Origin of the sequence: Marinomonas flavescens (assembly GCF_004352835.1) — a bacterium.
GTDB classification, from domain to species: Bacteria; Pseudomonadota; Gammaproteobacteria; order Pseudomonadales; family Marinomonadaceae; genus Marinomonas; species Marinomonas flavescens.
In genome coordinates, this window is the sequence record NZ_SJSB01000010.1 from 1 (window position 1) to 115,343 (window position 115,343).

Genomic DNA, 115,343 nt, shown 5'->3' on the forward strand with positions numbered 1-115,343 from the left:
AACTGCTGATAATTCATGTTGGTACTGCTTTGTTCTGTGGTAAGAAGAATCATACCAACTTCAGCAGTTGGCTTCTTCTACACCTGATTAGCAGTGTCGCACTTATTATCTGAATTTAGGCCTAACCAATTCATCATTATCTTCTAGATCAAAGCTGTAATCGTTTTCTGAATAGTCGTTCATTCTATCCATCATGATGTCAACTTTATCGGGGACTTGTTCTTTAAATAGCCTCATCCATTCCATTTTTGGCATATCAAGCATTAAAGACTTACCGACACCTGTGGACGCTAGTGGCAACCTGTCACCCACCTGAGAGCGGAGCTGAACGGCTCTTTTGCCCGGAAATTTATCCAAATAGAATATTTTATCTTCGTCTTTGATTCCAAGGTGAACAGCGTCTTTTGTAATCGCAGACAACTCTCGTAAAAATGGTCTAGCTAGCTCTTTTAGAGGCATATCTTTTTGGGCTTTTATTCCTAGCTGAATGACTTTTGTACCCAGTACTAAGCCTATTCCTCTTACTTCTCGAATATAACGAGATGCAATAAGCCCTTGGAGAATTCTATGTACCGTTGATTTAGGCAAATCAAGTCGTTGACAAATATCTTTAAGTTGTCTATCGCCTTCCGCAACGGCATCAATAACATGGAAGGCTTTTTGCAAAGATCTATTTTTATTATTATCTTCGTTCATAAATCACCTGAAGATTTCCCTAATAAAGGAAAATATAAATGTATAGTTTTTGTAATCAAGTCGAATGTGTTTTGCTTGATTATTTAAATAATGAACATTAAAAGGATACTGCACTACCCAAGAAATGATATCTATAGAAATCTAAAAACTCTAGAGCTTTTCCCATATAGTGGAACTTACAAACAAGATTGGACACACTGGTGAGACTCTAATCCAATTCGTTTATTTGCTTTTCTAGAGCTAGAAAAAACGATAATTGAATCCTGGAATTGTGAGGATAAGCCCATATATGGACGATACAGCCATTTTTTCTGTGCAATGGATCGTTGAGTTTCACAGTAGAAAGGTGCTCTATAAAGGCATTAATTGAGTTTTTCTGAAAGAAGTCTGAAAAGTAAAAAAGCACTAAAACAAGCTATTCCACAAGCGTCTTATAGGCATTTTAATTGGCTTAATGACCGCTATAAAAAATGTTGTCAAAAACAACCAATTTACGATTCCATTTATAAAGATTTTGAAAAAGTCATTTCAGACAGCCGCGAAACATTATCTGAATTTAGGAATATCGGATTTTATCTAATTGATTTACTGTCAGTTAAAATGTAACGCGTAGCAGCTTTAATGACCTGTCTGTGACGGTGGGAAACCAAAAAATCGTTTATATTCCCGACTAAATTGTGAAAAACTGTTGTAGCCTACTTGATAGCTCGCTTCGTTTGCTTGTATCCCTTGAATTAACAGCGTTTGCGCTTTCTGCAATTTAATCGATTTAATGTATTGCATGGGCGACACGTGCATCAGTTTTTTAAAGGTATTAAAAAACGATGTTTTACTCATATTAGCGATAGACGCCAACTCATCTACCTTAATGACTTTATTCACATTGTTGTGAATGTGAGTCACCGCTCGGGACACAGGTTGTATATTGCCGTATTCATGCAACAACTGACGCAATGCGTGACCATGTTCGCCAGTGAGTAAACGATAGTAAATTTCGTCAATAATCGACTCCCCTAAAATCGCAGATTCCAACGGGTCTGACGCGACACTTAGCAAACGCGAAAACAACTCAATGAGATCGTCATTTGCTTGCCCGACAACCACACAGGACGATGAATCGGACGTGGTTTTTCGCGCGGCTTTTTCTTGGCGCTCAATACGCATGATCATATCAGCCAATTTTATTAAATTAATATTCATAACCGCAGACTGGAATGGTGCCTCAAACGACGCCACTGTCACTTCAGCGTATACAGGGATCGGCAAGAAATTAATGAAAAAATCCCCGCTCTGGTACAAAAAAGACGCATCCCCCACACGGCAGATTTTCTCACCTTGACCCATCATGCAAATAATAGGGTCATATAAAAAAGGAGACATTTCTTGTGCGTTATGCCATTGCACTACGCCTACACCTTCTAAGTGCAACGGCGTAAATCCTTCTTGATGAACATTTTGTTCAATCAAATGATTAAACCTGTCCATTTTATTAGATCGTGAGATCTTCATCATTGTTACGCTACCTAAGTGAGTATTGGCAGAAATACAGGCTTCTATTATGCAAGTAAATTGCAGACTTCAAGGAGCATTTAAGAAACAAAAGCATTTCATAATAAAAATACAAAAGAATGAACGATTATGCATGTTTTTTGGTGTTTTGTGGATATGAATATTTTTAAAATGACACTATAGTGCATGACAAATTTAATAGACATACCGCATACAAGGAAACCTAATGCTTGATTTTGATTATTACAACCCAACTCGCATCGTCTTTGGACAAAACCGTATTGCTGAACTAGACAACCTAATTCCAGCAAACGCCAAAGTCATGATTACCTTTGGCGGACAAAGCGCTAAAAAATACGGTACGATCGATGCTGTTCGTGCGGCCTTGGGTTCTCGTGAGATTATTGAATTTGGTGGCATCGAAGCTAATCCACAGTTTGACACCTTAATTAAAGCTGCGAATATCGCAAAACAAGAAAATGTTGATTTTCTTCTTGCGGTCGGTGGCGGCTCTGTTATGGACGGCACAAAATTCATCGGTTTGGCTGCCAAAGCCGCACCTGAAGACTACGCAGGCTTGTTGTCTCACGGTTTTGCTATCATTCCAGTCACGGAAATTTTACCACTTGGCTGTGTGGCTACATTGCCTGCAACGGGTTCAGAAATGAACATGGGTGGCGTAATCACACTAGAAGGTCAAAAACGTCCTTTCATGTCCACGTTGGCGTTCCCTACTTTCTCTTTGCTTGATCCTGATTTGACGAAAACCTTGCCAAAAGAGCAAATTGCCAATGGTGTGGTTGATGCGTTTATTCACGTTTTAGAACAGTACCTAACAGTACCTGTCGACGCTCGAATCCAAGATCGCACCAGTGAAGGCATCTTGAAAACCTTGATCGAAGTCGGTCCAGTAACCTACCGCGACAATGACGACCTAGACGCACGTAAAAACTTCATCTGGTCGGCAACTAACGCGTTAAATGGTGCGATCGGTGCAGGTGTTCCACAAGACTGGTCAACACACATGATCGGTCATGAGATGACGGCTTTGTTTGGCATTGCTCATGGGCGCACGCTAACAATCGTATTGCCTTCTCTATTGCGTGAACGCAAAGAGAAGAAACATGCGAAACTAGTTCAATTCGCAGAGCGAGTTTGGGATATTACTGAAGGCACTGATGACGAAAAAATCGAAGCGGCGATTAATAAAACCGAAGCTTTCTTTAACTCGTTAGACATAGTAACTAACCTAACGCATTACGGTATCGACGATGCCGGCATTGATAAAATCATTGCTAACCTTGAAAACGTCGGCATGACAGCCTTGTCTGAAAGTGGCGATTTGACGCTAGACATCGTTCGTAAGATCCTAGTCGCAGCAAAATAACGGCTAAGTTCACAAGGATTCATACTCAATTATTTTTATAACCTGAGAAGCTTCCACTGTGATAACAAATTCAGAACAATAAGTTCAGAATAGTAAGCTCAAAAAAGGTCAGCCTAAGTGCTGATCTTTTTTTTGCAATAAACTAACGTATTAATGGCGCTACCGCTTTACCATTGCGACCGATTACCCACGCTAGTCCGCTTTCACGAATATCTTGCTCTGTTTATCGGTTGCGGTGAATCACTGGAGAAAAAGCCGTGTTTTCTTCCGCTCCTTGGACGCTGGTGTAAACAATCTTTTTAACGCCCGCCTTGTACAGCAAGTGATGTGGCAAGTTTTTTGAAACGGGATAAAGCGCAAGTCACACGATTACTGAACGCGCTCATTCAACAAGGGTTTATTGCCAAAGAAGCCAACCCTCAAGACAAACGTAGCCAATGTCTATGTATTACAGACGAAGCAAAAACCTTACTTAAGCAAATAAAAACCATTGAAAAAAACGTTCTGGCTAAGATGTCGACGGATATATCTAAGGAAACCTTGGAAGAATTTCAGCAGGTTAGCAAGCAACTTACTCGTAACCTATTGAGCTAGTCGCTAGCACTTAACGAATCATTCTCTATCCAATAAAGAAATAACCCAGTTGTGTAATGGATCATCATGGTATCTAGGATGCCATGCTGCAATCACATCAAAACTGTCTGGTGATTGCTCAAGAGGAATCTCCTCTAAAGCTAGGTGACTGATGGCTTTGGAGGGTAAAAACGCAATCGCATCTGTGGTTTCTAGATAAATAGGCACCACTGAAAAACAGGGTGCAGAGATCACAACATTTCGTTTTAAACCGAATGTCGAAAACCAATCATCGATGGAACCCTTAAAGTTGGGACGTGATGGTGAGGCTATTATGCTTGGATATTGGGCTATTTGTGCGAGCGTTGGCGTTGTTTTAGAGATGGACGAGTGTCTTGAGGTCACGCAAACATGATGCTCTTCGAATAGTTTTATCACCCGATAATTCTCTGGAATATAATCTGGAAAAGCGATGGCTAGATTGACCTTACCACTCTCCATTAATTCATGAAGTGTGTCGATATCAAAGTCTCGAACAATCAATCTTAAGTTTGGTGCCTGTACCCTTAATTTTGCAATCAAACTGGGCAATACCACTTGCTGGGCGTAATCGGTAGCCGCAATAACAAAGGCACCATTGGCTTTTTCTGGAACAAAGGTTTTGGTTGATATCAGAGAATTGAAATCAATCAGCAGCTTATCAACACCAACGGATAATGTTTGGGCAAAAGGTGTTGGCACAAAACCATTGGTTTTTCTAACAAACAACCTGTCGTCAAACACATCTCTAAGTTTCTTTAAATGCTCACTCACCGCCTGTTGTGTTAGCCCCAATTGGCTAGCGGCTTTAGAGGCATTTTCTTCACGGATAAGCGCCTGAAAAACCTTTAACTGTTTGATGTCTAATCGATCTAATTTACTCATAACGCCCCTACTCTAATACCAAGATGTAACACAGCCTGCTTTAAACAAAATACCTTTAAACAAGACGCCTTTAAACAAGTATATCTTGTATCACTTACAAATAACCTTTGTTTATATTTGTTTAAGTAATTCGTTAAAGTTCTGCCATCAAAACAATTCAATGATTGGAGAACACAATGAAAACAGTAATTTTAATTGGTGCACTGGGCAAAATGGGACAAGCGGCGTTGTCAGGTCTTGGCAATCATAAGGTCATCACGGCCGGTCGCTCTGGTGATGTTGACCATATTGTAGACATCACAGACGTAAATTCAATCGAAGCCTTGTACAAAAAAGTAGGTCATTTTGATGCGGTAGTGAACACCGTTGGTTTTTGTGAATATGCACCGTTTGCAGAGATGACAGAAGAGCAATGGAGAACCACAGTGATGAGCAAAATGATGGGGCAAATAAATCTTGTGCGTATCGGTCAGAAATACATCGCTGACGCCGGCTCTTTCACCCTGATTAGCGGCATCTTAAATGTTAAGCCTATTCCTTACGCGATAGCCGATGCGACTGCCAGTGGCGCCATCGATACTTTTGTAAAATGTGTTGCTTATGAAATGCCACGTAACACACGTATAAATGTCATTAACCCAACGGTACTAGCGGAAGCGTGGGACGTTTATGGAGAAATGATGCCAGGTTTTGAGCCAGTACCAGGAAAATTAGTTGGCAAAGCGTTTGAGCGCTCAGTGGACGGCTTTATTACCGGCGAAGTAATCTTTGTGGATGCCTAAGGCTTAGAGCTAAGATTCACTATAAAAATGGCGCCATTTGGCGCCATTTTTATTAGCGGGAGGAAGCTAATATTATGTTGAGCTAATGTCGTATTTGCCATTGATGCGAATATAGATAGTCGCACCTGGGCTTTGATCACCACGTAATCGGGTTAACCTCATTGGCAGTAACTACTCAAGAATGTGATGAGCACTTCTATCGGGTATTTTGTTAAGCGTCTTGGTGAATGGGCTACCAGACTTTATGTTCATCTAATACCCAGCGAGCCACTAGAACTTGCGGCGCAGATAACAAGTAACACCGTCGTCAGCCGCTTCAATTGCACCAGCAATATAGCCCGGGAATTGCCTTGACCATTCACTGCCAATGCCAGTCACGCGCTGCTGCCAAGGCCCTGTTTTGACAATCGCATCTGGCGTTGACCCATGATCGCTGGGCGAACTCAGATCAAGCTCTGTTGCGGTCAATGGGTCTTGCGACCAATCTTTGAGGATGTCTGAGCTAGGCGTCGCCGCCTCTGTGCCAAAAAGTCGTGCCATTTGTGCTCTACAGTATGCTTTCATCTCATTTTCGCTGATATTTTTTCTGTGCTGTGCCGGCACACCTAAAAAGCCAAATAACGCCGCCTGTCCCTCAGGAATAGAAGCATCATGGATTTCTACCATCGGGCCAAGGGCGCTTCGCGCACTGCCAGAAAGGCCTTTTTCGCGCCAAAATGGCGTATCGTACACTGCAATATATTTAGCGTGAGAGGCCATCCAAGTCGCGGTGCTTTGCCATTGCTTTACCAATAGCTCTGGTAACGCCGGAATAAATTGTATGGAAGCCATCAAAAGACGTGGCGGCAATGCAAAAAAGACATGTTCGACCGTTAGCGAGTGTTCAGACTTCTGATCACGATAAACGACATCAATCTCACCCCCATTAATACGCAGCGATTGGACTTGTGACCCAAGCTTAATGGATTTACTCGTTAATTTAGAAGCCATGGCTCGAACAAGTGCGCCCATTCCGCCATGAAGACGCATGGAGGTTGGGGAATTCACATACCCTTGCATAATACTCGGGGCGGCCGTCGCCGAACGTTCAACCACCATGCTGCCTTGCTCATATTGTGCAAAGCTTTGTACACCGAAAGTGGTCATGACTTCATTAAGCTGTAACTGAAAATCTGGCCAGAACCATGTTGGGCCTAAGTCAAAATGCGCGCTACCCGAAGTGGACTGATTAGAACCAGACTCAATAGAATAGTCCATAATCCGCCCACCTAAATCGTCTCTTGCTTCTAGCAAAACATAGTCCGTGATGCCTTTTTGTTCTAATAAATACGCAGCGTAGAGCCCACTAACACCACCACCGATAATGGCAATTTTTTTGCGCGTCATACGTTGGCCTTGTGGTGTACGTTTTGAAATTCACCCTGCTTTAAATACACAGTAGCGCCAGATTCTCCCGCTAAAACAGACACATTATTTCCAAGTGGCAAGCGTAACCAACTGCCTTCGGCATACTCCACGCCATCAAACAATAAGTCGCCTGATAACACTAATAATTCAGCAGGTGCTGCCATAGGAAGGGTTTGAAACAAGGCCTCTAAAGGCGTTAATTTTTGCAAACTTGTTGTCTCGTATTGATCTTCAAAGAGCGCACACACGGATCGACCATTTTCTATGCGCCAAGATTCGGCGTCATAAGTATTGATTCGAACCGTACTTTTATCGGCTTTATTCATTTGCCATAGTTTGACAAAAATAGTCGCGCCTTGATGACTAAAAGGCGCGTGTTGAGTACCAATCGGATTTCTTAAGTACCAGCCTTGAGGATAGTCTCCTGATTGATCGGAAAAGGTACCTGATAATACGAATATTTCTTCACCACCTGGATGGGCATGATTGGGAAAGACGGACTCAGGGGCATAACGCACAACGCTGGTGGCTCGTGCCTTTTCCTCTCCTAACCTGTCTAACATCATTCTGTCGACGCCGAATTGAGTCGATGGCACCCAGTGGTAACCTTTCGCGGCTACGGTGGCTACCGCTGAGAAATCTGAATTGATTTGCATTGGTTTGTCCTGATCAATATGGGAAAGGCGATGATGAGATCGTTTGTCTTATTGCTCTTTAGGTTAGCGACATTTTTCACTGTTTTACTTTCTATCGCAAACTAGATAATCTAAATACCCACTAAAGAAAAAATTTATCGATATGAAGCAGCCTATCCATCTCAATGCATTAAGAGCCTTTGAAGCGAGCGCCAGACACCAGAGTTTTTCGGCCGCGGCAGAAGAGCTTAATGTTACCCCCGCCGCAGTCGGACAGCTCGTTCGAACACTAGAAGAATGGCTGGATACGCCTCTATTCCACCGTATGAAAAGTGGTAAGGTGCGACTGATCTTAACCGAAGCCGCTGAAAAAGGGCTGCCTGACATACAGGCGGGATTTGACCGGCTCGCGTTCGGGCTGGAGCGATTAAAAGAAAGCACGGTAAGTGGCATCTTAACGGTCGCGGTGAGCCCAGCTTTTGCAGCCAAATGGCTGCTGCCCCGTTTGAACCGGTTTCAAGAGAGTTGCCCTGACACCGATGTTAGATTAGACACCAGTCTTAAACCTGTCGATTTCGCTGTTCAAGGGATCGATGTAGGCGTTCGCTATGGGCGCGGAGATTGGCCTGGACTGACCTCAGAAAAGCTGATGGAAGAAGAAGTCTATCCGGTCTGCTCTCCTGCTTTTTTACAGCAACACAATGGTTTTAATCACCCTAATGACTTGCTCCACGAAACCTTTATACACGACCTATCACTGGATACTTTTACCGGCTTTCCCACTTGGAGGGAATGGCTGCACCGAGCCGGAGTGACGCAAAAACCCACCGCACACAGCATTCAGATTAACAACTCAGCCGCCGTGTTACAGTCCACAATGGATGGCAGAGGCATCGCACTTGCTCGCAGCGTTATGGTGCGTGACGACCTTGCAGCAGGGCGCTTGATTCGACTCTTCCCCAACATACAATTCAACTCGCCATTGACTTATTACGTCGTATACCGGCCAGAGCTAACGGAACTGAGCAAAATGAAAGCTTTTAAACATTGGCTCTTTAGTGAGATAGAAAAAAGTGGCGAGCTATAAAGTTTTTCTATTCTAATCTTAAAGAAGTTCTATCTTGTTGGCATGGCCCACTCCGATTAGACTGAATATTCAAAGTCTCGGTCTACGGGCTTCACAAACAAGGAAAGAAGCGTGAATAGTAACACCCCTACCTTAGCACCAACACCAGAGGCCTTTGATAACCATAGCCATACATCGAATCTGTGGCGACTCGTGTTAGCCCAAGCACTTTCTGGGGCGAACATTATGCTACTGGTGCCATTGTTGGCAGTATGCTGTCTCCTTCTCCTTTACTAGCAACACTGCCGATTACTATTTTCGTATTGGGAATGGCAGCGTGTGTATTGCCGATTGGACAACTAGCACGCAAGCACGGCCGCCAAGCCTCATTTATGGTTGGCACAGGAGCGGGTGTATTAACTGGGCTGCTCGCGATTGTGGCTCTGCTTTATGACTCTTTTTGGCTGTATTGTGTTTCCACCTTCTTAGGTGGCGCTTACGCTGCGGTCATACTTTCATTTCGCTTTGCCGCGACCGATGGTTTGCCCGCCAATAGACGACCACAGGCACTGTCTTTGGTTATGGCTGGCGGTATTGCCGCTGGGATCATCGGCTCCCAGCTCGTCACTCACACAATGAACCTGTGGTCAGCGCAAATGTTCGCGGCCACCTTTTTGGGGCAAGCGCTTGTCGCCGCCATTGCCGGCATTATTTTACTTGGCGTTAAATCCCCTAAACCTGCTAAACATCAGCAATATGAAGGCCGCCCACTTGCTAATATTGCCCTACAGCCGCGTTTCATCAGCGCCGTAGTTTGTGGTGCAGCGTCTTATATGGTGATGAATTTTTTGATGACCTCAGCGCCACTGGCTATGCACATGCATGGACATAGTCAAGAAGCATCAAATTTGGGCATGCAGTGGCATGTTATCGCCATGTATTTACCTAGCTTTTTTACCGGCAAGCTCATTGTACGTTTTGGGGCGATACGTATTTCAGCTTTTGGTATTAGCTTAACCGCATTGTCGGCTGTTATTGGCTTCTTCGGTGAAGGGGTTTACCACTTTTGGGCACTATTGATTTTATTAGGAGTGGGTTGGAATTTTGGCTTTTTAGGCGCTTCTGCGCTGGTGTTAGAATGCCACCGACCAGAAGAGAAAAATCAGGTTCAATCCCTGAATGACTTCATTATCTTTGGCCTGATGGCGCTTGGTTCACTGTTATCAGGGGGAATATTAAGCAGCTACGGATGGCATATTGTTTTATGGGCGTCTTTTACGCCATTATTGCCCGCTGCCATCATATTAATACTTGCTAAACGTAAGGCTTAGAGAGTAACGCGCTTTTCATTGATTCATGGAAAGCGCTGCTCGTTAACTCAGATAAACCGAGTTACAGCTTAAGTCCGTCGACCACGACACTGGCGATGGCTAGATCTTGAGCCCCCATTCCGGTCAAATCAACAACAGTTAATTTTGCGCGACTAAAATCCACTGCTGAGTGCTTTCCAGCTAATAAGTCTGGCAAGCTAATAGCGGCATCTTCTGCCACCATACCAGCGCGAACCGCGACACCGAAATCGCCATGAGCAAGACACTGATCGTGATTATCAGTGACTATAACATCGGCATGTTTCATGATCTCAGGAGCAATCTCATTCTTACCAGGGCTGTCGGCTCCCACCGCCACAATATGTAGCTCATCAGGCAGGTCACTCAGGTTAATTAATGGCTCTGTAGATGGCGTCACCGTGACCAAGATATTACTTACCTGGCAGACATCATAAGCGGTTGTCATGGCCGCCGCGGTTAATCCCAACTCCTTATTAAGCCGCTCACATAACTCAAGGCTTGCGGCATAATGTCGGCCATATACAACAACCTTAGTAAGGCCAAGATGATGAGATATTAAAGCTGCTTGCCAGTAAGCCTGCGACCCTGTGCCAATAATCCCCAAGCAAGCGTCTTGGCCAACAGGTTTAAGCCCCGCCGCCAATGCACCCGCTGCCGCAGTACGGATTTGAGTTAACCAGCCTTCGTCTTGCAACAAAGCAACTGGGCTCCCTGTTTGACTCGACATCACCAGTAACAATCCATTGTTAGCGGGCAAGCCAATTTCTGCGTTCTGGTAAAACCCCGCTGCTATCTTGATAACAAAGTAAGGATGACCTTGCTGTTGTGCAGATTTCACATGACAGTCGCCAAAGAAGCTTCCATCGTCTTTGGTAAATAGCATCTGCATGGGACTTGGCTGATCAATTAAGCCCCCTGAGAAAGCAATCAATGCTTCCCTTACCGCATCAATACTGTTTGGCAGTGACACTAAAGGCATTATTTCTTCTAACTGAACAATACGCATGGAATCTACCTTGAAAATTCAGAGAAATGTGTTTCAAAATGCTTACGCATCGCCATCAAGCCGTCTTTGAAAATAACATCTCGACCAAAGCCAATTCTAAATCGATCCAAAGGCACATCGGTTAAGTCAGAGCCATAAATAGAGGAAGGCAGCAACAGGACTCCACTGTCGTCGATCAATGACTGGCAAAAAGTTTCCACATTACCAGGACCGGTATATTGAGGAAATGCCACACAGCCGCCAAGCGGTCGCTGCCATTGAATCAGCCCAGGGAAATCATCAAATAAGGCTTCTAAAAGCACTACGTTTTCTGTCATCAGATCACGGTTTCTAGTAAGAATCGACTGACGGTTTTTCAGCGCAATAATCGACAGGGTTTCAGAAGGCGCTGAATTACAAATAGACAAAAAGTGCTTATAGCGCTCGACTTTTTCTAACATCGCTTTGTCTTTTGTGGCAATCCAGCCAATTCTCAGACCAGGCAAGCCGTATGCCTTGGACATGACATTTAATGAAATGCCTTTTTCGTAGACATCGGCAATTTGTGGTGATTGATCGTTAAGGTCGAGTTCGACCCCTCGATAAACCTCATCTGATAAAATATAAATACCTTTATCGCGGCATAATTCGATCAGCTCGTTCATCTCTTGTTCAGCGATTAAATGCCCAGTTGGGTTATGGGGAAAATTCAGTGAAACCAACTTGGTATTAGGTCGTATCGCCGCTTTAATTGCCTCTATATCGAGATACCAACCGCCTGGTTTGCTTGCATCTTCGACCATTGGAACCCCGGTCACGTCACACACACTTAAAGGGATGGTTTCTGCACTTTGATAGTTTGGTGTCGGTACAATGGCGTGATCTTCTGGGCTAAGAATACACTTAGACACCGCATAAATACCCTCTCCTGCACCCGCAAGACAAAGAATATCGGTTGCATCCATCGTATTGTAGGTTTTTGCGATCTCAACTCGTAATGCATCGGATCCCCAGGTTTGCGTGTAACCTAACCATAGATTTTCAAAGGCCTCACGGTCTTCTTCTGACGCCATGCCCAACAGCGTACTGAGCGACATACTCTCAAGATCTGACGCCGTCATATGGTGCTTCGCGGTGAACTCCCACTTAGAAAAGTACACTTCCAATTCAAAGTTTCTCATCGGCTTTGAGCTTGTCATCATCTGTTATTCCTTCCTAAGTATTGTCATTTGACCAGCGTGCGCTGGCGGCTTTAGGAGAGAATATGGGAGTTTCTATCATTAGTATAATTAACACTGCTTATGTCACATAAGGAGAGATAATGAATAAACTTACACTCGTTGAGCCCATAGTACTTAGCGGTAAAATTTACCCTAATGGCTTCGCCATAGGTCAGCTCACGAGCAACAGACAGCTGACACACATATTCCCGCCTTCGATTTAAATAACGGCACATTCAAATCGTATCATGATGTGAATATAGTATTTATTCATATCAAATATTGATGTGAATAAGGCAGGCTTTCTCATCACTCAAAATCGAAGCTGCCATGCCTGCCCTAGCTCATTACTAGTAACACGCTCACATCTTCTTCTGTAAGTGACTTAGCGCAGCCCCATCAACAATGCCAAACCTATGTTCTTCGCGCTTCGTATTGCCCAAAGAGCGTGCCATTTCAACCAGCATGTTTGGACGAGTGAAATGAAGGCAACATGGATAGGAAAAGATTGGATTGTTTGGTAGCGCTGAAAAACAAAAAAAGCCGCAATCAAGCGGCTCTTATAAAAGTCATGTTCGTCTGTCTATTAGAACATTTTCTTCGCTTTTTCGAGCATTTGTTGCTGCTCTTTTATCGCTTCTCTGGCGATCCGATCAAAAAACTTGCGTTTTTCTGCAGATTTCGCATATCGAAAAAAGTCAGAAAAAGGCGTCGATTTCACTTTCTCTTTTTTAGCCATCAGCATCTTGAATCTCCTTAACTATCGTAGACCTACAATAGTCTCTAATTGCTCAAAATAATTTCTGTAAGCTATATAAATTGAAATTATTTACTAAATTGTACAGTAGGTAATACAACACGGGGCAAACGAAGACGCTCACATTGCGAGCTTAGAAATTCACGCCAGTAAGGCCAAACGTGAAAGCTGGCGTTGTGCTGGGCAAATTCATCAATACAGTCTTGCTCTAGCTCTTCAGTCATTTGATATTCAGCAATAAAATCCGCTTCAACAAAAGCTTTGACGTCTAGTTCCTCATTGTCATTGGGAGTAACCCATCGAGTACCTAGGCGAACATAAATTCTAACGAGTAAACCATTTTCATGTGTTTTCAGCACTTCACTTTTTCGTACTGAGTGCATCTGCTGAACAAGCAACTCATTTAACTCGGTTGATTTAGGATCAAAATCGTCTTCGCATTGTGCTTGTGTCGATTTTAAGTAAACGTCCTGAATCTTAAGGTTCTCTATGGCTTGCTGTAATTTCTTACTGACTTTAGCCACCATAAGACGCCTCATTTTCTATCGAGTGTGACGTACGAATCACAGTTCTTAGCTTCGTTTTCTGTTTTGTAAAATTAACAACAGCCACGTTGTCCCAGCGAATTGTATGCTTAGGTTGAACACCTGCTTTTGCCATAAGTCTCTCTAAGGCAATGGGCACTTCATCGGCCATTCGCAGTAATTTGTCCATCGCATCAGATTGCATGACATCGTCACTTTCATATTTCGAGAAAGCCACTGGGCCACCGCCAAATACTTTTGCCGCTTCTTCTTGGCTCAAACCCCAAGCCTTGCGAAGGTCTCGTACCTGCTTACCTGTTAATAAACCTTGCACCTGTTTTTTAAAGGCAATCATAGCGCGCTTATTCAAACGCGCTTCTGTAGCACCAGCTTGCTCACTACCACAAGCGTCACACTCAGCGAAATGACTTTCAATACGGCCTTGTTGGCCTAAATGCTCAACATCTATCCATTCAGTTTGAGTATGTAATTGCCCAGCTTCACAAATCGGACACATTCTTTGTTTCATAACACTCCCCTACTGCGACAAATGGCAAGAGACAAGTAGCAATAACTTCCCTGTCTTACCTATCGCAAATTTCACATAATATTCGTAACGCATATCTCTATAGGCATGGTCATTCCATTCATCGCGATATAAACGGTAACTATCACAAGCCGCCCAAGGACCTGTTGGTTTCTGTACACACCATTCAGAATTGATGTATTCGCCTGTCAGTAAGGCTTGTTTCAACAGTTCACGCACATCGGCAATATCAAAGGCCAACCGCTCAACATCATGTATGCACTTACGAGTCCACAAATTTGTTTTATTGTCACCCTGAGCCAGAATCGCGAGCACATCGGCAACCTCATAAAGAGGGCCACTTCTTATTCGAGACCTTCCACTGCCAACTTCTGCAGGTGGTAGCCCCTCATAAGCGCTAATATTTAATGCATTATTTACCATAATGGTAACTATATCCAGCAATATTCATTCTTTCCTCAGTTGATACAAAAAAGAGATCTGAACTCTTTTTCGCCCCGATTCCCGGTACAATACTACAAAGCTTGCTCGATTAACGCATCGGCAAGTTGCCGTTGCGTGGTTTGCGCGTAAGGGGCTTCCTCTCCACTCTAGCCTTCCAGCTTCTGAGATAACAACTTAAACTCTTCTTTGATCTTCTGGTTTTGGAACTCTCTCACATCGGGAATTTGCAGACTAATCAGTTTACCGAAGTTATTCGCGCCATCGCTGATCAAGCTAGACACTGCCGAGCTTAATGACACAGTCTTATAGCGCCATACCATAATATTTCTTAGCATGCTCTAAGCTCTCTCCAGTCTGACTGGTCAGCTCTTCCAACTTTAGCGTTTCGCCTAGTAGTAGCTTAGTAGTAGCTTAGTAGTAGCTTAGTCTACAAGCTTTGCTCATATCTAGAGGCCAGTACTTTCTTAAAACGGTACTCTTGTTGCTTACTTTTCTCTTCGGCTATTTTATCTTCTAAACTACGATATTTCTCACTTCTCCCTCAACAATATAACCATTCATACATCCATGATCCTAGGATACACATCTCATCTAACATTACAAAAGACTGAGTATTTAACATGGAATACAACACGCTCCTCACAGGGGTATAAATAACATTGAATCACCTAAAACTCTTTTGCTTGAGCAAGTAATACTAGTAGGTGACAAAGACTGATGAATCAAAATCTAAGTACGCACCATTAATCGAGTAGTGGCGTCTAGTCCAACTAAAATAGTGTGGAAAGATTCTGAGTTTTACAAGGTAAGGAAAATCGTTTGATGATAAAGCTTTTCTGAAAAAAGATGGTGTGCCAATGGCTGAGAATTAGACTGCTCGTTATGTTCGTACTAACCCGAAACATAAACCATTATCGAAAGATCTTCCTTGTGAAATCAGAATCGTCAAACGATGTCGAAGCGGATGAGTAAGTATTTAACGGCCCTTGCCTGACCGAATGCATCAAAGGCAATAATATTAATTAACAATTGGAGACCAGAGCAAACGACTTCAATTAAGTAAAAGTCGGTTGCTCTGATTCAACCAATCAGACACAACTAACTATCGCAAATTAGCCTGATTCATAAGCTCGACAATTTCATCCAGAATATTCTCATCATCAATAGTTGAGGGTATTTTGAATTCACTGTTAGCCGCAATTTTACGCAATACAGACCGTAATGTTTTACCAGAACGAGTCTTTGGTAAACGCTGCACTATGATCGCACGACGAAAGCAAGCCAAAGCACCGACTTTATCTCGAACCATTTGCACTAACTCAGTTTCTAACTGAGCCTCACTAATATCTGCGCCTGCTTTTAAAACAACAAGCCCAATTGGTACCTGCCCTTTCAGCTCATCAATAGAACCAATCACTGCGCATTCAGCTACCATAGGATGAGAGGAAACAACTTCTTCCATTTCACCGGTAGATAGCCGATGACCTGATACATTAATCACATCATCTGTTCGTCCAGTAATGTAGACATAACCATCATCATCTTTAAATCCACCATCGCCCGTATGATAGTACCCTGGGAAAACAGTCAGATAAGCATCAGTAAAACGCTGTGGTTGCTGCCAAATTTCTGATGCTACCCCTGGCGGCATAGGCAAAGTAACAACGATGTTTCCAGCTTCATTAGCTTCAACCTCTTGCCCTTCACCATCAACAACTCGAATATCAAAACCAGGAGTCGCCTTATTGGTAGAACCCATACGAGGCGCAGATGGGTTATCCCACCCCATCATAGGTGCCGTCATTGGCCAGCCTGTTTCTGTTTGCCACCAGTGATCAATAACAGGTACCTTTAACAGATCATCCAGCCATTGATACGTCGAAGAATCGAGTTTCTCACCGGCAACAAACACCCATTTTAAACTAGAAAGGTCATATTTTTTTGCTAATTTACCCTCAGGGTCTTCTTTACGAATAGCCCGAAATGCGGTCGGCGCACAGAACATAGAATTCACTCTATATTCATCAACTACTCGCCAGAAAGTGCCGGCATCAGGAGTTCTAATTGGTTTACCTTCAAAGAAAATAGCACTACAGCCTCCCATTAGTGGCCCATAGACAATAAAGGAATGGCCGACTGCCCAGCCAATATCTGAAGCTCCCCACCAAACATCTCCGGGAGACATACCATACACATTATGCAATGCATAGTTGAGCGCCACTGCGTGCCCACCATTATCACGCACAATACCTTTGGGCGCACCTGTCGTGCCTGAAGTATAGAGAATGTACAGTGGGTCACTGCCTTTTACGACCACACATTCGGCCGGTTCTGCCCCAATTTGGCTATCATGCCAATCTAAATCCCGATCTGTATTCATCTCAGCTATCAACATAGGCCGCTGATAAACAATCGTATAATCAGGTTTATGCGATGCTATCGCAATAGCATTATCTACCAAGGGTTTATAGGCTATTTTTCTTTCAAATTCGATACCGCATGATGCAGTAAGGATCACTTTAGGTTTTGCATCGTCAATACGAATTGCTAATTCATTGGCTGCAAACCCCCCAAAAACTACCGAATGAATAGCACCAATACGAGCACAGGCTAGCATAGCGACTGCCGCTTCAGGGATCATTGGCATATAAATAATAACGGTATCACCTTTACCAACGCCTAGACGCTTGAGACCACCAGCAAAATGAGCAACTTTTGAATGTAACTGCTTGTAAGTTATCTGTTGTTTAGTCCCTGTCGCAGGGGAATCGTAATAGAGGGCGACTTGATCAGCTCTCGTACCTAGATGTTGGTCCAGTGCCAGATAGCAACTGTTCATTTCGCCGTCAGCATACCAACTAAAAGCGCCATTATCCGTTCTGCTAAGGATGCTTTGAGGTGCTTTAAACCATTCAACCCGTCTAGCTTGTTTCGCCCAATATGCTTCTGGATCCTGCTGTGCCGCTTGATACTCTTCGTTATAGCTCATTATCAACTCCAATTTTATTTCTATAGGGAGCTTGCCAATCATTATTACTGGCAGCGATTATAAGTCTCAGATCTTCAGCGCTAGATTAGCTGTCTTGATACAACTTGATTACACTAGAAAAATCGAGTTTTCCATTGCCTTTTGACTTATGCAAACTAAACAAAGAGCGAGCAACAGACCCCATAGGAACAGGAGAGTTGCTCTGTTGACTAAGCTCCATAGCCAATCCGAGGTCCTTAAACATAAGATCCACCTGGAAGCCTCCTTGATAGTTATTCGATGAAGGCACAGCCTCCATAACTCCTGGAACCGGGTTATAAACCTGTAATGCCCAGTTATTGCCAGAACTCTGCTTCATAATTTCGGATAATATTGCAGGGTCCAGACCATTCCTCATTCCCATATTAAGAGCTTCACTTGTCCCAGCCATTAAAATTGAGAGCATCATATTGTTACAAGCTTTGGCAATTTGACCAGCACCACTCTGACCTGCATGGAAGATATTATTACCCATACATTCTAAAATCGGTTTTGCCTTAAGAAACTGCTCTTCTGTTGCCCCCACCATAAATGCTAACGAACCAGCAACGGCACCACCTACACCACCGGATACTGGCGCATCAATAAAATCAAGACCTCGATCACTCGCCGCAGTACAAACACGTTGTGCTGTCATAGCATCGATTGTCGAACAATCAATAATCAGTGTATTTTTGGTGATCACGTTCAATAATGGCGTATCACCTGTCTGATATAACTCTTGAACATGCTGACCTGCAGGCAGCATGGAAATAATAAAATCCACTTTTGTGACTGCGTCAACCGCTGATGCTGCCGCCTTTCCTCCTTTCGAAACCACCTGTTCTAGCGCCAATGCAGACAAATCAAATACCTTAACGTCATGTCCTGCTTTAAGCAGGTTGATTGCCATTGGGCCACCCATGTTACCAAGACCGATAAATCCTATTATTGCCATGTCTTATTACCTCTTATTGTTATTCAGGGGCTTATTAACCTCCTTGGGATTACAAAACCTTTCATTTTGTTATTAGCCATTTATTACTAATTTCTTTCGATCGATTACTAATGACATATTGTCACATCGTTGGTTATGGTTTAGACAATATAAACTGCCTAAGATGTAGCAAAAAACGACTCAACAAATACTAAATCAACCTCTTGAACACTTGCATAGGTCCACTTAGGAACACCATCTTTGTCCACTAGCAAAGCCCGAATACCTTCTAAAAACTCTCGATTGGCACAGCTTCTAACAGACAAAGAAAGCTCACTCTCAAACACCTGCTTCAGAGACATATGCCGAGTCACTTCAAGCTGTTTTTTTATGATATGCATGGATAATGGACTGGCATGACTAATGGCTTTTTTTGCTTTATAAATCCATTTATCATCTGTATCGACAGTATTTAGAACATCAACAAACTCTGCTAACGAATCTGTGTCAGTTACTTGCTGTATAAAACGATAGTGTTTCTGTACTGGTGAATTTGCATTAAAACTTTCCTGCGATTCTAATTCTAACTGCCGCAACACACGATTAGTCGCTGCATAAGCGTCACTATCCCAACGTTCAGCCTGTAAGTTTTCCAGCATCTGCGCGCGCCGCTCAAATGCAATAAATCGATCTGCCAAACCTAAAAATAACGCATCTGCTGCATTAATTGGATTACCAGTCAATCCTAAAAACAAACCAGTCCGACCCTGTAATCGATTTAAAAACCAACTTCCTCCCACATCAGGGTAATAGCCAATTTTCACTTCGGGCATTGCCATATGAGTTTTTTCAGTCACTACACGGTGGCTACAGCCATTCATGAGCCCCATCCCGCCGCCCATGACAATACCGTGCCCCCAACATATTATTGGCTTTGGGTAGGTATGAATGCAGTAATCAAGCTCATATTCCCGAGTAAAGAATTCCGTGGAGAACCTTGCATCCCTCCCCTTAGACATAGCAGTGTATAAATTGACAATATCACCACCAGCACAAAACGCTTTTTCACCAACACTGTCCAACAATACTGCGGCAACAGCATCATCCTCTTTCCATTGGTCAAGTTTTGACTGGATCAGGTCGACCATCTCCAACGTGATGGCATTTAACGAATCTTCAGCATTTAGCAGAATTTCGACAATCTTTTTGCCGTCTTGGGTTGGGTATTCATTAAATAAAACACAACTCATGCTTATACTCCTACAGACCATTTAACGATTTTTCCACTCGGGAGGACGTTTGTTAAGAAAGGCATTCACACCTTCTTTCTGGTCTTCGGTTGAGAACAAGTCAACAAACAACTCTCGCTCTAGGGCATAGCCAACATTCCAGTGGTGATTCCGGTTGTTTTGAATTAATTTTTTACAAGAAGCGACAGATAACGGACTTTGCTGTGCAGCATTACTCGCCAACTCTAACGCTTTATTTAATGCTTGCCCCTGTGGAACAACCTCTTCAACCAATCCAATTTCTTGAGCTTTGTCCGCTTTAATACGCTCCCCACAAAGAATCATACGTTTCGCCCAGCCCTCTCCAACTAACATGGTTAAATTTTGAGTGCCACCAGCACAGGGCAACAAACCAACTTTCGCTTCAGGAAGCGCCATCTGCGACTGCTCTTCAGCGATACGAATGTCGCAGGCCAATGCGACCTCCAAACCTCCACCCATTGCATAACCATTAACGGCAGCAATTGAAACACCTCTGAATTGACTAAGTGCTTCAAATGCCTCACCAAAATAACGTGCCATAATATTGGCCACATTAGGGTCTCCGTCAGCGAATACATTTAAATCAGCACCTGCAGAGAAGAACTTTTCACCTTGACCTGTGATTACTAAACTGTAAATAGTCAGATCTGCATTCAAATCATCTACTGTCTTTTTGAGTACTTTAAGGCTTTCTTCAGTCCAAGTATTTGCAGGCGGATTATTCATGGTCAGCAGCGCAATACTTCCTCGCTTTTCTACCGTCAATTGATCAGTCATATTGATTCCCTTTACTCTCTGTAATGGCACTTCATATCTTTTATCGCTATTAAATTACGTTATCAGGGCGTTTCAGCTTTCACTATAAAAGCTCAGCTGCGCTTTCTAGTAGCAATCGCCGGGCAATAATGACATTCATAATTTCGTTCGTGCCTTCAAGAATTCGATGAACTCGGTTGTCTCTTAGAAATCGTTCCATTGGATATTCTTTAATATAGCCATTACCACCAAAAATCTGTAACGCCTCATCCGCTACACTAAATCCCACATCGGTAGCAAAACGTTTTGCCATTGCGCAATAAGTTGTTTTATCAGGATGATGATTATCCAAACGTGAAGCCGCCATGCGCACCATTTGTCGTGCGGCCACTAACTCAGTTGCCGCCGTGGCCAATTTAAACTGTAGTGCCTGAAAACTTGCTAAACTTTGACCGAACTGTTGACGCTCATGCATATATTCTGTGGCATTATTTAATGCTTGTTGAGCGGTACCCACTGAACAACTAGCAATATTAATCCGCCCACCATCCAAGCCTCGCATTGCGATTTTAAAACCATCACCCTCCTGCCCCAGTAGTGCTGCAACGGGAATACGAACATCTTCGAAGGTAATCATTCGAGTCGGCTGACTATTCCAACCCATTTTTGCTTCTTTTCGGCCATAACTAATGCCTGACAGCTTCGCATCTACTGCGAAAGCTGAAATGCCTTTGGGGCCTTCTATACCGGTACGCGCCATCACGACTAGACAGTCAGTAGCCCCCGCACCCGAGATGAAAATCTTACTACCATTAAGAAGATAATCATCACCCTCACGGTGAGCCGTTGTTTTCAGAGCCGCAGCATCAGAACCTGCATTCGGCTCAGTCAGACAATATGATGCCAACTTAATGCCTGCTGTCAGTTCAGGACACCATTGTTGACGCACCGATTCTTCACCAAACTCAGAAATCATCCAAGTAGCCATATTATGTATCGTGATATAGGCGGTGGTTGACGTACATCCCATGGCTAACTGCTCAAAAATGATACTGGCATCTAATCGGCTCAATCCCAAACCGCCTACATCTTCATGAGAATACAAACCACAGAACCCTAACTCACCCGCCTCTTTTAATATGTCAACGGGGAATATCTGATGCTGGTCCCATTCACCGGCATAAGGCGCCAGTTTGCTCTGAGCAAATGCGCGCGCCATATCTGCAAAGGCTACCTGCTCTTCATTTAATTCAAAATCCATAAACACTCCGTATTAAATAACCGAGTTCTTATTTTTATAATAATTTACGCATTATGTTATTAAGCAACGTCAGTAGAATAAGTACCTGAAAAAAGTGATCTAAAGTCAGGAACATTCGTTATTAAGTCTACTTAAGGTGGATTGTAGTATTTACCCCATTATCAATATCATCTTCAAACCAACGCGCTGTAATCGTCTTAGTTTCCGTATAAAATTTAACGGCCTGCTTACCATAAGCATGTTGGTCCCCATAAAAAGACTTTCTCCAACCGGTGAACGAGAACATTGGTAATGGCACTGGAACGGGGACATTGATCCCTACCTGACCTACTTTAATTTCATGCTGGAATTTACGCGCTGCGGCGCCTGATGAAGTGAATATAGAAGTTCCATTGCCATATGGATTTTCGTTGATTAACTGAATAGCGTCTTCAATCGTATCCACTTCTAAGGTGATCAGTACTGGTCCAAAAATCTCTTGCTGATAAATAGACATATCTCGAGTAACACGACTAAACATTGTTGGCCCAACCCAATTTCCATGCGGATAACCTTCAACCACACAGTCAGAACCATCTAGAATGCAATCGGCCCCATCATTTTTCCCCTCCTGAATAAAGTTCAGCACTCTAGCCTTTGCTTGAGGATTAATCTGTGGACCATATCCTGCCTCTGGATCATTCCATGCACCAGGTCGTACTTTTGATAGTGCATCTCGTACTTCCGTAATCAACTCACGAGAACGGCCAACAAAAACAGCCACCGAAATTGCCATACAGCGCTGACCTGCGGCACCAACAGAAGCACCGACAATATTGTTAACCACTTGTTTCTTAGCTGCATCAGGCATAATAACCATATGATTTTTAGCACCAGCAAACGCCTGTACACGCTTCATATGATCCGTACCCGTACGATAAATGTGCTCTGCGACAGCCACTGAACCCACAAAGGAAATCGCAGGTGTGTCTGGGTGCGTTAGCAACTGATCAACTACTTCTTTACTGCCATGTACTACTTGCAATAGTCCATCAGGAGCACCAGCCTCTTGAAACAATTCAGCCAGACGCATTGGTGTTAATGGATCTTGCTCCGATGGTTTTAATACGAAGGTGTTGCCACAGGCAATCGCCATAGGAAACATCCATAACGGAATCATAGCGGGGAAATTAAATGGGGTAATACCAACACAGACACCCAGCGGTTGAGTGATGCTATAACAATCTATCTTATGGGCAACGTTTTCAAGCGCTTCACCCATACTCAACGAAGCAATATTTGCAGCGTGCTCAACCACCTCAATGCCACGCCATACATCACCTTTAGCATCCTCAAAGGTTTTTCCTGTTTCCTTAGATAGCACCTCAGCAATTTGATCATGGTTCTCTTTCAGCAAAGCCTGGTAACGCAACATTAAACGAGCTCGTTCACCGACAGGGGTCTCTTTCCATGTTTCAAAAGCTACTTTCGCACTGTTAACTGCTAATTCGACCTCTTCCGTAGTCGCACAGGGCACCTGTGCAATCACAGCTTGAGTAGCAGGGTTAGTTACTGGAATCCAATGTTCTGTGATGCTCTGAACCAACTTTCCATTAATCAGTAGAGGGACTTGTTGTGTCATTTTATACACCTTTGTATTTATTTTTATTGTTATGCAGACCTCAGTAAACATCATAAGACTGCTCTATGGCGTAACATTAAAGCATAGCTAGTCGTTGCAGATGATTGATAATGTTGCTGTATTAATAGACTATATTGCTATTTAATAGAGAAAGGATTTAGTCACTTTTGTAACGACATTTAGCGAGTATTACCCTATGAGCACGCCCTCTAATTGGCCTCTTCCACCCCAAAGCACTCGCTTTGTTATCCCTCATAAAACCATCATAAAACTCATAGATAACAAGCTTTCTAGAGATGTTTACCCACTTGGCGCAGGTTACTATCAACACGCCAAAGGCCATCGTATGGAGCGCCTCACACATGATGATCATCTGTTAATATATTGTATTGAAGGCAAAGGAAAGATTAGGGTCAATCAAAAGAATATTGCGGTAAATAGCGGTGATCTTGTCGTACTAACTAGAGGCACTGCACATCAGTATGCATCCAGCGCAAACTTCCCTTGGACAATCTATTGGTGTCACTTTGACGGTGTGCTCTCTGATGATTTCATTAACCATCTAGAGATTCCAATAGATAAATTTGTCATACATCTAGGACTCCATAGCAATCTGGTCAATGAATTTGAGGCATTATTAGAAGCTCGCCATAGCAGCTACCACTTGAATGCTTTTATTAACGCCGCTAATCAACTACGTCAGATTCTGACTCATATTGCTTTACTGCAACCTTTAGTACGCAGCCAAGATGCAGATAGCTTTGATCTTGAGAAAATCCACAGCCTAATGCACGCTCATATCCATGAACAATTAAATATAGATACCTTAGCCAGTTGCGTCAATTTGTCGAAGTTTCACTTTATTAAGCGCTATAAAGAAGCAACCAGTACTACACCCATCAACCACTTCATCCAGTTAAAAATTGAACGTGCCTGTCACCTACTAGACATTAGTACGCGCACCATCGCTGAAATCGCCTTTATGTTGGGTTATAACGATGCTTATTATTTTTCTAGAATATTTAAGAAAATTATGGGGATTTCACCCACTCAATATAGAAAACTGCAAGTGGGCGCTTGGTCTTATAAAAGTTTTTAATAGTATTTTTTATAAGGATATGACATTTACACGATCGAGTAATTACTCGATTCAAAATTATAATACCAACCTTACGTCTTATGTTTTAGCTTCATATAGTCTGTTGGTGTCACTCCAGTCCACCCTTTAAAAGCCCTTGAAAATGATCGAGGCTCAGCATACCCCAGCATATTAGCCACCTCCGATACGCTCAATCTCTGTGATACCAGCTTTTCTATTGCTAAATCACACTTAACAGCATCTTTTAACATTGAGTAAGAGCTCCCTTCTTGCTGTAACTTTCGCCTAAGTGTCTGTGGACTCATATTAAAAAACTCAGCAAGTAATACAAAAGATGGACATTTGAGTTCTTTGCCCTCGTGATGAAGCAGAAGAGAACGAATGCGACGCTGATAACTCAGCTCTTCACCTGGAATAGTAATTAGATTTACAGGCGAATTTTTAAGAAACAATGACAGTTCATGCTGAGTCCTAACAGGAGATTGTGTTAGAAACGTCTTACTAAAACTAATTTTAAGAACGGATTGATTAAACTTATGCCGACAAGGAAAAAGGTATTTAAGCTCTGTATGATAGTAGGGTTTTGAATAAGTAAAATGTGTATCAATCAAAGGGATTTTTTGGTTAATAAGCCAACTAGCAAAGCGATGCCAGATAACCATCCAAAATTCCTGAAAATAATGATCAGGATCGAAACTTGGCTGAGTAAACTCAATCTCTATACATGCTCTCTTTCCGTGCTGAACAAGCCTCATCTGAATGTCATTAGTGAACAAGTTATAAAAAAGTATACCTTGCTCTAATGCTGCCTCAAGAGAGTCGTATTGAATAACGTGTCGAGTCATAAAAGCAAAGGCGCCTGACTTACAAGGGTGTTCTGTACACCCCATAAACTCATCCCCCAACTCTGACCATATAACCTGCACTAATCGTGTCATATAGTCTCCGTGAGTTCTTCCTTCCACACTCTCCAACTGAGCCGCTTCAAGCCCAATTCTTTTCATCAATTCAACTTCTGAAAAACCTTGTCGTTTAGCACACCATAAAGCGGCTCTAATATAATGATTGTGAACTGTTGCCATTAGAAAACCTTAATTATATAGACCTAATATCCTTTACACAGAATGTCATATTTTGTGACTCATATTGTATCTTTATGTCATTTATTGATACCTATTTTTTAGCCACACTGACCTAAGAGTCATCATAAAAAGAGAGAAGGTATTGCCTATGTCTCAAAAATTATTGGTTGAGTTTATAGACCATGCAGCGGTTATCACAATCAACAACCCTCCAGCTAACACGTGGGATGAGGAAAGCTTGATTGCGCTTAAAAACTTGATTATAGAACTCAACAAAAATAGAGAAATATACAGCTTAATTCTCACAGGATCGGGTGAAAAGTTCTTCTCTGCGGGCGCTAATCTCAATATGTTTGCACAAGGTGACAAAGATCGAGCCAGAGAAATATCAAGTTTATTCGGGGAAGCTTTTGAGGCTCTAAGCTGTTTTCGTGGCGTTTCTATCGCGGCAATAAATGGTTATGCCATGGGAGGTGGTCTGGAATGTGCGCTCGCTTGCGATATACGCATTGCTGAAGTACAAATTTCAATAGCGCTACCTGAAGCTAAAGTTGGTTTACTGCCTTGTGCTGGCGGCACTCAACGCTTATTAAGTTTAGCTGGGGAAGGCTGGGTTAAACGCATGATACTGTGTGGAGAACAACTTACCGCTGACCAATCTTATAAAATAGGCATCGTCGAAGAGTTAGTAAATCAGGGGGAATCAAAAGGCGCTGCAATAATTATGTCTCAGAAAGTTGCTCTTCAAAGTCCTTCCAGTGTTGCTGCTTGCAAATCTCTTATTCAAGAATCACGAATACAACTAGAAAAGGGCTTACAAAGAGAGCGGTCGCTATTTATACAACTATTCGACACAGCCGACCAACAAGAAGGCGTCAATGCGTTCCTAGAAAAACGTTTACCTAAATGGAAAAACGCCTAATAGCGTCAGCGCGTTAAATAACGCCGGAATAAGCCAATAAACAAGATACATGGGATAACCCATTGAGAGAGAAATGATGTCAAAAAATTCAGATTCCATTGTTATTGTCGCGGCGACACGAACTCCTATAGGTGGATTAATGGGGGCACTGAGTGACGTGCCTTCTCCACAGCTAGGCGCAATTGCGATTAGGGCAGCAATAGAAAAATCCGGCATTAATGCCAATGATGTTGATCAAGTTATAATGGGGTGCGTGTTGTCCGCTGGGCTAGGTCAAGCACCCGCACGTCAAGCGGCATTAGGAGCCGATTTACCATTGGCTGCTGGCTGTGTCACCATAAATAAAATGTGCGGATCCGGTATGAAAGCGGTAATGGATGCTCATGACCAGATCAAAGCTGGCACCAGTAATATCATGGTGGCGGGCGGTATGGAAAATATGAGCCGGTCACCATATTTGTTACCACACGCTCGAAGTGGCATGCGCATGGGCCACAGCCAGATAGTAGACTCAATGTTTCTTGATGGCCTTGAAGATGCTTATGAAGGCGGTCTTATGGGCAGTTTTGCCCAAGCGACAGCCGACCATTTTAATATTAGTCGTGAAGCAATGGACGATTTCGCAATTGAGTCTCTTCGTCGCACCAATCAAGCAATTGACCGAGGTTGGTTCAATAATGAAATCACGCCCGTCACCTTTAAAACACGAAAAGGTGATGTGACAATTACGACAGATGAGCAGCCAAGCAAAGCAAAACCAAATAAAATCCCTCAACTACGTCCGGCCTTTAAAAACGACGGTACGATCACAGCGGCTAATTCCAGCTCAATATCCGACGGAGCTGCAGCATTAATACTTATGTCAGAAAGTGAAGCTAATGCTCGTGGCCTAATACCCTTAGCCCGTATTATTGGCCATATGACCCATGCTCAGAAACCCGCTGATTTTTCAATCGCCCCTATCTCAGCCATTCAGAAACTATTAGATAAAGTGAAATGGTCTAGTAATACCGTTGACCTGTATGAAATAAATGAAGCCTTTGCCGTAGTAACTATGCTTGCCATGCAGAAGCTCGAGCTTGACCCTGCAAAGGTAAATATTCACGGGGGTGCTTGCGCACTTGGGCACCCTATAGGCTGCTCCGGTGCTCGCGTGTTAGTCACCTTACTTCACGCACTTAAACGATTAGAGAAAAAACGTGGTATCGCCTCCCTATGTATCGGCGGAGGCGAAGCAACGGCGGTTGCTATCGAAATAATATAAACGATTATTCACGATGTTGATTTTATGTAGATGTTAATGGCGAAGCCCTACGACTTTAGCCCAATTGCATCTGCCCTATCACCTTATAAACAAAGGATTCTCTGATGGATATGACCCTAACCGAAGACCAGGCATTCATACAGGATATCGCACGTAAATTTGCTCAAACCGAATTGGCACCTGTGGCTGAAAAACTGGACCATGAAGGTGATCGGACATTATTCTTGAAAAATCTGAAACACCTAGCAGATCTTGGATTTATGGGGCTAAATGTTGATAGCAAGTATGGTGGATCTGAGGCTGGTACTGTCGTCTTTAGCCTAGCAATCACTGAAATTGCTAGGGCATGTGCCTCAACAGCTCTTACCGTTTCGGTCACTAACATGGTCGCTGAGGTCATTCAGGCCGTTGCTTGCGATGAACAAAAAAACTACTACCTACCAAAGCTATGCAGCGGTGAATATGCTGCTGGAGGCTTCTGTCTGACTGAAACCATGGCAGGCTCCGACCCTTCCGCTATGAAAACCACAGCGATTCTTGATGGCGACGAATGGCTTATTAACGGTTCCAAACAATTCATCAGCAGTGCTGAATATGCTGGTGTTTTTGTTGTATGGGCGGTGACTGATAAAAATCAACCAAAAGGTAAAGGCATCTCCTGCTTTCTTGTCGAGAACAATCTACCAGGTCTCACCATCTCTAAAGCAGAAAAGAAAATGGGCCAACACGCCTCAGCGACAAATGAAGTGCTATTTGAAAACTGTCGTATTCCTAAAAACGCATTAATGGGTGAACTTAATCAAGGCTTCAAAGTTGCCATCAGAGAATTAGCCGGTGGGCGTATTGGTGTTGGCTCTATGGCTCTGGGTATCGGCCAAGCAGCAATAGAATATGCACGAACCTACCTCACCGACCGAAAGCAGTTTGGTAAGCCACTTTCTGACTTCCAAGGCTTACAGTGGATGCTTGCTGACACCTTTACCGAGCTAGAAGCAGCCCGCCTATTACTAATGAATGCGGCAGATAAAAAAGCTAAAGGCCAACACTTCTCCAAAGAAGCTTCAATGGCCAAACTTTTTGCTTCTGAAAAAGCGAATAAAGCCTGTTACACAGCCCTTCAACTAATGGGAGGCTATGGGTACATAAAAGATTTTCCACTGGAACGTTATAGTCGTGATGTCCGAGTAACTTCTATCTACGAGGGTACCAGTGAAATTCAACGGGTTATCATCGCTCGAGAACTATTACGAGAAACGGCTTAAAAAATTGAAAAATTCTTAAAGGAATTAGACATGGACATTAACAACAAAGTTATCATCGTCTCTGGTGGCGCTTCCGGCTTGGGGTTAGCAACATGCTTACAACTAGCGAAGAAAGGTGCTCAAATTGCCATTTTTGATCTAAATGAAGACGCTGGTCTGGCACTAGTCGATAAACTTAATGGTCAAGCTATCTTTGCTAAAGTAGACGTCACCAACACGGCGTCAGTTGAAGCCGGTATAGCTAAAACGATAAAACACTTTGGCGCTATCCATGTTTGCATTAACTGTGCAGGTATCGCTCCCGGTGGAAAAACCGTTGGTCGTAACGGTGCACTTTCATTGGAAAAGTTTTCTCAGGCTATCAACATTAATCTGATTGGTACTTTCAATGTACTACGCTTAGCGGCTGAGCAGATGGAAAAAAATGAGCCTAATCAAGATGGCGAACGTGGTGTCATTATAAACACAGCATCAGTTGCTGCTTTCGATGGCCAAGTCGGACAAGCAGCCTACGCTGCGAGCAAAGCTGGTGTCGTCGGTATGACGCTACCCATTGCTCGTGACTTGTCTACCCTAGGCATTCGAGTCATGGCCATCGCGCCAGGTATTTTCGACACGCCAATGATAAAAGCGATGGCCGATGAAATACGCGACCCATTAATCAAAATGGTACAGCACCCTAAACGATTTGGTAATGCTAAAGAATACGCTTCCCTAACGGCTCATATAATAAGTAATAACTACCTGAATGGTGAAGTCATTCGTCTTGATGGTGCTATTCGGATGGAGCCTCGCTAGGGGCTTAAATATTAATAATCGCAGACAACACCCAGCTACAATTAAGATCTGGCGCATAATGACAACCGCTACCTAATACGCCAGACCCTATGTAAAGAAATAAAAATAAAAACTGATTATGGGGCTTAAAGATGCAAAAAACAAAATACGAAGAACTAATCAATGCGTTCTCACCAGACATCGTAAATGAACAGTTTATCGGCAACCTTGAAAGCGGAATTAATGTCTGTGTAGAGATCTGTGATCGCTATGCCAACACGGATAAAATAGCCCTTCGTTATGAGCTAGTTGATGGTACGTGTGGTGAATTAAGTTTCAACGAATTAAAAAAACGCTCGGCACAATTTGCCAATTACCTTAAATTTCAAGGTATCGGTAAAGGTGATCGGGTTGCTTGTTTATTACCTCGTACGCCAGAATTATTAATTACCATACTAGGGACTCTAAGAGCTGGGGCAGTATACCAACCATTATTTACTGCATTTGGCTGTGATGCTATCGAGTATCGTTTGAGTCAGGCAAAAACAAAATTGATTGTTACTAACTCGGATCAATGGTCAAAATTAGTAAACATTCAAAATTTACCAAAAACTCTGTTAGTTGCCAATTCCAACGACCCATGCGCTGCACAGGCTGATGCTTTGTTTAATCAAGCTCAAAGCAATCAATCAGAGCACTTTGAACCTGTTCTAATTGGTAAAGACGACCCCTTCTTACAAATGTTCACTTCTGGAACAACAGGAAAATCTAAAGGCGTCACTGTCCCCGCGAAAGGCTTAATCCCTTTCTGGATATATATGACCTACGCTATCGAATTACGCCCAGAAGATCGTTACTGGAACGTCGCCGATCCTGGATGGGCTTACGGCCTTTACTATGCCGTAGTCGGACCCTTGCTTTTAGGATGCACCACCCACTTCAACGAACAAAGTTTTACTGCGGATAACACCTTTAAATTTCTACAGGACTACCGCATAACAAACTTAGCAGCAGCCCCTACTGCCTATAGATTATTAATGGCTCATGAAGATCAATGTGCTCAGTATGATATCAATCTTCGCGTGGCCAGTAGCGCGGGTGAACCGCTCAATCCAGAAGTAATTACCTGGGTCAAACGCTTACTGAGTTGCTCTGTTAGGGATCACTATGGGCAAACAGAAACAGGTATGACATCCGCTAACTTTCATGCATTAGAACACAATGAGCGCACTGCTAGCATGGGCTACCCCTTACCTGGTTATCGCTTGGTCGCGCTTGATTCAGAGTTAAACGAAGTAGGTCCAGGTGAAATAGGAGAGCTAGCTGTAGACACTGAAGCTTCTCCACAATTCTTTTTTCAGGGCTACACATGGGAAGAAAAGAATCCCTTTAAGGGTAAATATTATCTAACAGGAGATATCGTAATCTGTAATGGCGACGGTTCACATTCATACACCGGCCGTGATGACGATATTATCGCCTCTGCGGGGTATCGGATAGGACCTGTCGATGTCGAAAGCACCTTGCTTGAACATCCTGCCGTCAATGAAAGCGCTGTAATAGGTAAGCCTGACAAAAAAAGAGGCAATATTATTAAAGCCTACGTTGTCATTAAGCCAGAATATGAAATAGGCTCACTACTTATCGAAGAATTGCAGCAGTTTGTACGTCAGCATCTATCTGCACATGCGTTCCCAAGAGAGATCGAATTTTTAGATGAGCTCCCTAAGACCTCTAGCGGTAAGCTTCAGAGGTTCCTATTACGCAAACGCGCCGCGGATGAAGCCACTCAATAAGAATAAGAAGATAGCCAATTTAGTTGGCTATCTTCTTCAAAGGTCCAAATACCTTAGGGAAGATACGAATAAGCTCCTGTCATAAGGCAATCATGCTTTAAGCCTTCGAGCCTGACCATGTCTCCTACCATTGTGTAGAAAGAGGTGACCGTATCGTCCGGTCCACAATAGGCGACCAATCCTTTCTTTTAGAACCATTCACAATTATCTAGTAATGCATCAGAAGCGCTTAATTTCTGCACGATGACGAACTCGACAAAGCTGGCGTAAGTCGCGACCTCATTGGCATTTCAGTCGGTATTGAAAACATCATCGCAGATAACGACTAAACATTAGAAAAAGCTTAAAGTTTGTTATTTCGCTGAAGAAATATAAAACACCCCAAGTAAATTGGGGCGATTTTATTTTGAATAAATAATTTCTATAAGCTACTCAATACACAAGCAACCCCGAGCGTTTTAAATTTAATCAACTTTTTTCCCTCAACAATAAATTGGTAATACAACACGAAGTAAATACAATGGCTCACATTGAACGTTTATTTAAAAAAACGTCTGTCGCTAGAGGCTTGCGATATCACCTCATTAGTTAAAAGCTCAACGTCAAGCATTTCATTTGAAGCAGCAATTCTGCTTGCAAAAAGACGGTAGTGATTCTAAGATACACGCATCTCATCTACCATGCGTAGAAGGAGTTACGACACCGTCCTCGCCAGAGGGCGAGGTCAGCTTTCCTCAGTTAGCGTCTAAATCCGTTGTCCCTATTTCTTTCCCAACGTTTATTATACTTTTCCCTTTGATGTTTTCTTTCTACGTAAAAAGCCGTCCAGGGCAAGATGTAGTCGCCTCTGTCATCCAGCACCACCAAATACCCTTCTGCTTCGTACCAAATATGAATACGCTGGTTTTTACCTTTTGACTCTGACCATATTTTTAACGAAGGGTGTAAATCGTTTTCTATGATAGGTCTAGGCCAGCGAATACGCTCACACCTAAAGTGATCTAACTCGCGCTTGTCTTCAATAGCTCCGGTGGTTGTCATGTGCCAAAAAGTCGCTGATTTTCCATCTCGCTCAGGATGTCGCTTTAACCCTAATCGAGTGCCTCGAAATACTGGCTTAGACAACACAAAGTCTTGTTCAAAAAAGGCATACACAGCCTCAAGATACCGATCTCGCTCATTATCATGGTCTTTAAGCAATACTAAATCAGGTAACCATGCCGATGACATTAAGACACTCCCTGTCCATTCCAAATAAAGAGATTGAACTTATTCTCTCTTAGTAACGTATTGCGTGTTAGCTGATAACCACTGCGCTCTTTAATTCGTGCGATTAAGTCAAGTTTCGCCTGATTCGTTTGTAGCCCACGGTGTAAATAGGCCAAAGCGCCAATCAGTAAATCGGCCACTTGAAGCTGTTCTGCTTCATGGGAATGAATACGTTGCATCCTCTCAATCATACTTTGAGAAAAGTCATAACGACTATTGCATATAACATTATGCAATTTTTCGATTTTGTCATGACCCAGAGTATCTTTAATATCGATGTATACGCGGTATTTAGAGTCCGGTTCAAAGATACTCTTGAGCATCACAAAGTACATTTTGTAATACCAATCATCATGACTCTGAGCGAAGCTCTGGTGACTCAATACACTTTTATCGGGAACGACTAAGCCTCTAAAGTGGCAATCGTCATCGTCAAAAAAGTAATCAATGATATCAAGGTAAAATTCTAACTGACCTCTGCTTACCTTAGTCCATTTAATTTCAAACTCCGCTGACAATCCATGCTTGACTTTGATCTCTCGAACACGCTTTGCAATCTCTGCACGCTTAGATACCGGACACCAAAGCGCACCTAACGTCATCACTGAAATGCCATCATTTTCTAAGTGGCAAGATTCATCGCAGTACACGTTATAAAGTTCAGTCATCCTTACAACGCCTCTTTGACTAACGTATCCGCTAGGTGCAGCTGTGTGGTTTGAGCGTCGGTTAAGCGGGCTTTTAGGCTGTCGCAGAGCGACATTAGCTCATCAACTTTGGCCATGATAAATGCTATTTCTTTTTTTGGAGGAATAGCAATTAAGCATCCTCTTAATTGTGTTTTATTTATAGAGGCTAGATTTGTTGTTTGCTTACTTGAACCAGCAAAGTAGTTACGAGCATACGGCCCATTTAAATACTTTTCTAACCAAACTTCATTTTGTTCTTCAAGAAAGATTCGAGCCTTAAATACGTGATTCTGATGCCCAACATAAGTTAGTTCATCTGACCAAATAGCAGTACGTCCAACTTTATCCCAATCTCCTCCCTCAGTAATTAGAAGGTCTCGTTTTCTTACACGATATTTTTCTTTCTCTTCAGCAGGAATCTCAACTTCTTTTAAGAAATCAAGATTAAGATAACTACGCTGAACATTTGCTACGCTTAAATATGGTACGGTAATAAGTTCTCGTCCAGCTAATTTTCGCCCCTTCGTAATTCCTCCCTGAATATCTACAATATCCTCAAATCGACACCACTCCCACCCTTCTGGCAGTTCAAACGGTTTTTCGTCTTCGGTGATTTCTAGCAGTGGTTTCTGTTTTTTGATTTTCTTATCTTTGATCAGTTGGGCTTTTTCAGCGGCGATGCGTTCGAGCAGTTTGCCAGCTGGTTCATCATTTGGGTCTTGAGGTACAAGCTTACCCATAACGGCAAGTTGTAGGATGGTTTGTTTTAATGCGTCTATGCTGGCGGCGGTGGTAAATAAGGTATCGAAGTGTTCGCTAATGCGTTGCCAGTTGTCTTGGAAGTCATCACCACTAGAAGAGCTGTCGCCTGTTGGCAATAACAAAGCATCCAATAAGGTCGTAACCAAAGTTTGGTGGGCGCTGATGCTGCTTTCGGTTTGTGCCTCCAAGGCATCACACAAACTCATTAACTCATCGACTTTTGCCACAATCCGGTGTTGTTCGGGCAATGGAGGTACAGCTAAAATATCTTCTCTTAAGGCTTTAGTATCAAGGTGTGGAATTGCAGCTCCTTTCATTGAGGTATTTAACCTTTGATAAGCCTGTTGGAAAAACAATTTAATAAAAGGCTGAATATAACTAGGAGTATTAATAATTGCTAAAGTTGATCCAATAACACCATTTTTTCCATCAAGAACTAAGCCACTTCGGGATCCATCACACACAACAACAATGTCATTGATAGATGATTTAGGGCATTTTTCATCATCTGTGAATTTCAGAATATTGTGCCTATCAAGTGCTTCTATATCTAAATAAGGATAACCAATATTATTTTCTGATAATTTATTAGGCTTTTTTCCCTTCGTTAATCTGAACAACTCGATATTAAATGCCCACTCCCACCCCTCCGGCAGTTCACATGGTTTTTCGTCTTCTCTGATCTCGGGCAATGGCTTTTGCTTTTTGATTTTGCCGTCTTTTATGAGCTGGGCTTTTTCAGCGGCGATACGTTCCAGTAATACAGACGCAGGTTCGTCCTTTGGGTCTTGAGGAACTAGCTTACCGCGAACGGCGAGTTCTAAAATGAGCTCGCGTAATTTCTTGATGCCGTGCAATGAGTACTTTTTCGAACTGCCACGACCTGCGGTGGATTTTTGCTCTATGGCGGCGGTCCAGATGTCTAGGTTATCGGTAATTAATTGTTCTGGGCTTATTTTTGAAGAGGCCATTATTTCGCCTCTCCACTAGAAGACAAGGCAGCGGACAAAATACCTTTTAGCTGATCACGCAAGGCTTGAATCTCGGCTTGTTGTTGGCTGTATTCGGCTAACAGTTCTTCTGGATCGTGGTTGATCACATCGCCTACGTGCGGGTTTTTAATGTCTAGATTGAAGTTTCGGGCGATGATGTCTTCTATAGAAACCTTCCATGCTTGCTCGGTTTCTACCCGCGTGGCAAAGCCGTCTTCTTCTTTTCCCCACCAATTCAGTTCGGTTTCAAACTCTTCGAATTTCATTGGTTTGGTTTTGTTGTAGTTTTTTACCCCTGCTGGGTAAGGGTGTTCGTAAAACCATACGTCTTGTGTGGGTTGGCCTTTGGTAAAAAACAGAATGTTGGTTTTAATGCCTGTGTACGGGTTAAACACGCCATTGGGCAAACGCACTATGGTGTGCAAGTTACATTCTTCGGTGAGCATTTTTTTGATTTTGGTTTTGACGCCTTCGCCAAATAAAGTGCCATCTGGCAAGACCACAGCGGCGCGGCCTGTTTTGCTGAGCACTTCAATGATCAGCTGTAAAAACAAGTCGGCAGTTTCGCGGGTTTGCATTTCACTGGGGAAGTTTTTCTCGATGCCGTCTTCTTCCGTGCCACCAAATGGCGGGTTGGTGATAATTACATCTACCTGCTCATCCCAACTAGAAAGCGGCTTATTAAGAGTATTGCCGTGTTTGATTTGTACGGGTACTTCGATACCGTGGAGCATCATGTTGGTGGTACAAAGCTGATGGGGTAATTGCTTTTTCTCGACACCGTAAATTTGCTTTTGTAGGGTTTGGTGATCCCCAGACGATTTCACATAATGCATTTTTACATGGTCAAAGGCACAGGTCAAAAAGCCACCTGTACCACAAGCAGGGTCCATGATGGATTCACCCAGTTTTGGGTCTGTCACCGCGACGATAAATTGGGTAATGGCACGAGGCGTGTAGAACTCCCCTGCGTTACCGGCACTTTGTAAGTCTTTTAAGATTTGCTCATACAGGTCGCCAAATAAATGACGCTCTTGGGAATTGGTAAAGTCGATCTCGTTTAGCTTATTGATCACTTGGCGCAACAGAGTGCCGTTTTTCATGTAGTTAAAAGCATCGCTAAAGGCTTCTTTTACCACGAAGCCGCGCGGGTTTTTATCAATCGGAGCGATGAGGTTTTTGAGCCCTGGAAATAGGTCATCATTGATAAACTCTAGTAACTCATCCCCTGTCATCCCTTGATTATCAGCGGCCCATTCGCGCCATAAATACGCCTTTGGGATTGGCTCGCGGTAATCGTCTTGTTCCAGCTCTAGCTCTTCTTCTTGGGCATCAAATACTTTTAGAAACAATAACCATGACATTTGGCCAAGGCGCTGAGCGTCGCCATCTACACCGGCGTCTTTGCGCATAATATCTTGGATGGATTTGATTGCAGAACTGATAGACATAATTTTTCTCTGATTATTTACTACTAATAACGTTTTGGTTCACGTTTTTAATGAAGAGTGTTCGCCGTCGAGGCGGCTGGAGCTAAGCCCAGCCGCTTGTGGTTAGGCTGTTTTAGGCGTATCCGGCTGGTATATTTCAAACTCCAGCTCCTTGATGGCCGCGTCGTATTGCGGTTTGCCACCAAAGCCTTTTTTAACAATTTCCGCAGGACGGCCGTATTGGTCAAATGGCGTGACCTTGAGCACATTAATGCTTTCGATTTCTTGTACGCCTACGTCGGCGTATTTATCCAATAATTGATTCAACACTTGTTGAGCGGTTTCGCCATATTTGGTGAAGTAATTGCGTTTCTTCACATTGTCGGCACGCTCGCGACGCGTTAGTGGGGGCGTATCATAAACCACATGGCAAATGAGATCGAATGGATCTAGCCCTTTTCCTACTTCTTCCTCTAGGGCTTCCCAAATAATCCCCTGCTCTGCCAGCTCATCTATTATCGCTTGTTTACGATCTGTGCCTTGCCATTTCTGGGTAAATTCGTCTAACGAGCTAAACAAGCCCGCCATGGTTTTGCAGGTGTAATCTTTAAAAGATTCGGTGACCAGCTTGCCATCGCTATCGTAATACTGAACACGCTCAGCCAAAGCTTTTACACTCACACCTTTGACATGAAATTTGCGGACTTTTTGTTCGTCGTTCCAATCCTCACTGCCCTCTGTGTTATCGACATATCCATTGCCACTTGTGCCATTATCGAACTCATAGGTTTTTTCGGGTTCTTGGATGGTCGCTGGGTCAATGTCTTCGTCTTCGAATGCCTTACTGGCGTCTAGCTCACCTTCTCCTTCAATGATGTTGTCTAAGCCTTCGTCGCTCTCAAAGTCTTTTGGTGTGGTTTCTTTCACTTGCTCTGGCTCACCATCAAAGCGCTCGTCGGCAAACAGCTCGGTGGCTTTTTTAAAGTCCATTATGGTGAACCACAGCTTGCCGTATTTATCGTCTATGCGGGTGCCACGACCAATTACCTGCTTAAACTTGGTCATCGATTGAATGCCTTGATCCAACACCACCAGTTTACAAGTTTTCGCATCCACACCTGTGGTCATCAGCTCCGAGGTGGTGGCAATGACAGGGTACGCTCTCTTCGGGTTAATAAAGTTGTCTAGCTGGCCTTTGCCGAGATCATCATCGCCGGTAATCTTCATGACGTATTTGTCATTTTTCGCCATTTGCTCTGGATTAAGGTTCGCTATGGCACGACGCATGCGCTCGGCATGGTCGATGTCGTTACAGAAAACGATGGTTTTCGACATTGGGCCGATGCGCTTTAAATAGTTGGTTACCGTTTGCGCAACCAGTTGAGTGCGTTCATCAATGACAATGGTTCGGTCAAAATCTTTTTGGTTATAGATTCGATCTTCTATTAATTCGCCGTTTTTATCGATTTGATCTTTGGTTGGACGCCAACCTTGCACGTCGATGTCTATGTCGACTCGGACAACTTTGTAAGGCGCTAAGAAACCATCTTCGATACCCTGCTTTAACGAATAACTGTAAATAGGGTCGCCAAAGTATTCGATGTTCGATACATCTTCGGTTTCTTTTGGCGTGGCGGTTAACCCCACTTGGGTCGCACTATGGAAGTAATCTAATATCTCGCGCCACGCACTTTCTTCTGATGCACTGCCACGATGGCACTCGTCGATGACGATTAGATCAAAGAAATCAGGATCGACCTGTTTGTAGGCTTTTTGCTCTTCTTCTGGACCGGTTAAGGCTTGATATAAGGCCAGATGAATTTCAAACGCTGGATCTACCGTGCGACCAGTGATTTTCGTCATGGCGGTGCCAAAGGGCTGAAAATCATTGATACGAGTTTGGTCTACTAAAATATTACGATCGGCTAAAAACAAGATGCGTTTCTTCGCGCGGGCTTTCCATAAGCGCCAAATAATCTGAAAGGCAGTGTAGGTTTTGCCGGTGCCGGTGGCCATTACTAATAGAATTCGATCTTGACCTGCCGCTACCGCCTCTACGGTTTTATTAATCGCTTGTAGTTGGTAATACCGTGGCGCCTTGCCAGTACCATCGTCGTGGTAACTTTGCGTAATAACGGGCAATTGCTCGGTTTTGTAGCCTTTCCATGCACAGAACTTACGCCATAATGTTTCTGGCGAGGGGAAATCTTCAAGGCGAATTTCGGTTTCTAAGGCGGCTAAATTGGTTTTATCATGAAAGATAAAACCATCACCATTGGAGGCAAATACGAAAGGCACATCCAATAGACTGGCGTAATCTAGGGCTTGTTGCATGCCTTTGCCAATTTCATGTTTATTGGCTTTGGCTTCGATAACAGCAAGCGGCATACTGGGTTTATGGTAAAGCACTATGTCTGCCGACTTCACTTTTCGACGAGCGGCCATTTGTCCACGTACAATCACCTTACCATCACGCAACTTTACCTCTTGGCGAATTTGCGTCATATCATCCCAACCAACGCTTTTTACCGCCGGTATAATGAACTTCGTAATGATGTCAGTTTCGGTTAACCTTGCCTTATTAATCTCAGAAGCCATGCTGTATATCCGTTACAAATCAGATTAGGTACTCAATAATCAAAAAGCGTTACTGCGAAAATTTTATTTGTGAGTTAGGCGCTAATAATGGGCAATCTAGCTACGTTTATAGCTTAAACCGCCTATGGCCATCTAGATTAAAAAGACTGAGAATCTACTTTTCTGAAAAGTACAAAAAATAATAGAAAAGTTTCGAGCTCATCAATTAATATCAGTAACTCAAAGTACTTTAGTAGCTGTCTTTACAACATTTACTATACCCTCAGATGCTTGCTTTGTAACATCACCTGCAGCCTGCATTTCTTCTTTTTGCTGTGAAGTAATCGCTCTTGAGAATTCATCCCTTAGCTCTTCAAACATTTCACCAGGATTCAACCCAGCGTGCAGTATTAAACCAAGAAAACCTGAAAATATATAAACAAAGCCCCAAAAGCCCATTTCAGTATCTCGAGTCACTACGTTAATAATCACTGCTGCAAAAACAAATACCCATGAAAAACCAGCAATTGCTCGCATCCCAATCCAAGATAAGAGAACAGACATTCCAATTAAAATATAACTACTACTAATTTCATCAGTACCATTACCTACCACTAATTCAACAAAAGAAGAAAATAACAGTGTAATAAGTAAAAACGATAGTAAATGGTAAGTAGACAAGGACCACTTAAGCTTTCCTCTTAAATATAGAGGTGCAACAAAAAACAATGAAATCACACTACTAAGAACCCCAGGGGTAAAATTATGGACGTGTCCTGTAAGGTTAGCTAAAAAACCTAAGTTTTTAAAAGGAATAAAACAAATAGAACATGAGAGAATTAGCAATAGCAAAGAAAGGAATCTTACATATTTAAATTCGATATTTTCATCGCTCGTAATTATATCAATAAATTTCATATTTTTAACATCCATATAATTTAACATTAAGAATACTGTAATCTAAAAGCGAGAATCACCGAAAAATCTCGATTTTACAGTCTCTTGTAAACATGCGATCAAACTCGCTTTTTAACTCCAAAAATGCAGACCTTAACCCGTTAACAAATTGCACTGCAGTGACGTCAATAATCAAGCCATACCATTCAAGATAGATACTGATCTATTACGGTCATAACTGAATTGCTAGTTTTGTAACACAAAAATAGCGTTTCTTCAGTAGACCGGCATTTATTGACAATCATCTGGCTATCTCTCCAAACTGTCAGGACAATTTGCGCAGTGCAATTACATCATGCTTAAACACCAAGACGGTCAGAATATGCTCCTGCAAACCCTTTCTTCATAACTAAATAAAATCGAGCAAATCAAGCCGTAGAGAGAAACTCGCCGTCTAAGCCATGCTGACTAAACCAAGTTACCAGAGTCTTTTTCAAAGGAAATACTTATTCAATTTGTACCTAAATTAATGAGTTAAATGTCACCTCTGACATTACAGTCCGTAACATACCACTTTTTTTATGAGCGAATAAAGGATAAATCCTGACAACATCCGGACAAATAGACTAAAAGAAAGCCTTACGACATAGACGAGTACTTCTAAAACCCTTTGTTCTTCACTGGCCATTACCTATAACACTAATACTCTAATTCTTTGCTGTTTCTGTAGAAGATTAAGCTCAAAGTGGCAAGCAAGGGGAAATGCATGAGATTGGGACCAATTGAACGACTTAGTAGAGTGCGGAAAAATATTTTAGTCAAACGCAAAAAAGCCCTTAGTAAATGAATACTAAGGGCTTTTTTTATTTGATTCTGAATGAATTCAGTACCAAGAAATAATGGCGGTGAGCAAGTCCGCCATAATAGCTTCCAGTAAAATCTAATATAATAAATTAATTCATTATATATCAGTAGCTTATATAAATCTCTTTTCCAGTAGCGTCCAGCAAGATATACTAAAATCCAGCTTCTATTGATGTACTGGTTGATGTACAAGGAAATTCGATGCCAAAAATTGCAAAAGAACTTACTGCCCTTGCTGTCTCTAAGATAAAAAAAGAAGGTCGCCATGCTGTTGGGGGTGTCAGCGGCCTGTCTTTAAAGGTTGCTGGTAACTCCAGGAGCTGGGTGCTCAACATGCTCATGGGAACCAGGATAAACAAAGAAGGCAAAGAGGTTCCTAACCGACTATTTCTTGGCTTAGGTAGTTATCCTGGAATGACACTTGCTGAAGCGAGAGATAAAGCCAGAGAGCTTCGTAATGAAATCAAAGCAGGTATCAACCCTATTGAAGCTAAGCAAGAAAGAAAAGCTGAGGCCATTCGCCAACAAGGTAGAAACACCACTTTCAGTGAGTGCGCTCAATTAGTCTTGAACATGAAAGAAAAAGAGCTTAAAAACATAAAGCACATTGCTCAATGGCGTTCTAGCTTAGAAAACTACGCCTTCCCTGTTATTGGTCATCTTTCCGTTAATCAAATCAACAAAACACACATACTTGAAGTGCTTCAACCTATATGGCTTGAGAAAAACGAAACAGCTAGTCGTTTACGAGGTCGTATCGAAACAATCCTAGACTACGCTAAAGCAAAAGAATTTAGAGAAGGTGATAACCCAGCCGGTTGGAAAGGCATGTTAAAACCATTACTTCCAGAGCCAAGTAAAATCCAAAAGCGTAAACACCATGCCGCTCTTCCCTACGCTGAAATAAGTGATTTCATGAAAGAGCTTTCCAAGCGCCCCGGCCTTTCAGCCAGGGCGCTTGAATTCTCAATATTAACCGTTGCTCGTTCAGGTGAAGTTCGTGGTGCTACATGGAATGAAATCGATTTTGATAACAAGATATGGATTATTCCAGCTGAACGCATGAAAGCACGTAAAGAGCATCGTGTCCCCCTTTCTTCTGGTGCAATAAAGATACTTAACGAGCTTCCTCGTATTGCTGGTGGCAATCTAGTCTTTCCAGGTCAACAAGGTAAGCAAATGTCAGATATGACACTTACCGCCGTTCTTAAACGCATGGATAGAAAAGACTTAACTCAGCATGGCTTCCGTTCCACTTTTCGAGATTGGGCCGGTGAAACCACCAGTTTTCCCAGAGAAGTAATTGAGCACGCTCTTGCGCATAAACTCAAAGACAAGGCTGAGGCTGCTTATCAACGTGGAGATTTACTACAGAAAAGAAAGCTACTTATGGAGGATTGGTTTAAAGAAACTAAAAATTCAGTTTATAAATAAATTTTTTTCTTTATAAACTCTGGGAAGTTCAGATTAAATGAGTAGATGTATAACTAATAGTAGTTACAGTGCTACTTTCTCTAAAAATTGTGATGAACCTTAATTTTTAATAATCATCATTGAGTTGCCCGTTAATAGCTTTTGTAAGCATATCAAAACGTTAATTACCTATTGGTAGTAAATAATTCTAGTCGAGAAATTGTAACCAATTTAGGCGACTTTGAGCAGTAATAGGCATCGCCGAATTTTCACTACTCCTTTTTATCTGTTCCGCTAATTGCTGCTTTAAGTTTTCGTCAACGGGGGCCGATTCTTTCACCAGCGCGATACCATAATCGAGCTGCGATCGACTAAGCGTATTCCATCCGTATGTTTTACTGTCGCGTTCGAAATTTTGGTCCCAATCATCCAATAAGTTGGTGTAACCAAACGTAACCTGATACATGATGTAAGCATCCAATAGCGCGAATGACGGAACCCTAGGCATTAATGAATACAACCGGTTAATACGTTTAAGGTTATCTGGTGAAAGAGTTAGGCAAAGCGCCGTCTTTATCACGTCAGCAATGGCTTTTTGGCACTGAGGGTTGTCCTCAATACCATTCGCCAAGCCTCTGTTTGACATTCGATCGAAAGAGGCCGCTATTGATTCCAGTAGACGCACGTTATCAGGTAACGAAGGCCGTTTGCTGTATTCCACAGCAAACGTTTCGATACTCAGCTCTATCCACTCCAAATTATAACTTAAGGCAGGGTTGTCCATTTGGGTGAACTTGAGTTTTTTCACACACAAATCTTGAGTGAAAGGCCAATAACTAAAATCTATTTCTTGACTCATGCTTACGATCCTGAGCGTACTTATTTGGTTGAAAGTCTTGAGAGAAGTGTCTGTCAACGTGGGACGCAACTTGTTGAGTCACTTTCTAAACCGACTCGAAATTAATGCTAAAGTCACCGGTTGGCTGAAGAGTGAATATGGCTCTATTCCAAGTATTATGCTCATGCTCGGTAGTGATTTGATGAAGATCTTCAAAAGCCTGATAGGCGTTATAGCTGACAACAAAATCATGCTCACTATCTGAGCCATCTTTTTTGTACACGCACTCAAACTCACCCGCGTCTTCTTCTCGGTGAAATACAACAATGGCACTACTCCATTGATCATCTATCGCATCAACGATGTCTTGAGCGATAGTTAGGTAGAGATCATCTACAGTCATTTATGTTCAATTCCCTGGTCGATTATAAAAGAATTTTACTTTGCTTTTGCCATTAGTCCAATACCTGACTGCAAAGGCATCAGGTCGATTACTGTCTTTGCCATAGAGGGGCGAGATTTCGACTTTTATGTCTTTGGGCGGGGTGGCTTTTAAAGCGCTTCGCCATCCATTCTCCATTTTTAACCAGGCGCTGCGATTGAGGTTGGAGTCCATTGGGAGATAGTTGATCTGCTCTCCCGCGCCAAAGAAGGTCGACGCAACCAAGTGACCGCCATCATCAAGGGGAAGACCGTCTTTGATGCCGTCGGTTTTACTGGATTTCGATTGTTGATAGGTGTTTCTTTCTCTTGTTTTAAGCTCCAATTTACCACTAACTAGATTAACACGACCGTTAGCGTCTGTCTTATAAGTATGATCGCCGACTTTGTAGCTTTGGTTTGATTCAAGCTTCGTGTTGAGCTGTTTATTCCAACTGCCTTTTTTGCCCGGTGCGAGTGTGACTACTTGACCCGAATCTTTTGCACTCTTTGGCGTCACCTCTTGCTTAATTTGACTTTGGCTATCGACTGTTATCGTAGAGTGCGTGCCTGCCATAAAGCTTTTCTGCAAGACGAGGGCTTCACTTGGGTGTGAATGAATCGCTTGCATTATCGCCTGACCAGATTGATCGGAGACAGGATGATCATCATCTGCCAAACTCAATGTCATGCCACTGGAGTCTATCAATACTGATGGACTGCTTGCGCTCGGCTTTTGGGGCGCAACTCGTAAGCCAAACAGACCAGTAGCATTGAGTCTCTCATGGATTGGTCGATCGACATCAGGGCTAAGAGAAAGACCAATGGACACCGTGGTCGTGTTGAGCGTTTGGATATGCTTCCGATATTGTTGCACTTCATCCGGGTTAGAAGTCTCATCGGGCTCTAACTTCGCGTAGAGATCTTGATGCAAGAGCTTGAGAAGGCGTCTTTTCAAATCCGGCGATAAACGATGCCAACCGATCAAATGCAACAGTGTCATAATACTGTTGAGATCATTCAGACTCACCTTGCTTGAGAGCGCTTGAATGAGTCTTGAGATCTCTTGCAAACGTTGTTTGTTTAAACGTTCTCCAGTACTACGGGGATAGGTAATGTAACCCATGGCTATTCACCGGACTTATACAGTTTAGTCACTAGACCACCAACACGCTCTGGGCGCTTATCTTGTGAATAAAGCGTATTGGGATCCGTCCATGCTATACCGTTGACCTTGGTCCTTTCTTCATACCCGAACAGATCTTCATAAACCATAAGGATAGGGATATCAGCGGATAGAAGACCTGTTTCTACATCCTGCAAGGTGCTTGAAAGTGACCCATTCCACTCGAAGCTTCCGATATTACCCAAATGCGCCTTGATAGTCTCGTTAACGATTTCACCGATTTGGGTCACGGACACCTCATCGACATTGGTATTAATATCTATCAAGGAAGAATCTTCCATTAACGTGCTTAGAATATTTTCAATCGTAGAAGGACGCGCGATTCCATACAGTTCCATCTGCTCAATTAACTCATCCAAACGAAACACAGGAAGCGCTATTTCCTCACCTTCTAAGGTAATCTCAAAGTCCCCCCGTTTGATGGCGTCTAAGTCATGTTTCGTCAATGACGGTTCGAGCTTGGGTTTGAGCCGATTGTCTTGGAACAATACCCCTTCCCACCATCCTGATTGAATCACCGACTCGACTTCAAACACAAGTGGGATCTGACCATTTTCACTATTGAAAGCGAACTCTAAGGTTTGCTTGATGGTTTCCGCATTTCCCATCTTTTCGGCTTCTTCCATGTGCAAAATCAGCTCAAACAACGCTCTCATATCTGGGTCGTTAATTTCATCCAACACGTCAGAGCTCAAGACACTGATGTCATCATGTGCACAGTTCATCAAACATCATCTCCAATATACAGGCGCTGAAGTAACGCCATGGTCAAACTCGGGGGAAATTTATAGTTGAGGTAAGCATATCGTAACACTCCCGCAGTCGAACGATTGGGTGGAGAGTAAGAGTTGAGTTTGCTCTCAAGCTTATTAAAGCTATACCGATCCGGATCACTCGCCATCGAGGTAATGTTCTTGTCTTTTAATTGATTCTTAAATTTGATCACATCATTAGGTGTCATGTTGCTCAGTCGCCCTTGTATCTTCCTGCCATGCACGCTTAGGGTCACGTTAATTGACGTCGAGCGTACTCGCTCCGCTTCTATTTTTTGCTTGTTCAATAAGTCGAGTACTGCAGCTTTGACACGGCCCATCCCAATATTTTTCTTGTTCTTTATAGGCGCATGCTGCTGGATGACAGCATACATTCGTTGAGCAACCCACTTATCAATAATGTCACGACTGATTTCTGCAGAAACCATCTGTAAATCAAAGTCTCGCGGGGTTTCCTTGGCCAAACTAACATGCTCTTCTGTTATAGCATTGAGCGGTACACGGATCATTTTTCGCGCGAGTTCGGGGGCTATTTTTTTTGTGTGTTGGAACAAGTGCCAAGCGATGGTCTCGCCAACGTTGTCATTGTCCGTTGCGAGTAAAATACTCTTCACTTTCGGGCCTTCGGTGAGGATTGTGTCCAAAGCCTGGGTGCCATTGCTGTTTAAACCATAGTCGGGCAACAATTGTCGCCGTGCCGTCTCTACACTGTCCTCTTGTAACCCAGATTTGGTAACAGCACCATTGGTTGGGTAGACGACATATTCTTGCCCAAGCATCCGCGTCAATACACTCACCTTGCCTCTCGCCTCAACGATAAATAGGTGTTTGGGGAACAGACGTTTTCCATGTTGATTAAGGTAACGCCCTAGAAAGTGGACAGAGTTGCGTGAACCTTGGGAAGTTTTCGGGTCGAATGAAATTTGGTTTAAGTGATACAACTTAGGGCAAATTACAGCGATAAACGACTTCTTCGCTCTTGAGACTGCAACATTTAGTAAGAAGGGTTGTTTCTCAAAGAACAGTCGTGCGCTATCACTGTGCGTCTGTACGCCAGAAAATATCACGATGTCTTTTTCCGCGCCCTGTAACTTATGGATAGTATCGATCGTCGTGTCTTTGATTTCACACTCCGGAATCAAGTGACCATGTGCCTCATTGGTTTTATACAGTGCATCGCGAATCGCTTCGGGCTGTTTATTGAAGGGGGTTACGATCGCAAGCATGGATGCAAGCGCAGGTAGAGCGTCTCCTTTTTTCAATAGCTCTTGCCAACTTCTATAACGCAGAACCACCATTTCAGCGATGAGGTTGGCTTCCTCATAATTGACTTTGGATTTCTTGCCTTTCCCGGCTTCCGAAGACCCAGGAGTTTCCACGTAGGCCATAGCTGGCAGATCTTCTGGGTCGACTTCTTTATCATTGCTTGGCAGATAGAACAGCTTGTTGTCGTAAACCATTCGATTACAGTAATCGATGATTTTTTGAAAACAACGGTAATGCCCCCTCAACATAAAGCCTTCACCTTGGTAGGAATACGTTGAGGCGTGCATTACCAGATGCAATAAACTCCCAGAGGTTGGTGTGAAACCAAGCTCTATCAAGCGTGTAATTTGCTTGGAGCTGTACCCTTCCTTTAACCAAGCACTGTAGTCATCATAGACTGAAATATCTTTCTTATTATCAATCACAGGCTCTAATTGGTTGATGTCTCCAACACTGATCAATTTTCGACACAGCGACATGGAAGGGAGAGCTAAACGAATATCAGCCTGCCCTGACTCATCGGTGATCAGCAAGTCTATCCCACCGTAGACAAAAGAGCGCTGTATGGATCCTGGAGTATAGCTTTTGACCTGCAGTAGCTTAGGCAGCATATGAAGGGTTGAGATAACAACAGGCGTAACCATGCAAATCCGTCTTAACCCTTCAATGATATTCTCTTCTGTTTGAGCAAACAGAACTGAATTTCTCAGTGATAAGAGGTATTCCGCTTCCCAATATCTAGCCGCGATGTGAAACAATAACGGTCGATGCGAGGTATCGAGAAGATGTTCAATGTAGATATCTACCGTTACGCCGTGTAATTTCTCGCCATATTCCGCTTCTGGAATGGCTTCATCTCTAATGCGCTCTCGATTTAAGCGCGCGACAATATCCAGATAACCTCGGCTAGTTTTGTCCATTTTTAGCCAAGCCGAAAACTCTTCCCTAGCCGTGGTGAAATAAGGTAGGCAGTAATCAGTATCAGAGATTGGGAACAAAGTGCTAGGCTCAACATGTTCGGCTCTGATTTGAGCCACGCAGTGCTTCGCTGCAGCAAGCATCTCTGTACTTTGCTCGGTTAGGTACTTATGCAGATAACGTTTCGCTTGTTCTATATTGTCAATGCTCGGGTGCCCCAACCTTTGGCAGTGAAGCTGTAATTTTGCCAAATAGTACGCTTCATGCTCCGGCAAGGATTTGAGATGATTGAGCTCCTCACACACATTCGTCCAGCCAAAGACAAAGGGCTTCTCTTTACCAAAAGCGTCAATCACCGGCGTTTTGGCTCTTTCTTCTTCCGTGAGTTTTTTTAACGCATCGCTGGAGGCTAAAAAGCTTCCGTAGTTATTTATCTTGGGTAACCAGCGTTGGTACAAAATGAAGTCGTCATCGTCATCATGTAGTACGTCAGGAAAGGCGGAGACGACATTTTTCACCGATTGGTTCGTTGCACCCGCAGCAACGATAATCGGACACGGCCTTCCCTCTAGGGCTGCGAGGACACTTTCTTGAGCAATGACCGCTTTTAACATGGATGTCTTACCACTGCCGGGTGGACCACTTACCGCCAATACGTTACCCAACTCAGGGTGTTGGGCCTCACAAGCACCAAGATGTCGCGCCATGATAGAGGCATGACGTTGTGTATTATCTAATGGAAACAGCTCGCGCGCTTTTTTCGGATCGCTCTCCCCTGTTTTTGTATCCATATGCCCCATGATGGCACTCGAGTCGATGTTACCACTGTACCAACCCGTTTGAGATTCAAGATACTGGGTTGATACCGTCTGCGGACAGTTGGTACCTTCGATCGTAGCGAGTAACTTTTTCAGCGGAGTATACTGCCAATCCTCCGCCCTGTCGGCAAGAAGACCTTGGTATAGATTCGAGATATGCGTTAACGAGCCTTCCGAATCAAGGACCGACGAAATGCTAAACTGGACTGTTAAGTCAATATTGCCCAATTGTCCACTGATTGACTTGGTCAATTCCTGCAAGCTACTGAATTCGCAGGTATTATAAAAAAAATTCTTCGCCTCTTTTAACCAAGACTTTGAGGTCCCCAATTGATAATAGGCCGCTACGTTTTCTAGGGCATTCGATGAGCTTGCTAAGGTCAGTTCAGGCTTACTCTCATTGTGTTCACCTAACAGATACTCTGGGTTAATTTGAATCGGCTTGATAGGATTTGGGTGGAGAAAGAAACCACTTTTATCGCTTGGAATGTCGATTTTGACCGGAATAGCCAACAATAAGTAACCTCGACTCTCGCCGCGCTTGACCAGCTCTAAAATCAAATAACTGGAACCATTTGGCGTTGGCAACTTTTTCGGAGTGAGTTTCTGACTTAAATCTTTGTCCCATTCTTCGATTGAGTCAGGAAGTATGAGCTGTGTTCGTTCAGCGTTCTTTAACACTTCGATGTTGTTATGTGATGTTAAAGCGTAAAGAGATTTTAGAGCATTCATTGGCGATACTTAGCGGAAAGGATTTCTTTCACATTGTTGAATTGACCGTTTACCTGGATCTTACAAACGTATTGGTAACATTCAGGCTCTGATATCGTTAATAACTGATGGCTATAGTCTTTGAATTTAAAGGATCGCTTTTTATCTAAAGAATTTAAGTGGTAAACATGGACAGTTTTGTCTGCTTTAGCTTTCTTATCATAATGCGTAAATGCTTGACTGGTTTCCTCGTTGACGAAGGTGAGCTCTTCGATAGAGACGCTACTTTGTCCAGACAAGTCTGTTGCGAGCTCACCGTCATCGATGACTTCACAGGTATCAGCGAGCCACCCTTGCTGCCCTTCGATAAACAGTTCAAGAAGTTCGAGTCTTGCTTTACCCCGGATCCTAGTTCCAGCACCTATTTGGGTTATACCCTGTAATTTCAGTAAAGGTGCGGGTATAAAAATCATATGCGCGACACTCTGTGAGATGACTTGACAGACTAAGTGGTTTCGCAATGCGTAAATACCCAGTTCTCGGTAGACTTTACCGAAAGGGGAATCTTTCTCTTGACTGTAGACATACCAATCATGCGCCGCTTTGCCATCAAACGCGACCAGATCTTGATGGTGATGCCCCGAGGCCAGCGCAATGGGGTCCTTCGACTTTATTTTCCATTCTGGCGCTGACTTTATGTTTTTTTTAAACTCATAGAGACTGACCCTCTCAACGGCCCCTTTCTCGATATAATCAATGACACTGTGAGCAAATAGCTCCGATTGTTTGATGATGAACTGATTTCCATCAAAGGGTTGTGTTTTAAATACTAAATGCTTGACCTTATTATAGATAAAACTGCGTTGATAGGTAATAAATCCTTCGTAATTGGTACAAGTCGAAGACATAATCCCAAGATAGAGCTGACCTTTTTCTCTTTTTAAGGTGACTTTGAGCATGCCTTCAATGAGATCATCACAAGTTAGCTTATCGCCCTCAATACCTAAACGCTGTAGCTCATTTTTCCAAGCGACCGCGCGAAAGGTCGCGCCTAAAGTCTCAAAAGTAAAGTAGTACTTGTCACCGTCACTGTTAAGGAAATAAAAACAGTGCCCTATTTTTTGCGCCTCTAGCTTTTGAGCGAGCTTGTCCTTTGCTTGCTTTACACATACCGTCGACTTATGGTTTTCGTGGTCAAAGACTAGCGTCACATTGTCAATCTCGCAAGACTCCGTGACTACGAGAAAATCATCGATTAAAAAGCCGGGGAACTCGGTATATAGACACTGACCATCGTCACTACAAAACCAAGCGCTGTACCATTTGTTGTTCGTTTTGGCCGGCTTGACTGTGATTTTGTATAAGTAACCCTTTAACTGAGTCAGCTTTGCTTTAGACTCAACCACCTCAAGCTTAAATCCTTTCTCGCCTCTCAAGAACCTTAGCTCTACTAACGAATTCTGAGAGGCGCGGTAGCGGAGTTTTTGATAGTTTTCATCTAATTCAGAAACGAAATTAAGCAGTTCTTTACCATGCATATCTGAGCAAGAAATTTGAGGAGGTATATTATCGTTATACGACACTACAACAATGATAGGTTTTTGGAAATTACCAAACTCTACTGGAATTAGCTGTTCAATAAAATGAGAATCTTTGGGCGTTCCTTTGACCAATGCAATGTATTCTTCCCCCTCTATGGGGTACGTGTAGAAGTGGTTATCTGTTAAGCTTTTCTTACCAATGTATGCGTTTTTAACGCCATTTTTACTTTTAATCTCTGAAAAAAAAGTACCTTTAGGATTCTTACTTAATGTGATGTTGTAGTATTCTAAATACAAAATTGTCCTACCAAATAATCAAATCTAGAAGCTGACTAAGGTTTTTAAACTATTGTTCCATGTAATCCAGATCAGCATGAATGTCGGTAAAAAAGCAATGCTGATTAAACGACCGAACAATATCATTCCTACTCCCACTTTTAGTCTATTAACGTTTGGGGGCCTCAAGGTCTTCTCCCCCTAGATTCGAACGTCGGTTCTGATAAGGAAGATTCTGCTGCTGAGGTGAATGTAGTGGAGACCATGATTATCTTTCTTTTCATCATAATTGAATGAGCTTCAAGTAGGTTATCACCATTTGTTTCCAGCCATTTATCCATCGACAGAAAATACATTATAAACTTTTTGTATGTCTTTTGGTGAATCAAATACTGTCATTATTCGCCGCCGCCCACTCCCCGATTTTCTGGGGTATTGAAGCGACAAAACACATCATAATGTGTGCTAATTAAAATGGGACGAGTTCGACATACAAGAGCTGCTCCTAGTTTAAAATGGTGATTTTATGCTATTAAATGTTTATTTATCTAATTTAATCATTGATAGTAAGTAAATACCTTAAACAATTTGATGATTAACGACACCGTATTCTCACCAGATCTTTGGTAAGTCTTTCCATTTTGTTGTGTAGTTTGGTGACAGATGCTCACACTTCATTGCCCAGGTTGGTGAGACGCCTTGTGAAGCAAAGAATACGTTGCCTAATCCGCTATGATTTATACGGTCTACAACACTCATTAACTTTTTAGAATGCGCTTTATTTGATGATGGTCGAAACAAATCTTCTTGAAATGTTCCATGCTCATAAAAGTCAGAGAAGATGACACCTGCTTTTGCATAGCAAAATCCTTCCTTATAAATACGCTGAAAGATTGCCTCGGTAACTTCTAATAGATCTCTTGTGTCGTCCGTTGGGTTTGGTAGTTCTGCTGTTAAGGTTTTAGCATGCTGAGGTTGTCCATGTATGAATGGACTCGTCCGAATGAACGCGCTCACTACACGACATAAACGCTTCTCTCCACGTAGTTTCTCAGCGCCACGGGTTGTGTATTTTGCAACGGCTTCCCTTAATTCTTGCTTATCTGTCACTTTATGACCAAATGAACGACTGCAAATTATCTGTTGTTTAGTTGGCCTTACCTCTTCTAAACCCAAACAAGACACGCCGTTCAGTTCCTGTACTGTTCGTTCTAGTACAACAGAGAATTCGCTTCTTATGTCTTTAGAATTTCTTTTGGCTAGGTCTAATGCTGTATTAATCCCTTTGGCTCTTAACTTTTCTGCTGTCCGCCTACCCACGCCCCAGACGTCATTTACATCGACCAAGGCCATTAACCGTCTTTGTCGCTCAACGTCCATCAGATCAACCACAGAGCCTGTCGCTGGATATTTCTTCGCTGCATGATTCGCTAACTTAGCAAGCGTTTTCGTTGGCGCTATTCCAACTCCAACGGTAATCCCCGTCCATTGATCTACCTTTGCCTTAACTTGCTGGCCAAAGGCGAGCAAATCCATTGCATACTCAACCCCCGTTAAGTCCATAAACGCCTCATCAATAGAATACACTTCCACCCGAGGCGCTTCTTCTTCAAGTATCGTCATCACCCTATTCGATAAATCAGCATACAATGCATAATTAGACGAAAAGCACACAATGCCATGCTTTTTGATTTCCTCTTGAATTTGAAATACAGGTACAGCCATCTTCAAACCTAACGCCTTAGCCTCTTTCGAGCGAGCCACAACACAGCCATCATTATTGGACAACACGACTACCGGTGTATTCTTTAGGTCTGGACGGAAGAGTTTTTCACAGCTGGCATAGAAGTTATTGCAATCAACTAAAGCAAAAATGACTTTCACTGACTGCGCTCAAATTTTCTAATCACACTCGTTACTACGCCAAATATCTCTAGCTCCGACTCTTCAGTAATCGTAATCGCAGGATAGGCTTTGTTCTTTGGTCTAAGAACAACATTAGGCTTGAGCTCTAATGTCTTTACTGTCATTTCCCCATAAATACAGGCAATCACAATATCCCCATGGCGAGCATTTAATGATTTATCCACCAGCAATACATCACCAGAATGTATGCCCGCATCAATCATCGAATCACCTTGAGCACGTACGTAATAAGTAGAAGCAGGATGGGAAACACAAAACTCATTTAGGTCTAGTGTACGCTCAACAAAGTCTTGTGCTGGTGAAGGAAAGCCAGCAGAAACAGATTCGATATAAAGAGGGATACGTATGCTATTTGAGGCAATAAACGCAGAAGATTCAGAAACACCAAGATATGAAACACGCATAATACGATCAGCTCTATACTGTATGCTTATAAGGGCTATCCATTTAGAGCGACCAGACACTATATATAGTGTTTATCTAGCTCTAATGCCTTTATAGGTTAGGGGTTTTGTTGTCACAGATTGCTCAAGTAATCGATAAAATAATAACCCTCTAGACCGCGATTTTCTTCTGTTAAATCTAAAGGTATATTCATCTAAATAGTAGTCGAGCTGTTTAGATTGAACAGCACCTTGATAGGTCCCTAACAACCAACGCTTTAGTAAAGAGGCTACTCTGTGAACCCCTGGCATGGTTTCGTGAGCAGGTATATTTGAACCAAGATGTACGGTCTTTTCTCTTGAGTATCCCATGCTATCAATGGAACCATAAGCCGCAGATCCGTCTGTATGAATTTGACTATCTGGTTCAATAACATCGACTATGAATTGCTCTATGTTGCTTTTCGTCGCTCTATCTACCTGTCGTAATCTGATACGACCAAACCCTTTTGGCTCAATTAACTCTATTGCGATCAACACAACAAACTTCTTCTTATCTTGTTGATTTATATTAACTAAGCCACCTACGAAGGTTTCATCTACCTCAATAATTCCTGATAACTTATCTCTTTCAGGGTTGATCATTGCATAGCGTAATCGATGTAATATCGACCAAGCTGTTTGATAGCTTCCAAGTCCAAGTAAGCGCTGTATACCAAGCGCACTTACTCCATTTTTTTGATTTGTAAGATACCAAATCGCAGCAAACCAGTCTTTAAGAGGTGTTCTCGTTTTATCAAAAATAGTGCCTGCCGTGACAGACGTTTGCTTTCGACACTGAGTGCATTTAAGTTTATTTTTAGGAAGGCTATAAGGTGCCTTGCGGGCCAAACAATTTGGGCATATGAAGCCATTAGGCCAGCGAAGCGTGTACAGATAATCACGACAAGCTTGCTCATCGTGGAACCAGTCAACAAATTGACTCCAATTTTTAGGGTAATCAATACCCGCTTTGAGTGAAGAAGATTTTTTGTTCATCACTACATATTGACATTGGTTGCTCTAAATGGATAGCCCTTATGCTTATACAGTATAGAGCTGGGTGTAAATAAAGGCTATGGATATTTAAATGTACGCCTAGAAAGTCAAAGTCCGGTCATATAGTGTAAACAGGAAACAGATCTAACCTACCTATATTAACTTTCATTTTCTTTGTAAATTCAGCTATTCGCTGTAATTTGGAGTAAAGCCGTTGTTTGGATTAAATTTTCAGGTAATTTAAAGCGTTCGTAGTTTTCTATATCTGGTGCTAAATCCATAGGAACGATCCACAAGCGAAGATTCTCATTAAAGTTAAAGCTGGTTTTTATCGGGTTTTGAAAGGTTTCACAGGAGGGGTAGATAAGTACCATATCGCCCTTACCATCGAGGTATTTGTGACCATAAGCAAACATCTGGTAGAAGTCGGATTGAGAAAGACCACCATTACTTAGGCTTTCATCTAACAGCTTCCACTTGCTATCCATAACCATTTTCTTATTGTTAGGTAAGCGAACCAATAAATCTGGTTTGAGTAGAAATTGGTTCTGTTCATTATGAATCACCAAGTATTTACTTCTTGCTTGTGTGGTAAGTGTGACCTCTTCTGCCAATTGCTCCCTTAGAATGGATGCCACATAACTCTCAAATACTGATTCCATCGGAAATAGTAGAGATAAAGCATTATGATCACCTTGCATACTCAAAGGTGAAAAACCTTCTAGAATGATTTTGGCCCAGTCAATTGGAGCATAATAGTCCTTCATGCTTCTATCGAGCTTAAGGTCGTTAATATCTTGTTTTATTGACTTAGATAAAGGGACATCTGCGAAAGCAAAGGCTAATTCACGCAATAATTTCTGATTGGTAGCCAAACGGGTGTATTTTTCTAATGTCACCATCGCTGTCTTAATTAATCGATTTGCAGGGCGATTAATCTGATATTCATCAAATTCAACATAAAACTTATGCTGATTAACAAGGTTATGGCGTAATTGCTCAGCAACCAACAACTTACCCTTTAGGAAGTTCTGGTTATCGACAGTTCTGACATAATCACTTTTTAAACCACGTTTTACAAGTAGATTAACCGATGCGAGAAATTGGCTAATAAAGACTTCAAGCAAAGGCATTTTCTTAGTGACAACGCTGGCTTGATTAGTAACAAGATGACGAAAAATACCTAAATGCTGCAACATCATCAATAAGGTATCTTGAGCCACTTTTTTCGCCAGTGCTGGATCCGATTTTTTACGCCCTATTTTTGGCAATACCTCAATATGCTCGCCCGTAGGAGTAAATAGTACTCCTACGTAGTTCTTAACCTGAATGAGCTCATAGCCATACCGTTTACATAAACTAAGACATTTTCTTGTTTCGGTCTCATAAGTGCTTAAGCTCACTTCCTTGAGATAGTTAAACGCATCACAAGAAATACAAGTCGCCTGAAGCTCAGTGGCTGCCTCTTGATCAGAGGTTAAATAATCAAATTCGAAAACAGATGTATGCCTCATGATTAACCTTCTTCAGCAGTAACATCACTCATAACCTGATAAATGCCGATATATGCGTTCGGTTCACTCCACACGCCTAAGGAACTATCAACCAAACTATATTGAACAACAGTCTGACCGTATTTATCTAGCTGATGGCCTTTACCAAAGAGTTCATTTAATGCTGTATTTTTTTGCACTTTTTTCAAAACAAATTGAAGGTTTTCTGGTTTTTGATTATCTGCTAATACCAAACGAATTTTGTCCCAATCCTCAAAAAAGTATTCTTCAAGCAATGGAATCACTTTATTTTGGAATATAGACCGAAGTTGAGTGAAAGCCAGGTCTTCTTTTTTCTCATCTAGTAAGGCTTTTACTGGCATAAAGAAAGCATGCCCCAAAGTGTGTTCTCGGTCGTAAAGAATCTCGATACGCTGATTGATCTTTTCAAGTAATTTTTCTAAGTCTATACCTTTAACTGAAACGTCTTTTAAGAGTTCAGGTTTAGGCATCATTTCAATAAAATCAAACCGACGGCGCAATGCCGTGTCCATCATAGCCAAAGAGCGATCTGCAGTATTCATGGTACCGATAATGTGTAGATTGTTTGGAACAGAGAAAGATTCTTTCGAATAAGGCAATTGCACCGACAAGGCTTCCGCAGCGCCTGCTCTTTTAGAAGGTTCAATCAGAGTAATCAGGTCACCAAATATTTTAGAAATATTGCCTCGATTGATCTCATCGATAATAAGTACTCGTGCAGGAGAAGTCACACATTTCTCCATTTTAGTTTGTAATTTTTGAAAGGACTCTTTCTCGTTTAATAAGAGGAATTGAAGTTTTTCCATATCAAGAACAAAACTAGACAACGGATAAAGTGTCCTTTGAGTAAACTGTTTTTTCATGACTTTTTCATAAGGCAAAGACTTTTCATATACCCTATGCCAAATAACAGCTCGGGTTTGAGCATAATGACTATCGACATCTGTATCATAAATATAATCACCCGTAATTTCGGCGATAGCTCGGAATTTTAGATTCCCATCCGTTACGATAACAAGATCACCCTTAGTCATAACATTTTTAAAAATATTCACCAGAGCCACATGAATATCAGCTAATTTAGAAGGGACTCCATTCGCATCAAACTGAGCAAGTACAGCCTGTCTAGAGTTACATTCCGAAAAATCTAACGAATCACCATAACCTAAACGGATTTGGTTGTTGCTTATGCAATTTTCGAAAATATTCACATCATCATGCAAGGTATTTCCTAGTGACATTTTCCAAACTTTACGCTCTTTAATCGATATGCTTTCATCAGTGCTCGATTCAATCACAGGCACTTCATCGTAATGACAAAGTTGTTTAAAGATTCCATCTTCTACTTGGTAATTAATCTGGCCATTTTCAGAATTGGCTTTTAGCCCTTCCACAAACTCTTCATAACTAAAACTTTGATGAAATGTCACAAAATGAATGCGTTTATTTGCCACTAATTCATCGTGTTTTACTTTTAATTCGACTCTATCTCCCCAAGTAAAACTAGGCTCGCATACCATTACTGCTGCTTCAATCGTATGGTAGGTTTTACCCGTACCTGGAGGCCCATAAAGGATTTGATTTAAAGCTTGGGAAGGTGAAGTTTCCATATTTTTTCTCTTGATATGATGGTCAGCCGATGGACTTTGAGCTCCATCTGTCGAGCTTGAAACTGAGACAGTCCAAATAACATTATCCAATAATGCCAGATCAAGCGATGACACATCATTAACGCTATGTTTAAAAATAGGCAATTGATGTAGAGCTTTCAGAAGGCTCCAATACTTATCAGGGTCAACACCTACCGCATTTATTTGAAGAGCTTTGCAAATTGGTTCTAATGCTTTATCTGCTGCTGAGACAAAAAAGTCTGGTCGGGAAACAGTAAGAATACGAGTTAGAAAGACAAAAGCTATCTTTTTAGAGCCACCAGCCTTACAGCCTTGATTAAACTGTTTGACAAGTTTTTTGAATTTGGTTTCTGTTATGTCACCGTGTCGAGGTATTGCTGCAAAAAAAGCATCCAAGTGAAGGTATTGTGTGGCAATGATTTTTTTTACTTCACCGTTACCACCAGGAGCTCCAAAGAAATTTGTATCAAAAGCATGAAAGTCTTCTTTTTTGGTCGTACGGCCAAGAAAGATGCTGCGTTCTGCTTGCGTCATTTTGCTTAAACGCTTCTCACTTCGAAACAACGTATTGGCAGCTTCAAGCATTTGCCGACGCTCATAGTAATCCCTTCCTTCTTGACGAAGTACTTCCTGAAAAGTTTCTTGGTCTTTTAGAGCGAATAAACGTTGTAAATCCATATCAATTCCTTTTAAGCGTTCTAAAAATAATCTTTCATTCGCATATGTCGAATAGCCCGTGAGCAACGTATAAATTCCTCTTACTAATTCAATATTGCTTGTAGCACAAGAGACTCCCTTTATGACTTCCAACAATGACTAAGTAACGGACATGTTCATTGTTTACGAATCAGCTATTGCTCTATTCCATCACTTAAAATAAAGCTTTCGAGCATCTTCGAGACTTTCAAGTTCACTTTGAATGTTGGCAGTTTGTTTTTTTCTAACTGCTCGAAGTATTCTTGGGCTTTCTCAATGTTAACTGAAGCTTTCAGCGCATCGAATCGACCAAAGCGATTAATGTCTTTTTCACTTACATTGCTTCGCATTAACTCAACAAGTAGCTCTTTATCCAGTCCTAATGCATTCACAACGGCGTTTAATTGGGCGTTTTCGGCGTTATCTTTGTAATCGTTGATGTAGTCTCTAAAGGTATGGCCCTCTATTAGCTTCGCATCACCACGCTGTAAGTCGTGTAAGAATAGCTTGGCGTATTTCTGTTCATTCTGGGTAAGCGATGAAAATGTCTTATGCAGTTCATTAAGTGTGACTTCAACACTCGCTTTATCTTGACCTTTATCGAGCTCTTTTAAAAACTTATCAAAGCGGCTGTTCATGTAATCCGCATCGATTTTTCCGGTATCAATTTCAGTTAAATAACCACTAATATCAAATGGTACATCGCCACCCGCTAAACTGTCATTATCGTTATCACCCGCTGCAAGCTCTTTGTACCTAATGGCTAAGCCTAAATAGGTTTGCTCATTAACAGCCAGCACAACATCGTGTTTTTCATCGTTTTCACCAAATGAATACGTGAGTTCGTTCCAATTCAGTCCTTGCACTTTGGCAGCCTCAAGGTGCTGATTGAACTCTTTAAATAGCGAGGCAAACTGAGCACATTCTGCTGGGTCATCCGGCAGTTTTTCGAAATTACTAATATTTGCACTAACAAACAGCTCGGTAATGTCAGCGAAAACGGTGTTCATGGCTTCTAAGTTACTTTCTAGCCTGTCCACAAACAAACCTATTGGTCTGTCGCCAGAATACAGTTTTACTGCATCTTTGATGTGTTGCTCCATCGTGTGCGGGTAACGGTAATAACGAATCGTGCCATGTGGTTTATCTGGGCCAAATAGACGGTTAGTTCTAGAAAACGCCTGGATGATATTTTGGTATTTAATCACCTTGTCTAGATACAAGGTATTCAACCACTTAGAATCAAACCCTGTCAGCATTTGATCGACAACAATTAATAGGTCTATCTGCTTAGTTAGGTCTTTGTGAATTCGCTCATAGGGTTTCTTGTGAGCGAGTCGTGCTGCTAAATCCTTTTTGAATTTACCATGATTAGCAAAGTCAAAATCTTGATCGTAGCGTGCATTATAGTCGGCCATGATTTCTTCTAACCCATCGCCTTTGAAGGTTGGCCCTCGGTCGCCACTTCCACCATCGTTGTCTATATTAGGATCAAACAGTGCCGATATCTTTAGTTCTGGCTTAGCGGTTTTTAAACGACGGTAATAATCAATTGCCTCGGCAATGCTGTTGGTGGCTAGAATGGCATGAAACTTATTGCCTTGGCTAAGTACATCCCAATTTTGCAGAATATCCGCCACGACTCTTTCCTGGTGTTCATCGCTCAAATACTGTGCCTTGGGGACATAGTCTTCTATGCCTTTAATGTATTTACCGGCGGTATCTTTATGTCCCGCCATGAGGACATCATTCATTAGCGCATTAAACTTTTTCTTTTTAACCGGATCTGCCATCGCGTCCGCAACAGAATCCGCTTTCGCTTCGGCAAGTGCTACCTCTTCACGTATGTCTTTGTCTCTAAACGTGCTGACTCGATAAGGGTCAAAACCTAATACATTGCCATCACGGATACCATCGGCAATGCTATAACGATGCAGCTCATTACCAAATACCGTACTGGTGGTGTTGCCACTCTTCTCATTTTCTTCTTGTATCGGTGTACCCGTAAAGCCAAAGAACAAAGCGCTCGGGAAGGTATTTTTAATAGTGATCAACATATCGCCGAATGTAGAGCGATGGGCTTCATCTATGATAAACACAAGTCGTTTATTACGAATTTTATCAATGTCAGCAGAATTAGTCGCCGTACCCGCATCATCAACCGCTTCAAAAATATTGCTCATTTTTTGGATTGAGCTAACAATTAAAGTTTCAGCTGGATTAGTGCTTTTTAGCTTGGTGATCAATACGTCGGTGTTTTCCGTCGCCTGGACATCTTCACCATCGCTTGCGAAATTACGATATTCTGATAACGATTGAGTGCCCAGTTCAATACGATCCATTAAAAAGATTACCTTATCGGCATCTTTGGATTGTGAAATTAGCTGTGCTGACTTGAAGCTGGTCATGGTCTTGCCTGAACCAGTCGTGTGCCATATATACCCACCTAAGCGCTCTGCATTACTACTCAAGTGCTTCCAGTTGGTTTTGGCCACTTTATCGGATATAGCATTGGCAGCGTAATACTGATAACTGCGCATGACTTTCAACACGCCATCGGAATCATCCGCAACAGTATAAAAACCAATAAGCTGGTGCGCCATGGGAATAGACAGCAATGTAGAAGCGATGTCTTTCCATTGATTCATGGGTTCGTTATTAAAGTCTGCCCAGTGGAATTGGTAATCTGGATTAAAATGTCCATCCATACCTGGGTTGGCGAAGTATATGGTTTCGTCTGGCTGCATAGTGACAAACACTTGCACTAATGAAAACAGACCTGTGAACATACCTTCTTTACTGTATTTCTCAATTTGGTTTACGGCTTGGCTTACAGGAATGCCACTGCGTTTTAATTCCACATGAATGACAGGCATCCCATTAATTAGCAGCATCACATCACCGCGTCGGTCGTTGCGTAACGGACTGCCTCGCTCAAACTTAGGTTGTTGCACGATTTGGTAGCGGCTTTGACCGGCGGCGATTTCTTGACGGTCGTAAATTTTTAGGCTGACTTCTTTGCCAAGGTGCGCGCTGTCTGCTGGGTTATCGCGCTTGATGGCGACAGTTTTGCCGTTGATTAAGCCATTCAGTTTTAGCGGTGTTTTGAGCGCGGTAATTTGCTCAATGATTTGCTGCATTTCACTGGTGGTAAGCGGTACATCATTCAAACGATCCTGCTGGCTATTGTTTTCAAATAAAATATTGGCCCAGTTTTGCAGTAAATCGACTTCGGTTTGGTTTTTTAACACCTCAGCTTCCCAACCTTTATTGATTAATACTTCAATAAAGGCCTGTTCGAAATCCGCTTCTTTTTTAAATGTGGTCATACTCGCTCCCTGCTAGACAAACATTTTGCTCAAGCAGGCTTGCTTGATGTTATTTAGTTTAGTGATTTGTTGTTGGTGTTGATTGATAAGCGCATAGAGCTTGTGAAAATAGTTGCCGATCGCAGTTTGTTCATCTACTACAGGAAAAAGCACTGGCAGATTTCTAAAATCTTGTACGCCTAATGATTTACGAGTTGAGCCGGAAGTTTTGTTATCAACATGCCCTTTGAAAACCTCTGTTCCTAAATAACTTTTTAAGAATGCAGGGTATAAGCTCTTAGGCTTGACGATTGCCAATGTAGGTGAGTAGGTATATTTCTTGCCAACATTATTCGATAAATCAATAATTTTACCTATTGAAGCGACCCTTCCATACGCAAAATCACCATTTTCGATCGTGTATCGGGCAGAATGTTCATTGTAGATATCCTGAGGAACAATTCTTACGTTTTTAAAGTCCAAAAGACCAGCATCCGATATATCACCTATACCAATAAAAGGTACTCCATTATCTACTTCATCAGGAGCTCTATGACTCGGGTGAGGGTCAATCACTTGTGCAATGTCAGATAACGGCTTCTCCTCCCACCCACCACTAAACCCTTTAAAACGGATTTCTGGGGCTGTTTCGCCTTGTTTGGGGAACATTTTCCCCAGCATGGCTTTTTTAATACTGCTGAGCTTGTCATGCTTTTGTTGGTGTTGGTTGATTAGACCGTCGAGCTTTTGAAAGTGATCTGTTATCACATTTTGTTCTGCCACACCTGGAATTGTGATCGCTCTACCTTTCCAGTCAGTAACATCAAATACTAACTTTTCAATATCGACTCCATATGAGCTAATAAAAAACAGCTTATGCATTTCAGGTCTTTTTGAAATCACAGTCCAGAATTTGGCAGTAATTTCATTACTATCTGTTAAGACAAGATACTCATTAGATACAACAGCATTGTCTAGGCTCTCTGGTACGATCCCGTTAGCACCATGGACAACCTGGCGCTTTGATATCAGATAATCACCAGCTTTGATTCCATAATAGCTCTTTACTAATATATCTTTTCCTTTTAGAGTAGCCCTAGGCACAACACCTTCGTTGCGGCGTTTTACTGTCACCAATTGATATAATTCGTTATCAAGCAGTTCAACAGGTCGCTTTGTCTCCCCTAAGATACTTCCAATTTCTTTATTCTGCCAATCATGACTAAACCCATGAAAACGAATTTCAGGCACCTTCTTCCCTAGAATCATATTACTCACCTTTCAACAAATTAGTGAGCTCGGCTAAGCCTTGCATATCGAACTCATTACCCGTGAGTTCATCCATCATGTCAGCCAGTTCTTGCTCGGTGGTTTTGATGTCGTTAGCGACTTGCGAGTAAGTGACGGCGTATTTATCGGCAAGAGCTCGTACTTGGCTGGTCATCTGGGTAATGACTGTACTTGGCATGGCAGCGAGTTCGCTTGTTAACGGCTGAATCCATTTAAGGAAAAGTAATTCGTTAACCTCTTCGTCGGTTAAGGCTTCGATGGTAGTTTTGGTTTTTAGGTGCAAGGCAATGGCGGCTTCTTTAACTGATTTTTTCAGTGTTTTTTCTTCGTCAATTAACTTACTGGTACGAATGATTTTCGCCTTATACTTATCTTCTGGTTCAACACTGTCTTCAGAAAAGATCGTTTTGCTGTCTTTCTGTTCTTTCAAAAAGACTTTAGCGGCTTTGTTCACTTCGGCATTGGCAAATCCATCTTTGCTGTCTTTTACTGTATCTTGCTCTTTTTCTTCTTCAGTCAGTGTTTCTAAGATTTCTTCAAAGGTGCTGGTGATTTCCGCTAAACGGTTTTCTTGCTTGGCTATCGCTTGCAGGTCATCTTCTAGATACGTTCGTTGTACTAGATCAAAAGGTAGAATATGGCCTTTCCAGCCATTCTGTACTTCTACTTCTTTGCCTTTTACGGTATTGATTACCAGGTTGGGAACAACCACTTTTGTGACATCAAAGCCTTTTATTTCTTCGGTATCTGGACTGGCATCCTGCTTTTCTACTTGAGTGTTATCTGCCTCGACAAAAAACACATCTGTTTGAATCATTTCAAGGTCAGCACTGATGATTTGCCATTGGTTGTTCAAGTGCTGGTAGGCTTGATATTTATCCACCAGCGTAATCGGCTCTAGTCGTTCAAACAGCTCAACACTGAGCTGTGCTTCTTGCTGGTGGCGGTTTACGACTTCCCAGCCTTCGATCAGCGTTGTGTTTAGGTGTTCATCAAATCCTTTAAAGGCGTGGTTGTAGGTTTCAATAAAACCAACCACGTCGGTATTGTTTGTAATGGTGGCGTTCACTTCGTCTTTTGATATCGCTAATTCACTGTAGGCACTGGACTTTGCGGTAAACAGCGCGTTATAGAGTCCTGGCAATGCCTCCCAGTAGCGTTTTAACTGGGCAATTTCACTGTTAGGGATGCCGCCTAACATAGTAGCGTGTAAATCCCAGCTTTCAGCGGCGGCAGAAGAATCGACATAGCGCGGTATGTTTAGGTTGTAGCCGTTTTCTCGAATGGTGGCTTTGCTGACAAGTTGCGAAAATTCATCATGGTTTTCACGGCTGATGACGGTATCGGTAATTCGTTTGATGTCAGACGCTTGCAGCTTGTTGTTTTTGCCTTCTTTTAGAAAGTGTTTAGAGGCATCGACAATTAATACATCGGTATTAGCGCGCTTTTGCTTAAGCACTAAAATAACGGTAGGAATACCGGTACCAAAGAAGATATTAGAGGGTAAGCCGATAATCGCATCAATGTGGTTGTTTTCAATCAACTGGGTACGGATTTTCCCCTCCTCGCCGCCACGGAACAATACGCCATGAGGCAACACAATGGTCATAATACCATCGGGTTTTAGGTGATAAAGATCATGCAGTAGAAAGGCAAAATCCGCTTTGGTCTTCGGTGCTAAGCCAAAACGAGAATATCGTGGATCGCTTTCTTTATGAGCAGAGTCCCAGGCTTGGGAATACGGTGGGTTTGATACCACAGCATCCACATAAAGTGCTTCGTAGGTTTCTTTTGGGTCGTTTTCATCGAAATAAGGCCAATCGTCTTCTAACGTATCGCCATTACGAGTATGAATATTGCTGGCTTTAATGCCTCGCATAATCAGATTCATACGGGTTAAGTTGTAAGTGTTGGCTTTCAGTTCTTGGGCGTAATAGGTAATGCTGTCTTTGTTTTTGGCGTATTGCCCTACTGCGTGACCAATGTTAATCAACAGGGAGCCAGAACCACTGGTAGGATCGTAAATTTCGATGTTGTCTTTATGCTTTAGTTCGTGGGCAATGATGTGAGACATAAGCAGAGAGACCTCGTGAGGCGTGTAGAATTCCCCTGCTTTCTTACCTGCATTTGCGGCAAACTTTTCAATCAAATATTCGTAAATGTATCCTAATACGTCATAGCCTTGCTTGCTATCCATTGGGATACTTTTGATTAGGTGTAACAAGTCACTGATGGCTTTGGTTCGCTTGCCAGTGCTCTCGCCTATTTTACTGAGGCCTGTTTCTAGAGTGGTAAAAATACCATCGAACAGTTTTTTATGATTTTTGTGGATTAGTCGGCTAAAGGCAGAAAGCGCATCACGTACATTAGATTCATCAAAGTCAGATTCTGGATCTACCCAGGTAGAAAATAAGTTATCGTAGCTAATGAAATAACCAAGGTTACTTTGTACGAACTCAAGCGTTTCTGCATCACTTTCATTTAAGGCTTTAATGTCTTCTTTTGTCATGCCTTGGGCAGTCACAAAAGCAACCTGCTGATCACTAAGATATTTGTAGAAGATAAAACCTAAAATATAGTCTTTGTACTCGTTCGCTTCGATCTTCGAACGCATTTGGTTTGCCGATTCCCAAATCTTAGCGGCTAGTTGCTGTTTGTTCATAGTTAACTCTTTTCCTGATTCTCAAATAGAGCGCAAACCATCAAGTGGCTAGGCTTCAAAAAATTCTTCGTCAATTTTTTTAATGTATAAGGTTTGCTCATTACGGCTACCGATGTTGTAGCGCAACATGAGCTTGGCTAAATCGTGTCCGTTTACTAATACGATTCTTGTACTGAGCTTTTGAGCGGTGTCTTTCGCTGAGTTTGTGAAGTCTGACGTGGTGATAAATAAACCTTTTTGGGCGTTATGTAAGTTTAACGCGCCAAAGAAATCACGAATGTCTCCAGAACTGACATTGTTACCTTGTTTGTATCGTTTAGCTTGAATGTAGATTTGATCGACACCGAGTGGATCTTGATTGATAACACCATCTACACCGTTGTCTCCAGATTTCCCTAAGGCGTGTGCTGTTCCCTCTTCTGTACCGCCGTAACCCATCGCTATGAGCAAGTCGATTAGTAGCTGTTCAAAGAAGGCCGGAGAGACGTTACGAGTGCGCTCCAAGACATCTTGAGCAAGTGCGTCATTAATCGTTTTGTAGGCGTTACGAAGCGCCTCATCGGGTGTGATGCCATTGTCGTCTTCGATGTCTGGTTTAATAGATGCTTGACGCGTGTCTTCGACAGTTTCTTTTGTATTGCTCAGGTTTTTAAAGGCAACAAATTCATCAAACTGTTTAAGATATTGATTGTTAATCTCAAGGCTTGGTGTGTCTAAGGCGGTAATTCCACGATCTGTAATAACAAAGTGCGCACGACGTGGACTATCAATCAGACCAGCTTTAGCAAGGTAGGTACGCGCCCAGCCTACACGATTATCTAAAATGGGTTGTTTACCACTGGGTAGCGGCTGAGCTCGCTCTTCATCTGTTAATTCAAAGTGAATCGCAATACTGTTGATGATATCGCGAAGCTTCACTTCCTCTGCTCCAGACTTCTTAAGAGCAAGTAAAAATGGCTTCATGCAATCTTGGTAATTGGGGATCATCCGTTTTCCTTTTGTTTCTCTATCCATGCTTCTAGATCTTCACGCTTAAAGCGCCACGAGCCACCTACTTTAAAGCCTGGCAACTTCCCTTCGCTGGCTAATCTGTATGCAGTTTTCTCTGCCAACTTCAAATAAGCGGCTACCTCTCTCAAGGTAAGGATTTGACCTTCCATTCAGAATACCATCTTAGCCAGATTGGATTATTTAAGAATAATACTGAGAGAATACGAGAAAATTGAGGAATGGACAATAATTCATATACCATTAACAAAACTTATAAGCTTAGGATTTATGTAGTTAACTGCCAACAATAAACAATCAAGCCCACCAGCCCCTTCATAATAGAAGGGGCTGGTGGTAGCTATCGTTGTTTCTTCTCTTTAATCACGCTGCTGAATTATTTCTTCGATCCAATCTTCAATTTCACACTCAAGCCAAGCAACGGCTCTTTCTCCAATTTTTACCGTCTTTGGGAAGCGGCCTTCACTCATTCTGTTGTAGATGGTTGAACGGCTTAAAGCAGTTTGTCTCATCACTTCTTTTAATCGCATTAGTCTCATGGTGAATTCCTATATGGTTTCATTCACCTGATTACAAAACTATGTTTGAAATAAAAATCAGCCATGCACAGAGAAAGGCTACAACCCTTATAAACACTACACTTCCACCCTCCCGTCCGTACACAACAATGCTTTTTCTAGATCAATTCTCAAGGATTCCTGATGCCTATATTACTTATTTGCAAACAATATTTAATGCAGAAGGATTTATACGAATGATTAACTCAAACGAATATGTAACCAAGTTACCAATGACTGCGGATCAAGTCCTAGAGCTCGCTTCTGAAATAATTGTGTCCAGGTATAAGCGCGGCGAAGTTATAAACAGCACCGAAACTGCCAAACAGTTTTTACACTGCAAACTAGGAAGCTATGAAAGAGAAGTATTTGCTGTGCTGTTATTAGACAGTCAGCACAACCTAATCGAGTACAAAGAGCTCTTCTTTGGAACGATTGACTCTGCAAGCGTATACCCAAGAGAAGTCGTTAAGGTTGCTCTACAACACAATGCCGCTGCAGTGATGTTTGCCCACAATCACCCATCAGGTGATCCAGAGCCTTCTATGGCAGACAAGAGCATTACGCACAAACTGACTGAAGCATTACAAATCATTGATATACGGGTTCTGGATCACATCGTGGTTGGTAAGAGCTGCGTATCCTTTGCCGAACTAGGCTTGTTGTAACCTTCGTATATTCAAGAAATACAAATCTAGCGACAAAACTAACAACTTTAAAGTTAAGGACACTCCATCATGTTCGCAAAATTATTATTACGAATGAATACCCTATTTTTGCAATACTCACATGACAGCCATGACATGATTACGACATGCAAACAAATACTATTTGATATCTATGAACGCCTCGCTAACTGGGGAAGAATCATGCTGTATCACACGTTACACTGGACTTTAATCAAGATATTACTTTAGCTGCCATTTCTAACATCTCTCAATCAAACCACCACTTCTCCTCGCCCTTATCCCTATCGCAATACATCTCAGCATAAGAAGGTTTATACGATGAAAAACACACACAACAATTCCCTTAACACAATGATTACACCCGTATCAGTATCCGTTCACTGGTCAGAGTCAGGTCTATTTAAAAGCATGGTAACGTATGACTTCGTAACTTTTGAATCAATGGCCTTTGAAGCCGCTGTGAGCAACCTTGCTGGAGGATATGATAAAACTCGTATTACTGTGAATCTTTCAGATCACAGCCAATACGAATGTCGCCTTGACTTAGGTGTTGGAGATAACGAACTTGGCTTTGCCGATCACTGTATAAGTATCATTGAATTCAACCAGAGACGGTTAGCCGATAACTGTACAACATTGAACAATCTAAATGATCAATACATCAGTATGATCCGAACCATCACCAAGTATGAGTTTGATAAGTCCGCAGTCTTTGATGCTCGCACTCGTATGAAAGAAATATGCGAACACAATAAAAAACTTCAGCACCAAAGAGATGAAGCTTTACTTGAATCAAAGAAAAATATTGAGGCTATAAAACGTGCTGATGAAAAACAATTTCAAGACTCTTTGATGATTCCTCAATGGGCAAAATCAGTGATTATTGCTACCCATACAGAATACGATGAGATAAATAGTGATCCTTATGCAGACTACTATCGAAGTAAAACAACACGAACTATCATCTTAGCTTGGTCAAAGCATACTAGGATGTTGTTTAGTGAGTTACGTAAAGCCTGTGGAAATCACTCAGACCTCAAATTCCTTGCAGATAAAAATCAAAGCAAAGAACACCGACAGAACTACAGTATGGGAAATGGATACTTCTTAACAGATAAAGACTTTATCCGTGAGGGCTGGATAGTGAAAAAACATATATTCTCTGATAGCAAAAATAAAGCCAGCCAAGTTCCTCTTGGGGAGCTTGTAGCTCATTAAAGCAATGAAGCATACAAGTACCATTCGGTGCTTGTATGCAATTCACCATCATTCATTTTTATTTTTGACTGCAGCCAAAGCTCCTTCTACCTTGTCCGTATTGCTTTGTATCTATTTTTGAGAGATAACTGATCCAATGTGCTACTGACTCTAGTGGCGTAGCATCAACCTTCATAAACTCATCGTATGACTTAGTTGGATTAAGTTCATTAATATTGATACGCATTATTGGACCAGGGAAATGAACAAGCCCACTACAAGGGTTTTGCTCGATATGAAGAGCACGGCACCAAGCAATATTCAGCATGTAGCATAATTGACCTCGCATAGGGTTACTCAAGTCACCATAGTTACGAAAACTGTCTCCGTTCATCAGGAAAAAAACATGATAATGAACATTCTTAGAAGAAGACTGTTCTCGGCACCAGACATATCGAACTGCAGTCTTATGTACCCTACATCCACTTTTAGCACGAGTCTTAAGCTCCGCACATACTTGCTCTTTGAATGAAGCAATAAAACGACTTAGGCATTCGTTATCCGCCATGGAGCACTGGTATGACTTTGGAAAGCGTAGTTCAGCATGAAAAACGATACTGCGAGGATGTTGAGCAAACGCCTTACTCATTACATTATGCGTTTGAGCAAGGTAACACTCAACTAATTGGTAGTTAGGATTGACAGGTAAGTTTCTGTATTGGTTACTGCTTAGTATTGAAAGATGTTTCTGCATAGCTGATCTCCTGTGATTCTATTCACAGGGTTTACCAACTATGTTTTTTAAAACTCTTACATGCAGCTAATACTACTTATATAGCCTTATAGCCTTATAGCCTTATAGCAGTGTGTAGTCTTATCTATTCTTAATATTGGTTAAGATTACAAAGTATATATCTATTACAGACAAAAATGGAAAAATGAAAACCATACTCCACGGGGTGTGTAGCCTTTAACAAAGAAAAAAATCGCTCTGGAGTTATTGCTCTATATGGTTATAAATATATCTGACTTGAGCAAGAAAGCTTCGAAAATCGAGCTCTGCAAATCGATTCAGACTATCAACTGGGAATAAGCGTCCACTTTCAATGCATTGTTTAACTTTCAATTGATGGTCATAACATGATCGATCGTCTAGAAAGATGACTTCAAAGCTAAAAGTAATCACACCGTTACTTGTCTTCTTATTTTTACATGTCTCTTTCAATATCAAGGCACCTTGAAGCTGAAAGTCCTTTCTATAGACAAATTGCAATAGAGCCCTGTAGATACATGCTTGTCGGTAGCTCCAAATGCTAATCAGTTTACACAACTCAAGATAAGCCAAAGAACTATCATTTTGGGTTTTAGGCATTACTTCTTCAAGAAGACATTTGGTTATCTTGCCATTAAGTATTTGCTCTCTAGATAAAACTATGCCTGATGACAGAGATTGAGACGCATACTTTGTAATTAAACTTTGTATGGCATCGCAGGTGCGCCTGTCTTTGATGATGAGATCTTTTACTTTACTGATATCCACTTCTCTTTCAACCTGAAGGTGTGATGAGCTTAAATCATTAGTAAAAACACGTAGCATCTCAGAATGCCCAAAGTATTCAAGATCAAGTTGATTGATAAACTCCACCCTCAATCTAGAAATATTCAAAAAAGCTCCATTTAGGAACGGATGCATAACATCTAAGACCAATGAACTTTTAGTTTTACCAAAAAGATTTTTATAGCTCCCACCCTGTACATACTCCCTTATGATTCCGTTACTTATTAAAGTTTTAATTCTGAGCTTTATGCTGTCATCACTAACCCCCATCAGCCTAGAAAAACCAGACACAGAGATACTATCAACTCGCCCTAGTGGATCAGAACTCAAGACTAGTATTAGCAAGAAAAAACGATTTGAATTAGACAGTCTCTTGACTTCATTTCTTCTTACAATAGGCTCATACAATCCACATATTACCTTCAAGTATCTAAAAGCATCTTCTCCTGCAACGCTTGCTAAAACACGATCTCTTTTTATGAAGTTAGAACATTCCGTCGTGAGTAAATAACTATTTGGATACTTAGGACTAGGGCTTTTTTCAACACTCAAAATTTTCATAGACTGCATTTTTTTAAAGAACGCAGTAATGCTTTTTTTAGATGCTGGATGATCTTTAACTAGCTGTTGAATGCTGCAAGTGAAAGCCTTCAACACTCCATAACGCAGAAAAAGAGACAGCAAGAGCAATCGCTCGTCAGCCGTTAGACTCTGATGATTAATCACGACAACACCTTATATATATGGGCCTACAACTAGTGGATATTGAGAACACTAACTAGTTTAGAAACTAGTTACATAAAAATCAAATATGATAACATGACTAATATTCAGTCATTTTTAACATTGCAAGAATAAGGTAAATGCGAAATGAAAACTACTGACCAAGAAAAAATGAAGAAGATTTTAAAATGGATTAACCCACAAGATACAGAACAGTCCGAATGGCTTGAGAGTTATTTGGAGAAAAAAAAAGAAGTTCAATCACTCAATAGATTAACTATCAGAGCTCTTGGAATTAGCAACTTAGAAGACAAAATAAATGCGTTTAAAATAGCGTCATACAACTGGCCAGATACACTTGAAACAATGGCGTTTTGTAACCGAATGAAAGCAGCTTGGAACCAGTATAAGAAGAGGAAAAATTCAAAGCTAATTAGTGGAGAATTTACGATCTCAAAGGAAGCATATAATGAGTTAAAACGATTAGCTAAACAGAGCAAGGTTAGCCAAAGCAAAATTATAGAGAGCTTTCTGTTGCAATTGAAAAAAAATCGTACAGATGAACAGTTAATGAATAGAGTAAACAAACCAAAACCAGAAGCTCAACGTGGAATATTTCAAAGAAAGCAAAGAACAAAGCTAACTTACAACACCAGTAATGAAAACAAAAAAACCAGCTAGACGTTAGTCTAACTGGTTTTCTATTGATGTACTTTTTGATGTACAATTTCTAGAAACACCCTGTAACCCATGATTCTAGAGGGATAATGGCGGTGAGCAAGAGATTCGAACTCTTGATGCCTTTCGACATACACGCTTTCCAGGCGTGCTCCTTCGGCCACTCGGACAGCTCACCAATACCGGCCAATCACGCTCTGCGTAATTTGTGGGCGTATAATAATTATGAAGTCATTGAATTGCAACCAATTTTTAAATAAAGAATCTCGTTATTAACAGCTAACCCATTCAATTCGTTCTTTAATACCCGTGTCTTCTGGTACTGTTGATTTTGCTGTTGGTGTGCCGACATAAATTAAGCCAACAATTTGGTCCTCTGCATCAAGCTCTAATAGTTCTTTCGTTTTGGATGTAAAACAAGCCGAACCACTGCGCCACATTGTTCCGTACCCAAGTGCATTTAAGCCAAGCATCGATTGTTGAGCGGCGGCGGCTGTCGCCATAATCTGTTCAATATCCGGCACGGCCGAATGCTCTTGTATATGGGCGTATACCAATAAAATGGTCGGCGCTCGAAATGCTTTTTTAACAAACGAAGCCTCTTTTGAAGGATCGAGATCATCTAATTCACTTAATGCCTGCTGCCAATAAATCTGCCCTATTTTATTGCGCCCTTCCCCTTCATAAACTCGGAAGCGCCACGGCTTTAGGTTACGATGATCTGCTGCTCGGCTGGCTGCATCTAACACTTCCAACCATTCTTCTTTACTTGGACCTGGGGATGCTAGTGCTGGTTGTGAGACTCGATTCCGCATAAATTTTATAAAGTCATTACTCATAAAGCGCTATTTTCCTTTCGACATACGTAAAGATTAGATTGGAGATACCAGTAATGATAATTAATATCATATAAGGTTTTTTGTGGTCTAGTTTTTTAAAGTAAATACAAAGAAAAAATGAAGACTTAGGTTCAGGTGTTAATTGCGGTACCTGAATAATTTGGAAGAGAAAGCAGGATGATTTGAGCAACCATCCTGCTAATATTAACTGATTTGAAAGTCCAGCATACGCTGTAAGGGAATTAGAGCGCTAACTCTTGTATCTTCGTCTACAAATATTTCGCCAGTACCATCTCTCAGGGCATTACGAAGTAGTTCTAACGAATTCAGCGCCATCCAAGGGCAATGAGCACAACTTCTACAAGTCGCACCAGATCCACCAGTAGGCGCCTCTACGAAACGCTTGCTAGGAGAAGCCTGCTTCATTTTATAAAAAATACCTCTATCTGTTGCCACTATGAAGGTATCGTTGCTCATTTCTTTGGATGCTTTGAGCAGTTGAGAGGTAGAACCAACAACATCAGCGACGTCAACAACAGATTCAGGCGATTCAGGATGCACCAAAACAGCGGCATTCGGATAAACCGTTTTTAGGTCAAGAATACCTTTTGCTTTAAACTCTTCATGAACGATACAAGCACCATCCCAAAGAATCATATCAGCACCAGTCTCACGCTGAATATAACCACCAAGATGTTGATCTGGTGCCCAAATAATTTTTTCACCCCTATCAGAAAGATAAGTAACGACATCCAGAGCGATGCTCGAGGTGACAACCCAATCTGCCCGCGCCTTTACCGCCGCTGAAGTATTCGCATAAACAACAACAGTACGATCTGGATATTGGTCACAAAATGCAGAAAATTCATCAGCAGGACAACCAATGTCTAACGAACAGGTTGCTTCTAACGTTGGCATTAAAATGGTTTTTTCTGGGCTTAATATTTTAGAGGTTTCGCCCATGAATTTAACGCCAGCAACCACGAGAGTTGTTGCATCATGGTTGGCACCAAATCGAGCCATTTCGAGAGAGTCGGCAATAACACCGCCGGTTTCTTCAGCCAATTCCTGAATAGCATCATCGGTGTAGTAATGAGCAACTAGAACGGCATTTTTTTGCTTAAGTAGTGACTTGATCTCTTCGCGAAGCGAGTCATTATCTAAGGGGGGATTTTCTAGGGATTTTTCAGCTGCGGATAAGTGTTTTTGAACCGTCGCACGCAATGCCACTTTATCAAAAATCTCAGACATATCGCTACCTCTTTAGGTACTTGAAGCGAGGTGATATTTGGTGGGTCGTACTGGATTCGAACCAGTGACCAATTGATTAAAAGTCAACTGCTCTACCAACTGAGCTAACGACCCAAAAATCACAGAAAGATAAAAAAAAGTTGGTGGGTCGTACTGGATTCGAACCAGTGACCAATTGATTAAAAGTCAACTGCTCTACCAACTGAGCTAACGACCCAACGGGTTGCGTATAGTACAGAGCCCGCTGAGAATTACAAGTTATTTAACATTACTTAGGTAACTTGTTGCCAACTTTGCAGTTTTGCTATTAGGAAAACGACTAATGACATCCCGTAAATAAGACTTAGATGCGTCAGTATTACCCAACTGATCATTGACAATTCCTAGTTTATATAACGCATCAGGCTCTTTGTTATGACCAGGGAATTTCTTAATGACAGTATTGAATTCTTGCAACGCTTCTTTAGGTTTACCCAGAACGAGTTTTAACTCGCCAAGCCAATAGTAGCCATTACCAGTAAGTTTGTTATTGGGATAATCCTTAACAAACTCTGTAAAAGCGACCTCAGCTGTTTCAAATTGCTTCTTGCGAATCAAGGCATAAGCATCATTGTAAGCACTTTTGGCTTCTGGTGATGCTGGTGCGAGGGCTATGGGAGCAGTTTGAACTGAAGTATCCGATGAATCGCCATTTACACCTAGCGCAATTGGCGCTTCGGTAGAGGCTGGAGCAACATCTGAACTTACTTGGGAAGTATTATCATTTTGTTTTGCTGCCGAAGCTGACATTAAAAGAGAGATACGTTTGTCTAAATCAATATAACGATCACGCTGCTGCGCTTTCATTTGAGACAACTCATGCCCTTGCTCTTCTAATTGACCTCTAAGGTTTCTCACATCGGATTGCAATGTATCCAATTGCGAGAGTAATTCTGCTGCCGCATTCGATGACAAAGCACCGGTCTGCTGATTGGCAGCCATTGCTAGTGGTGCTGTAAAAAACAGCACCACTGCAAAGGAGCGAGAAATAAGCTTATTCACGATCATTTTTCGTAACGAACTTCTACTCGACGATTTAATTGCCAAGAAGCAGCATCATGACCGAAGGCAACTGGAACTTCTTCGCCAAAACTAACTGTTTCGATTTGAGAAGCCGCAACGCCTTGAATAGTCAAGTAACGAGCCACTGCTTTAGCACGACGCTCACCTAGTGCCATGTTGTATTCACGAGTACCACGCTCATCAGTGTGACCTTCAAGAACAACATGTGCTTCTGGGTTAGCGATAAGGTATTGAGCGTGTTTAGCTAGCGCTTCGCGAGCAGCTGGACGAACAACAGACTTATCAAAGTCGAAGTAGAAAACAGTTTGAACGCCGTCAAGCATACTCATGCTGTTTTTGTCATTCGCTTTAGCTTGACCATCATCAACAATAACACTACTTACAGCGTTATCTTGATTAGCACCATAAGATTGATCTGATGTGCCATTTGCATCTGCAGCTTGTTCAGTGGTTGCTGCATTTTCTGCTGTCGTAGCAGAATCAGTATCCGTTGACGTTGTGCTACAGCCGGCAATCCAAGCAGCAGATAGACCAATTACAGCAATCTTACCTAGTTTATTTACACTCATTATTCACTCCTTAATAACTTTATTTGAAGTACGGAGACCAGGCTGGTTCACGTACATCTCCATCAGTTGACGGCAACTTATATTTCACAAGCCCATCAACAGATACCACTGCCAGAATACCCTTACCATTTTCGGTAGTGGCATACATAACCATGCTGCCATTTGGCGCAATAGTCGGCGATTCATCTAAATAGGTACGAGTCAGTATTTTTACTCGACCTGTTTTCATATCTTGCAAAGCAATGTGGTAATTACCATCATCTTTTTGCACGGTAACAAGATAACGACCATCAGGCGTCATCTCACCTTTTGTATTTGAGTCACCTTCAAAAGTAACACGCTCAACGCGCTTTGTCTTAACGTCTAAGCGATATATTTGTGGGTTCCCGCCTCGGTCTGAGGTAAAGATAATACCCTTCCCATCTGGCTCCCAACTTGGTTCAGTATCGATAGCATAATGATTTGTCATGCGATCAAGCTTCTGAGTTGCTATATCTAACGTATATATCTCAGGATTACCATCTTTAGAAAGTACTAGCGCTAACTTCTTACCATCTGGTGACCAAGCAGGCGCACCATTCAAGCCTCTAAAGTGAGCGATTTGCTGTCTTTTACCCGTCGCTAATTCTTGTATAAAAATATTCGGTCTACGGTTTCTAAACATCACATAAGCAATGTTTTTACCATTACTACTCCACGCAGGAGATAGGATAGGCTCCTTCGACTCTACAATGACTTGAGGTCGATGACCGTCTGCGTCAGCAACTTGCAATTTAAATGTTGGAGCACGCTTATCGCCTTCTGCCGTAACATAAAGAATGCGCGTGCTAAAAGCACCAGGAATTCCTGTTAATAATTTGTAAACCTTATCGCTGATGTAATGCGCCGCGTCTCTAAAGTTTGAGCCACTAACATCAATGGACGCATGTTTTTCTACTGGCTTTTGGGTCAATACGTTTAATAATTCAAACCCGATGCGATAACGATTTGTGGCGATTTTTTTAACCGAACCAATAACCACATAGTCACTTTTGAGTAAGCGCCAGTCTCGATAAAAAACGTCCGCTTCTTTTGAAGGCTGACTCAACATGCTGGATCGTGGAATCGCATGAAACAGGCCACTTCGCACTAGATCATCTTGAACAATTTGTGCGATGTCTTCAGGTAACGGCGCAGTACCATCGTAACCAAACGGTACAACAGCAATCGGCAATAACTGATCAGCACCACTGGTTACTTCAATAACAAGCTGAGCTCTCGCCGTACTAATAAACACCATACAGGTGAAAAATACTAAGAACCATTTACGTAACATCATCAGTTTCTTAAGTCCTGTGGGTTAAATATGATAACGACTTTACGAAAGTTTCGATCAAATACATAGGGATCGATTTTCGACAATTCTTCTACTCTAATGCTTCTTGCTGCATTTACCGCACGCTGATCAAACAATGCATCACCGCTACTCTTAATTAAGTTCACTGCAAGCACTTCACCCGACGGTAGAAAAGAGATCTGTAGTTCTGTTTTCATACCATTTCGAGCACTAGCAGGTCGATTCCAAGCCGCCGTGATTCTATCATTAATCAAACCACTGATGGATTGTACTGCTTGTGCCTCATCGGCTGCTCTTTTTTCATCTTCGGCTTTTTTCGCCGCGGCCGCATCGGCTGCTTCTTTTGCTAACCGTTCTTTTTCCGCTTCCCTATCTGCCGCAAGTTGGCGTTGTTTCTCTTTTTCTGCAAGCTGTTTTGCGGCCTCTGCTTTGCGTTTTTTCTCTTCTTCTGCTTTATCTTGCTCTAAGCGCTTTTGTTTTTTTGCATTTTGTTTTGCGACCAACGCTTCTTGCTGCGCTTTTTTCTTCGCGTCATCAGCGGCTTTCTTTTTATCTGCGGCGGCCTTTTTTGCGGCAGCAGCTTGACGAATTGCTTTGTCTTTTGCCTTTTTAGCTTGAGCTAATTCTTTTTTCTGAGCTTCTAAGGCTTTTCTACGTTCTAAATTTTTAGCTTTTTGTTGTGCTTCTTTTTCTTTGTTCTTTTTTTCTATTGCTTGTTGCTGAATAAGCTTCTTGGCCTGTTCTTCACGCTTACCAATTATGGTTTGCGAAATATCAACCACGGTCGCCTGCACAATTGGCGTCCTCTTTGGCGCAGGCGCATCTTTATCACTGAAATCAACAGCGACAAAACAGGCCCCCAAAATAACCAAATGAAGACCCACTGCTAATAAAGCCGGTACTCCGTAACTTTCTTTATTTAGCCACTTCATTAATTTTTGCTCGGCTCCGTTACCAAACCAACGTTCGGCACACCCGCCCCTTGTAGCGCCACCATCAGACCGACTACGGCACCATAAGATACATCTTTGTCGCCTCTAACAAGGACAGGTATTTTTGGATTTTGCTTCAAGACCTTACGAACTCTTGCTTGTAAAGCGTCGAGTGTAATCGGCTCTTGTTTACCACCAAAATCCAAATAAAATTCACCTTTGCTATCAACTGAAGCAATCATGACATCCGTTTCAGTCTCTTGAATTGGCGCAGCGCTTGCGTTCGGTAATTTTACATCGACACCTTGCGTCATCATCGGCGCTGTAATCATAAATATTACTAGCAACACAAGCATAACATCAATATAGGGAACTACATTGATCTCTGCCATAGGACGACGTTTTTGTCTTCTTCTAGAGCGAGACACTAGGCGACGCCTCCCTCTTTCACATAGACTTTACGATGCAGGATACTGGTAAATTCATCAGAAAAGTTTTCGTAACCAGAACTTAAAGATTCCACAGTCGTAGAAAAACGGTTGTAAGCTATAACAGCAGGGATCGCCGCGGCCAAACCAATCGCCGTAGCAATAAGCGCTTCAGCAATACCAGGCGCAACCGTTGCTAAGGTGGCTTGTTGAACATCAGCCAATCCGATAAAAGAATGCATAATCCCCCAAACAGTACCAAACAAACCAATATAAGGACTTGTTGAACCAACCGTAGCTAAGAAAGCCAAATGCTTATCCAGTTTCTCTTCTTCACGATACAAGGCCACTCGCATTGTTCTCTGCACGCCTTCCATCACCGCATCAGGTTCTATATTATGACTCTGACGTAACCGTGTGAATTCTTTGATACCTGCCGTGAAAATATGTTCAATACCTTCAATTTTTCGACCTTCTTGAGTCAACTTTTTATAAAGCTTACTAAGGTCTATGCCTGACCAAAATTCGTCTTCAAATTCAGATCTTATTTTCTTGGCTTGTTTTAGAACACGTATTCTCTGAAAAATAATTACCCAAGAGAAGATGGATGCTGCCAACAGTATCAACATAACAATTTGCACAACAAAACTGGCGCTGGCGATTAAACCCAAAATTGACATTTTTAACCTCTATTTAAAATCTGTAGGTAACTGGTAATTAAAATGCTCGTAGGCTCGCTTAGTAACTTGCCGACCTCGAGGCGTTCGTATAACAAAACCTTGTTGTATTAAGAAAGGTTCAATAACATCTTCGATTGTATCTTTATCTTCACCAAGAGCGGCAGACACACTATCAAGTCCGACCGGCCTTCCATCAAATTTTTCTATCATAGTTAATAACATGCGCCTGTCTAGGTGGTCAAAACCTTGGCTATCCACACTCAACATATCCAACGCTCGTTGAGCAATTTTTTGGGTCACCAGTGCTTCACCACTTACCTGCGCTACATCACGCACTCGGCGTAATAATCTGTTCGCTATTCTGGGGGTACCTCGGGATCGTCTGGCCACTTCAAAGCTGCCAGATTGATCAAGTTCCATCCCCATCTTTCCTGCTGAACGCGCGACAATCGTCGTTAACGATTCAACATCATAAAACTCTAAACGCTGTACGATACCAAAGCGATCTCTAAGCGGTGATGTTAACAAACCCGCTCGAGTTGTTGCTCCGACAAGTGTAAAAGGAGGGAGTTCAATTTTAATCGAGCGCGCCGCCGGCCCTTCACCAATCATAATATCCAGCTGATAATCTTCCATGGCTGGATATAGGATTTCTTCAATGGCTGGGCTTAATCGATGAATCTCATCAATAAAAAGCACATCCCCTTCGTTTAGATTGGTTAATAAAGCTGCTAAATCTCCCGCTCTTTCAAGTACCGGCCCCGACGTTGTTTTTACGTCTGCCTCCATTTCATTGCCAATAATATGAGCCAATGTGGTTTTACCCAAACCTGGCGGTCCAAATATCAGAGTATGATCAAGCGGTTCATTTCGTTGTCTAGCAGCTTGGATAAATATTTCCATTTGCTCTCTGACAACCGGCTGCCCAATATATTCTGCTAATGCTTGAGGGCGAATAGCACGATCTACTTGCCTGTCGCTGCCTTTTATCTCAGCCGTTATAATTCGATCCTGCTCAATCATACATTAATTCCTTAGCATACCTTTAAGTGCGGCTCTAATGACATCTTCACTGCTAGCGGCGTCCATAGGAACACCAGCAATTGCACGAGCGGCTTCTTGAGGCTTATAGCCAAGAGAAATAAGCGCTGCCTCAGCTTCCTGCCTAGGATCTGTCTGGACTTGACGCAATACGGCTGGCGTAGAAAACAAGTCGGTTTTCGCCGCCTGTCCGAGCTTATCTCGTAATTCGATAATAAGTCGTTCTGCCGTTTTCTTACCAACACCAGGAATTTTTGTTAAGGCAGATACATCTGACTCTTGTACATTCGAAACCAACTCTTCCGCAGACATGCTTGATAAGACAGCCAAGGCCATTTTAGGACCAATGCCGTTGACCTTAATCAGCACACGAAACAAGGCGCGCTCATTTTTATCAATAAACCCATAAAGTGTTTGGGCGTCTTCTTTTACCAGAAAGTGAGTATATAAAGTCACCATGCCACCCACTTGCGGCAGGTCATAAATAGTCGTCATAGAGGCACTGATTTCATAGCCTATGCCGTTCACATCAACCAAAAGCTCTGGTGGTGTTTTTTCTACCAAGGTACCGACAATTCGTCCGATCAAAGTGCTTTCCTTACATCTTGTTCAGTCCAGCGCTTAGAAGTGCGCCCTGCTCGTTTACCGACGCCATATTCTAAGCCGCCAGAGGTGCGAGTGTTAGCATGACACAAAGCAATCGCGAGCGCATCTGCCGCATCGGCCTGAGGCTTTGCGGATAGTTTCAGAAGTAACTGAACCATGAGCTGAACTTGTTCTTTGTCTGCATTACCGTTGCCCACGACAGACTGTTTCACTCGTCGAGCCGCATACTCATGCACAAAAAGCTCTCGCAATGAAGCGGCAACAATGGCCGCACCTCGTGCTTGCCCAAGCTTCAATGCTGAGTTCGCATTTTTAGCTAAAAACACTTCTTCGATGGCGAATTCCTGGGGATTATATTCTTCCAGCAAAGACGACACATTATTAAAGATATGTTTTAGCCTTACCGACAGCGCTTCATCCGGTAATCTAATGCAACCACTATTGACATAAATGGATTTGCCATTTGAAACATCAATGATTCCAAAACCTGTAATTCGAGAGCCTGGATCAATCGCTAATATTCTCGTGACAGTCATTGAGTTCCCGTATTCTTTATCATTACTGTATATTCCAACAGTCCTTTCATAAGTATGCAATGTAAATGTATAAAAAAGGCCGCAAATAAGCGGCCTTTTACATTTTTCTTGCAATCCTTTAACACAACTTACTGTTTTAAAATAAGTTTAAAGGTCAAATGTTACTATTCTGTAACAGGCTTTCTAACGCGGATGTGCAGCTCTTTCAACTGCTTTTCGCTTACTTCACCTGGCGCTTGAGTCAACAAACAAGTTGCACTCTGCGTTTTAGGGAAGGCAATTACGTCACGGATAGAAGCCGAGCCCGTCATCAACATAACAAGACGATCCAGACCAAATGCTAAACCACCATGTGGTGGCGCACCGAATTTCAATGCGTCTAACAAGAAGCCAAATTTCTCTTCTTGCTCTTCTTCGCTGATATTAAGCAACTCAAACACGGTTTCTTGCATAGAAGACTGGTGAATACGGATCGAACCACCACCCAACTCAGTGCCGTTTAGGACCATGTCATACGCTTGAGACAAGGCATTAAGCGGATCTGCTTTTAGATCTTCTGCAGAGCAAGAAGGCGCAGTGAAAGGATGGTGAATTGCGGTAATGCCGCCGTCCGATGTTTCTTCAAACATTGGGAAATCAACCACCCATAAAGGTGCCCATTTGCAAGTGTATAGGTCAAGATCTTCACCTAGTTTGCAACGCAATGCGCCCAATGCTTCGTTTACCACTTTTGCAGAATCAGAACCAAAGAAGATCAAATCACCATCTTGTGCATCAAGACGAGTCATCAACTCTTGGCGTACTTCCATCGGCAAGAACTTAACGATTGGAGACTGCAAGCCTTCTTCAAGGTTAGATTTGTCGTTCACCTTGATGTAAGCCAAGCCTTTGGCACCGTAAATACCAACAAATTTAGTGTATTCATCGATTTGCTTACGAGTCAGTGAAGTACCGCCTGGCACTTTCAAGGCAGCAACACGACCTTTAGGATCTTTCGCTGGGCCAGAGAAGACTTTAAAGTCCACATCAGCCATCAAGTCAGACACAGTCACAATCGTCAATGGAATACGTAGATCAGGCTTGTCGCTGCCGTAAGTTTCCATTGCTTCAGAGTAAGGCATGCGAGGGAATGTACCCAAATCAACGTTCATTAGCTCTTTAAACAAGCTAGTGATCATCTCTTCTGTCATGCCCATGATTTGTTCTTCGCTCATGAAGGAGGTTTCGATGTCTACTTGAGTGAACTCAGGTTGACGATCGGCACGCAAATCTTCATCACGGAAACATTTTGCAATTTGGTAGTAACGGTCGAATCCAGACACCATCAACAGTTGCTTAAACAACTGAGGCGATTGAGGAAGCGCGAAGAAACTGCCTTGTTGTGTACGGCTTGGTACCAAGTAATCACGCGCACCTTCTGGTGTTGCACGCGTTAGAATTGGTGTTTCGATGTCTAAGAAGCCGTTATCGTCTAGGTAACTACGTAATACCGATGTTACTTTTGAACGGAAACGCATTTTTTGTTGAATTTCAGGACGACGTAAATCAATAAAGCGATTTTTTAAACGTACGTCTTCACCAACAGATTGATGTTCATCAAGTTGGAAAGGAGGTGTTTTTGCAGCATTAAGGATTTCAATATCCAAACCCAACACTTCGATTTCACCCGTGTTCATATTAGGGTTAACCGTTCCTTCTGGACGAGCTCGAACCAAGCCTTTTAGCTTAACAACGAATTCGTTACGAACACTGTCCGCAATAGCAAAACTTTCTGCACGATCTGGATCAAAAACAACTTGCGTAATACCTTCACGGTCACGCACGTCTAAGAAAATAACCCCGCCGTGGTCGCGGCGACGATGAACCCAACCGCATAACGTGATTTCTTGTGAAATATTAGAAGCATTTAATTCGCCGCAATAATGGCTGCGCATAATTTCTATCCTATTACTGTCTTAGTAAGAGAGTGAAGTGTTCTTTGATCGCTTTTTGTTAGGTCAGAAAACAAACAGTAAATTTTCTATATGACAGCTAAAACAAAAAGCCAAAATATTTTAAGGCAAAGCATTATATGCGAACCACGTCATACTCTCTAGAGCAAGAGGGAAATTTGTCTATAACAGCCCCCTTCTTCATAACACACTGACTATTTCGTAAGCAATTTCACGCCCTGATTGCTTTAAAACCACCTCATCCCCTTCCGTTTTGCCTATCAGCGTTAGCCCCACAGGGCTAGAAGGTGTTACCAAAAAGACACTTTTGCCACCAGTGATGTCAACACTCAAGCCACCAGCGCAAGCAGAAAGGTAAAACCACTTAACGTCACCGACTGTCGCATTGAGTTCAACTACCGACACCAATGCTCCTGTTTTTACCTCGTCATCTTCAGCAAAAATCATAGCGTCATGATTCAAAAAGCTTAAATAATCTTTTTCACACTCCAGTACACGTTGCGATTGACCATGAGCAAGATACGATGCTTCTAAACCAAAGGTATCGTATTTATTCTCCGCCACACTTTCTTCGCTTGTTGCCGCCTCGTAGGCTTGATTTGCCGCCCATTTCGCGGTGTCAAAGCGCTTTTTTAGTGCCTCTACGATGAGTTTATAAATCACTACTTTGTTCATTTACTCTCACAACAATTATTGAATTAAGCTTTATCTATGAAGAACAACGTTTCGTCTCGTTACGTGTATTGCCATTAGAGTGAGCAAAATATAAGGAAACGCGAATAAAACAAAAACCTGAATTGACAAAGTCAACTGAGGATATTATATTTGATAATCATTATCATTTCTGGTGAGCGACATTATGACAGTCACGTTAAGCGAATCACTACACCGACTCATTCATAGCTATAAGTCTGAGATCAAAGGCGCCATCAACAATTCTGATATGGCGCTCCATGTTGGTCATATTAGAGCATTAAAATGCGTTCAAAGAATCCCAAACTGCCATGCACAAAGCATTTCGCAAAAAATGGGGCTCGATAAGTCACAAGTGACAAGAATGGTAAAAGAACTTCATAGCAAAGGACACATAGAAAAACGCCCTAATCCTGATAATCACAGAAGCCAACAACTAGTGTTAACAAAATCAGGAAAACACATCCTAAATACCATGGTGACACTTGACGAAGCCACATCAGAAAAAATGGCACGAGGACTGACTGAACAACAGATAAATGATTTCAAACATTATGCAGAAATCATCACTAGTAATTTATGCGAATAATACAATATATCCAGGAGAAACTTATGAGCAGACCACAACCAAGAGAACTTACTGTCATCAGCACGACCTTGGTGACACCGCACATGTTAAGAGTCACGTTAGGCGGAGAGAATATTACCACCATGCCGGAAAACCAAGAAAGCGGCCATGTGAAACTTATTTTCCCTAGTGAGAGCGGTCGTTTAATGCGCACTTACACCATACGTAAACAGCGCGCCGATGCCATCGACATTGACTTCATGTTGCATGATGACTCAGGCCCAGCCTGTTCGTGGGCAAAAAACGCAAAAGCTGGCGACCGCATCTTAGTTGGTGGTCCTGGCCCTAAAAAAATGATTGAAGATTCAGCCCAATGGCAATTACTGATTGGCGACATGACTGCCCTACCAGCGATCAGCGTCAACCTTGAAACCCTACCGGCAGACGCAAAAGGCTATGCGGTAATCGAAGTTGTGTCTGAAGAAGACATTCAACCACTCAAACACCCAGCTGGAATCGAACTTAAATGGGTTGTTAATGCCCACCCTGGCAGTAACGACCTTGCGCTACTAGAACAAGTTAAAGCGCTAGAGTGGTTATCAGACGATATTTCCGTGTGGGCCGCCTGTGAATTTGGCAGCATGAAAGCATTACGTCGCTTCTTTAAAGACGAGAAGAAAGTCGAAAAAACAAACCTGTACATTTCCAGCTACTGGAAACAAGGCAGCAATGAAGATCAGCACAAAGCGGTAAAACGCGCGGATGCGGAAGCCGCTTAATCCGCTACGCAAAAAAGCAACATCAAAACAAAAAAACCAGCACCATGAGATAGGTTCATGATGCTGGTTTTTATTAGATTATAACGTTTAGCCTGAAACGCTCAGACTAAACCATTTAGCATAAAGCGTTATAAACGCACTTGCTCAATAATCAACTCAATCACATCATCCACTTTCGTTTCAACGATCGCCGAGTCGGCAATGCTGGCATCTGCTACTAGTAAAGTAACGCCTGTTTCACGTATTAATGCCACTTCAGCCGCCGTCGCATTGGCTTTTGCTAATGCCACCACACCTTGACGCAACAACAATCTCTCAACAGAATGACCATGAGCCAATACCTCTGCAGACAAGGCAATAACCGCTGGCTTTTGACCAAGACGAGCCGCACGATCTTCTGCACTCACTACTGTGTCTTCATCTAAATCCGCAATCGACTCTTCAACCATACCGGCACCAACAGTGACGTTGGTAAGGCGATCGATCACAATCAAGGCGCCAGTAAAACGACTATTGGTGTATTCATCAAACGCGACTGGCGCGTCAAATTGAATCACACAATCGCCAATACCATTTAACTCAAGCGCTTCGATGGCGCTGGTTTCCAACGTATTCACATCGACGCGATGATTAAAGTGGTGCACTTTACCCGGTACCGTTTGTGTGCCCAATTTAAAGTCATACAACTTACCCGGCACTAATGGCTGATCCGCCATCCAAACAACCGATGCTCGTAACGCTGAAGAGATAAGCGGCTCTTGATCTAGATGAGACAGCATGTCGCCACGACTGATGTCGATTTCGTCTTCTAGCGTGATGGTCACCGCTTGACCGGCTTTCGCAGACTCAAGGTTGCCATCATAAGTAACAATTTCTGCTACTTTGGATTTTTTACCTGACGGCAATGCAACGATCTCATCCCCTGGTTTCACAACGCCTGCGGCTATGGTGCCGGAGAAGCCTCGAAAATCCAGATTTGGACGGTTAACATACTGCACAGGCAGACGGAATGCGTCGCGTTTCACATCACGATTGATTTGCACGGTTTCCAAGATAGCCATTAACGGCTTACCTTGGTACCAAGGTGTGCTCTCAGAGGCGTTTACCACGTTGTCGCCACGCAATGCCGACAGCGGCACAAATTGAATATCTTGTGGTTTACGGTCACCTAATTGCTCAACAAACGTCAAATAATCGGCTTGGATTTCGTTGTATTTCTGCTCTGAGAAATCTACTAGATCCATTTTGTTTATGGCAACGACAACGTGCTTAATGCCCAACAACGCCGCAATATAAGAGTGACGACGCGTTTGCGTTTGCACGCCATAACGCGCATCAATCAAGATAATAGCCAAGTCACAAGTCGACGCGCCAGTGGCCATGTTGCGAGTGTATTGCTCGTGCCCTGGTGTGTCTGCGATGATAAACTTGCGTTTTTCAGTTGAGAAATAACGGTACGCCACATCAATGGTAATGCCCTGCTCGCGTTCCGCTTGCAAGCCATCTACCAGCAGTGCCAAATCGATTTCTTCGCCTTGCGTACCAGATTTTTTACTGTCGCGTTTTACGGCATCTAAATGATCTTCATAAATCAATTTAGAGTCATGCAGCAAGCGGCCAATAAGGGTACTTTTACCATCATCTACGTTGCCACAAGTCAGTAGGCGCAGTAGGTCTTTTTCTTCATGTTGTTTCAAATAACCAAGTATGTCTTGGCTGATCAATTCTGACTGGTGAGACATTCTTCACTCCAAACTTACTTCAAACTTAAAAGTAGCCCTGTTTTTTCTTCTCTTCCATAGACCCTGCCGAGTCATGGTCGATCATTCTGCCTTGGCGCTCTGAACTGGTCGTTAGCAGCATTTCCTGAATGATTTCAGGTAATGAATCCGCTTCTGACTCAACCGCACCCGTCAATGGGTAACAGCCTAGTGTTCGAAAGCGTACTGACTTCATTTCAGGTACTTCACCATTCAAAGGCATGCGTTCATCGTCAACCATGATCAAGGTACCATCACGCTCAACAACCGGACGCTTAGCAGAGAAGTAAAGAGGAACAATCGGAATACTCTCTAAATAGATGTATTGCCAGATATCCAGTTCAGTCCAGTTAGATAATGGGAAAACACGAATGCTCTCGCCTTTATTGACTTTGCCGTTATAGATATTCCACAACTCTGGACGTTGGTTTTTTGGGTCCCAACGGTGTTGCTTATCACGGAAAGAATAGACGCGCTCTTTGGCACGAGATTTCTCTTCGTCACGGCGCGCGCCACCAAAGGCCGCATCAAAACCATATTTGTCTAATGCTTGCTTTAGACCTTGAGTCTTCATTACATCGGTGTGTGTTGCGCTACCGTGAGTGAATGGCCCAATGCCTTGTTCAATCCCTTCTTGGTTTTGATGAACAATCAGTTCTAACCCTAATTTCGCGACCAATTCGTCACGGAAGGTAATCATTTCTTTGAATTTCCAACCTGTGTCCACATGCATTAGTGGAAACGGAGGTTTACCAGGATAGAATGCTTTCATGGCAAGGTGCAGCATTACCGCTGAGTCTTTACCAATGGAATAAAGCATTACTGGATTGTCAAATTCAGCAGCAACTTCACGAATAATGTGAATGCTTTCAGCTTCTAGCTGTTTTAGGTGAGTCAGTCTTGCCTCTGTCATAATTTCCCATCTCTGTTGTATGGCTGAGCATTTATTTTTTCACTATAACATGCATTTACGTTATAAAAACCAATACAACTAGACCGAATTGATATATTGATATTTAAAAAGGCTCATAAGCTGAGCCTTTATAGAAAACCAACATACAACCAAATTTGGGATTCTTAAGCGTTCGGTAAATTTCTCATTATTAAGCCATACTCAAGCCCTTCAGGCCTTACAGGCATTGGGATACGAACTACATGACCAGACCCTGGAGCCACATTCACTCGCTCCCCTTTTCTATTTTCTATTACCTTTAATTCGATCAATTGACTCCCCGATGGCGTCATCAGCTCTAAACTATCACCCACTTGGAAACGGTTTTTTACCTCTACGGTCAGCCAACCGTTATGCCAATCTGACATTTCTCCAACAAACTGTTGCTGTGTTGATAGGGAATTCCCATGTTGATAATTCTGATACTTGTCATGCACATGCCGACGATAAAAACCTTCCGTGTAACCCCGATGCGCCAACCCCTCTAATTTATCCATTAACCCCATATCAAACGCTTTGCCATAGGTTGCATCATCAATGGCTTGACGATAGAGCTGAGCGGTACGAGCTGCGTAGAAATGTGATTTTGTGCGACCTTCGATTTTTAATGAATGCACGCCCATTTCTATCAACTTTTCAACGTGCTGGATGGCCCGTAAATCTCGACTGTTCATAATGTAAGTGCCGTGCTCATCTTCAAAAGCGGGCATAAACTCCCCTTCACGCCCCTGCTCTCGTAACAACACCACTTCATCAAACGGCTTGCCCATGCCCAGCGTTGTTTGGTCTTTAGGATCAAAAAGTTGGGCGCCTAAATGACTATTATCAGCGGGTACTATGTCGCCACTGATGTCTTCTCTCGCGGCTTTTACATCGTATTGCCAGCGGCAAGAATTAGTACACGAACCTTGGTTTGGATCGCGGCGATTGAAATAACCAGACAACAAACAACGCCCAGAATAGGCAATGCACAAGGAACCATGCACAAAGGTTTCAATTTCCATGTCTGGCACCATGGTACGGATTTCACCAATTTCTTCTAACGACAACTCCCGCGAAAGAATCACGCGACTCAAGCCATAGTCACGCCAAAATTTCACCGTCGCCCAGTTCACGGCATTGGCCTGTACGGACAAATGAATCGGCATCTCAGGAAATTTTTCTTTGACCAACATCATCATGCCAGGGTCCGACATAATGAGCGCGTCTGGCCCCATTTCAATTACGGGTTCGATGTCTTTAAGGTAGGTTTTGATTTTGGCATTGTGTGGCGCAATGTTGCTCGCCACATACAGCTGTTTACCTTGCTGATGAGCTTCTTCGATGCCGACCGCTAAGTTCGCCATATCAAAGTCATTGTTGCGCACCCGCAAACTATAACGCGGCTGTCCGGCGTAAACGGCATCGGAGCCATAGGCGAACGCATAGCGCATGTTTTTAAGCGTACCGGCAGGAGAAAGTAATTCGGTCATAACGTCACTAATCTTGATTGGAATGAATGCGCGCATTCTACCCAAACTCTTCTGTGACGCTATTTGAGGCAATAAAAAAGGCCGAACAAGTCGGCCTTTCAATGATTCAAATCAATCTAATTTGATTCTGTATTCAACTGCTGCTGCAGTAATAGCTGGTTAATCTGTTTATTCAAGCGAAGCATTTGTGCATTCATTTGTGACCGGAAGGCATCATTTGAGTCTATCGCATCTTGATATTTTTTAAGCGTCTGCTTAATGTTTGACAGCTCTGCGGCACTCAGGCCAGCAGAATTGTTCGCAAGCGACTTAACCTTCTTCTGTAATGAATCAATATCTTGCGACGCTTGATCAAGACTTAATGCTTGCGCCTCGTCATTACCTTTTTGTAAAGCCACCTCTTTCTCTAAGCTTGCTTGCTTATCTAATGCCGCCGCTAACTGTTTCGTTAATGGTTTGACCGTTTTATCAATCTCGGCAACGGAGGTGATTAACTTATTGTAATTTGCTTCCAAATCATTGAACGCATTATTTTGAATCGCGATTCTTTGTGTTTGAGTTGAAACCGCATCGTTCATAATAGACAGCTTTTTCTGCATCGCCGTAATAGCATCGGAGTGATCCGAAAGCGTTTTGCGATTTGTATCATAAGCAATGGCCCAAAGCTTACGAATCTCACTGTCGTGATTCTTTAACGTTTGTTCAACGGTTTCGCCTTGTTTGTTGGCTGACACGTCTGCTGCTAATAATTGATGATCAAGGTTTTCAATCTTCCCTTTGGTACCCGATAACTCCTCACGCAGCTGCAGGTTTTGTTGCCAAAGCCAGTAGCCCGCTCCAGCGGCAGCGGCTAAAATCAAAATAAGCAGTATATAGAGGCCTGTTAATTTTGGCTTTCTATAGACGACATTACCCGTAGGTACTGACGCTCTTGCAGGTGGAGGGTTAAGCCGGCGCTTAGGTGTACTTGATGATGGCCTTCTGTCGCTAACTTCATCTTGGTCTAGCTTAAGGCTTGGAATATCTACGTCTTCGTCTCTAGGCATGGAAATCTTATGTCTTCGCTATTAATAAAAATTATGGAATTAATAACCATACAAACTTAATGAATATTATCTTCCAAAGTTCGATGCTACTATATAAGCACCATTAACTGCTTGATAACAAGCATTTTTCGTTAATATAAAGCAAGGAGAATAGAAATGGCTTTTGAATTACCCGCTCTTCCTTTTGCCAAAGATGCACTAGAGCCGCACATGTCTGTAGAGACACTTGAGTACCACTACGGTAAACATCACAATACTTACGTAGTAAAACTTAACGGCTTGATTCCTGGTACTGAATACGAAAACAAATCTCTAGAAGAGATTATCACTTCAGCACCAGCTGGTGGCGTTTTCAACAACGCTGCTCAAATCTGGAACCACACTTTCTTCTGGAATAGCTTAAGCCCTAATGGCGGCGGCGAACCAACTGGCGCACTGGCTGATGCCATCAATGCAAAATGGGGTTCTTTTGCTAAATTCCAAGAAGCATTCAATGACAAAGCAGTGAACAACTTCGGTTCTAGCTGGACTTGGCTAGTGAAAACTGCAGACGGATCTTTAGACATTGTTAATACTAGCAACGCTGGTACTCCAATGACTGATGGCCTAACAGCAATTATCACAGTTGATTTGTGGGAACACGCTTACTACATTGATTACCGCAATGTACGTCCTGACTACCTTAAAGGTTTCTGGGCATTGGCTAACTGGGAATTTGCAGCAGCAAACTTCTCAGCTTAAGTCACATTTACGATATGCAGTCAAAACGCGGCTTATGCCGCGTTTTTTTATTGCTCAAAAACTACTCAGCTTCTATTTCCGCTTGTACCGACAATTTTGCCTGAATAAATTCTGAATGCGGCATAAAGAGCAACTCACTAATACGACGTATGCGATGGTCTTCATAAGCGTCCACAACACCGTCTGCAAAAGCGACTCGCCACAAGCCTTTTACAAGCTCGACTTTTTGCTCTACCGATGCACTTTCATTAATGACTTTAGTAAATTGATAAAGGTCATTAGCGTTTGAAACGCCTGCTTTTGCCTCTTCATACAAAGTATCAATTTCGTCTTCTAAATCCGTTTCTTCACGTAAAAAACGTTTGACCTGCTCAACTTCACGGTCATTTATTTCATCGTCCGCCATCATAACTTCCAGCAGCAACGCGGCGATCGCCTCTTGATAACTAATGCGCTTTTCTGGCTCTACAGAAATTTGAAATAAAACTTTTAAGGCTTGAAACATGCATTCTCCGGGATATTATTAATTGAATGGCGCAGCTCGTCGATTAATACATTTGGAAATTGACGATAATCTAAGTATGGGCACCAAATATAATTCGGCGTCAAAAAGGCAACATGTCGCTGCCCTAACGTAGTCGCCTCATCTGCAATGACGATTTCGTCTCGAAATCCATTGCCAACAATAAACGTGATTCCTGTTATCAGTTTTAGCTGTTCAGCATCGAAGATGATAGTGACATTGCCCGACAACATTTCATCACGCCATTGTCGCCAGTCCTCAAGCTTTGGCACCGTTAACTTTGACATTATGGTTAAAATTTTTCGCCAATGATTGCCATTTAGATTAATAAGCTCAGACACATATTCCGCTACCAGCCCTTCTTCCATACTCTTTAATGGCAATATAGGCTTGTTTGGTAAAAGAAATACATAATCGGCTTCCCCTAATGGCACTCCGATATTTTTAGCTGGATCTTGCTCTGTACTCATTAACTTACAAAACCTCTGTGCCACATCATTAAAAGAGCGTTAACTTAATTACTGCATTGAAGAACATTTTAATCTAAGTAGTCTATCAGATTTAGGATATCCGAGTTACTTTGGTCAAGACTGTGCACTAAGGCAATCATCTCTAGAATATATTGTAACAAGGAATAGTTTTTATATTAGATTTAGCTTATATTTAACAATAACATTAGAAACAACTAATATTAATGAGGCACCACAAATGACTTCTATTTTTAACCCATTGGCTGGCGGACTCCTAATCGGGCTCGCCGCTGCCATTTACCTTATCACAACCGGAAAAGTACTTGGCATAAGCGGAATACTATCCCAAGCTTTGTTCCAACAAAAAAGGTTCATCCCTTTGGTTTTTCTAGTCGGCTTAGTCATCGGTGGCAGCGCCTACGGAACACTAACAAACCAAACCGTTCCTTTCCCTGATGTCAGAAGCCCGTTTTTATTGATCATTTCAGGCTTACTTGTTGGTTACGGCACACGATTAGGAAGCGGCTGCACTAGTGGTCACGGGGTTTGCGGACTTGCTCGTTTATCACCGCGCTCTATTGTCGCGACCGGAATTTTTATGGCGACTGCCATTATAACCGTCTACTTTACAAAATAAGGAAACCACTGTGATTCTTTTTATAACACTCATTTGCGGATTACTTTTTGGCTTCGGCCTAGCACTGTCTGAAATGACTAACCCTGCGGTTGTTATTGGCTTCTTAGATATTTTTGGTGATTGGAACCCTTCACTCATTATCGTCATGGGATCTGCCGTTTTCGTTAGTATGATTGGCTATTTAATCAGTAAAAAACAAATAAAACCTTTCTTCACTCAAGTATGGTCATTGCCTACGTCTAGAATTATTGACAGAAAATTAGTCTGCGGCAGCGCCCTGTTTGGGATAGGCTGGGGATTAAGCGGCTACTGCCCAGGACCTGGTTTAACATCGTTAACGAACAACCCAGCTGAAGGCATTTATTTCGTTCTGGCACTTGTTTTGGGCAGTGCTATTTACCATATTCAAACACGTTAATAAGGACTTAAGTGGCTCTAAAAATTAAGATATTTTGAGTGGCCTTTTTTTTGTTGTAAAAATACAAAAAAAACTTGACGCTGACGCTTTAGGGTTTTAAATTGCGCCCGCGTCATTGCTGAACATAATCCGTACCGCTTAAACTGCTGCGCTAGTCGCTTAAGGCTCTATAGCCGGATAAGTAACAGCCACAAGTAGGATGGGGGGGAGGTAAAGACGCTCGTACTTTAACTCGGTTTATGTTTAGCCAAAAGGAACTCTACACCATGACGATTGACGTCCACTCTTTTTACTCTCCAGAACGTTTCGCTCGCTTTAAAGCATTTGCAGAAACCAAAGAAACCCCATTTGTTGTTATCGATACTAGCATTATTGATGAAGCCTATACTGAAATCACAACAGGCTTTCCAGTTGCCGATATTTTTTACGCGATTAAGGCCAATCCTGCGCCAGAAGTGCTGACTTTGTTGCGTGATCGCGGCTCAAATTTTGATGTTGCCTCACGTTATGAGCTGGATAAATTATTCGCCATTGGTGGAATATCACCAGATCGAGTGAGTTACGGTAATACCATTAAAAAAGCGCAAGACGTTCGCTATTTCTATGAAAAAGGCGTTCGTATGTTTGCGACAGATGCTGAAGCTGATTTGCGCAACATTGCAAAAGCAGCGCCAGGCTCACGAATTTATGTTCGTATTTTGACGGAAGGCACCGTCACTGCCGACTGGCCATTATCTCGTAAATTTGGCTGCCGACCTGATATGGCGATGGATTTGTTAGTGTTAGCAAAAGAACTTGGGCTTGTTCCTTACGGCATCTCTTTTCACGTGGGCTCTCAGCAGCGTGATATTGGTGCTTGGGATGCAGCCATTGCCAGTGTTAAGGTGATTTTTGAGCGTTTGAAAGAAGAAGACGATATTGAGCTTCAAATGATTAACATGGGTGGCGGCTTTCCAGCCAATTACATCGCTCGCACCAATGAGCTATCGACCTACGCAGAAGAAATTTCGCGTTTCTTAGAAGAAGATTTTGGTACTGAATTACCACGAATCATCTTAGAACCAGGTCGATCTTTGATTTCTAACGCTGGCGTTTTGGTTAGTGAGGTCGTGTTGATTTCAAGAAAATCTAACACGGCTCTAAATCGCTGGGTATACACTGATGTGGGTAAATTTTCAGGGCTTATTGAAACCCTAGACGAATCCATCAAATACCCTATTTATGTTGATAAGAAAGGCGAGCTAGAAGAAGTAATTATCGCAGGACCGACCTGTGATAGTGCGGATATCATGTACGAAAACTACAAATACGGCTTGCCACTAAACTTGGCCATTGGTGATCGCATGTATTGGTTATCGACCGGCGCTTACACAACGACTTACAGCGCGGTTGAGTTTAATGGATTCCCACCATTGGCGTCCTACTACCTGTAAGTAAGCCGCTTAATGTAAATTGATACTATGAAGAGCCCTATAGGTAACACCCTGTAGGGCTTTTTTTATTTGAGCCAAGTACATAAATAATAGACGCATTAAGAGTGTTGCAGTAACGACAGAGTTAAGGATAATTGCTCACATCAATATAAGGAGAATGGTTTGTCTTACTCAGTGTGTGATATCAGCATTTACCCGATCAAGTCTATTAAAGGCATTTCTCTACCATCTAGTCCAGTCAATTTAGATGGCCTGTGGGGAGATCGTCGTTACATGATTACTAAACCAAACGGCGATTTTATCACCGGCAGAGAATACCCCACTCTCACTTTACTGGTAGCGTCACTGTTGCGCGAAGAGCGCTGGCAATTGACACACCCAGCGGCCTCATCACCTTTAACACTCAACCCAGAGACCTTCAGCAAAGACTACCAAAACGTTGTCATTTGGGAAAACCCTGTCGCAGCACAATATTGCTCTAAAGAAGCAGACCAGTGGTTAAGCGAGATTCTAAACGAGGATGTAAAACTGGTGTACTTTGGTCATCAATCCGACCGTGTTACTAGCCGTCGACCTGACAAACCTGTCGCCTTTGCGGATGGTTACCCATTTTTACTGACCACCCGCGCCTCACTTGATGAGCTTAACCAACACTGCCCAGAGCACATCCAAATGGTACAATTTAGATCAAACATAGTGGTCGAAGGAAGCCTACCTTTCGAGGAAGACACATGGAAGCGAATTAAAATAGGCGACGTCATTTTTGAGAACGTCAAACCTTGCGAACGCTGCATATTCACTACAGTTAACCCTGATACAGCTGAACGTAGCAAAAAGGGTGAACCCATGAAAACACTAGGCAAATTCCGCCTGATAAAAAAAGAAGGCGTCTTGTTTGGAATTAATCTTATTGCAGAAAACAGCGGCACTATTCAACAAGGAGACAGGGTAGAAGTCTTAGAATATCAAGACGCTCCAGCATTAGAAGACAGACGCATCAAACCGAATGAGAGCTAAGCAGCACTTAACAGGCATTAAAAAAGGGAAGCCATAATAGCTTCCCTTTTATTAGGCATTTAAGACGCGTTTATTAAGCCTCTTGTTTGGCTAGGTATTCGTCATAAGTACCATGGAAATCGACAACACCTTCGCTTGTCACTTCAACAATTCGTGTCGCCAAGGACGAAACAAACTCTCGGTCATGAGAAACAAAGATCAAGGTGCCAGGATAGTTATCTAGCGCCAAGTTCAACGATTCAATAGACTCCATGTCCATGTGGTTAGTCGGCTCATCCATTACCAATACGTTGGGCTTTTGAAGCATCAACTTACCGAATAACATACGACCTTGTTCACCACCAGAAAGAACTTTTACAGACTTTTTAATGTCATTTTGAGAGAACAACAAACGACCCAAAGTGCCACGTATGATTTGCTCATCATCGCCCTCTTGACCCCATTGTGACATCCACTCAATCAAACCTACGTCTTTTTCAAATTCGTGAGCATGATCCTGAGCGTAATAACCAATGTTGGCATTTTCAGACCATTTCACCATACCTTTAGTAAGATCAGTATCACCCACTAGACACTTCAATAATGTCGTTTTACCAATACCATTTGGCCCGATAACCGCAATGCGCTCACCCACTTCAACCATCATGTTTAAGCCACTAAACAATTGCTCATCATATGATTTGGCTAAGTTTTCAACTTGCACCGCGGTACGGTGTAGTTTTTTCTCTTGTTCAAAGCGAATAAACGGATTCTGACGACTTGAAGGCTTAACATCTTCAAGTTGAATCTTATCGATTTGTTTAGCTCGAGACGTTGCTTGCTTAGATTTTGATGCATTCGCTGAAAAGCGACTAACGAAAGCTTTAAGCTCATTGATTTGCGCTTTTTTCTTAGCGTTATCAGACAAAAGACGATCACGGGCCTGTGTTGAAGCCATCATGTATTCGTCATAATTACCTGAGAAAAGACGTATTTCACCGTAATCCAAATCCGCCATATTAGTACAAACAGAGTTCAAAAAGTGACGGTCATGGGAAATTATGATCATGGTGCAATTACGCTCAAGAAGAACACCTTCCAACCAACGGATAGTATTGATATCCAAGTTGTTCGTAGGCTCATCAAGCAACAATATTTCAGGATCAGAAAACAACGCTTGAGCCAGCAAAACTCGAAGCTTCAAACCTGGAGCAACCTCACTCATTAGTCCGTAATGTTGCTCAGTTGGAATACCCACGCCAAGTAATAACTCGCCGGCACGCGCATCAGAGGTATAACCGTCCATTTCAGCAAATTCTGATTCAAGATCACCAGCGCGAAGGCCATCTGCTTCCGTCATTTCTGGATTGGCATAAATGGCATCTTTCTCAGCCTTAACCGCCCAAAGCTCTGTATGACCCATGATCACAGTATCAATGACAGAAAAATCTTCGTAAGCAAATTGATCTTGCTTCAATTTACCAAGACGTTCATTAGGATCTTTAGAGACATTACCTGAACTTGGCTCTAAGTCGCCACCAAGAATCTTCATGAAAGTGGATTTACCACATCCGTTCGCACCGATTAAACCGTAACGTTTGCCTTCAGCAAATTTTACGGAAACATTTTCAAACAAAGGTTTTGCACCAAATTGCATGGTGATATTGGCTGTTGTTAACAAGGTAATCTTCCACTTTTCATGACGTAAATTTAGGCGCTTAATGTCAGCAACCATTGATGTGACGTATTATCGCACAAACCCCCACCATTCTTTAAGTGACAAAGTCATTATTGGGCACATTAAACGGTGTAAAAATTTGGCAAGCTTCTTTCTAAAGAAAAAATGCATTCTTTTTTTTGAACAGATGATTAAAAATAGACTCTACTTATCATCAACGTTTGGCAAAATAGCTCAAAATAGGCCTTTCTTTCACCACTCAACACGTTAAAGCAATTAATAATGTGCCAGTATAAAGAAAGTCATTTGATAGCCGATGACATTAAAAGACAAACACTGACGGGAGAACATAATGCACACCGTCCAAGTAAATACAGTAAGTTATGATATTTCACCAGAAAAGCTAAAAGAAGGCTCTATATTCGGCGCGTTATCAAATGAGTCTATTCAATATCTCATCGATAATGGAAGCATTCTTTGTGCAGACGAAGGGGATGAGATTTTCAAATATGGCAGTAAAGGCGGAAGTTTTTACACAGTACTTCACGGCAGCTTAGACTTCTTCAAACAACATGAAGATAAAGCAATGCACACAAGGTTCGTTGAATTTGGTGAATCTATTGGTTTTGTCTCAATGATTGCCCTCCACGACCGTGTCGGCAATGCTTACGCAAAAGAAGCCAGCCTACTACTTGAGATATCAAGCCAGCTGTTCAGTGATTTTCATGATAACTACCCCTTTGATTTTGGGATACTACTGATGAATCTAGCCAGAGACATGGCTCGAAATATACGAGAGCTGAGCAACGCATTGGTAACGAACGACATAAACGTCACTGAGTAAAATGACATATGATAGTAACAACATAAGACATTAACAGGTCGATACAGAAATCAACCTGTTAATCATATTGATTTATTTTTCGGCCGCTACGACTGAAATTTCAACCAACAATTCTGCTCTTGCCATGCGAGCTTCAACACACGCTCGTGCTGGTGCATAGCCTTCTGGTACCCAAGCATCCCAAACCGCATTCATTGCCGCAAAGTCTTTCATATCACGAATATAGATAGTCGCTGAAAGAATGTGCTCTTTATCAGAACCCGCTTGTGCTAGTAACGTATCTACTTTGTCCAACATAGTGGCAGTTTGCTCTGAGATATCGGTATTGGCATCTGCCCCTACTTGACCACAAAGGTAGATTGTTCCTTGATGCTTAACGATACGGCTCATGCGCTGAGCGGTTTCCATACGAGTAATAGACATAAAAAATTCCTATAATGATTGTGTAGACCTGAGAATGCGGACAATATTAACAAAATAAAAAAAGAGTATCCCACTTAAAAACAATTATCATAAGAAATAACCCACTATTAAAAACTAAAACTCCAGTCCTTTCTGCGCCTTAATGCCGCGCTTAAAAGCATGTTTCACTTCTTTTATTTCGCTCACCGTATCAGCCAACTCAATAAGCGACTCCGACGCTCCTCTGCCAGTCACGACCAAATGTTGTGTCTCTGGGCGATTCATCAGCGCATCCAACACCAAACCTTCTTCAAGATATTCGTAGTGCAGCAAATACGTCAACTCATCCAATACCACTAGATCAAAACTTGGATCTGCCAGCATCACAACTGCTTGTTGCCATGCCTGTTGCGACGAAGCGATGTCCGCCTCACGATTTTGTGTTTCCCAAGTAAAGCCGGACGGCATAATTTCCCATTGCACGTTGGGTTGTGCTTTAAAAAAATCTATTTCACCGGTATTCCACTCGCCCTTCAAAAACTGCACCACACCTACTTTCATGCCATGACCCAATGCTCGAGCCACCATGCCTAATGCAGAGCTAGATTTACCCTTACCGTTACCAGTTAATAAAACAAAGGTGCCTTTGTCTTCTTGTGCTTTAGCAATCCGCTGGTCCACGTGTTTTTTGATCGCCTGCATGCGTAACTGATGTTGCTCTGGATCTTTAATGGTTTTCGCCATTCTATTCTCCATAAAATCTTAAATAATAAAAAAAACCTTATCTATGTTTCAGCATAAATAAGGTTTCAATAGCACACATTCTATTTGTTAAATACGATCATCTTCTGGGTCGTAACCAAGATTTGGAGCTAACCAACGTTCCGCATCGTCTTTTGACATGCCTTTACGAGCTGCATAGTCATCTACTTGATCAGGCCCTATTTTTCCGACACCAAAAAATGTGCTGTCTGGATGCGCAAAATACCAGCCACTTACTGCCGCCGTAGGCAACATAGCAAAGCTTTCTGTAATTTCCATATCAATTTTATCTTTCACATTAAGAAGGGTCCATAACTTGGCCTTCTCGGTATGATCTGGACACGCAGGATAACCAGGTGCTGGGCGAATACCCTGATATTTTTCTTTTAACAGCTGCTCATTTGTGAGGTCTTCATCTGCCGCATAACCCCAATATTCTTTACGAACTCTCTCATGAAGATATTCCGTTACCGCTTCAGCCAAACGATCTGCTACCGCTTTGATCATGATTGAATTGTAATCATCATAATCCGCCTCGTATGCGGCAATTAATGGGTCAATACCAAAACCCGCAGCACAAGCAAAAGCACCAATGTAATCCCCTACACCACTATCTTTTGGTGCGACAAAATCAGCCAAACTGTGATTGTACTTTCCTGGAGCAGTCAATTCGTTTTGAATTCGCAAAAAGGACAAACGCTCAATAACTTTCGTACGGCTTTCGTCAGCGTAAATCTCTATATCATCGTGATTCACCTGATTCGCCGGAAACAAACCAATCACAGCTCGCGCTTTAAGGCTCTTCGTGGCGATAACTTCCTCTAACATTGCCAATGCGTCGTTATAAACACGAGTCGCTTCGACACCAACAACGTCGTCCGTCAAGATCCGAGGATATGAACCTGCCAACTCCCATGTTTGAAAGAATGGCGTCCAATCGATGTAAGCTTTCACAACATTAAGATCAATATCATTTTCTGTCAGTACCGTAATGCCCAATTTTTTCGGCGTCACAATGTTAGTTTCATCAAACGCGATCGGTGCTTTATTCAGACGTGCCTTATCAAGCGACACACGACGACCGGCTTTCACTCGATCTTTATAGCGCAATCGTGTTTTTTCATAATCGAGCTTAATGTCATCGACAAATTTCTGACGACGCTCTGTGTCTTTGCTCAGTAAAGCACTCGCCACACCAACACTGCGTGACGCATTGGTAACATGTACGACCTGATTATTTTTGTAGTTTTGCTCTATTTTTACTGCGGTATGCGCTTTAGACGTGGTTGCGCCACCAACCATCACGGGTAAAGTAAAGCCTTGACGCTGCATTTCTTTTGCCACATGAACCATTTCATCAAGTGACGGAGTGATAAGACCCGACAAGCCAATTAAATCAGCACCTTCTTCTTTTGCGGTGCGCAAAATTTTCTCAGCGGAAACCATGACCCCTAAGTCGATGACTTCAAAATTGTTACACTGCAACACAACACCGACAATGTTTTTCCCAATATCATGGACATCACCCTTCACTGTCGCCATGACAATTTTGCCATTACTAGAAGAGGCAGTATCCATGTTGCGAGCTTTTTCTTCCTCAATATAAGGCATCAAATACGCAACGGCTTTCTTCATTACCCGAGCCGATTTTACAACCTGTGGCAAAAACATTTTACCGGCACCAAACAAGTCGCCTACAATCCCCATCCCATCCATTAAGGGACCTTCTATCACCTCCAATGGACGATCAAAAAATTGGCGCGCTTCTTCAGTGTCCTCATCAATAAATTCAGTGATACCTTTAACCAACGCATGGCTCAAACGCTCGGTTACGGACAAGGTTCGCCATTCTTGTGTTTCTTTCTCAGCAACTTCACCCGTACCTGCAAATTCACCTGCCATCGCCAATAAATTGTCTGTCGCATCCGGAGTGCGATTAAGAACCGCATCTTCTACTGCATGGCGTAACTTGGCCGGAATGTCTTCATACAAAGCCAACTGACCAGCATTAACAATCCCCATTGTCATGCCTTGCTTGATAGCATGATATAAAAAGACAGAGTGAATGGCTTCCCTTACAGGATTGTTGCCTCGGAACGAAAAGGACACATTAGATACACCACCAGAGACTTTCGCATACGGTAATTCACGCGTGATGTCGCCAGTCGCCTCAATAAAGTCCAACGCATAACGGTTGTGCTCTTCTATCCCTGTTGCAATCGCAAAAATGTTTGGGTCAAAAATAATGTCTTCTGGCGGAAAACCAACTTCATCGACTAAAATCTTGTACGAGCGACGACAAATATCAATCTTACGTTGACGAGTGTCTGCTTGACCGGTTTCATCGAAGGCCATCACAATCACAGCCGCGCCATATTTCATTAGCTTGCGCGCTTGCTCTCTGAAATTGTCTTCTCCTTCTTTCATACTAATGGAGTTAACAACGCCCTTACCTTGAATCCATTTCAAGCCCGCCTCAAGTATTTCCCACTTAGAAGAATCCAACATGATAGGAACACGTGAAATATCAGGTTCAGAGGCGATCAGTTTCAAGAATCTTTCCATCGCTCCTTTCGAATCCAACATGCCTTCGTCCATGTTGATATCGATAATTTGCGCACCGTTTTCAACTTGCTGACGAGCCACACTAAGAGCAGTGTCAAAGTCACCTTCTTTAATAAGGCGTTTAAACATGGCTGAGCCTGTAACGTTAGTTCGCTCACCAACGTTAACAAACAAACTATTACCATCAATATTAAAAGGCTCTAAGCCAGATAATCGACAAGCTTTTTCAATCGTAGGGATAACTCGTGGCACGGCGTCCTTGAACGCGGTCGCAAATGCATCTATGTGACTTGGCCCAGTTCCACAACAACCGCCAATAATATTTATAAAGCCGGAATCTACCCAACCTTTAATTTCATTGAGCATTTCTTCTGGCGTTTCATCGTATTCACCAAAAGCATTTGGCAAACCCGCATTCGGGTGAGCAGAGATGTGTGTGTCGGCGATTCGTGAAAGTTCGTCAATGTATTGACGTAAATCTTTTGGTCCCAAGGCACAGTTCAAGCCAACAGAAATAGGTTTGGCGTGAGAAATAGAATTCCAAAATGCCTCAGTTGTTTGACCAGACAGTGTACGCCCTGATGCATCAGTAATGGTACCTGAGATCATAATCGGATAACGCACACCACTTTTTTCAAAGTAATCCAGTACCGCGTAAATCGCGGCTTTGGCATTCAAGGTATCAAATATAGTCTCAATCAAAATGAGATCGACACCCCCTTTCACCAAGCCATCTACGGCAACGGTATAGGCTTCAACTAATTCGTCAAAGTGCACATTACGAAAGCCTGGATCGTTAACATCCGGTGAAATAGTACAGGTACGACTTGTTGGCCCTACTGCGCCCGCAACAAAACGCGGCTTATCCGGGTTTTGTTGAGTAAATTCATCCGCAGCTTCACGGGCAAGACGAGCCGATTCGAAATTCAACTCATAGCTTAACGCTTCCATGTGGTAATCAAGCATGGAGATGTAGTTAGCATTGAAAGTATTGGTTTCAATGATGTCTGCGCCCGCCGCAAGGTAAGCAGAGTAAATGTCTTTAATGATTTTAGGTTGTGTTAATGACAGTAAATCATTGTTCCCTTTGACATCACTCTTCCAGTCTTCAAATCGCTCTCCACGATAATCTTCCTCTTCAAGCTTATAAGATTGAATCATGGTTCCCATGGCACCATCGAGAATCAGAACGTTTTCTGCTAAACGTTTCTCAATAATGGAATACGATTTGGACTTTACCACTGTCATTACCTCAAAAAAAAATATGCACAGTCACTATACCCAAATACCACGACTCTGGTGTTGAATAATAGTAATGAGAAGTTGAATGATCTAAGAATGAAACAGGCTGCCGCTTGGCAACAGCCTGTTTAAAAAGAAAGGATGTTAACTGTTTTTACCTTTTCGGTTAATACGACCCACCAAAAATCCGCCCAATAAACCCACTAATATCGCAATACCCCAGTAACCGTACTTATCGAACAAGTCATCATTTGTCAGAGCAACCGTATCACTGTCTCGATAAACCTGCCTCATGATGCGCTGCCCTTGATAATTCATCTGCTGAGAAACAAACAAATTAAGTTTGGCTTTAGGACGCTCATTTAAGCCACTTACACGCCAGCGCCATTGCAGCTGACCATCTTTAAGGACCGCTTCCGCTTCACTAGCACTAACCATCTGTATTGCACTGTCGGTCACCAATTCAGCAACATAGGTTTGCCCAGCCACAGGATTTTCAACCGTTGCCGTAACCAAGATTTCAAAGTTGTTATGCAATGACATCTTATTGGGCACTTGCCACTTTACATTGCTCAATCCAGAGTTGATTTGTGACTGTAAGGCATTCACTTCAGCTTGGAACGGGATCAAATTATTTATTTGAGATTCAAGCTGCATTTGTTGCGATTCACGTCCTTTGGTTTCCGCTTTAATCGCTTCTAATTGTTTTTGGAGCTCGGCTTGTTGTGCTTGCGAACTGGCTAAAGACTTGGCCAGCATATTCTGATCAGCTAGGCTCGCTTGCAATGCCGACTGACTCCTAGTGAGTTTTCTATTCACTGATGTATTCATCGCACCGAGTGCCGCTAAACGTTTCGCTAATGCTTGTATTTTTGCTTTATTGTCAGCGCCGGCACTTAGAGAAGTTGTTAGCTCCAACACATCACCTTGATAATCTGCTATCAATGATTTCTGAGCAGCAATGACGCTTTTGAGTTTAGCAATTTCACTGCGTAATTGATCAGCATCGAGCGCATCCAAACGAACTTGATCAGGGGCGGTTGACGTTCCCTTTTGTAAAGCATCAATACTGTTACGCTGAGCACCAATCTCTGCTAATAAAGCGCTATTTTGCGCCCTCGCCTTTGCGATTATCTCACCCAACCGTCCATTGTCTTTTTTAAGAGAGACTAACGACTGCTGGTTGTCCTGATTCTCTTTATTTAAGCTATCGTATTTTTGTTGCAGCAGTCTCTGCTCTTTGCCTAAAGTCTGGTATTCCTGACTCAAAGCATAATGTGCTGAATCCAATGTTTGAAAACTGTCATTTAAGGAAAGAAACTCTCGACTTGTCTGTTCGCTTGGAATCGTTTTTGTTATTTTGTTTCTAAGGGCTGTATTTTTGCCTTCTAAACGTTTGATTTGACTAACAAGATGGTCATTTTCTATTTTCAATTCAGCGTACTGAGATTCAGCACTTTCCCGTAATCGCTTTTCTTTTTCTATGTTAACCAATGATTCAGCATCAGATGGCGACTGACTTAAAGCAGCAATCGACTTATCTTGTGCATCAAGCGTTTTTTGCAAACTGAGAAGTTGCTCGTTATTTATTACTAATGTCTGTTTAAGAGATTCTATTTTTTGATTATTTTTACCCATTTCCTGAGTGAAAATAGCATTTTTTGACATGATTTCAGTGGTGGTTTGGGAAGGTGTTGTTCCCTCTATCAGCTTGGTACCTTGCCCTTGAGAGGAAGTACTGGTCGTCGTAGTGCATGCTGATACCATCAATCCTAAAGCCAAAGGAATTAAAATGGTGGTGCGCGTTTTCATTATCCACTCCTTAACAAACCCAAGGTCAACAATAAGTTAACTCACTTATGCCAGAATTTAGACTGAAATGCAAAAAAGGCGTCAAGTTATTGTTTTTATTTCATAGATTTGTTGATTTCAGCATCTAGAGTTGGATAAAAAAATACCCAAGATCAAAGATCTTGGGTATTTTGGAGTGTATTTTTTGACGAATGATTAATTATGCGAGACTTTTAGAAACAACCTCATAAACATCTTTTGATAAATCTTGAGCCATAATTCGTTCTAGCTCCGTTTTCATTTTCAGACTTAAGTCAGGTTTCAGTTTTTTCCATCTTGTTAGGGGTGTACACAAACGAGAAGCTAACTGAGGATTGCGCTTATTCAACACAATAATTTGATCCGCAAGGAAACGATAACCAGAGCCATCTTCCTTATGAAAACCTGAAATACTTTGTCCAAACCCGCCCAATACAGAACGTACTTTATTCGGGTTTTTAAGATCAAACGAAGGATGCTCCATTAAGCTTTGCACCAGTGACAATGCATCGTCTCCCTCTTGAGAAGCGCTCAACATCAACCACTTGTTCACAACTAGTGGCTCATCTTTCCATTGTTCATAGAAAGCGTGCAACATAGCCGCGGCTTTATCATGATTCGACTGAACGGCAATTGACAATGCAGAAGACTGATCCGTCATGTTGTCTGCTGTCGTAAATTGCTCATAAATAGCGTCTTGTGCTTTTGTATCTGAAGATTCAGACCAATATGATAACGCGATGCTTTTTAATGAACGGCGCGCTATATCTTGTGCCGTAGCCTGGTATTCAGAAGTGATAATATTATTCAGATAAGCTTGAGCAAAATGTCCTGAAAGAGCATTCGCTATGGTTACTTTTAAGAAATGGCGCGCTTTTTTGATCGCATGTGGATCAATCGTATCAGCCAATTCAGACAAGTAAGCTTGGCTTGGCAGTGCCAAGATCAAAGCCACCATGGCAGGATCTAATGATTCGTCTTCTAACAAGGCTTTAAAGCCAGTCACAAGTTGAGAGTCTATAGACAGCGCCTGCCCTTGTGACGCTTGCTCAATTAACTGGGTTAACTCATTAACAGCCAATTGTTGAGCGGCACTCCAACGATTAAAACCATCCGTATCTGATGACATAAGCAGCAATAACTGCTCCGTTGTATAGCCATAGCGTAGCTTAACCGGGGCAGAGAAAGATCGAAGCAAAGATGGAACTGGCTTACTGTTAATATTATTAAAGACAAATGTTTGCTCTGACTCTGTCAACAGCAAGGTAACATCATTTGCTACTTCACCATTATATTGCGCTTGTATTTCTTCGCCTTGCTCATTCAACAATCCTACTCGGATTGGAATATGCAGAGGCAGCTTTGTTGGCTGCCCCGGTGTCGCTGGCGTTTCTTGCTTAACGGTTAAGGTATAACGATTCTCTGCGGGAAAATATTCATCAGTAACAGAAACAATTGGTGTGCCTGCTTGCGAATACCAGCGTTTGAATAACGTTAAATCAATGCCAGAAGCATCTTGCATCGCGGCAACAAAATCATCACAAGTAACCGCTTGACCATCATGACGTTCGAAATACAAATCTGAACCTTTACGGAACAGCTCAGCGCCCAATAAGGTATGAATCATGCGAACAATTTCAGCGCCTTTTTCATAGATGGTAAGCGTATAAAAATTAGATATTTCAATAAAAGAAGCCGGTCTTACTGGGTGCGCCATTGGGCCTGCATCTTCAGCAAATTGTGCTGTTTTTAAGAAGGAGACATCTTCAACACGTTTCACTGTCGCAGAATGCATATCAGCAGAAAAGGTTTGATCACGAAAGACCGTAAAACCTTCTTTAAGACTTAATTGAAACCAGTCACGACAAGTAACACGATTGCCTGACCAGTTGTGAAAGTATTCATGGGCAACAATCGCCTCAACGCGCAAGAAAGTATCGTCTGTCGTCGTTTTTGGGCTAGCTAACAGACAAGATGAGTTAAAAATATTTAACCCCTTATTCTCCATTGCTCCCATATTAAAGTCATCAACAGCCACGATCATAAAGATATCAAGATCGTACTCACGCCCGTAGGTTTCTTCGTCCCAGCGCATTGAGCGTTTCAGGGCTTCCATTGCGTAATCTACTTTATCGATATTATGCGATTCAGTGAATATTTGCAGCTTAACGTCGCGCTTGCTCTGTGTTGTAAAAATATCATTTTTAACCGCAAGATCACCTGCGACCAACGCAAACAGATAAGCGGGTTTTGGGAAAGGGTCATGCCAAACAACAACCGTTTTACCTTCATCCGTTTTACCACGTTCAATCTCATTACCATTAGACAACATCACAGGATAACGAGATTCATCAGCAATAATAGTCGTTGTAAAAATCGACATCACATCAGGGCGATCTAGGTAGTACGTAATATGGCGAAAACCTTCCGCTTCACACTGAGTACAGAACATTGACGAAGAGCGATACAAGCCTTCTAAACGCGTATTATTTTGCGGCTCAATCAAGGTTTCGCACGTCAAGATAAACGTGTCTGCTGTCGCGGTAATAATCAATTTATCATCAATTAATTGGTATTCTTCAGGAGGTAATGCATAGCCATCCATCGCGATACCAATCAATTTAACATCTTCGCCACCATCCAAAACTAGTGGTGCCGTGGATTTTCCGTCTAAAGGATTACGGCGCATATGCAACCTAGACGTTACTACCGTTGTGGCTTCATCAAGATCAAAAGTCAGTTCAGTTTTGTCGATGAGAAATGGAGGAACTTTATAATCTTTTAGATATATTGCTGAGGGCTGACTCTCTTTCATGTGTTCTCTCCTAAAATGTTAGTGATGCTTGATAGCCTGTGTATTTGCGGATATTAATCACGCCCGTATCAAGCATCCAGTATTGCCCTTTTATGCCCATTAACACCCCTTCTATCTCTGGTGTTTTTTCGGCATTCAGGCTGGTTATTTTGGTTGGATATTCTAAAACTGGATAAACAAATTCGTGGGTTTCATTTTCATCAGAAAGATCAATAATTGACTGCAAACCAAATTCATTCTGTAAGGAATCTAGTCCATCGTAGAGCAAACCAATTAGCCTTTCTTGTTCATACTCAAGGTTTAGCTCAACCGGAGTGCCTTTAAGCATATTGCGCCAATTTGTTTTATCAGCGACTTGGTCTTTAAACAAGGTCTCAACCAGACCAGACATTCGTCGAGTAGAAACTCTGAACAACGCCCTAGCCTGAGTGGCACCTTGATCAATCCACCTTGTTGGCAATTGATCACCACGAGTAATGCCCACTTTTAGCCCAGATGAATTGGCCAGATAAACGTAGTGGTCTTGCATGCAATACTTTTCTGCCCATTCGGGTTCACGGCAAGTACCTAAGTGAAAATGACATTTCTCTGGACTCATCATGCACGAATCACAGGCCGCCAGTTTTTTGAAACAAGGAAAGCAAAAACCCTGGCTAAAAGACTTATTGGTTACGCGTCCACAGTTAACGCAATTAATCGCACCTTTAAAATGCAGCGCTACTTTTTTCCCAATAAGCTCATTAACGTTAACGCTATTGTCACCCAAGGTTAAAACATATTGAACCTTGCCATTTTCTGCAGACACAGACATTTTTTTCAAATTACCAGATAGCATTACACTTTTCCTTTAGGCGCGTCATTTACCCATTTAATACTATCTACTTTGTCCTTATTGTCTTCTTCAAACTTAGTTTGCTTACTACCACGATCAATGTAGCCAACTCGGCTTTCTTCAGGCTTATTATTGTGGTCATACGTAATAACAGCCTGTAAGCAAAGCTCTGTTTGCTCTTTGGTGAGACGAACACCATTTGGCCATTTACCAAGCTCAACGGCTTGTTTTAAGCTGACGTAAACTTCCGGCGACATATTGTCGATCATTTCTTTAAAATTCATGAAATACTCTCATCTAACGCTGCTCACTAAGCAGCGTTTAAACTTTTCTAAGTGAATATAATTTTGTTATAAACCAATAAACAATCCCTAAAGCCAACCCTGAAATCAAACCTATGCTATGAGCCGTATTCGCAATACTTCCCAAGCCAATCATTTCAGTGAGCGGGGTATAACCAATTGCGAGCCATACCATAAAGAAGATCATTAAAGGCTTATGAATAATGACTGGCCAACTACGATTCACCATGGGCATAAACCACGCAAAACCGATCAATCCATAAACAACGCCTGATAAACCACCAAATAGAGGATTAGGTGATATTTCAAATTGAAGAATATTACTAGCGACAGCAATAATCAAAACGCCAAGCAACCAGAAAAACGAGCCTATAATTTTTTCTAAACGGCGACCAACATCCCAAACCCATAAGGCATTGAAAGCAATGTGCATAACACTAAAATGCAACAACGCAGGTGAAATAAGACGCCAATATTCACCCTGAGAAATAACCTCAGACAAAGGAAAAAAGCGTATTTGATTACCAATGACTGTCAATGGGCTAATAGTAAAATAGCTGACCGTCGTTAAATCTGAGCCTAACTGCGTAATGATCGCGACGATCACTGCGGCTAAAATAACGAAGAAAGTCGCCGGCGCATCACGAAGTTGATTGATCAGACTACTGGAGTTGCTAGAAGACCTAGGATCTCGGTTTCTTTTAACACTAGAAAGTGAAGCTGGGTCATGTTTCCAGATTTGAATCAATTGCAAAACAGCATCTTGGTACGATGGGTCAGGTACCCAAAGTTCTTTATGGGCACCTTTAACAATAATTTGATGAGATATTTTCAATCTCCACAAAGTCTCGCTAAGAAGCGCTGGATCATCACTTGTATCGAATTGATAAACTAAATACATAATTTAAGTCAAACACCTCTTCGCAGATCTACTTCAGACAAGAACGCGCTATTTACGCTCGATAGCTACTTTGCCATCCTAATTTGTCACGACACACGTTATAAAAATCATGATTTTTAGGGTGTATCAATCGAATGTTCCCAGCCTTTTTGGTGATATGGATTTCATCACCCGGTGCTGCCGTTATATTCAATTGTCCATCGCAACTAACGCTTGGATAAGTAAGATTAGACTCACAGACCACAATACGAATTCTCGCATTAGCATCAATCACAATCGGCCGATTACTTAATGTATGAGGGTGCATTGGCACTAAAACAAGCGCATCAAGCTTTGGTAGCATGATTGGTCCACCAGCGGATAGCGCATAAGCAGTCGATCCTGTTGGGGTGGCGACAATCAAACCATCTGATTTCTGATTCATCACAAATTGATCATCAATAAACAGATCAAATCGTATCATTCGAGCAGACTTGCCAGGATGGAGAACCAAATCATTCAGCGCAATGCCTTCACCACTAGGGCGGTTTTTACGTTTTATTTTTGCTTCAATCATAAAACGCTTTTCTTCGAAGTATTCACCACGAAAAATAGGCTCTAACTCCTCTCTGAACGCATGAGGAGAAATATCCGTTAAAAACCCAAGCGTCCCGCGGTTTATACCAATCACAGGAACATCATAATTACTAATCGCTCTGGCGGCGCCCAAAAAACTGCCATCGCCACCAACAACCATCACCAAATCACAGTGATTGCCTAACTCTTTCAATGGCGACGAATCTACTTTGACACCTGGTAGCATGGTCGCCAAATCGGTTTCCAATACAGGCTCTGAACCTTTTTCTTGAAGATACTCCATCAGTTTCTTAACCGTATCAAGAATCTGAGGTTTATCTAATCGAGCAATTATTCCAACACGTCTAAAAAGACTCATGTGTCACTCTCTTTCCGTCGGTCTAAGTAATGGTATGCAACTCAGCGAGCGATTTTGTATCGCTTTTATTATAAAAGAACATTCAACTAAGCGCGGCGCCACTTTAACATGAAGGGCTTACTTATCGCCATCAACTGAAGAGTCGATAAATGGATTAACATTAGGAAGATACCCTCTCCAGCCTTGTAAGCCTCCGGTGTGAATAAATAAGGTACGCCTATGAGGCCACTCTCCTCGATGGATTTTTTGCATGACTAAAAACAACGCTTTACTCGTATAAACAGGATCAAGTAACTGCTTTGGATTTAACTCAGCGAACGCCCCTAAAAATGCCAATAACGCCTTGCTTTGCTTGGCGTAGCCGCCCTCATGAGCATCACAATGGAACGTCATTTTATGTTTTAATTCATCTATAGTTGTATGGGCTTGAGGTAATGATTCGGCTAACGCTAAAATTTCATCAGACTGTGATTCTGCGCCTTTAAGCGCACTAACCACATGAAGGTAGGGTAGATTATCATAGGCCAACAAACCTGAAGCCGTTGTTCCAGTCCCTGCGGACACGACCCAAGCATCATATTCATCACCTAAATAGTCTATATCTGCCGCCCAATCTTGACACCCCCTAGCACCCAATTGCCCACCGCCTCCTTCTGGTATCCAATAGACATTTGGATAAAGGCGATTAATTTGAGCCACCATATTGGAATTTTCAGCAAGTCGGTAGTCTTTACGAGAACACGGCCATAGCTCAATCCCTGCGTTAGCGACATCAATCAGTGTCGGCGTCAATGTTGGATGAAGCTCGCCGCGAACAATGGCAATGCCTTTAAACTCGGTTTCAGCCAATATCGCTGAAAAAGCATGCAGATGGTTTGAAAACGGCCCGCCGAAAGTAGCAATGTATTGGGCGTTAACACGTTTGGCTTCAAGTAAATGGTATTTAAGTTTATGCCACTTATTACCTGGTGCCTGTGGATGCTCAAGATCACCGCGATAAATAAATAACTCACAAGGGTGAGCATTATTCTGAAAGGATTCTGGCACATATAATGATTGGATAACGGACAAAAAAAAGCCTCGGCTAAAAGTAGTCGAGGCCATAATATCACAAGCTGAAGTAAGTAAAATAAGGGAAACTCAATCAAGTCTTGCATAGCGCATATACGACTCACTCGGTGTCCGTTAGTTCAATGTATTTTTCATCAGGTAAATCACTATATTATCTTTTTTTTTGTTAAAATATTTGCAGCCATTATTTGCAGAGAATGAAACACCATGATCCCATTACTTTCTGAACTCTCACCTATTCAAAGCAAATATCTTGCTTTTATTGAACGTCTGAAGGCTTTAGCATTTTCAGGTGACACCAACCCTGATTATGCAAACCGAGTGGTACTGTCTACTGACAATTCCATTTACCAAGTTTTACCACAAGGCGTTATCTACCCTAAAAACACTCAGGATCTACAACTTATCGCAACGCTCAGCAATGAACCTGAGTTTCACGATATTGTACTGAGCCCTAGAGGTGGTGGTACAGGTACAAACGGGCAATCCCTATCAGATGGCTTAATCGTCGACGTTTCGAAATACATGAATCGCATACTGGAAATCAATGTTGCTGAAGGCTGGGCTCGTGTCGAAGCTGGAGTGGTCAAAGACCAGTTAAATAAAGCGGTAAAGTCTCACGGTTTGTTTTTTGCACCAGAACTTTCAACCAGTAATAGAGCCACTATTGGCGGCATGATTAATACCGATGCTAGCGGTCAAGGTTCTGTCACTTATGGTAAAACCCGTGATCATGTCCTTGAGCTTACGACAGTATTACTGGATGGCAGCTTACTAACATCCGGTCCGATTGATGAAGCTACATTAGAATCCATTCAATCTGGCAGTGACTATTCCGCTCACGCACATCGTATTGTTGACTCCATTCAAAAAAGCAAACAACAAGAAATCAAGGATACTTTCCCCGATCTTAACCGCTGCCTAACAGGTTATGACTTAGCACACATTCGCACAGATAAGGGAATGTTTAACATAAATTCCGTGCTCTGTGGTTCAGAAGGTACGCTTGGCTTTATTGCTGAAGCTAAGGTTAATTTACTCGTCATTCCGACCTATGCCGCCTTAGTCAACATTCGTTATAACAGTTTTGAGGCATCCCTTCGTCATGCCCGTGAACTATTAGCAGCAAAACCCACGTCTATTGAAACCGTTGACTCTAAAGTACTCGGCTTGGCCAAGAACGATATTATTTGGGATTCCGTTTCAATGTTCTTTCCAGATAAAGCGAACGAGGACATCCAAGGTATCAACCTCGTCGAATACACTGGTAACAACGAACAAGAAGTCGCGGACAAAATCAAAGTATTAACCGATAACCTAGATATTCTAACCAAACAAGGCAACAGTAGCGCTTTAGGTTACACCATTGCCATGGGACACAGTGACGTTAATAAACTTTGGGCCATGCGTAAAAAATCCGTTGGTTTATTGGGTAATGCCAAAGGTGAAAAACGCCCTATTCCATTTGTAGAAGACACCGCTGTACCACCCGAAAATCTTGCCGATTATATTATGGAGTTTCGTGCCGTTTTAGACAGCTATGGCGTTCAATATGGCATGTTTGGTCATGTTGATGCTGGCGTCTTACATGTTCGTCCTGCATTGGATCTAAAAGACGAATCACAAGAACCTATGATTCGTGAGATCACTGACAAAGTAGTCAGTCTTACTCAGAAATACAACGGCTTACTTTGGGGAGAACATGGCAAGGGCGTTCGTTCAGAATATTCTCCGTCTTTTTTCGGCAATTTGTATCCGAGCATCCAACAAGTAAAAGGTGCATTTGATCCCAGAAACCAATTGAATCCTGGCAAAATTGCGACGCCCTTTGAACTCGGTGCAGACCTTCTAAAAATTGATCAAGTCCCTCTGCGCGGGCAATTTGATCGCCAGATACCAATCCAGAACCGCGATCAATTCAAAGAAGGCATGTATTGTAACGGTAACGGTGCTTGCTATAACTTTGATCCAAACGACGCTATGTGTCCATCATGGAAAGGCACTCGTGACCGCCGACATTCCCCTAAAGGTCGTTCTTCTTTAATGCGCGAATGGCTGCGAGGCATGAGTTCAAAAGGAGTAGACACGACTCAAGCAAGTAAAGATGCAAAAGAAAGCAACTTCCTGATTACTTTCATTCCACGCCTCAAGAATACCATTGCCAAACGTCGTGGTACCTATGACTTTTCCCATGAAGTTCACGACTCCATGATGGGCTGTTTGGCCTGTAAGTCCTGTGTCGGTCAATGCCCAATAAAAGTGGATGTTCCTGAATTTCGAGCCAATTTTTTAGAACTTTACTACAGTCGCTACTTACGCCCCGTGAAAGATTACTTAGTAGGTTCACTCGAATTTATGATGCCGATTATGGCCATTGCCCCACAACCTTATAACTGGATTATTAGCCGCCGCTGGATCAATCAATTATCCAGCAAATACTTCGGTTTGGTAGACAGTCCAGCGCTGAGCAAACTCAATTTAAAGAAAGAGATGTCACGTCGCGGCATTCGCCTCGCGACACCTTTAGCCATTGAGGCCCTAAGCCCAAAAGATCGAAAGCGGGCAGTGATCGTGATTCAAGATGCCTTCACCAGCTATTTCGAAACAGAATTAGTATTAGATACAATGGAAATGCTTACCCGCTTAGGTTTTCAAGCGTATTTAGCGCCTTACTTACCAAATGGCAAGCCACTGCATGTTCATGGTTTTATGAAGGCATTCCAGAAAACGGCACGGAAAAATTTAGACATGCTACAAAGTCTGTCGTTTTACGGCTTACCCTTTGTCGGCATTGATCCTTCGATGACACTAACCTATCGATCAGAATACATGAAAACATTTAGCGATAGTCGCCAAGTGCCTCAAGTACAACTCATGCAAGAATGGTTAGCGACAAAAACTGAACATCTAAGTAAACAACCATTATCATTAGATGGCAGTGTTTATCATTTATTGACGCATTGTACCGAAAAGACCAATGCCATTAGCTCAATAAAAGATTGGCAAAGCGTTTATAAAACCCTTGGTTTAGAGCTTATCATTGAAAATGTTGGCTGCTGCGGC

The 115,343-nt window shown here is 42.3% G+C and carries 99 protein-coding genes, 3 tRNA genes and 1 pseudogene (1 of these 103 running past the window's edge); 26 read left to right on the plus strand and 77 right to left on the minus strand.

Annotated features, from left to right (window positions below):
* Window positions 1–105: 105 nt before the first annotated feature.
* Window positions 106–696 (minus strand): IclR family transcriptional regulator, encoded by a 591-nt coding sequence (locus tag E0D70_RS11270; protein WP_133012397.1) that lies wholly within the window; start codon window positions 694–696, stop codon window positions 106–108.
* 366 nt (window positions 697–1,062) lie between these two features.
* Here E0D70_RS11270 and E0D70_RS11275 point away from each other — a divergent pair, with 366 nt between their 5' ends.
* Window positions 1,063–1,302, plus strand: a complete 240-nt coding sequence (locus E0D70_RS11275; protein WP_133012398.1) for a hypothetical protein — start codon at window positions 1,063–1,065, stop codon at window positions 1,300–1,302.
* Window positions 1,303–1,314: 12 nt separating this feature from the next.
* Here E0D70_RS11275 and E0D70_RS11280 read toward each other — a convergent pair whose 3' ends face one another.
* The gene (locus E0D70_RS11280) at window positions 1,315–2,208 is read right to left on the minus strand and encodes an AraC family transcriptional regulator (protein ID WP_133012399.1); all 894 of its coding nucleotides are present in this window, start codon (window positions 2,206–2,208) and stop codon (window positions 1,315–1,317) included.
* 223 nt (window positions 2,209–2,431) lie between these two features.
* Between E0D70_RS11280 and E0D70_RS11285 the strand changes: the two genes are divergently transcribed.
* Complete coding sequence (locus E0D70_RS11285) at window positions 2,432–3,592, plus strand: iron-containing alcohol dehydrogenase (RefSeq protein ID WP_133012400.1); 1,161 nt, start codon at window positions 2,432–2,434, stop codon at window positions 3,590–3,592.
* Between the two features lie 318 nt (window positions 3,593–3,910).
* Window positions 3,911–4,186 (plus strand): annotated as a pseudogene (locus E0D70_RS11295) (MarR family winged helix-turn-helix transcriptional regulator); the annotation flags it as partial.
* A gap of 18 nt (window positions 4,187–4,204) precedes the next feature.
* On the opposite strand, the gene E0D70_RS11300 reads toward E0D70_RS11295, so the two are convergent.
* Window positions 4,205–5,089: a LysR family transcriptional regulator gene (locus E0D70_RS11300; protein WP_133012402.1), complete on the minus strand. Its 885-nt coding sequence runs from the start codon at window positions 5,087–5,089 to the stop codon at window positions 4,205–4,207.
* 176 nt (window positions 5,090–5,265) lie between these two features.
* Here E0D70_RS11300 and E0D70_RS11305 point away from each other — a divergent pair, with 176 nt between their 5' ends.
* A complete protein-coding gene (locus tag E0D70_RS11305; RefSeq protein WP_133012403.1) occupies window positions 5,266–5,871 on the plus strand; it encodes a short chain dehydrogenase in 606 nt (201 codons plus the stop codon).
* 270 nt (window positions 5,872–6,141) lie between these two features.
* On the opposite strand, the gene E0D70_RS11310 is transcribed toward E0D70_RS11305, so the two are convergent.
* Both E0D70_RS11310 and E0D70_RS11315 read right to left on the minus strand, forming a co-directional pair.
* Window positions 6,142–7,257 carry a flavin monoamine oxidase family protein gene (locus E0D70_RS11310; RefSeq protein WP_133012404.1) on the minus strand — a complete coding sequence of 372 codons (1,116 nt, stop codon included), beginning with the start codon at window positions 7,255–7,257 and terminating at the stop codon, window positions 6,142–6,144.
* Window positions 7,254–7,934, minus strand: coding sequence for a cupin domain-containing protein (locus E0D70_RS11315; RefSeq protein ID WP_133012405.1), 681 nt, complete (start codon window positions 7,932–7,934; stop codon window positions 7,254–7,256). The genes E0D70_RS11310 and E0D70_RS11315 overlap by 4 nt, the downstream gene beginning before the upstream one ends.
* A gap of 142 nt (window positions 7,935–8,076) precedes the next feature.
* On the opposite strand from E0D70_RS11315, the gene gcvA reads away from it, so the two are divergent.
* Both gcvA and E0D70_RS11325 read left to right on the plus strand, forming a co-directional pair.
* On the plus strand, window positions 8,077–9,000 hold the full coding sequence (gcvA, locus tag E0D70_RS11320) for a transcriptional regulator GcvA (RefSeq protein WP_133012406.1): 924 nt from the start codon (window positions 8,077–8,079) through the stop codon (window positions 8,998–9,000).
* A gap of 182 nt (window positions 9,001–9,182) precedes the next feature.
* Window positions 9,183–10,310, plus strand: a complete 1,128-nt coding sequence (locus E0D70_RS11325) for an MFS transporter (RefSeq protein WP_240537076.1) — start codon at window positions 9,183–9,185, stop codon at window positions 10,308–10,310.
* Between the two features lie 61 nt (window positions 10,311–10,371).
* Here the strand turns inward: E0D70_RS11325 and E0D70_RS11330 are convergent, their stop codons facing one another.
* Window positions 10,372–11,337, minus strand: a complete 966-nt coding sequence (locus E0D70_RS11330) for an ornithine cyclodeaminase family protein (RefSeq protein WP_133012407.1) — start codon at window positions 11,335–11,337, stop codon at window positions 10,372–10,374.
* A gap of 5 nt (window positions 11,338–11,342) precedes the next feature.
* On the minus strand, window positions 11,343–12,518 hold the full coding sequence (locus tag E0D70_RS11335) for an aminotransferase class I/II-fold pyridoxal phosphate-dependent enzyme (RefSeq protein ID WP_240537084.1): 1,176 nt from the start codon (window positions 12,516–12,518) through the stop codon (window positions 11,343–11,345).
* Between the two features lie 119 nt (window positions 12,519–12,637).
* Here E0D70_RS11335 and E0D70_RS17710 point away from each other — a divergent pair, with 119 nt between their 5' ends.
* Window positions 12,638–12,760, plus strand: a complete 123-nt coding sequence (locus tag E0D70_RS17710) for a hypothetical protein (protein ID WP_276312849.1) — start codon at window positions 12,638–12,640, stop codon at window positions 12,758–12,760.
* A 362-nt stretch (window positions 12,761–13,122) separates the two neighbouring features.
* On the opposite strand, the gene E0D70_RS17490 is transcribed toward E0D70_RS17710, so the two are convergent.
* The 11 genes from E0D70_RS17490 to E0D70_RS11385 all read right to left on the minus strand — a co-directional run bounded on the left by E0D70_RS17490 (window position 13,123) and on the right by E0D70_RS11385 (window position 23,661).
* Window positions 13,123–13,281 carry a hypothetical protein gene (locus E0D70_RS17490; protein WP_165942897.1) on the minus strand — a complete coding sequence of 53 codons (159 nt, stop codon included), beginning with the start codon at window positions 13,279–13,281 and terminating at the stop codon, window positions 13,123–13,125.
* An 80-nt stretch (window positions 13,282–13,361) separates the two neighbouring features.
* Window positions 13,362–13,820 carry a preprotein translocase subunit SecB gene (locus E0D70_RS11340; RefSeq protein ID WP_133012408.1) on the minus strand — a complete coding sequence of 153 codons (459 nt, stop codon included), beginning with the start codon at window positions 13,818–13,820 and terminating at the stop codon, window positions 13,362–13,364.
* Complete coding sequence (locus E0D70_RS11345; protein ID WP_133012409.1) at window positions 13,810–14,346, minus strand: type II toxin-antitoxin system MqsA family antitoxin; 537 nt, start codon at window positions 14,344–14,346, stop codon at window positions 13,810–13,812. Before E0D70_RS11345 ends, E0D70_RS11340 begins: the two co-directional genes overlap by 11 nt.
* A gap of 9 nt (window positions 14,347–14,355) precedes the next feature.
* Complete coding sequence (locus E0D70_RS11350) at window positions 14,356–14,808, minus strand: hypothetical protein (RefSeq protein WP_207923249.1); 453 nt, start codon at window positions 14,806–14,808, stop codon at window positions 14,356–14,358.
* A 146-nt stretch (window positions 14,809–14,954) separates the two neighbouring features.
* A complete protein-coding gene (locus tag E0D70_RS11355) occupies window positions 14,955–15,143 on the minus strand; it encodes a hypothetical protein (RefSeq protein WP_133012410.1) in 189 nt (62 codons plus the stop codon).
* 767 nt (window positions 15,144–15,910) lie between these two features.
* On the minus strand, window positions 15,911–17,797 hold the full coding sequence (locus E0D70_RS11360; RefSeq protein WP_133012411.1) for an AMP-binding protein: 1,887 nt from the start codon (window positions 17,795–17,797) through the stop codon (window positions 15,911–15,913).
* A gap of 85 nt (window positions 17,798–17,882) precedes the next feature.
* Window positions 17,883–18,773: a 3-hydroxyisobutyrate dehydrogenase gene (gene mmsB, locus E0D70_RS11365; RefSeq protein WP_133012412.1), complete on the minus strand. Its 891-nt coding sequence runs from the start codon at window positions 18,771–18,773 to the stop codon at window positions 17,883–17,885.
* A 158-nt stretch (window positions 18,774–18,931) separates the two neighbouring features.
* Window positions 18,932–20,002 carry an enoyl-CoA hydratase/isomerase family protein gene (locus E0D70_RS11370; RefSeq protein ID WP_133012413.1) on the minus strand — a complete coding sequence of 357 codons (1,071 nt, stop codon included), beginning with the start codon at window positions 20,000–20,002 and terminating at the stop codon, window positions 18,932–18,934.
* 21 nt (window positions 20,003–20,023) lie between these two features.
* Window positions 20,024–20,800: an enoyl-CoA hydratase gene (locus E0D70_RS11375; RefSeq protein ID WP_133012414.1), complete on the minus strand. Its 777-nt coding sequence runs from the start codon at window positions 20,798–20,800 to the stop codon at window positions 20,024–20,026.
* Between the two features lie 82 nt (window positions 20,801–20,882).
* The gene (locus E0D70_RS11380) at window positions 20,883–22,040 is read right to left on the minus strand and encodes an acyl-CoA dehydrogenase family protein (protein WP_133012415.1); all 1,158 of its coding nucleotides are present in this window, start codon (window positions 22,038–22,040) and stop codon (window positions 20,883–20,885) included.
* 127 nt (window positions 22,041–22,167) lie between these two features.
* The gene (locus E0D70_RS11385) at window positions 22,168–23,661 is read right to left on the minus strand and encodes a CoA-acylating methylmalonate-semialdehyde dehydrogenase (protein ID WP_133012416.1); all 1,494 of its coding nucleotides are present in this window, start codon (window positions 23,659–23,661) and stop codon (window positions 22,168–22,170) included.
* A 196-nt stretch (window positions 23,662–23,857) separates the two neighbouring features.
* Between E0D70_RS11385 and E0D70_RS11390 the strand changes: the two genes are divergently transcribed.
* Window positions 23,858–24,760 carry an AraC family transcriptional regulator gene (locus E0D70_RS11390; RefSeq protein ID WP_165942898.1) on the plus strand — a complete coding sequence of 301 codons (903 nt, stop codon included), beginning with the start codon at window positions 23,858–23,860 and terminating at the stop codon, window positions 24,758–24,760.
* Between the two features lie 71 nt (window positions 24,761–24,831).
* Here E0D70_RS11390 and E0D70_RS11395 read toward each other — a convergent pair whose 3' ends face one another.
* A complete protein-coding gene (locus tag E0D70_RS11395; protein ID WP_133012417.1) occupies window positions 24,832–25,842 on the minus strand; it encodes an AraC family transcriptional regulator in 1,011 nt (336 codons plus the stop codon).
* Window positions 25,843–25,990: 148 nt separating this feature from the next.
* Here E0D70_RS11395 and E0D70_RS11400 point away from each other — a divergent pair, with 148 nt between their 5' ends.
* The 5 genes from E0D70_RS11400 to E0D70_RS11420 all read left to right on the plus strand — a co-directional run bounded on the left by E0D70_RS11400 (window position 25,991) and on the right by E0D70_RS11420 (window position 31,863).
* Entirely contained in the window at window positions 25,991–26,764 is a 774-nt protein-coding gene (locus E0D70_RS11400; protein ID WP_133012418.1) for an enoyl-CoA hydratase, read from the plus strand.
* Window positions 26,765–26,840: 76 nt separating this feature from the next.
* Complete coding sequence (locus tag E0D70_RS11405; protein WP_207923255.1) at window positions 26,841–28,028, plus strand: acetyl-CoA C-acyltransferase; 1,188 nt, start codon at window positions 26,841–26,843, stop codon at window positions 28,026–28,028.
* A gap of 104 nt (window positions 28,029–28,132) precedes the next feature.
* The gene (locus E0D70_RS11410) at window positions 28,133–29,290 is read left to right on the plus strand and encodes an acyl-CoA dehydrogenase family protein (protein WP_133012420.1); all 1,158 of its coding nucleotides are present in this window, start codon (window positions 28,133–28,135) and stop codon (window positions 29,288–29,290) included.
* A 30-nt stretch (window positions 29,291–29,320) separates the two neighbouring features.
* Window positions 29,321–30,088: a 3-hydroxyacyl-CoA dehydrogenase gene (locus tag E0D70_RS11415; RefSeq protein WP_133012421.1), complete on the plus strand. Its 768-nt coding sequence runs from the start codon at window positions 29,321–29,323 to the stop codon at window positions 30,086–30,088.
* A 131-nt stretch (window positions 30,089–30,219) separates the two neighbouring features.
* Window positions 30,220–31,863 carry an AMP-binding protein gene (locus E0D70_RS11420; RefSeq protein WP_133012422.1) on the plus strand — a complete coding sequence of 548 codons (1,644 nt, stop codon included), beginning with the start codon at window positions 30,220–30,222 and terminating at the stop codon, window positions 31,861–31,863.
* A 738-nt stretch (window positions 31,864–32,601) separates the two neighbouring features.
* Here the strand turns inward: E0D70_RS11420 and E0D70_RS11425 are convergent.
* The 6 genes from E0D70_RS11425 to E0D70_RS11450 form a co-directional block, all read right to left on the minus strand.
* A complete protein-coding gene (locus tag E0D70_RS11425; RefSeq protein WP_133012423.1) occupies window positions 32,602–33,093 on the minus strand; it encodes a hypothetical protein in 492 nt (163 codons plus the stop codon).
* Entirely contained in the window at window positions 33,093–33,800 is a 708-nt protein-coding gene (locus E0D70_RS11430) for a DUF3800 domain-containing protein (RefSeq protein ID WP_133012424.1), read from the minus strand. The genes E0D70_RS11425 and E0D70_RS11430 overlap by 1 nt, the downstream gene beginning before the upstream one ends.
* Before the next feature lie 2 nt (window positions 33,801–33,802).
* A complete protein-coding gene (locus E0D70_RS11435; RefSeq protein ID WP_207923250.1) occupies window positions 33,803–35,554 on the minus strand; it encodes a restriction endonuclease subunit S in 1,752 nt (583 codons plus the stop codon).
* Window positions 35,554–37,026, minus strand: a complete 1,473-nt coding sequence (locus E0D70_RS11440; protein WP_133012425.1) for an N-6 DNA methylase — start codon at window positions 37,024–37,026, stop codon at window positions 35,554–35,556. Before E0D70_RS11440 ends, E0D70_RS11435 begins: the two co-directional genes overlap by 1 nt.
* 102 nt (window positions 37,027–37,128) lie before the next feature.
* Window positions 37,129–39,603, minus strand: coding sequence for an EcoAI/FtnUII family type I restriction enzme subunit R (gene hsdR, locus E0D70_RS11445; RefSeq protein WP_133012426.1), 2,475 nt, complete (start codon window positions 39,601–39,603; stop codon window positions 37,129–37,131).
* Between the two features lie 219 nt (window positions 39,604–39,822).
* Window positions 39,823–40,500 (minus strand): hypothetical protein, encoded by a 678-nt coding sequence (locus E0D70_RS11450; protein ID WP_133012427.1) that lies wholly within the window; start codon window positions 40,498–40,500, stop codon window positions 39,823–39,825.
* A 1,044-nt stretch (window positions 40,501–41,544) separates the two neighbouring features.
* Here E0D70_RS11450 and E0D70_RS11455 point away from each other — a divergent pair.
* Window positions 41,545–42,777: a tyrosine-type recombinase/integrase gene (locus E0D70_RS11455; protein ID WP_133012428.1), complete on the plus strand. Its 1,233-nt coding sequence runs from the start codon at window positions 41,545–41,547 to the stop codon at window positions 42,775–42,777.
* 187 nt (window positions 42,778–42,964) lie between these two features.
* Here E0D70_RS11455 and E0D70_RS11460 read toward each other — a convergent pair whose 3' ends face one another.
* The 17 genes from E0D70_RS11460 to E0D70_RS11540 all read right to left on the minus strand — a co-directional run bounded on the left by E0D70_RS11460 (window position 42,965) and on the right by E0D70_RS11540 (window position 67,519).
* Window positions 42,965–43,615, minus strand: a complete 651-nt coding sequence (locus tag E0D70_RS11460; RefSeq protein WP_133012429.1) for a hypothetical protein — start codon at window positions 43,613–43,615, stop codon at window positions 42,965–42,967.
* Between the two features lie 85 nt (window positions 43,616–43,700).
* Entirely contained in the window at window positions 43,701–43,997 is a 297-nt protein-coding gene (locus tag E0D70_RS11465; RefSeq protein ID WP_133012430.1) for an immunity protein YezG family protein, read from the minus strand.
* A gap of 6 nt (window positions 43,998–44,003) precedes the next feature.
* A complete protein-coding gene (locus tag E0D70_RS17565; protein ID WP_207923251.1) occupies window positions 44,004–45,140 on the minus strand; it encodes a DNA/RNA non-specific endonuclease in 1,137 nt (378 codons plus the stop codon).
* 2 nt (window positions 45,141–45,142) lie between these two features.
* On the minus strand, window positions 45,143–45,925 hold the full coding sequence (locus E0D70_RS11475; protein WP_240537092.1) for a DNA topoisomerase: 783 nt from the start codon (window positions 45,923–45,925) through the stop codon (window positions 45,143–45,145).
* Window positions 45,925–49,707, minus strand: coding sequence for an AAA domain-containing protein (locus E0D70_RS11480; RefSeq protein ID WP_133012432.1), 3,783 nt, complete (start codon window positions 49,705–49,707; stop codon window positions 45,925–45,927). The genes E0D70_RS11475 and E0D70_RS11480 overlap by 1 nt, the downstream gene beginning before the upstream one ends.
* The gene (locus E0D70_RS11485; protein WP_133012433.1) at window positions 49,704–51,524 is read right to left on the minus strand and encodes a hypothetical protein; all 1,821 of its coding nucleotides are present in this window, start codon (window positions 51,522–51,524) and stop codon (window positions 49,704–49,706) included. The genes E0D70_RS11480 and E0D70_RS11485 overlap by 4 nt, the downstream gene beginning before the upstream one ends.
* A gap of 591 nt (window positions 51,525–52,115) precedes the next feature.
* Window positions 52,116–53,387: a translesion error-prone DNA polymerase V subunit UmuC gene (gene umuC / locus E0D70_RS11490; RefSeq protein WP_133012434.1), complete on the minus strand. Its 1,272-nt coding sequence runs from the start codon at window positions 53,385–53,387 to the stop codon at window positions 52,116–52,118.
* Entirely contained in the window at window positions 53,384–53,833 is a 450-nt protein-coding gene (gene umuD, locus E0D70_RS11495) for a translesion error-prone DNA polymerase V autoproteolytic subunit (RefSeq protein ID WP_133012435.1), read from the minus strand. The genes umuC and umuD overlap by 4 nt, the downstream gene beginning before the upstream one ends.
* A 72-nt stretch (window positions 53,834–53,905) precedes the next feature.
* Complete coding sequence (locus E0D70_RS11500; protein WP_133012513.1) at window positions 53,906–54,850, minus strand: IS1595 family transposase; 945 nt, start codon at window positions 54,848–54,850, stop codon at window positions 53,906–53,908.
* A 182-nt stretch (window positions 54,851–55,032) separates the two neighbouring features.
* The gene (locus E0D70_RS11505; protein ID WP_133012436.1) at window positions 55,033–56,364 is read right to left on the minus strand and encodes an McrC family protein; all 1,332 of its coding nucleotides are present in this window, start codon (window positions 56,362–56,364) and stop codon (window positions 55,033–55,035) included.
* A 2-nt stretch (window positions 56,365–56,366) separates the two neighbouring features.
* Window positions 56,367–58,694 (minus strand): AAA family ATPase, encoded by a 2,328-nt coding sequence (locus tag E0D70_RS17715; protein ID WP_276312850.1) that lies wholly within the window; start codon window positions 58,692–58,694, stop codon window positions 56,367–56,369.
* 173 nt (window positions 58,695–58,867) lie between these two features.
* Window positions 58,868–62,041, minus strand: a complete 3,174-nt coding sequence (locus E0D70_RS11515) for a type I restriction endonuclease subunit R, EcoR124 family (protein WP_133012437.1) — start codon at window positions 62,039–62,041, stop codon at window positions 58,868–58,870.
* Between the two features lie 12 nt (window positions 62,042–62,053).
* A complete protein-coding gene (locus tag E0D70_RS11520) occupies window positions 62,054–63,289 on the minus strand; it encodes a restriction endonuclease subunit S (protein ID WP_240537086.1) in 1,236 nt (411 codons plus the stop codon).
* A gap of 1 nt (window position 63,290) precedes the next feature.
* Window positions 63,291–65,972: a type I restriction-modification system subunit M gene (locus tag E0D70_RS11525; RefSeq protein ID WP_133012438.1), complete on the minus strand. Its 2,682-nt coding sequence runs from the start codon at window positions 65,970–65,972 to the stop codon at window positions 63,291–63,293.
* A gap of 48 nt (window positions 65,973–66,020) precedes the next feature.
* Window positions 66,021–66,959 carry a restriction endonuclease gene (locus tag E0D70_RS11530; protein ID WP_133012439.1) on the minus strand — a complete coding sequence of 313 codons (939 nt, stop codon included), beginning with the start codon at window positions 66,957–66,959 and terminating at the stop codon, window positions 66,021–66,023.
* A complete protein-coding gene (mads1, locus tag E0D70_RS11535; RefSeq protein WP_133012440.1) occupies window positions 66,956–67,132 on the minus strand; it encodes a methylation-associated defense system helix-turn-helix domain-containing protein MAD1 in 177 nt (58 codons plus the stop codon). The genes E0D70_RS11530 and mads1 overlap by 4 nt, the downstream gene beginning before the upstream one ends.
* Window positions 67,133–67,339: 207 nt before the next feature.
* Window positions 67,340–67,519 carry an AlpA family phage regulatory protein gene (locus E0D70_RS11540; RefSeq protein WP_133012441.1) on the minus strand — a complete coding sequence of 60 codons (180 nt, stop codon included), beginning with the start codon at window positions 67,517–67,519 and terminating at the stop codon, window positions 67,340–67,342.
* Window positions 67,520–67,734: 215 nt separating this feature from the next.
* Here E0D70_RS11540 and radC point away from each other — a divergent pair, with 215 nt between their 5' ends.
* Window positions 67,735–68,205 carry a RadC family protein gene (gene radC / locus E0D70_RS11545; RefSeq protein ID WP_133012442.1) on the plus strand — a complete coding sequence of 157 codons (471 nt, stop codon included), beginning with the start codon at window positions 67,735–67,737 and terminating at the stop codon, window positions 68,203–68,205.
* 339 nt (window positions 68,206–68,544) lie between these two features.
* On the plus strand, window positions 68,545–69,444 hold the full coding sequence (locus E0D70_RS11550) for an LPD25 domain-containing protein (protein WP_207923252.1): 900 nt from the start codon (window positions 68,545–68,547) through the stop codon (window positions 69,442–69,444).
* 58 nt (window positions 69,445–69,502) lie between these two features.
* Here the strand turns inward: E0D70_RS11550 and E0D70_RS11555 are convergent, their stop codons facing one another.
* Complete coding sequence (locus E0D70_RS11555) at window positions 69,503–70,177, minus strand: inovirus Gp2 family protein (protein ID WP_133012443.1); 675 nt, start codon at window positions 70,175–70,177, stop codon at window positions 69,503–69,505.
* Window positions 70,178–70,420: 243 nt separating this feature from the next.
* Entirely contained in the window at window positions 70,421–71,707 is a 1,287-nt protein-coding gene (locus tag E0D70_RS11560) for a hypothetical protein (RefSeq protein ID WP_133012444.1), read from the minus strand.
* Between the two features lie 144 nt (window positions 71,708–71,851).
* Between E0D70_RS11560 and E0D70_RS11565 the strand changes: the two genes are divergently transcribed.
* A complete protein-coding gene (locus tag E0D70_RS11565) occupies window positions 71,852–72,385 on the plus strand; it encodes a hypothetical protein (RefSeq protein WP_133012445.1) in 534 nt (177 codons plus the stop codon).
* Window positions 72,386–72,472: 87 nt separating this feature from the next.
* On the opposite strand, the gene E0D70_RS11570 is transcribed toward E0D70_RS11565, so the two are convergent.
* The 16 genes from E0D70_RS11570 to E0D70_RS11645 form a co-directional block, all read right to left on the minus strand.
* A tRNA-Ser gene (locus E0D70_RS11570) sits at window positions 72,473–72,560 on the minus strand.
* 94 nt (window positions 72,561–72,654) lie between these two features.
* Entirely contained in the window at window positions 72,655–73,221 is a 567-nt protein-coding gene (locus E0D70_RS11575) for a nitroreductase family protein (protein WP_133012446.1), read from the minus strand.
* A 204-nt stretch (window positions 73,222–73,425) separates the two neighbouring features.
* Window positions 73,426–74,472, minus strand: a complete 1,047-nt coding sequence (gene nadA, locus E0D70_RS11580; RefSeq protein WP_133012447.1) for a quinolinate synthase NadA — start codon at window positions 74,470–74,472, stop codon at window positions 73,426–73,428.
* A gap of 38 nt (window positions 74,473–74,510) precedes the next feature.
* A tRNA-Lys gene (locus E0D70_RS11585) sits at window positions 74,511–74,586 on the minus strand.
* 27 nt (window positions 74,587–74,613) lie between these two features.
* Window positions 74,614–74,689 (minus strand) — tRNA-Lys (locus E0D70_RS11590).
* A gap of 41 nt (window positions 74,690–74,730) precedes the next feature.
* Complete coding sequence (gene ybgF, locus E0D70_RS11595; RefSeq protein ID WP_240537089.1) at window positions 74,731–75,513, minus strand: tol-pal system protein YbgF; 783 nt, start codon at window positions 75,511–75,513, stop codon at window positions 74,731–74,733.
* 2 nt (window positions 75,514–75,515) lie between these two features.
* Window positions 75,516–76,103 (minus strand): peptidoglycan-associated lipoprotein Pal, encoded by a 588-nt coding sequence (pal, locus tag E0D70_RS11600; RefSeq protein WP_133012449.1) that lies wholly within the window; start codon window positions 76,101–76,103, stop codon window positions 75,516–75,518.
* A 19-nt stretch (window positions 76,104–76,122) separates the two neighbouring features.
* The gene (gene tolB, locus E0D70_RS11605; RefSeq protein WP_133012516.1) at window positions 76,123–77,418 is read right to left on the minus strand and encodes a Tol-Pal system beta propeller repeat protein TolB; all 1,296 of its coding nucleotides are present in this window, start codon (window positions 77,416–77,418) and stop codon (window positions 76,123–76,125) included.
* 2 nt (window positions 77,419–77,420) lie between these two features.
* A complete protein-coding gene (gene tolA / locus E0D70_RS11610; protein WP_133012450.1) occupies window positions 77,421–78,371 on the minus strand; it encodes a cell envelope integrity protein TolA in 951 nt (316 codons plus the stop codon).
* Window positions 78,371–78,799: a protein TolR gene (gene tolR, locus E0D70_RS11615; protein WP_133012451.1), complete on the minus strand. Its 429-nt coding sequence runs from the start codon at window positions 78,797–78,799 to the stop codon at window positions 78,371–78,373. The genes tolA and tolR overlap by 1 nt, the downstream gene beginning before the upstream one ends.
* Window positions 78,799–79,479: a protein TolQ gene (gene tolQ / locus E0D70_RS11620; RefSeq protein ID WP_133012452.1), complete on the minus strand. Its 681-nt coding sequence runs from the start codon at window positions 79,477–79,479 to the stop codon at window positions 78,799–78,801. Before tolQ ends, tolR begins: the two co-directional genes overlap by 1 nt.
* A 9-nt stretch (window positions 79,480–79,488) precedes the next feature.
* Window positions 79,489–80,502, minus strand: a complete 1,014-nt coding sequence (gene ruvB, locus E0D70_RS11625) for a Holliday junction branch migration DNA helicase RuvB (protein WP_133012453.1) — start codon at window positions 80,500–80,502, stop codon at window positions 79,489–79,491.
* A gap of 3 nt (window positions 80,503–80,505) precedes the next feature.
* Window positions 80,506–81,108, minus strand: a complete 603-nt coding sequence (ruvA, locus tag E0D70_RS11630; RefSeq protein ID WP_133012454.1) for a Holliday junction branch migration protein RuvA — start codon at window positions 81,106–81,108, stop codon at window positions 80,506–80,508.
* Window positions 81,105–81,662 carry a crossover junction endodeoxyribonuclease RuvC gene (ruvC, locus tag E0D70_RS11635; RefSeq protein ID WP_133012455.1) on the minus strand — a complete coding sequence of 186 codons (558 nt, stop codon included), beginning with the start codon at window positions 81,660–81,662 and terminating at the stop codon, window positions 81,105–81,107. Before ruvC ends, ruvA begins: the two co-directional genes overlap by 4 nt.
* Window positions 81,663–81,826: 164 nt before the next feature.
* A complete protein-coding gene (aspS, locus tag E0D70_RS11640; protein WP_133012456.1) occupies window positions 81,827–83,596 on the minus strand; it encodes an aspartate--tRNA ligase in 1,770 nt (589 codons plus the stop codon).
* A 198-nt stretch (window positions 83,597–83,794) separates the two neighbouring features.
* Complete coding sequence (locus tag E0D70_RS11645; protein ID WP_133012457.1) at window positions 83,795–84,289, minus strand: GreA/GreB family elongation factor; 495 nt, start codon at window positions 84,287–84,289, stop codon at window positions 83,795–83,797.
* Window positions 84,290–84,473: 184 nt separating this feature from the next.
* Between E0D70_RS11645 and E0D70_RS11650 the strand changes: the two genes are divergently transcribed.
* The gene (locus tag E0D70_RS11650; protein WP_133012458.1) at window positions 84,474–84,896 is read left to right on the plus strand and encodes a MarR family winged helix-turn-helix transcriptional regulator; all 423 of its coding nucleotides are present in this window, start codon (window positions 84,474–84,476) and stop codon (window positions 84,894–84,896) included.
* A gap of 23 nt (window positions 84,897–84,919) precedes the next feature.
* Window positions 84,920–85,654, plus strand: coding sequence for a siderophore-interacting protein (locus tag E0D70_RS11655; RefSeq protein ID WP_133012459.1), 735 nt, complete (start codon window positions 84,920–84,922; stop codon window positions 85,652–85,654).
* A gap of 128 nt (window positions 85,655–85,782) precedes the next feature.
* Here the strand turns inward: E0D70_RS11655 and cysN are convergent, their stop codons facing one another.
* From cysN to E0D70_RS11675, 4 genes are all read right to left on the minus strand, one after another.
* Window positions 85,783–87,396, minus strand: a complete 1,614-nt coding sequence (gene cysN / locus E0D70_RS11660; RefSeq protein WP_133012460.1) for a sulfate adenylyltransferase subunit CysN — start codon at window positions 87,394–87,396, stop codon at window positions 85,783–85,785.
* Window positions 87,397–87,421: 25 nt separating this feature from the next.
* Complete coding sequence (gene cysD, locus E0D70_RS11665) at window positions 87,422–88,327, minus strand: sulfate adenylyltransferase subunit CysD (protein WP_133012461.1); 906 nt, start codon at window positions 88,325–88,327, stop codon at window positions 87,422–87,424.
* A gap of 164 nt (window positions 88,328–88,491) precedes the next feature.
* Window positions 88,492–89,838 (minus strand): prephenate-dependent tRNA uridine(34) hydroxylase TrhP, encoded by a 1,347-nt coding sequence (trhP, locus tag E0D70_RS11670; RefSeq protein WP_133012517.1) that lies wholly within the window; start codon window positions 89,836–89,838, stop codon window positions 88,492–88,494.
* A 116-nt stretch (window positions 89,839–89,954) separates the two neighbouring features.
* Window positions 89,955–90,884, minus strand: a complete 930-nt coding sequence (locus E0D70_RS11675; RefSeq protein ID WP_133012462.1) for a hypothetical protein — start codon at window positions 90,882–90,884, stop codon at window positions 89,955–89,957.
* A gap of 156 nt (window positions 90,885–91,040) precedes the next feature.
* On the opposite strand from E0D70_RS11675, the gene E0D70_RS11680 reads away from it, so the two are divergent.
* A complete protein-coding gene (locus tag E0D70_RS11680) occupies window positions 91,041–91,625 on the plus strand; it encodes a superoxide dismutase (RefSeq protein ID WP_133012463.1) in 585 nt (194 codons plus the stop codon).
* Window positions 91,626–91,686: 61 nt separating this feature from the next.
* On the opposite strand, the gene E0D70_RS11685 is transcribed toward E0D70_RS11680, so the two are convergent.
* Together E0D70_RS11685 and E0D70_RS11690 are read right to left on the minus strand one after the other, a co-directional pair.
* The gene (locus tag E0D70_RS11685) at window positions 91,687–92,130 is read right to left on the minus strand and encodes a tellurite resistance TerB family protein (RefSeq protein WP_133012464.1); all 444 of its coding nucleotides are present in this window, start codon (window positions 92,128–92,130) and stop codon (window positions 91,687–91,689) included.
* The gene (locus E0D70_RS11690; RefSeq protein ID WP_133012465.1) at window positions 92,115–92,618 is read right to left on the minus strand and encodes a DUF6942 family protein; all 504 of its coding nucleotides are present in this window, start codon (window positions 92,616–92,618) and stop codon (window positions 92,115–92,117) included. Before E0D70_RS11690 ends, E0D70_RS11685 begins: the two co-directional genes overlap by 16 nt.
* A gap of 238 nt (window positions 92,619–92,856) precedes the next feature.
* On the opposite strand from E0D70_RS11690, the gene E0D70_RS11695 reads away from it, so the two are divergent.
* The 4 genes from E0D70_RS11695 (at window position 92,857) to E0D70_RS11710 (ending at window position 96,123) form a co-directional block, all read left to right on the plus strand.
* Complete coding sequence (locus E0D70_RS11695; protein ID WP_133012466.1) at window positions 92,857–93,255, plus strand: YeeE/YedE family protein; 399 nt, start codon at window positions 92,857–92,859, stop codon at window positions 93,253–93,255.
* A gap of 10 nt (window positions 93,256–93,265) precedes the next feature.
* Entirely contained in the window at window positions 93,266–93,673 is a 408-nt protein-coding gene (locus E0D70_RS11700) for a DUF6691 family protein (protein ID WP_133012467.1), read from the plus strand.
* A 266-nt stretch (window positions 93,674–93,939) separates the two neighbouring features.
* Window positions 93,940–95,106 (plus strand): type III PLP-dependent enzyme, encoded by a 1,167-nt coding sequence (locus E0D70_RS11705; protein ID WP_133012468.1) that lies wholly within the window; start codon window positions 93,940–93,942, stop codon window positions 95,104–95,106.
* 162 nt (window positions 95,107–95,268) lie between these two features.
* Window positions 95,269–96,123: an MOSC domain-containing protein gene (locus E0D70_RS11710; protein ID WP_133012469.1), complete on the plus strand. Its 855-nt coding sequence runs from the start codon at window positions 95,269–95,271 to the stop codon at window positions 96,121–96,123.
* A gap of 73 nt (window positions 96,124–96,196) precedes the next feature.
* Here the strand turns inward: E0D70_RS11710 and E0D70_RS11715 are convergent, their stop codons facing one another.
* Window positions 96,197–97,783 carry an ABC-F family ATPase gene (locus E0D70_RS11715; RefSeq protein ID WP_133012518.1) on the minus strand — a complete coding sequence of 529 codons (1,587 nt, stop codon included), beginning with the start codon at window positions 97,781–97,783 and terminating at the stop codon, window positions 96,197–96,199.
* A gap of 349 nt (window positions 97,784–98,132) precedes the next feature.
* Between E0D70_RS11715 and E0D70_RS11720 the strand changes: the two genes are divergently transcribed.
* Window positions 98,133–98,624 (plus strand): Crp/Fnr family transcriptional regulator, encoded by a 492-nt coding sequence (locus tag E0D70_RS11720; RefSeq protein ID WP_133012470.1) that lies wholly within the window; start codon window positions 98,133–98,135, stop codon window positions 98,622–98,624.
* 72 nt (window positions 98,625–98,696) lie between these two features.
* Here E0D70_RS11720 and E0D70_RS11725 read toward each other — a convergent pair whose 3' ends face one another.
* The 10 genes from E0D70_RS11725 to E0D70_RS11770 all read right to left on the minus strand — a co-directional run bounded on the left by E0D70_RS11725 (window position 98,697) and on the right by E0D70_RS11770 (window position 112,280).
* Window positions 98,697–99,047 carry a RidA family protein gene (locus tag E0D70_RS11725; protein WP_133012471.1) on the minus strand — a complete coding sequence of 117 codons (351 nt, stop codon included), beginning with the start codon at window positions 99,045–99,047 and terminating at the stop codon, window positions 98,697–98,699.
* Window positions 99,048–99,161: 114 nt separating this feature from the next.
* Window positions 99,162–99,770, minus strand: a complete 609-nt coding sequence (gene cobO / locus E0D70_RS11730) for a cob(I)yrinic acid a,c-diamide adenosyltransferase (RefSeq protein WP_133012472.1) — start codon at window positions 99,768–99,770, stop codon at window positions 99,162–99,164.
* Window positions 99,771–99,857: 87 nt separating this feature from the next.
* A complete protein-coding gene (metH, locus tag E0D70_RS11735; RefSeq protein WP_165942900.1) occupies window positions 99,858–103,601 on the minus strand; it encodes a methionine synthase in 3,744 nt (1,247 codons plus the stop codon).
* Window positions 103,602–103,739: 138 nt separating this feature from the next.
* Window positions 103,740–105,407 (minus strand): coiled-coil domain-containing protein, encoded by a 1,668-nt coding sequence (locus E0D70_RS11740; protein WP_133012474.1) that lies wholly within the window; start codon window positions 105,405–105,407, stop codon window positions 103,740–103,742.
* A gap of 199 nt (window positions 105,408–105,606) precedes the next feature.
* Window positions 105,607–108,240 carry an aminopeptidase N gene (gene pepN / locus E0D70_RS11745; RefSeq protein WP_133012475.1) on the minus strand — a complete coding sequence of 878 codons (2,634 nt, stop codon included), beginning with the start codon at window positions 108,238–108,240 and terminating at the stop codon, window positions 105,607–105,609.
* Between the two features lie 10 nt (window positions 108,241–108,250).
* The gene (locus E0D70_RS11750; RefSeq protein ID WP_133012476.1) at window positions 108,251–109,075 is read right to left on the minus strand and encodes a DUF2797 domain-containing protein; all 825 of its coding nucleotides are present in this window, start codon (window positions 109,073–109,075) and stop codon (window positions 108,251–108,253) included.
* A complete protein-coding gene (locus E0D70_RS11755; protein ID WP_133012477.1) occupies window positions 109,075–109,356 on the minus strand; it encodes a YeaC family protein in 282 nt (93 codons plus the stop codon). Before E0D70_RS11755 ends, E0D70_RS11750 begins: the two co-directional genes overlap by 1 nt.
* A 37-nt stretch (window positions 109,357–109,393) precedes the next feature.
* Entirely contained in the window at window positions 109,394–110,275 is an 882-nt protein-coding gene (locus E0D70_RS11760) for a rhomboid family intramembrane serine protease (RefSeq protein WP_133012478.1), read from the minus strand.
* A 52-nt stretch (window positions 110,276–110,327) separates the two neighbouring features.
* Entirely contained in the window at window positions 110,328–111,209 is an 882-nt protein-coding gene (locus E0D70_RS11765) for an NAD(+) kinase (RefSeq protein ID WP_133012479.1), read from the minus strand.
* 117 nt (window positions 111,210–111,326) lie between these two features.
* A complete protein-coding gene (locus E0D70_RS11770; protein WP_133012480.1) occupies window positions 111,327–112,280 on the minus strand; it encodes a 1-aminocyclopropane-1-carboxylate deaminase/D-cysteine desulfhydrase in 954 nt (317 codons plus the stop codon).
* A gap of 207 nt (window positions 112,281–112,487) precedes the next feature.
* Here E0D70_RS11770 and ydiJ point away from each other — a divergent pair, with 207 nt between their 5' ends.
* Window positions 112,488–115,343: the 5' portion of a D-2-hydroxyglutarate dehydrogenase YdiJ gene (ydiJ, locus tag E0D70_RS11775; protein ID WP_133012481.1), read on the plus strand. The gene runs 219 nt beyond the window's last position; 2,856 of the gene's 3,075 nt are visible here — the first part of the coding sequence; the start codon lies at window positions 112,488–112,490; its stop codon lies off the right edge, out of view.

Excerpts from the sequence above, each read along its gene's own strand:
- E0D70_RS11475 (WP_240537092.1), bottom strand. The coding sequence starts at position 45,925 with ATGAACTGTGCACATGATGACATCAGTGTCTTGAGCTCTGACGTGTTG.
- tolB (WP_133012516.1), bottom strand. The coding sequence starts at position 77,418 with ATGTTACGTAAATGGTTCTTAGTATTTTTCACCTGTATGGTGTTTATT.
- E0D70_RS11430 (WP_133012424.1), bottom strand. The coding sequence starts at position 33,800 with ATGACTGAACTTTATAACGTGTACTGCGATGAATCTTGCCACTTAGAA.
- E0D70_RS11765 (WP_133012479.1), bottom strand. The coding sequence starts at position 111,209 with ATGAGTCTTTTTAGACGTGTTGGAATAATTGCTCGATTAGATAAACCT.
- ruvB (WP_133012453.1), bottom strand. The coding sequence starts at position 80,502 with ATGATTGAGCAGGATCGAATTATAACGGCTGAGATAAAAGGCAGCGAC.
- radC (WP_133012442.1), top strand. The coding sequence starts at position 67,735 with ATGATTAACTCAAACGAATATGTAACCAAGTTACCAATGACTGCGGAT.
- E0D70_RS11425 (WP_133012423.1), bottom strand. The coding sequence starts at position 33,093 with ATGTCATCGGCATGGTTACCTGATTTAGTATTGCTTAAAGACCATGAT.
- E0D70_RS17490 (WP_165942897.1), bottom strand. The coding sequence starts at position 13,281 with ATGCTGATGGCTAAAAAAGAGAAAGTGAAATCGACGCCTTTTTCTGAC.
- E0D70_RS11695 (WP_133012466.1), top strand. The coding sequence starts at position 92,857 with ATGACTTCTATTTTTAACCCATTGGCTGGCGGACTCCTAATCGGGCTC.
- metH (WP_165942900.1), bottom strand. The coding sequence starts at position 103,601 with ATGACAGTGGTAAAGTCCAAATCGTATTCCATTATTGAGAAACGTTTA.
- E0D70_RS11505 (WP_133012436.1), bottom strand. The coding sequence starts at position 56,364 with ATGAGGCATACATCTGTTTTCGAATTTGATTATTTAACCTCTGATCAA.
- E0D70_RS11575 (WP_133012446.1), bottom strand. The coding sequence starts at position 73,221 with ATGAGTAATGACTTTATAAAATTTATGCGGAATCGAGTCTCACAACCA.
- mmsB (WP_133012412.1), bottom strand. The coding sequence starts at position 18,773 with ATGGCAATAATAGGATTTATCGGTCTTGGTAACATGGGTGGCCCAATG.
- E0D70_RS11455 (WP_133012428.1), top strand. The coding sequence starts at position 41,545 with ATGCCAAAAATTGCAAAAGAACTTACTGCCCTTGCTGTCTCTAAGATA.
- E0D70_RS11405 (WP_207923255.1), top strand. The coding sequence starts at position 26,841 with ATGTCAAAAAATTCAGATTCCATTGTTATTGTCGCGGCGACACGAACT.
- E0D70_RS11650 (WP_133012458.1), top strand. The coding sequence starts at position 84,474 with ATGACAGTCACGTTAAGCGAATCACTACACCGACTCATTCATAGCTAT.
- E0D70_RS11725 (WP_133012471.1), bottom strand. The coding sequence starts at position 99,047 with ATGTCTATTACTCGTATGGAAACCGCTCAGCGCATGAGCCGTATCGTT.
- E0D70_RS11685 (WP_133012464.1), bottom strand. The coding sequence starts at position 92,130 with ATGTTTCAAGCCTTAAAAGTTTTATTTCAAATTTCTGTAGAGCCAGAA.
- E0D70_RS11565 (WP_133012445.1), top strand. The coding sequence starts at position 71,852 with ATGAAAACTACTGACCAAGAAAAAATGAAGAAGATTTTAAAATGGATT.
- E0D70_RS11690 (WP_133012465.1), bottom strand. The coding sequence starts at position 92,618 with ATGAGTACAGAGCAAGATCCAGCTAAAAATATCGGAGTGCCATTAGGG.
- E0D70_RS11550 (WP_207923252.1), top strand. The coding sequence starts at position 68,545 with ATGAAAAACACACACAACAATTCCCTTAACACAATGATTACACCCGTA.
- cysD (WP_133012461.1), bottom strand. The coding sequence starts at position 88,327 with ATGACAGAGGCAAGACTGACTCACCTAAAACAGCTAGAAGCTGAAAGC.
- E0D70_RS11440 (WP_133012425.1), bottom strand. The coding sequence starts at position 37,026 with ATGTCTATCAGTTCTGCAATCAAATCCATCCAAGATATTATGCGCAAA.
- E0D70_RS11370 (WP_133012413.1), bottom strand. The coding sequence starts at position 20,002 with ATGAGTTGTGTTTTATTTAATGAATACCCAACCCAAGACGGCAAAAAG.
- E0D70_RS11330 (WP_133012407.1), bottom strand. The coding sequence starts at position 11,337 with ATGCGTATTGTTCAGTTAGAAGAAATAATGCCTTTAGTGTCACTGCCA.
- nadA (WP_133012447.1), bottom strand. The coding sequence starts at position 74,472 with ATGTCTGAGATTTTTGATAAAGTGGCATTGCGTGCGACGGTTCAAAAA.
- E0D70_RS11415 (WP_133012421.1), top strand. The coding sequence starts at position 29,321 with ATGGACATTAACAACAAAGTTATCATCGTCTCTGGTGGCGCTTCCGGC.
- cysN (WP_133012460.1), bottom strand. The coding sequence starts at position 87,396 with ATGTCTCACCAGTCAGAATTGATCAGCCAAGACATACTTGGTTATTTG.
- E0D70_RS11285 (WP_133012400.1), top strand. The coding sequence starts at position 2,432 with ATGCTTGATTTTGATTATTACAACCCAACTCGCATCGTCTTTGGACAA.
- E0D70_RS11360 (WP_133012411.1), bottom strand. The coding sequence starts at position 17,797 with ATGAGCTATAACGAAGAGTATCAAGCGGCACAGCAGGATCCAGAAGCA.
- E0D70_RS11400 (WP_133012418.1), top strand. The coding sequence starts at position 25,991 with ATGTCTCAAAAATTATTGGTTGAGTTTATAGACCATGCAGCGGTTATC.
- E0D70_RS11500 (WP_133012513.1), bottom strand. The coding sequence starts at position 54,850 with ATGAACAAAAAATCTTCTTCACTCAAAGCGGGTATTGATTACCCTAAA.
- E0D70_RS11540 (WP_133012441.1), bottom strand. The coding sequence starts at position 67,519 with ATGAGACTAATGCGATTAAAAGAAGTGATGAGACAAACTGCTTTAAGC.
- E0D70_RS11420 (WP_133012422.1), top strand. The coding sequence starts at position 30,220 with ATGCAAAAAACAAAATACGAAGAACTAATCAATGCGTTCTCACCAGAC.
- E0D70_RS11450 (WP_133012427.1), bottom strand. The coding sequence starts at position 40,500 with ATGAAATTTATTGATATAATTACGAGCGATGAAAATATCGAATTTAAA.
- E0D70_RS11680 (WP_133012463.1), top strand. The coding sequence starts at position 91,041 with ATGGCTTTTGAATTACCCGCTCTTCCTTTTGCCAAAGATGCACTAGAG.
- E0D70_RS11380 (WP_133012415.1), bottom strand. The coding sequence starts at position 22,040 with ATGGATTTTGAATTAAATGAAGAGCAGGTAGCCTTTGCAGATATGGCG.
- trhP (WP_133012517.1), bottom strand. The coding sequence starts at position 89,838 with ATGACCGAATTACTTTCTCCTGCCGGTACGCTTAAAAACATGCGCTAT.
- E0D70_RS11315 (WP_133012405.1), bottom strand. The coding sequence starts at position 7,934 with ATGCAAATCAATTCAGATTTCTCAGCGGTAGCCACCGTAGCCGCGAAA.
- E0D70_RS11645 (WP_133012457.1), bottom strand. The coding sequence starts at position 84,289 with ATGAACAAAGTAGTGATTTATAAACTCATCGTAGAGGCACTAAAAAAG.
- E0D70_RS11280 (WP_133012399.1), bottom strand. The coding sequence starts at position 2,208 with ATGATGAAGATCTCACGATCTAATAAAATGGACAGGTTTAATCATTTG.
- E0D70_RS11460 (WP_133012429.1), bottom strand. The coding sequence starts at position 43,615 with ATGAGTCAAGAAATAGATTTTAGTTATTGGCCTTTCACTCAAGATTTG.
- tolQ (WP_133012452.1), bottom strand. The coding sequence starts at position 79,479 with ATGTCAATTTTGGGTTTAATCGCCAGCGCCAGTTTTGTTGTGCAAATT.
- pal (WP_133012449.1), bottom strand. The coding sequence starts at position 76,103 with ATGAGTGTAAATAAACTAGGTAAGATTGCTGTAATTGGTCTATCTGCT.
- hsdR (WP_133012426.1), bottom strand. The coding sequence starts at position 39,603 with ATGGCTTCTGAGATTAATAAGGCAAGGTTAACCGAAACTGACATCATT.
- E0D70_RS11335 (WP_240537084.1), bottom strand. The coding sequence starts at position 12,518 with ATGATGACAAGCTCAAAGCCGATGAGAAACTTTGAATTGGAAGTGTAC.
- E0D70_RS11655 (WP_133012459.1), top strand. The coding sequence starts at position 84,920 with ATGAGCAGACCACAACCAAGAGAACTTACTGTCATCAGCACGACCTTG.
- E0D70_RS17715 (WP_276312850.1), bottom strand. The coding sequence starts at position 58,694 with ATGGATTTACAACGTTTATTCGCTCTAAAAGACCAAGAAACTTTTCAG.
- E0D70_RS11760 (WP_133012478.1), bottom strand. The coding sequence starts at position 110,275 with ATGTATTTAGTTTATCAATTCGATACAAGTGATGATCCAGCGCTTCTT.
- tolA (WP_133012450.1), bottom strand. The coding sequence starts at position 78,371 with ATGAAGTGGCTAAATAAAGAAAGTTACGGAGTACCGGCTTTATTAGCA.
- E0D70_RS11390 (WP_165942898.1), top strand. The coding sequence starts at position 23,858 with ATGAGCACGCCCTCTAATTGGCCTCTTCCACCCCAAAGCACTCGCTTT.
- umuD (WP_133012435.1), bottom strand. The coding sequence starts at position 53,833 with ATGCGTGTTTCATATCTTGGTGTTTCTGAATCTTCTGCGTTTATTGCC.
- E0D70_RS17710 (WP_276312849.1), top strand. The coding sequence starts at position 12,638 with ATGAATAAACTTACACTCGTTGAGCCCATAGTACTTAGCGGTAAAATT.
- E0D70_RS11300 (WP_133012402.1), bottom strand. The coding sequence starts at position 5,089 with ATGAGTAAATTAGATCGATTAGACATCAAACAGTTAAAGGTTTTTCAG.
- aspS (WP_133012456.1), bottom strand. The coding sequence starts at position 83,596 with ATGCGCAGCCATTATTGCGGCGAATTAAATGCTTCTAATATTTCACAA.
- E0D70_RS11720 (WP_133012470.1), top strand. The coding sequence starts at position 98,133 with ATGCACACCGTCCAAGTAAATACAGTAAGTTATGATATTTCACCAGAA.
- E0D70_RS11340 (WP_133012408.1), bottom strand. The coding sequence starts at position 13,820 with ATGGTGGCTAAAGTCAGTAAGAAATTACAGCAAGCCATAGAGAACCTT.
- E0D70_RS11675 (WP_133012462.1), bottom strand. The coding sequence starts at position 90,884 with ATGCCTAGAGACGAAGACGTAGATATTCCAAGCCTTAAGCTAGACCAA.
- E0D70_RS11345 (WP_133012409.1), bottom strand. The coding sequence starts at position 14,346 with ATGAAACAAAGAATGTGTCCGATTTGTGAAGCTGGGCAATTACATACT.
- E0D70_RS11520 (WP_240537086.1), bottom strand. The coding sequence starts at position 63,289 with ATGATTCTAGGGAAGAAGGTGCCTGAAATTCGTTTTCATGGGTTTAGT.
- E0D70_RS11385 (WP_133012416.1), bottom strand. The coding sequence starts at position 23,661 with ATGACACAACAAGTCCCTCTACTGATTAATGGAAAGTTGGTTCAGAGC.
- E0D70_RS11515 (WP_133012437.1), bottom strand. The coding sequence starts at position 62,041 with ATGACCACATTTAAAAAAGAAGCGGATTTCGAACAGGCCTTTATTGAA.
- mads1 (WP_133012440.1), bottom strand. The coding sequence starts at position 67,132 with ATGGAAGGTCAAATCCTTACCTTGAGAGAGGTAGCCGCTTATTTGAAG.
- ruvC (WP_133012455.1), bottom strand. The coding sequence starts at position 81,662 with ATGACTGTCACGAGAATATTAGCGATTGATCCAGGCTCTCGAATTACA.
- E0D70_RS11755 (WP_133012477.1), bottom strand. The coding sequence starts at position 109,356 with ATGAATTTTAAAGAAATGATCGACAATATGTCGCCGGAAGTTTACGTC.
- E0D70_RS11395 (WP_133012417.1), bottom strand. The coding sequence starts at position 25,842 with ATGGCAACAGTTCACAATCATTATATTAGAGCCGCTTTATGGTGTGCT.
- E0D70_RS11530 (WP_133012439.1), bottom strand. The coding sequence starts at position 66,959 with ATGATCCCCAATTACCAAGATTGCATGAAGCCATTTTTACTTGCTCTT.
- E0D70_RS11410 (WP_133012420.1), top strand. The coding sequence starts at position 28,133 with ATGGATATGACCCTAACCGAAGACCAGGCATTCATACAGGATATCGCA.
- E0D70_RS11705 (WP_133012468.1), top strand. The coding sequence starts at position 93,940 with ATGACGATTGACGTCCACTCTTTTTACTCTCCAGAACGTTTCGCTCGC.
- E0D70_RS17565 (WP_207923251.1), bottom strand. The coding sequence starts at position 45,140 with ATGGGTTACATTACCTATCCCCGTAGTACTGGAGAACGTTTAAACAAA.
- E0D70_RS11525 (WP_133012438.1), bottom strand. The coding sequence starts at position 65,972 with ATGAACAAACAGCAACTAGCCGCTAAGATTTGGGAATCGGCAAACCAA.
- cobO (WP_133012472.1), bottom strand. The coding sequence starts at position 99,770 with ATGGCGAAAACCATTAAAGATCCAGAGCAACATCAGTTACGCATGCAG.
- E0D70_RS11750 (WP_133012476.1), bottom strand. The coding sequence starts at position 109,075 with ATGCTATCTGGTAATTTGAAAAAAATGTCTGTGTCTGCAGAAAATGGC.
- E0D70_RS11465 (WP_133012430.1), bottom strand. The coding sequence starts at position 43,997 with ATGACTGTAGATGATCTCTACCTAACTATCGCTCAAGACATCGTTGAT.
- E0D70_RS11480 (WP_133012432.1), bottom strand. The coding sequence starts at position 49,707 with ATGAATGCTCTAAAATCTCTTTACGCTTTAACATCACATAACAACATC.
- E0D70_RS11355 (WP_133012410.1), bottom strand. The coding sequence starts at position 15,143 with ATGCTAAGAAATATTATGGTATGGCGCTATAAGACTGTGTCATTAAGC.
- E0D70_RS11375 (WP_133012414.1), bottom strand. The coding sequence starts at position 20,800 with ATGACTGATCAATTGACGGTAGAAAAGCGAGGAAGTATTGCGCTGCTG.
- E0D70_RS11310 (WP_133012404.1), bottom strand. The coding sequence starts at position 7,257 with ATGACGCGCAAAAAAATTGCCATTATCGGTGGTGGTGTTAGTGGGCTC.
- gcvA (WP_133012406.1), top strand. The coding sequence starts at position 8,077 with ATGAAGCAGCCTATCCATCTCAATGCATTAAGAGCCTTTGAAGCGAGC.
- E0D70_RS11270 (WP_133012397.1), bottom strand. The coding sequence starts at position 696 with ATGAACGAAGATAATAATAAAAATAGATCTTTGCAAAAAGCCTTCCAT.
- E0D70_RS11435 (WP_207923250.1), bottom strand. The coding sequence starts at position 35,554 with ATGGCCTCTTCAAAAATAAGCCCAGAACAATTAATTACCGATAACCTA.
- E0D70_RS11740 (WP_133012474.1), bottom strand. The coding sequence starts at position 105,407 with ATGAAAACGCGCACCACCATTTTAATTCCTTTGGCTTTAGGATTGATG.
- E0D70_RS11555 (WP_133012443.1), bottom strand. The coding sequence starts at position 70,177 with ATGCAGAAACATCTTTCAATACTAAGCAGTAACCAATACAGAAACTTA.
- E0D70_RS11305 (WP_133012403.1), top strand. The coding sequence starts at position 5,266 with ATGAAAACAGTAATTTTAATTGGTGCACTGGGCAAAATGGGACAAGCG.
- pepN (WP_133012475.1), bottom strand. The coding sequence starts at position 108,240 with ATGAAAGAGAGTCAGCCCTCAGCAATATATCTAAAAGATTATAAAGTT.